Annotated in this window: 76 protein-coding genes, 1 tRNA gene and 1 pseudogene (1 of these 78 running past the window's edge); 35 read left to right on the plus strand and 43 right to left on the minus strand. The window is 43.0% G+C overall.

Features of this window, described 5'->3' with window-relative positions; translation table 11 throughout:
* A protein-coding gene (locus tag KL866_RS16510; RefSeq protein ID WP_214996068.1) for a DASS family sodium-coupled anion symporter crosses the window boundary here: on the plus strand, nt 1-1109 show its 3' portion. It extends 322 nt beyond the left edge of the window; 1109 of the gene's 1431 nt are visible here — the last part of the coding sequence; its start codon lies beyond the left edge, outside the window; it ends in the stop codon at nt 1107-1109.
* Here the strand turns inward: KL866_RS16510 and KL866_RS16515 are convergent.
* Complete coding sequence (locus tag KL866_RS16515; protein WP_214996070.1) at nt 1096-1992, minus strand: AraC family transcriptional regulator; 897 nt, start codon at nt 1990-1992, stop codon at nt 1096-1098. The two genes, KL866_RS16510 and KL866_RS16515, sit on opposite strands and share 14 nt — an antisense overlap.
* 127 nt (nt 1993-2119) lie before the next feature.
* Between KL866_RS16515 and KL866_RS16520 the strand changes: the two genes are divergently transcribed.
* A complete protein-coding gene (locus KL866_RS16520) occupies nt 2120-2581 on the plus strand; it encodes a YHS domain-containing (seleno)protein (RefSeq protein ID WP_214996072.1) in 462 nt (153 codons plus the stop codon).
* Between the two features lie 109 nt (nt 2582-2690).
* A tRNA-Pro gene (locus KL866_RS16525) sits at nt 2691-2767 on the plus strand.
* A gap of 210 nt (nt 2768-2977) precedes the next feature.
* Here KL866_RS16525 and KL866_RS16530 read toward each other — a convergent pair.
* From KL866_RS16530 to KL866_RS16550, 5 genes are all read right to left on the minus strand, one after another.
* Nucleotides 2978-4384 carry a DUF4041 domain-containing protein gene (locus tag KL866_RS16530; RefSeq protein ID WP_214996074.1) on the minus strand — a complete coding sequence of 469 codons (1407 nt, stop codon included), beginning with the start codon at nt 4382-4384 and terminating at the stop codon, nt 2978-2980.
* Between the two features lie 101 nt (nt 4385-4485).
* Nucleotides 4486-5733, minus strand: a complete 1248-nt coding sequence (locus KL866_RS16535; RefSeq protein ID WP_251140116.1) for a hypothetical protein — start codon at nt 5731-5733, stop codon at nt 4486-4488.
* A gap of 620 nt (nt 5734-6353) precedes the next feature.
* On the minus strand, nt 6354-6938 hold the full coding sequence (locus tag KL866_RS16540; protein ID WP_214996076.1) for a recombinase family protein: 585 nt from the start codon (nt 6936-6938) through the stop codon (nt 6354-6356).
* 475 nt (nt 6939-7413) lie between these two features.
* Nucleotides 7414-7803 carry a hypothetical protein gene (locus KL866_RS16545; protein WP_214996078.1) on the minus strand — a complete coding sequence of 130 codons (390 nt, stop codon included), beginning with the start codon at nt 7801-7803 and terminating at the stop codon, nt 7414-7416.
* Entirely contained in the window at nt 7803-8405 is a 603-nt protein-coding gene (locus tag KL866_RS16550) for a DUF5677 domain-containing protein (protein ID WP_214996081.1), read from the minus strand. The genes KL866_RS16545 and KL866_RS16550 overlap by 1 nt, the downstream gene beginning before the upstream one ends.
* Before the next feature lie 521 nt (nt 8406-8926).
* Here KL866_RS16550 and KL866_RS16555 point away from each other — a divergent pair.
* The gene (locus tag KL866_RS16555) at nt 8927-9574 is read left to right on the plus strand and encodes a hypothetical protein (protein ID WP_214996082.1); all 648 of its coding nucleotides are present in this window, start codon (nt 8927-8929) and stop codon (nt 9572-9574) included.
* Nucleotides 9575-9963: 389 nt separating this feature from the next.
* On the opposite strand, the gene KL866_RS16560 is transcribed toward KL866_RS16555, so the two are convergent.
* The 5 genes from KL866_RS16560 to KL866_RS16580 form a co-directional block, all read right to left on the minus strand.
* Entirely contained in the window at nt 9964-10224 is a 261-nt protein-coding gene (locus KL866_RS16560) for a hypothetical protein (protein ID WP_214996084.1), read from the minus strand.
* A 136-nt stretch (nt 10225-10360) separates the two neighbouring features.
* The gene (locus KL866_RS16565; RefSeq protein ID WP_214996087.1) at nt 10361-11257 is read right to left on the minus strand and encodes a site-specific integrase; all 897 of its coding nucleotides are present in this window, start codon (nt 11255-11257) and stop codon (nt 10361-10363) included.
* Nucleotides 11258-11444: 187 nt separating this feature from the next.
* A complete protein-coding gene (locus tag KL866_RS16570; protein WP_214996089.1) occupies nt 11445-12299 on the minus strand; it encodes an alpha/beta fold hydrolase in 855 nt (284 codons plus the stop codon).
* 139 nt (nt 12300-12438) lie between these two features.
* Nucleotides 12439-13791, minus strand: a complete 1353-nt coding sequence (locus tag KL866_RS16575) for a sensor histidine kinase (protein ID WP_214996091.1) — start codon at nt 13789-13791, stop codon at nt 12439-12441.
* Entirely contained in the window at nt 13788-15317 is a 1530-nt protein-coding gene (locus tag KL866_RS16580; protein ID WP_025255614.1) for a DUF3369 domain-containing protein, read from the minus strand. The genes KL866_RS16575 and KL866_RS16580 overlap by 4 nt, the downstream gene beginning before the upstream one ends.
* 295 nt (nt 15318-15612) lie before the next feature.
* On the opposite strand from KL866_RS16580, the gene KL866_RS16585 reads away from it, so the two are divergent.
* The gene (locus tag KL866_RS16585; protein WP_025255613.1) at nt 15613-16284 is read left to right on the plus strand and encodes a nitroreductase; all 672 of its coding nucleotides are present in this window, start codon (nt 15613-15615) and stop codon (nt 16282-16284) included.
* 120 nt (nt 16285-16404) lie between these two features.
* Nucleotides 16405-17067, plus strand: a complete 663-nt coding sequence (locus tag KL866_RS16590) for an NADPH-dependent FMN reductase (protein ID WP_214996093.1) — start codon at nt 16405-16407, stop codon at nt 17065-17067.
* A 10-nt stretch (nt 17068-17077) separates the two neighbouring features.
* Here the strand turns inward: KL866_RS16590 and KL866_RS16595 are convergent, their stop codons facing one another.
* The 4 genes from KL866_RS16595 to KL866_RS16610 all read right to left on the minus strand — a co-directional run bounded on the left by KL866_RS16595 (nt 17078) and on the right by KL866_RS16610 (nt 22356).
* The gene (locus KL866_RS16595; protein WP_214996124.1) at nt 17078-18955 is read right to left on the minus strand and encodes a bifunctional diguanylate cyclase/phosphodiesterase; all 1878 of its coding nucleotides are present in this window, start codon (nt 18953-18955) and stop codon (nt 17078-17080) included.
* A 159-nt stretch (nt 18956-19114) separates the two neighbouring features.
* Entirely contained in the window at nt 19115-20221 is a 1107-nt protein-coding gene (locus tag KL866_RS16600; RefSeq protein ID WP_025255610.1) for an NADH:flavin oxidoreductase/NADH oxidase, read from the minus strand.
* A gap of 99 nt (nt 20222-20320) precedes the next feature.
* On the minus strand, nt 20321-21475 hold the full coding sequence (locus tag KL866_RS16605) for an iron-containing alcohol dehydrogenase (protein WP_214996095.1): 1155 nt from the start codon (nt 21473-21475) through the stop codon (nt 20321-20323).
* A gap of 14 nt (nt 21476-21489) precedes the next feature.
* Nucleotides 21490-22356: a type 1 glutamine amidotransferase domain-containing protein gene (locus KL866_RS16610; RefSeq protein WP_214996097.1), complete on the minus strand. Its 867-nt coding sequence runs from the start codon at nt 22354-22356 to the stop codon at nt 21490-21492.
* 109 nt (nt 22357-22465) lie between these two features.
* Between KL866_RS16610 and KL866_RS16615 the strand changes: the two genes are divergently transcribed.
* Nucleotides 22466-23374 (plus strand): LysR family transcriptional regulator, encoded by a 909-nt coding sequence (locus KL866_RS16615; protein WP_025255607.1) that lies wholly within the window; start codon nt 22466-22468, stop codon nt 23372-23374.
* Nucleotides 23375-23464: 90 nt separating this feature from the next.
* Here KL866_RS16615 and KL866_RS16620 read toward each other — a convergent pair whose 3' ends face one another.
* Nucleotides 23465-23869, minus strand: coding sequence for a phosphate ABC transporter substrate-binding protein (locus KL866_RS16620; RefSeq protein WP_025255606.1), 405 nt, complete (start codon nt 23867-23869; stop codon nt 23465-23467).
* A 156-nt stretch (nt 23870-24025) separates the two neighbouring features.
* On the opposite strand from KL866_RS16620, the gene KL866_RS20390 reads away from it, so the two are divergent.
* From KL866_RS20390 to KL866_RS16635, 4 genes are all read left to right on the plus strand, one after another.
* Nucleotides 24026-24277, plus strand: a complete 252-nt coding sequence (locus KL866_RS20390) for a hypothetical protein (RefSeq protein ID WP_025255605.1) — start codon at nt 24026-24028, stop codon at nt 24275-24277.
* Between the two features lie 285 nt (nt 24278-24562).
* Nucleotides 24563-28588: an ExeM/NucH family extracellular endonuclease gene (locus tag KL866_RS16625; protein ID WP_214996098.1), complete on the plus strand. Its 4026-nt coding sequence runs from the start codon at nt 24563-24565 to the stop codon at nt 28586-28588.
* A gap of 11 nt (nt 28589-28599) precedes the next feature.
* A complete protein-coding gene (locus KL866_RS16630; RefSeq protein WP_025255603.1) occupies nt 28600-29208 on the plus strand; it encodes a PEP-CTERM domain protein in 609 nt (202 codons plus the stop codon).
* Between the two features lie 118 nt (nt 29209-29326).
* Nucleotides 29327-30214 (plus strand): WYL domain-containing protein, encoded by an 888-nt coding sequence (locus tag KL866_RS16635; RefSeq protein WP_025255602.1) that lies wholly within the window; start codon nt 29327-29329, stop codon nt 30212-30214.
* Between the two features lie 64 nt (nt 30215-30278).
* Here the strand turns inward: KL866_RS16635 and KL866_RS16640 are convergent, their stop codons facing one another.
* Nucleotides 30279-32402 carry a response regulator gene (locus KL866_RS16640; RefSeq protein WP_025255601.1) on the minus strand — a complete coding sequence of 708 codons (2124 nt, stop codon included), beginning with the start codon at nt 32400-32402 and terminating at the stop codon, nt 30279-30281.
* Between the two features lie 457 nt (nt 32403-32859).
* Between KL866_RS16640 and KL866_RS16645 the strand changes: the two genes are divergently transcribed.
* Entirely contained in the window at nt 32860-34716 is a 1857-nt protein-coding gene (locus tag KL866_RS16645) for an alkaline phosphatase PhoX (RefSeq protein ID WP_214996106.1), read from the plus strand.
* 64 nt (nt 34717-34780) lie between these two features.
* Nucleotides 34781-36523 carry a hypothetical protein gene (locus KL866_RS16650; protein WP_025255599.1) on the plus strand — a complete coding sequence of 581 codons (1743 nt, stop codon included), beginning with the start codon at nt 34781-34783 and terminating at the stop codon, nt 36521-36523.
* A gap of 44 nt (nt 36524-36567) precedes the next feature.
* Here KL866_RS16650 and KL866_RS16655 read toward each other — a convergent pair whose 3' ends face one another.
* The 4 genes from KL866_RS16655 to KL866_RS16670 all read right to left on the minus strand — a co-directional run bounded on the left by KL866_RS16655 (nt 36568) and on the right by KL866_RS16670 (nt 39386).
* The gene (locus KL866_RS16655; RefSeq protein ID WP_025255598.1) at nt 36568-37161 is read right to left on the minus strand and encodes a DUF1989 domain-containing protein; all 594 of its coding nucleotides are present in this window, start codon (nt 37159-37161) and stop codon (nt 36568-36570) included.
* Nucleotides 37162-37185: 24 nt separating this feature from the next.
* Nucleotides 37186-37851 (minus strand): guanitoxin biosynthesis heme-dependent pre-guanitoxin N-hydroxylase GntA, encoded by a 666-nt coding sequence (gene gntA, locus KL866_RS16660; protein WP_025255597.1) that lies wholly within the window; start codon nt 37849-37851, stop codon nt 37186-37188.
* A gap of 47 nt (nt 37852-37898) precedes the next feature.
* Nucleotides 37899-38879 carry a glycosyltransferase family 2 protein gene (locus tag KL866_RS16665; protein ID WP_025255596.1) on the minus strand — a complete coding sequence of 327 codons (981 nt, stop codon included), beginning with the start codon at nt 38877-38879 and terminating at the stop codon, nt 37899-37901.
* Nucleotides 38880-39161: 282 nt separating this feature from the next.
* A complete protein-coding gene (locus KL866_RS16670) occupies nt 39162-39386 on the minus strand; it encodes a winged helix-turn-helix domain-containing protein (protein ID WP_081765839.1) in 225 nt (74 codons plus the stop codon).
* Between the two features lie 204 nt (nt 39387-39590).
* On the opposite strand from KL866_RS16670, the gene KL866_RS16675 reads away from it, so the two are divergent.
* Together KL866_RS16675 and KL866_RS16680 are read left to right on the plus strand one after the other, a co-directional pair.
* Nucleotides 39591-39827: a hypothetical protein gene (locus KL866_RS16675; protein WP_025255594.1), complete on the plus strand. Its 237-nt coding sequence runs from the start codon at nt 39591-39593 to the stop codon at nt 39825-39827.
* Nucleotides 39828-40125: 298 nt separating this feature from the next.
* Nucleotides 40126-40653 carry a hypothetical protein gene (locus KL866_RS16680; protein ID WP_251140118.1) on the plus strand — a complete coding sequence of 176 codons (528 nt, stop codon included), beginning with the start codon at nt 40126-40128 and terminating at the stop codon, nt 40651-40653.
* Nucleotides 40654-40696: 43 nt separating this feature from the next.
* Here KL866_RS16680 and KL866_RS16685 read toward each other — a convergent pair whose 3' ends face one another.
* The gene (locus tag KL866_RS16685) at nt 40697-41674 is read right to left on the minus strand and encodes an endonuclease/exonuclease/phosphatase family protein (protein ID WP_025255592.1); all 978 of its coding nucleotides are present in this window, start codon (nt 41672-41674) and stop codon (nt 40697-40699) included.
* Nucleotides 41675-42074: 400 nt separating this feature from the next.
* Here KL866_RS16685 and KL866_RS16690 point away from each other — a divergent pair, with 400 nt between their 5' ends.
* A complete protein-coding gene (locus KL866_RS16690; protein WP_025255591.1) occupies nt 42075-42683 on the plus strand; it encodes a BON domain-containing protein in 609 nt (202 codons plus the stop codon).
* Nucleotides 42684-43286: 603 nt separating this feature from the next.
* Here KL866_RS16690 and KL866_RS16695 read toward each other — a convergent pair.
* Nucleotides 43287-44288: pseudogene (locus KL866_RS16695) on the minus strand (polysaccharide lyase family 7 protein); the annotation flags it as partial.
* A 776-nt stretch (nt 44289-45064) separates the two neighbouring features.
* Between KL866_RS16695 and KL866_RS16700 the strand changes: the two are divergent.
* Nucleotides 45065-45442, plus strand: coding sequence for a hypothetical protein (locus KL866_RS16700; protein ID WP_025255589.1), 378 nt, complete (start codon nt 45065-45067; stop codon nt 45440-45442).
* A gap of 71 nt (nt 45443-45513) precedes the next feature.
* Here the strand turns inward: KL866_RS16700 and KL866_RS16705 are convergent, their stop codons facing one another.
* The 3 genes from KL866_RS16705 to KL866_RS16715 form a co-directional block, all read right to left on the minus strand.
* Nucleotides 45514-46422, minus strand: a complete 909-nt coding sequence (locus KL866_RS16705) for a 5'-methylthioadenosine/S-adenosylhomocysteine nucleosidase (RefSeq protein ID WP_025255588.1) — start codon at nt 46420-46422, stop codon at nt 45514-45516.
* A gap of 191 nt (nt 46423-46613) precedes the next feature.
* The gene (gene pyk / locus KL866_RS16710) at nt 46614-48050 is read right to left on the minus strand and encodes a pyruvate kinase (RefSeq protein WP_025255587.1); all 1437 of its coding nucleotides are present in this window, start codon (nt 48048-48050) and stop codon (nt 46614-46616) included.
* A gap of 238 nt (nt 48051-48288) precedes the next feature.
* Entirely contained in the window at nt 48289-49140 is an 852-nt protein-coding gene (locus KL866_RS16715) for a MurR/RpiR family transcriptional regulator (RefSeq protein ID WP_025255586.1), read from the minus strand.
* 284 nt (nt 49141-49424) lie between these two features.
* On the opposite strand from KL866_RS16715, the gene zwf reads away from it, so the two are divergent.
* From zwf to KL866_RS16740, 5 genes are read left to right on the plus strand one after another with little or no spacing between them, the layout of a single operon-like run.
* Nucleotides 49425-50918, plus strand: a complete 1494-nt coding sequence (gene zwf / locus KL866_RS16720) for a glucose-6-phosphate dehydrogenase (protein WP_025255585.1) — start codon at nt 49425-49427, stop codon at nt 50916-50918.
* Nucleotide 50919: 1 nt separating this feature from the next.
* The gene (pgl, locus tag KL866_RS16725) at nt 50920-51612 is read left to right on the plus strand and encodes a 6-phosphogluconolactonase (RefSeq protein ID WP_025255584.1); all 693 of its coding nucleotides are present in this window, start codon (nt 50920-50922) and stop codon (nt 51610-51612) included.
* Nucleotides 51613-51621: 9 nt separating this feature from the next.
* The gene (edd, locus tag KL866_RS16730) at nt 51622-53448 is read left to right on the plus strand and encodes a phosphogluconate dehydratase (RefSeq protein WP_025255583.1); all 1827 of its coding nucleotides are present in this window, start codon (nt 51622-51624) and stop codon (nt 53446-53448) included.
* A complete protein-coding gene (locus KL866_RS16735; RefSeq protein WP_025255582.1) occupies nt 53448-54401 on the plus strand; it encodes a glucokinase in 954 nt (317 codons plus the stop codon). The genes edd and KL866_RS16735 overlap by 1 nt, the downstream gene beginning before the upstream one ends.
* Before the next feature lie 3 nt (nt 54402-54404).
* The gene (locus KL866_RS16740) at nt 54405-55049 is read left to right on the plus strand and encodes a bifunctional 4-hydroxy-2-oxoglutarate aldolase/2-dehydro-3-deoxy-phosphogluconate aldolase (protein ID WP_025255581.1); all 645 of its coding nucleotides are present in this window, start codon (nt 54405-54407) and stop codon (nt 55047-55049) included.
* A gap of 125 nt (nt 55050-55174) precedes the next feature.
* Here the strand turns inward: KL866_RS16740 and KL866_RS16745 are convergent, their stop codons facing one another.
* Both KL866_RS16745 and gap read right to left on the minus strand, forming a co-directional pair.
* The gene (locus tag KL866_RS16745; RefSeq protein WP_025255580.1) at nt 55175-56026 is read right to left on the minus strand and encodes a D-hexose-6-phosphate mutarotase; all 852 of its coding nucleotides are present in this window, start codon (nt 56024-56026) and stop codon (nt 55175-55177) included.
* Nucleotides 56027-56208: 182 nt separating this feature from the next.
* Nucleotides 56209-57204 (minus strand): type I glyceraldehyde-3-phosphate dehydrogenase, encoded by a 996-nt coding sequence (gene gap / locus KL866_RS16750; RefSeq protein WP_025255579.1) that lies wholly within the window; start codon nt 57202-57204, stop codon nt 56209-56211.
* A gap of 236 nt (nt 57205-57440) precedes the next feature.
* Between gap and malQ the strand changes: the two genes are divergently transcribed.
* The 5 genes from malQ (at nt 57441) to msrB (ending at nt 66601) form a co-directional block, all read left to right on the plus strand.
* Nucleotides 57441-59639: a 4-alpha-glucanotransferase gene (malQ, locus tag KL866_RS16755; RefSeq protein WP_214996108.1), complete on the plus strand. Its 2199-nt coding sequence runs from the start codon at nt 57441-57443 to the stop codon at nt 59637-59639.
* Nucleotides 59640-59796: 157 nt separating this feature from the next.
* Complete coding sequence (glgB, locus tag KL866_RS16760) at nt 59797-61971, plus strand: 1,4-alpha-glucan branching protein GlgB (RefSeq protein ID WP_214996109.1); 2175 nt, start codon at nt 59797-59799, stop codon at nt 61969-61971.
* Between the two features lie 48 nt (nt 61972-62019).
* Nucleotides 62020-64119 (plus strand): glycogen debranching protein GlgX, encoded by a 2100-nt coding sequence (glgX, locus tag KL866_RS16765; RefSeq protein WP_025255576.1) that lies wholly within the window; start codon nt 62020-62022, stop codon nt 64117-64119.
* A 400-nt stretch (nt 64120-64519) separates the two neighbouring features.
* Nucleotides 64520-66073, plus strand: a complete 1554-nt coding sequence (gene gndA / locus KL866_RS16770; RefSeq protein ID WP_025255575.1) for an NADP-dependent phosphogluconate dehydrogenase — start codon at nt 64520-64522, stop codon at nt 66071-66073.
* A gap of 99 nt (nt 66074-66172) precedes the next feature.
* Nucleotides 66173-66601: a peptide-methionine (R)-S-oxide reductase MsrB gene (gene msrB, locus KL866_RS16775; RefSeq protein ID WP_025255574.1), complete on the plus strand. Its 429-nt coding sequence runs from the start codon at nt 66173-66175 to the stop codon at nt 66599-66601.
* Nucleotides 66602-66766: 165 nt separating this feature from the next.
* Here the strand turns inward: msrB and KL866_RS16780 are convergent, their stop codons facing one another.
* A complete protein-coding gene (locus tag KL866_RS16780; RefSeq protein ID WP_025255573.1) occupies nt 66767-67651 on the minus strand; it encodes a DUF2989 domain-containing protein in 885 nt (294 codons plus the stop codon).
* 192 nt (nt 67652-67843) lie between these two features.
* Here KL866_RS16780 and KL866_RS16785 point away from each other — a divergent pair, with 192 nt between their 5' ends.
* The 7 genes from KL866_RS16785 to KL866_RS16815 all read left to right on the plus strand — a co-directional run bounded on the left by KL866_RS16785 (nt 67844) and on the right by KL866_RS16815 (nt 76422).
* The gene (locus KL866_RS16785) at nt 67844-69289 is read left to right on the plus strand and encodes a glyceraldehyde-3-phosphate dehydrogenase (RefSeq protein WP_025255572.1); all 1446 of its coding nucleotides are present in this window, start codon (nt 67844-67846) and stop codon (nt 69287-69289) included.
* A 177-nt stretch (nt 69290-69466) separates the two neighbouring features.
* A complete protein-coding gene (locus tag KL866_RS16790) occupies nt 69467-70606 on the plus strand; it encodes a M14-type cytosolic carboxypeptidase (protein WP_214996110.1) in 1140 nt (379 codons plus the stop codon).
* Between the two features lie 109 nt (nt 70607-70715).
* On the plus strand, nt 70716-72374 hold the full coding sequence (locus tag KL866_RS16795) for a sodium:alanine symporter family protein (RefSeq protein WP_025255570.1): 1659 nt from the start codon (nt 70716-70718) through the stop codon (nt 72372-72374).
* A 263-nt stretch (nt 72375-72637) separates the two neighbouring features.
* Nucleotides 72638-72964: a zinc ribbon domain-containing protein gene (locus tag KL866_RS16800; RefSeq protein ID WP_025255569.1), complete on the plus strand. Its 327-nt coding sequence runs from the start codon at nt 72638-72640 to the stop codon at nt 72962-72964.
* Nucleotides 72965-73258: a YeaC family protein gene (locus tag KL866_RS16805; RefSeq protein ID WP_025255568.1), complete on the plus strand. Its 294-nt coding sequence runs from the start codon at nt 72965-72967 to the stop codon at nt 73256-73258.
* 183 nt (nt 73259-73441) lie between these two features.
* Nucleotides 73442-76189, plus strand: a complete 2748-nt coding sequence (locus KL866_RS16810; RefSeq protein WP_251140120.1) for a DUF349 domain-containing protein — start codon at nt 73442-73444, stop codon at nt 76187-76189.
* Between the two features lie 14 nt (nt 76190-76203).
* Nucleotides 76204-76422: a hypothetical protein gene (locus KL866_RS16815; protein WP_214996111.1), complete on the plus strand. Its 219-nt coding sequence runs from the start codon at nt 76204-76206 to the stop codon at nt 76420-76422.
* A gap of 81 nt (nt 76423-76503) precedes the next feature.
* Here the strand turns inward: KL866_RS16815 and KL866_RS16820 are convergent, their stop codons facing one another.
* From KL866_RS16820 to KL866_RS16880, 13 genes are all read right to left on the minus strand, one after another.
* Nucleotides 76504-76698: a hypothetical protein gene (locus KL866_RS16820; protein ID WP_025255565.1), complete on the minus strand. Its 195-nt coding sequence runs from the start codon at nt 76696-76698 to the stop codon at nt 76504-76506.
* A gap of 53 nt (nt 76699-76751) precedes the next feature.
* Nucleotides 76752-76928, minus strand: coding sequence for a DUF1328 domain-containing protein (locus tag KL866_RS16825; RefSeq protein ID WP_025255564.1), 177 nt, complete (start codon nt 76926-76928; stop codon nt 76752-76754).
* 657 nt (nt 76929-77585) lie between these two features.
* On the minus strand, nt 77586-78164 hold the full coding sequence (locus KL866_RS16830) for a CC0125/CC1285 family lipoprotein (protein ID WP_214996112.1): 579 nt from the start codon (nt 78162-78164) through the stop codon (nt 77586-77588).
* Nucleotides 78165-78188: 24 nt separating this feature from the next.
* The gene (locus KL866_RS16835; protein ID WP_214996113.1) at nt 78189-78446 is read right to left on the minus strand and encodes a hypothetical protein; all 258 of its coding nucleotides are present in this window, start codon (nt 78444-78446) and stop codon (nt 78189-78191) included.
* 52 nt (nt 78447-78498) lie between these two features.
* Nucleotides 78499-79020, minus strand: coding sequence for a hypothetical protein (locus tag KL866_RS16840; protein WP_025255561.1), 522 nt, complete (start codon nt 79018-79020; stop codon nt 78499-78501).
* Nucleotides 79021-79024: 4 nt separating this feature from the next.
* The gene (locus tag KL866_RS16845) at nt 79025-79354 is read right to left on the minus strand and encodes a hypothetical protein (protein WP_025255560.1); all 330 of its coding nucleotides are present in this window, start codon (nt 79352-79354) and stop codon (nt 79025-79027) included.
* Between the two features lie 186 nt (nt 79355-79540).
* Nucleotides 79541-81628: a response regulator gene (locus tag KL866_RS16850; RefSeq protein WP_025255559.1), complete on the minus strand. Its 2088-nt coding sequence runs from the start codon at nt 81626-81628 to the stop codon at nt 79541-79543.
* Between the two features lie 12 nt (nt 81629-81640).
* Complete coding sequence (locus KL866_RS16855) at nt 81641-82093, minus strand: response regulator (protein WP_025255558.1); 453 nt, start codon at nt 82091-82093, stop codon at nt 81641-81643.
* The gene (locus KL866_RS16860; RefSeq protein WP_214996115.1) at nt 82083-83597 is read right to left on the minus strand and encodes an ATP-binding protein; all 1515 of its coding nucleotides are present in this window, start codon (nt 83595-83597) and stop codon (nt 82083-82085) included. Before KL866_RS16860 ends, KL866_RS16855 begins: the two co-directional genes overlap by 11 nt.
* A gap of 4 nt (nt 83598-83601) precedes the next feature.
* The gene (locus tag KL866_RS16865) at nt 83602-83826 is read right to left on the minus strand and encodes a hypothetical protein (protein WP_025255556.1); all 225 of its coding nucleotides are present in this window, start codon (nt 83824-83826) and stop codon (nt 83602-83604) included.
* Nucleotides 83827-83841: 15 nt separating this feature from the next.
* Nucleotides 83842-85173, minus strand: a complete 1332-nt coding sequence (locus KL866_RS16870) for a sigma-54 dependent transcriptional regulator (protein WP_025255555.1) — start codon at nt 85171-85173, stop codon at nt 83842-83844.
* A gap of 1104 nt (nt 85174-86277) precedes the next feature.
* Nucleotides 86278-87201, minus strand: a complete 924-nt coding sequence (locus KL866_RS16875; protein ID WP_025255554.1) for a LysR family transcriptional regulator — start codon at nt 87199-87201, stop codon at nt 86278-86280.
* A 55-nt stretch (nt 87202-87256) separates the two neighbouring features.
* Nucleotides 87257-87607: a rhodanese-like domain-containing protein gene (locus tag KL866_RS16880; RefSeq protein ID WP_025255553.1), complete on the minus strand. Its 351-nt coding sequence runs from the start codon at nt 87605-87607 to the stop codon at nt 87257-87259.
* 194 nt (nt 87608-87801) lie between these two features.
* Between KL866_RS16880 and KL866_RS16885 the strand changes: the two genes are divergently transcribed.
* On the plus strand, nt 87802-88113 hold the full coding sequence (locus KL866_RS16885; RefSeq protein WP_025255552.1) for a metalloregulator ArsR/SmtB family transcription factor: 312 nt from the start codon (nt 87802-87804) through the stop codon (nt 88111-88113).
* Nucleotides 88114-88192: 79 nt separating this feature from the next.
* Here the strand turns inward: KL866_RS16885 and KL866_RS16890 are convergent, their stop codons facing one another.
* Nucleotides 88193-88933 (minus strand): PRC-barrel domain-containing protein, encoded by a 741-nt coding sequence (locus KL866_RS16890; protein WP_025255551.1) that lies wholly within the window; start codon nt 88931-88933, stop codon nt 88193-88195.
* Nucleotides 88934-89107 lie beyond the last annotated feature (174 nt).

The raw sequence follows: 89107 nt of genomic DNA on the forward strand, positions 1-89107 counted from the left end.
GGTTAGAACGCGCCAATTTACACAAACGTTTTGCGATTTACATGTTGCGTTTAACAGGCAGCGGAAGCCCACTTAAGTTGGTGCTAGGTTTTATGCTAACTACCGCAGTACTCAGCATGTGGATTAGTAATACCGCCACGGTTTTGATGATGTTGCCAATGGCTATCGCCATTATTAATGCGGTAGATAACCCACGATTTGGCGTGGCGCTTATTTTAGGTATTGCCTATTCAGCAAGCTTAGGCGGGGTAGGGACGCCAATTGGCACACCGCCAAACATTATCTTCATGAGCGTGTATGAAGAAACCCAAGGTATTGAGTACAGCTTTATCGAATGGATGAAAACAGGTGTGCCCATAGTGGTTTTAGGTGTACCGATTATGGCGTTGTGGTTAGCGCGCGGGATAAAAGAAGTGGGCAACATAAATTTACCCGCTCCAGGCACATGGACCAAAGCCGAGAAGCGCGTACTTGCCATATTTGGCACGGTTGCAATGGCATGGATATTCAGACCTTTTTGGACTGCTTGGATAGGCGTAACTACCATCAGTGATAGTACCATAGCCGTTGCAGGTGTTGCTGCCATGTTTTTCACCAATAGCGGCAATGATAACGGCGAAGTAGACGCGAAAGGTTACAACGATAAACTGCTAGATTGGAAAACAGCAAACGACATTCCTTGGGGTATGCTGTTGCTATTTGCGGGCGGAATTTGCATTGCCAAAGCGTTTATGTCTTCAGGCTTAAGCGTACTAATGGGCTCTTGGTTAACCGGGCTTGCGACCTTACCTGTATTACTACTTGTGCTCGGTATTTGTTTATTCGTGACTTTCCTAACGGAAATTACTTCGAACACAGCAACGTCTACATTGCTTATGCCAATATTGGCCGCAGCAGGCTTAGCGGTAGGCGTTGACCCCAAATTACTGATGATACCGGCTGCCATTAGCGCAAGTTGTGCTTTTATGTTGCCAGTAGCAACCGCACCCAATGCCATTGCCTATTCAACGGAAAAGTTTGATATTAAAACCATGGCAAGAGAAGGCATAATGCTAAACGTGTTAGTTGCACTTGTGGTAACCGCGGTGTGTTACGTTACATTGGCTTAGCGGTACTGCGTTTACTTGAAGGGGAAGCGCCTATTTCTCGTTTAAAAGCTTTGGAAAATGAAGCTTCGCTTTCATAACCGTACTTGTTCGCGATGGTGATAATCGGCTGGTTACTTTGAATTAAATCAATGTAAGCACTTCGTAAGCGCCATTGCGTTAAATATTTGATTGGGGTAACGCCAGTACAGGCTTTAAATTTTGCTGAATAGTTAGATTTAGACATGTTTGCAATGCTAGCAAGCATGCCTACATTCCAGTTTTTTTCAGGCGCGTTATGAAGTGCCTGCAGGCTATTCGTTAGAGCTGGATGCAGCAAAGCACCTATGGTTGATGAGTAGTTACTCATTAAATGCTTTACGATAAGTAAAAATATAACCTCAGCTACTTTGTTCAACACAACAGATGAAGTGAAAATAGAATCAGACTTCTCTAGCGACGCGCTGATAAGCAATTGCAAACTTTGGTGCAAAATACGACTTTCTTTCGACCTCTTTTTAATTATCCAATATTCCGGCAGTTCCTTGGTGATAACTTTCATCAAAGGATGCTGGTACTCAAAATAACCGCAAAGTAGCACAGCCCCTTCATCCGCCAGCTTCTCGCTAATAGGGGTAGAGCTTATAGCTGTATTATTTTCAGAAAGGGTTTTAGAGGGGCTTAAAATATGGGCGCTATCTAAAGGCAGTAATACCATGTCGCCTTTCTCCAATAAGGTTGCGCTGCCATGGCTGGGGTGCAAATAGCACTTCCCATGTGTAATAGCATGAAAATTGATAAAGCCGGAACCAGAGGTGTCGACCTGCCAATTACCGCAATACAGCCCGTTGTGAAATACATTGGCTGTTATCTGAAGCTTATTAAAAAGGCTCTCTAAATTTTTCATGGTGTTTTGGACAAGTTTTTAAGCGTTTTGAGCATGTTTATACAAGACCGAAGCGCATACCATTTTCTTCGAAGTTTTACAAAATTAGTGTGCAAACACATAAACAGCTAAGTGGAGAAGAAATAACATGAAAACGTTTTTAAGAAGTGGTTTGTTGGCGGTTTCACTGATTGCTAGTGGGGCATTATTCGCTGGCGCTGATACAGAGACGGATGAAAACAGCATTATTCTAGCTGGACACGATGCAGTAGCTTATTTCACTGAAGGTAAACCAGTACTAGGCAAGGCGAATATAACTGCTGTTTACAACGGGGCAATCTATAGATTTTCATCTACAGGAAATAGAGATATGTTTGTAAACAACCCAAGCAAATATGCACCTGCATACGGCGGCTTCTGCGCCTATGGCACTACCTTTGGTAAGAAGTTTGAAATAAACGGCAAGGCATTTGAGATTGTAGACGGCGTGCTTTACGTGAATAAAGATGAAAGTGTCTACAAAGCATGGGCTAAAGACATTCCCACTCATATAGTTGAGGCTGATGAAGAGTGGCCTGAAATCAAAGATATAAATGCTGAAGACCTATAAAAGCCGCATTTTAGTTGAGTTTTGATTACCAAATAATCGTTTAGGCGGTTATTTGGTTTTTTACATTGCAAAGTCTTTGAAAATAAGTAGACTTGTCGGCTCTTTCGGTCGGTGTGTAGCGCAGCCTGGTAGCGCACTGTCATGGGGTGTCAGGGGTCGGAGGTTCAAATCCTCTCACACCGACCAACTTCTCTCTTCGAAGCGACACCCAAAAGCCTTATCTGGCTTACTCTACAGCACATCTCAAAATCAATCTTCAAGACTGCACACAAACTTCACTTTCATCTTAATGATAGTCAAATTTGTGAACGTTCACAATCTTGTTCACACTTGCTAAATACGTTCAGAGTATCAAGTAATCGTGAAGTTGCCCGATTGCTGACTTCGGGAGTTCCTTCAAATTTCTTCAGGTAGCTTTCGGTTGACAGTGTTGTCTTCTTTGATTTTGTCTTGAGTGATTAATAGACTTTGATGATAGTCCTGAGCTTCAGCATCAGTCAGAAAATCTACATCAGGCTTTAACTCCTCAAGCTTGCCCTTCAGTTCCGCTAAATCTACTCTGAAAAACTCCTTACGGTTGTTTACTAAGTTGAGTCGATGTTCATTGAAATGACGATGCAGTTCAGCTTCAAGTGCAGGCGCATCCTCAGAATAAATAAGAGCATGGACGTCAAATGTGAATGGCACACTGGCATCCCCAAGCTCACGCACACGGTCTAGGGGCTCCAGTCTTCTAGTCATACCGATTTTAAATACCCCATCACCAAACGAACCGATGTTACTGATGATATAGACGTAACCAGATTTGGTTTGTTGTGCCATCGATAGAGCCCGTTCTGATTTTGCTCTGACCTCGTTCAGTTGTGCCTCAAGTTCTTCAAGTTCAGACTTTAAGCGCTCCAGCTCGTCACCAGTAGCTTTATTGGCTTTAGCATTGGCCTTAGCAACAAGCTCTTCGTATTTATGCTGTTCTCTTGCCGCTGCCTCTTGTTCCTTTATTAGCTGTTGTTCTTCTCTGAGTTGGCGCTTCGCTTCTGCTCGTTCTTCCTTCTCTTGTCTGAGCTTCTCAGCATATTCATAAGTTAGCCTGAGCTCTTGCAACTTGATTTGGAAATAGGGTTCTGTGATTTGGATGTTGTTAGACTTATTGAGCTTGTCTATTGCATCTCTCGCTTTAGATAAGCGCTCTTCCATTCTGCGGATATTATTCCATCTTACGTTTGATACTGCTGCGTCACATTCGTTATTGAAAGCTCTCAGCGTTAGTTTAAGTGCTCGGTTTGTCATCGTCTGACCTTCTCTGGCACTGTTATTAACTTTCCACTCAGTATGGCAAACGGCCGCTTGTTTGGCTTTCAGCATATCTTTCTGCTGCTCTCGCACAGCAATAATCTCAGCTTTGAATCTGTCTGAAGTTCCAAAGTCGAAGTGAGGTTCATAGTACCCCAATGTAGACAACTCAATTTTTTCATCAAATACAGCCAGCTCTCTTTCAAGTTCATCAAATAGGTTTCGTTTAGTCGCATAAGACGCCCGAAGCGTCTGGATGTTTGATGTGATTGCTTCTGACTCGGCGTTAAGCTCCGTCACACGAGCTTCAATAGAGCTTATCGGTTGGTACTTCTCAAGCAGCTCTGTCGTTCTTTGCTTCGAGTCTTGAAGGTGAGATTTGACTTTGTTGAGCTCTGACTTTAGCTCGCGAGATTTTAATAGTGAAAACACTAGCAACGATATGACTGCGAAAATCAAAGCGTAGGTAATGATATGTCCATAATCACTTGGAAGAGCTTCAATCGAGCCCATAACTGTAATCCGTGTCTGCTAATCCTTCTAACAACATTATAACAAGTGCTCATTCAATACAAAATCAAGTCATTATTGGGAGTCCTTTCCCTTTGGTGTTATCAGGCTATAGATGCCTCCATCCCCGTATTTATTTCATACTGTTCGTGCATAGCTTGTCGTAACTGATGAGCTTTTGACTCAGGAACTATAAAGCTGTCATGAACAGGAATCACAGGAATAGCTTCTTGCGTTAATGAATCCATAACATCATTTGCAATCTTGCTATCGATATTTTGAAGTGTTTGCCAAGCATTGCGGTAAAGTAAGTCTGAAATAGCCTTATGTCTTGCTTCAAACATCCCTAGAAGGCTACCCGCCTTTTTAGCGTTGACTTTAAGATGGAAAGATACCGCTTTGACTGCTTGGTTTTTGCTGCTGGTACTGGTAGCAATCAAGGCTATCTTTTTAACTTTGTCTCTTGTTACTCCTTCGATGTCGTAGCAATCACTCGGAGCTTCTGCGCCTGATAAATGATACAGAAGGCGAGGGTGCATCGACTTGTAGTCAAGTTCAACACAAGGCTCTCCATTAATCGTAATGTTGCTTCTGACAACTTGAGGTAGGTTCTGCGCATCACAGTAAAACCTGCCACCAATGCACCATTGCCCTTTGAATATCCGTCTGCATGAGAGGTCAGACTGCGATAGTTGAATGGTTCTGTTGTCTTCAGATGTATATACCCAGTTGTAACTTGTGCGTACCTCATTATGTTCCATTATCGACTTTCTCATGCGAAGAGTGCTTGGTTCGTCGCTGTAGTTAACGTAATCATAAGGGTTGTTGCGAAGAATGAGCGGGTCAATAGGAACAGAGATGTCAGTTACCTCATGTGCTTCCATAAGGCGAGCTTGATTGATACAAGTCTCAGTGGGGAGAATAAGTGACGGAATGCCAGATGTGTAGTTCTCGCTTTTGAATCCTCGCTCAATCTTAATCAAGCCTAGCTGTTCTCCTTGCGCCAGCAAGGTGTTCATCGTGTCTCTGCTGTAAGGCTCCCTACGAAATCTCTTCGGGATAGCTTTTAGGCGCTTACCTAGCGAGTATACGAAACCTGTATCGGTGCCTAAGTTCATCGCACAGGCAAGATTGACAGCTATACACTTAACCGCTTGGATTGTTGGCTTGGTAATACGTTGTCGCCCTTGTGTCAGCTGTTCGGTGAGCCAGTCGGTAAACTTTGAATCTACTCCCTTATGGGTTCTCAGTGGGAAGGTGAATATTGGGTTTGCATTTGGCGTATTGGACTTTCCCTTGAGGGCTTGTGTCCACTGGAAGTTTTCTTGTGGTGTAACCATAAGTTGGTTCATAAGTGTTCTCCTTGTCTTATTCCCCCCTATAGTGCTGCTGGTGGTCTCCTCGTCTGTCGCTAAGTCGTTCTCTAATGTCCATTTACCAATAACCAACCTAGTTATCATTACTGGTTAGCTAGTGAATAAATACAATTGAGTACGTCTAAATTGATTAATCGAAGTGTCGCAGATTAAGAAGGGAAGTAAATTGAATGAAATGTAGCAACCACGTGTTAGTCGACTACTGTCAGTTTTAAATTAATAAAAACAGGGTATGAGAAACGGATAAACAAACTATTTCAGTTTCTATATGGCTTCTCTTCCCTAGGTCAGGGAGTCGTGTATCCCTTGATTTTATTGGCTTTAGTGAATATTAGGTAAATCTAAAAAATCTGGAGAGCTTTGAGGTTGTTAGCTCTAGCCAACCGCTAAGCGAGAAGTGCGGATACAAAGCATCATTACAGATCGACAACGGCTTTCTACGAGCTTTTCTGGGTACAATTAATATGATTGCGTTAGGTGAGATAACTCGATCTGAGAGAGCTTTACAGAGCCTCAAACAGTTAAGCGTGAGACTCCGTTGTGATAGTGCTGAAGATGTCTAACAGAGGAGTAGTAGACCACATGAATCCTTGGCTTTATAATTCGAATTTACTCGGTTTATTATTTTGCTTAATGAACTCATTGATTATCTTATGCACCGCTCCCTTACTACAGCTTAATTCTTCAGCAATCTTAGCCATGCTCAAGCCTTCCTCTCGTAGCTGGTGGACTCTCTCACGGTCTACAGACTTCTTACGCCCAAACTTAACGCCTTTCTCTTGCGCCTTAGCGATACCTTCCATCTGTCTTTCGTAACGCAGAGACAACTCGAACTCAGCTACAGCAGCAATCATGTGGAACATTAGTTTACCGTGTGGTGTTGTCGTGTCGATGCCTTGGTCAATGACAATGAGACCTACGCCTTTGTCATCGAGTAACTTCGAGATGTTCGCTAGGTCAGCCACAGAACGACCTAAACGGTCTAACTTGGTCACTACAATAGCTTCACCTTCACGCACGTAATCAAGCATCTTCTCTAGCTCTGGGCGGTCTGCTGTTTTACCTGAGCGCTTCTCTTGGTAAATCTTTGTGCAGCCTTTCGCCTTCAATGCGTCTAGCTGTATATCTAGCTTCTGGCCTGTGGTTGATACTCGTGCGTAACCGATAAATTGACCTGTCATGATAAATCCATCCTGTTCAATAAAGTCTAAAGGTTAAGTGACCAACAAGATAATGAACGGTAAGTGAACGGTCAATAGGTGAGTTCAAAAAAGTTTACTTTGATGGACGTATTTGAAACCGGAAATTTCCGGTCTCGTATAGAAGTGCAAAATTGCAGTACATGAATCAGAGACCTGCATCTTTAGGATGATTTGGAAATATCCATAACGAACACAAATCAATCAAAGAACAAGATTGCGCTATGCCTTCGAGAACAACCACTCTTGACATTTTCAGAGTGAGAATATTGAGCCACCAGCAGAGCCTGTGCGTTGTCTTCGTGTTTGGTCAAGATGAACGTTGCGGCTTGCTTTAAGATTGTCTTAGCATTGTTCCTATGATGCGTAGAGGCACCCTATGGGGGGGGGAGTTGAGGCTTCATCATTGTCGATTTGGCCTCACAGATTTTTGTAGTGAAAACTTTTTGGTAAATACCTACCGCAACTCTGCTTTGAGACTCTCTGTTACTTCACTCAAGAGTCTAGATAATGCAATAAGGTCAGGAAGTTTCTCGGAAGATTGCTCTAGTGAGATAGTTCGTACTGTCACTTGAGAAAAAGATATCGCTAAAAGCTGTGCGGGATTTGATAACCCGTTACTCGACTGGCCTACAAACCAAGTATTCTCGTCCAAATCGGGGTTCACACTAAACCCTACCAAGCCTGTGTAGGAGCTATGAATTGAATACGATGACGCCTTATATAAAGATGTCCAATTACCGTAACCTGCATTAACAGATAGTGTTGCAAAGTTTGGGGCAGGATGATTTGTAAAAGCCTCAGCCCAACCATAAGGAGTTTTAAAGCTCTTGCCATACAATTCCACTAACTCTTCTTGCACTTTTTCTTGAGCTTCAATATTCGCCTCAACACAGGAGTCCAGTCGAGCTCTTCGGAACATTCTTTATGCTTTCTTAAAAACTTCAGTCGGTCTATTTCTTGATGATGAATAAACCTTGTCGCACATTCGAGGCCGTGTTTTTTAACGAAGGCGCTTACCACATTGACTTCATGTAGCGTCCGCCATCTCGCCATTGCTGCATCTGGATAGCCATTATCGAGAAGTAGCATAATTTCACGAGTTATTTGCAATGCCTTGGCATGGCATTTCCTCATAACATACTGCAATGCGTCAAGAGTGTCTGTATCAAATGCTCGCTCTCCGACTTCTGCGCAGTATTCGATAAAAGCTAAAAGAGAACTGCGACTAACTTCCCATTTTTGCTTTATATCCTCAGCAATTGTATTTCGTCTTTTTTCGCTTTCCAAAGCAGCCCGAGTAAAGTCATTCATGAAATGAGGTAGACCTTCATCTACTAATTCATTTAACCATTTTGAAGTGAACTGCTCTAAACTCGTACTGTTCCTTTCTACTTCACTTAGCGCCTTCCAATCACGCTCTATAGCATCTTCTATCGTGTTATCCATGTAGTGTCCTTTAATCCCATCAGCGAAACTCTTCAGCCAGATAATGTCTTCAAGCAGTCAGCCTCGTGAATTCTCTCGACATACTGCCACAGTTCGTCCTTGTTCTTATACTTACTATACAAGTTATACGTCAAGGACAACTACTTGTGGCCTGCCAGCTTCGTAGCGATGTCTTCAGGACAACCCACTTGTTCTAACGCTGTCGCAAAGCGACCTCTGAACGAGTGTAAGCCTGTCTTGTAGCCTCTAATCTTTGGTGTACTTCCTTGACCTTTAAGTTTGTAGTTTTGGTTTGAAGAGTGACAAGCAGAGCCCTTCAGCGTTTTCGTGTTTGTTCAATATGAACGCGATTGGCTTGAAGATTGTCGCTGCGGTGTTCCTGTGGAGCGTAGAAGCAACTTTTGGTGGGATTTAAGGCTTCATCATTGTCGAATTGGCTTATCAGATTTTTGTGGTGAAAACATTAACCTTGTAGTATCAAAAAAGGTAACATCTGCATTATTGCTCAAAGGAAAAGCTTCATGGAATTTGATATAAAAGCACTGATAATTGCTTTGTTACTGGGAATAATTAGTGGCCTCGGCTTCGCTAATATTTTCGGGGTAGACTGGTGGGAGGAACTTAGTTCGATAGGCTCTTTACTTGGTGGGCTAGCAGCTATTTTTGCGGCAGGCGTTGCTCTAAAAACTCTTAGACGTTGGCGCCTTGAACACGATTATGTTCTAGCACAAAAATTTCTGGGAGAATTTGAAGATTCGTTATTTAACGCTTGGGAAATATCCAAAGAAATTAGCCCAATCTGTCACGAAAACTTAGAGCTTTACAGTTCTGCACGATATCCGACTACTATCGGCTATCGACTTCAAGTTGAAAACGGTCAAAAGGTTGAAAGAGTTAAGCGGCGTGTAGCGGCAGAGTTCTCTCGCACAAGAAGTAAATTCGTTAAGTATAAAATTATATTACCTAATAAGGAGCTAATAAGCGGCAGTGTTTGCGAGGGTAAAATTTTTCAGGTTGAGTGGGCGATAATGGAAGCCTTTGAAAATCTAACAAAAGCGAAAACTAATGTAACTTATCAAAAGTACGAGGATGACTTTCTAAATATCGAAACAAAAATAGTCAACATCGTTGATGATTTGAGGTTCGGCCTGAAAGATATTTTTGATTAGACAATCTAATGAGCTCAATGGCTCAAGTTAAGCTAGTGCAAGTAAGACAGGTTCTAAAAGAATGCTATTACTCTACTCATAAAGACCATACAGTTTTAGCTCATTGCTATATGCTCAATACGTAAACTATGTGGTTTATATGTTGAAAGGCTCTTACAGAAGGCTCGGAGATAGCTAATAATTCAAAAAGTCTTTAAATTGTCGTAGCGAGCCAAAGTGCACCTTACCCATGAACATTGTCGGTAGTTTGTATTTGCGTTGGTTTTTATTTACCCAATTATTTCCTACAGTTATTTTAAGGTACTCGATTCCGTTGGAGCGCATGAGATACTGCAAGACGTTGCTTTCTCTACAAAGCCCATGTTCCTCATACAGAACAATAAGAGGCTCTAAATCATCCATGCCAGCTCACTTATAAGGCTTCTAATAACCTTCGCCCTTAGATGAGATTCGATCTCCAAACTATTGAGGACTGACAAAACCACTCTGACGTGTTTACTTACTTCTGCGTCGTCGGGTGCGAAACGGTATTCATCAATTGCTTTTCCGACAATAGAATTAATAGTGTCACCGCTCTTGATTTTTAAGTTGCCGAGTTTATTGAGTTGTCCTTGGGTTAAGGAAACTCTCTTTTCTACTGTTTTGCTCATGATACTCTCCGATTTTAATTCAATATTAATTTATCATAATAAAATCAGCAACTTACAAGTCATCTGTGAGTAGTAATTAGTAGTGGTTATTTCCCAGAGTGGGTGACAAAGAATAGAACTTTGCCACTTTTACTAGTTAGTCCATCAGAGAAACCACGTCCTTAACCCCAAGGTGTGTGTATCGCTCCAGCATCTCAGTTGAACGGTGCCCTGAGATAACTTTCAATTGGTTGACCGAAAGGCCTCTTTGAGCATACTTGGTAATAGCGGAATGCCTCATTGAGTGAAACGATAGTCCAGTTATTTCTAGACGTTTACATGCTCGTCTAAAAGCCTTCGAGAGACTTTCTGCTGTAACGTTGTAGAGGATTTGATGATTATTACATGACATAAGCCTGTCTTTTAAAATATGAGTTGCTTTTGCGTTTAACGGAACGTAGCGTGAGTAGCCATTCTTGGCTTCAGGAACATAAAGTCTGTTTTGGTGAAACTCTATATGTTGTTTTTGTATCTTTACAATTTCTCCTCTACGCATAGCAGTCTCGTAAGAGAGTTCAGCAGCAGATGCAACCAATGGAGGTAAATCTTCAAGCAGTAGCTTTAACTCTTTCTGTGTTACTACTCTGTCTCTTGGTTGGCATTCAGAAGGATATTTGAAGTCCTTAAAGGGAAAAGGCCAATCTAACTCGAAGTGCTTAATGCCAAACTTAACGATGCGAGACAGCATCTGTAAGTCTAATCTCGCGGTACTGCTCTTTACTTCTTTGAGCCTCTGACGCTTAAATGCTTCGATTTCTGCTAGGGTAGGAGGCGACTTAAAGTTTTTCTTCAAGCATCGCACACGGTAGTGCACAGAATCGCCCATATGTTCAAGGTATTTGTCGCAGACCTCGTGAAAAGACAATTCATTTGAGCCCATTAAGGCGAAACGTTCTGCTTCTTGTTGAGTTGGAAAAGTCTTAGAGATACGCTTACCTTGCTCACGAATCTGTACGTTCCAGTTGCCTGATTTTAATTGACGGATAGTTGCCACTTCGTTCACTCCAAAATACTTAAAGGTTAATGGAAGTGAAATTCTTGAGGCCTTGCCAGTATTGACTTTCGGAGGTGCGTGTAGAGTTCGCAGCGTTATCGCGCAGGTGGGCATGGGGTGTCAGGGGTCGGAGGTTCAAATCCTCTCACACCGACCAACTTCTCTCTTCGAAGCGACACCCAAGCACTTAATCTTCAATAAATTCAAAAATTGACTCTAAAACCAATTCAGCACTTTCAATCTGCGGGTAGTGGCCTATATCAGCAAGTTCTACTGTGTCAGCTTTTGGGATAAGCTCTTTGTATCTAACCACCATATGTGCGCCAGAAATTGGATCTGCCATACCTGCGGTTAGACGAACCGGAATGTCGGCATTTTGCAGTGCACCTACCCAACGCTCTCTGTATTGCTTGCGCTGTTTCATATAGTCCAAAAGCAAGTGCATGTATTTGTGACCATTGCTTTCAGTAATAAGCGCCCAAAAATCATTAATGTCTTGTTCAGAAGGGGGCGTATTCGGGCCAAAAATGTTGTGCATGCTTTTTCGAATTGCGTTTTCGCTTAAAAAAGGAATGAGCAGCCCGCCAATAGGGGAAAGCAGCAGCTTTTGAATGGGTAATGCTTGATGGGTTTCAGGAAAAAGGCCGCCATTTAGCAAATGCAGCGACTCTATACGAAACGTAAGGTTGCCGTCTAACTGACGGGCCATTAACTCCTGCGCAACGGTATCGCCGTAATCGTGAGATAGAACATGAGCGTGTGTAATTTGAAGATGTTTCATTAAGGCTTCTATCACTTCAGCTTGTTCTTTGATTTTGTACTTTTTAGGCGCTTTAGTGCTAAAACCAAAACCCAGCATATCGAGTGTTACGCAGCGAAACCGTTGGATGAGGGCAGGCCACATTTTAATCCAATCAAAGCTTGCGGTAGGGTACCCATGAATTAATAGTAGCACGGGGCCATCACCCTGGGCTTTGTAGAAAATCTGCTGACTATTAACGTTTAGAAAGTGGCCTGAGCTTCGCCATTGTGAAAGTTGCATTTCTACATGCCTTGTTATGCTTTTATATTTAGCTTGCCCAGTCCTTGGTTTTAGGTCTGTCGTGAGGACGACATTTAAAGCATGCCGCGCTTGTTAAGTAAGTTAACGTAAAATAAATAGGCGAAGGAGTAATCCCGTACTAGTTTTCAACCGGAATAGAAACCGTCACCGTAGTTCCTTCCCCTGGGGCTGAGGTTAAGTCAATTTCTCCATTGAATTTCTGGCGAACCAAGTTGTATAGAATATTTAAGCCTAGCCCAGTGCCGCCTTTATCTCGAGCCGTGGTGTAAAATGGCTCGAACACCTTCTTGTGAAGCGCCTCTGGAATTCCTTTGCCATTGTCTTGCACACTAATCACAATACCTTTGGCACTTTCTCTGCAGTTCACACTAACTTTATTTAGTTCGTTGTTTACCGATGGACCAAAAGCGTGGCGCTGAGCATTCGATATTAAATTCGTTAGCAACTGAGCAATAATGCCAGGGCAGGTAGTTATAACTAAATCGGGTGTAACGTCTATGCTTAGCTCGACTTGTTCCTTGCGCAGCATGGGCCTTAATGGGTTACATACCCGAGGGATGTATTCATCTAGCGCAATTTTCTCAATTTCTAGAGAGGTTTGATCGGCAGAGGTTCGCTTAAAGTCTTGAACTAATCTTGCGGCGCGCATTAGGCTTGTTTCAGCTAAATTTAGCCCCTCAGAGCATATTGCTTCAAAGTCTTTAAAAGCTTGTTCAGTTAATTCGTCATTTTCGAAGTCTCGGTAAGTGTTTTTTAGCTCTTCTTTGCAATTACTGACGGAGGTTAGCGCAATACCTAAGGGCGTATTAACTTCGTGAGCGATACCTGCTACTAGGTTACCTAAGGCGGCCATTTTTTCTGATTCAACAAGCTTTTCTTGGGCAGCCTCAAGCTCAGCCGTTCGCTCGCTAACTTTTTTCTCTAACGTTTGGTTTGCTTCTAGTAACTGCACTTCATAGTCGGCCCGTTCTTTTGCACTTACTGCGCGGCCGTAAAGGTCGGCAAGCGATGCTGCAAATACCACTTCATCGGCAAGCCATTCACGCGGTTTACCTTGATGTTCACAGCAGATTATCCCTATCATTTTTCCACGGTGGCGTATGGGTACATCCAGCATAGAGCTTATGCCAAGCGGCGATAAATACACTTCGGAAAATTCAAAGGTTGCAACATCGGTCAGTGCGTCGTGGGCTGCTATGGTTCTGCCTGAGTCTAGCGCTTCAAAATAATGGGGGAAATCTCTTCTAGTTAGCACTAAACTTTCGTGATCTAGGTCGTTTCCTCTATCGATAAGCAAAGTACATTGCACTAGTGTTTGATTCTCGTCATATAACCAAATGCCCGCTCGCGTAATTTCCAAACCTTCACACACAGAGTTGATAATCAACCTAGAAGCAACGTCTAGTTCACCTTTATCAATGTCTGGGCTTTGGCTAACGCGTAGTAAAATTAACTCTAGCGCTTCTTTCATTCATCTTCGTCCGGTTCTGTAGCGCGGATCTCTAGTATTCTATCGAAGTGCTCTAACATTACATGGGTGATTAAAGGGTCGAACTGTTTACCTGCATTTTCTTGTAGGTAGGCTTTTACTTCGTCAACGCCCCAAGCAGGCTTATAACATCGTTTGGAAAGAAGAGCATCGACCACGTCAACAATAGCCATAATACGGCCTTCTACTGGGATATTGTCCCCAGCTAGCCCATCAGGGTAGCCTTTTCCATCCCATCTTTCGTGGTGTGTTTTGGCAATAATTGCGCCCATCTTGGCAACGATGCGGTCGGAGTCTGCTAGCAGCTCATAGCCTTTTTGAGCGTGAGTTTTCATAATTTCCCATTCTTCAGGGTCAAGCTTTCCAGGCTTGTGCAAGATGGTTTCGGGTATACTTATTTTTCCCACATCATGAAGCGCTGCTGAATAGCGAATGGTTTCTATAAACTCTTTGCTCATATGAAGTTTCTCTGCAAGAAACTCTGTCATTAAGATTACGCGTCTTACGTGGCCACCGGTTTCTTTGCTACGCATCTCGATAGCGTCGCTTAGCACCATGATGAGTTCTTTCTGGGTTTTTTGAATGTCTTCTTTCTGCGTAAGGTTTTGGAAAATAACCGCCACATTGGATGCAAACATTTCCAGTGTTTTTCTCTGCATCACGTCTAAAGGCTCGTTTAGTTTTACGTACAAAATATTGTGGCTGTCTTCACCCGTGGGGTAATAGCCAATAAATACTTTATCACTCTGTAAATGTGATTTTTTCGCTAATACTTGTCTAACGTCTTTTTCAATTTCCTCTGGAATACGGGTGGATATTCCAGGTTCGCACAATCCAACGAGGTCTCCGCTTGCACCCAACACTGTCATGCTGGTATCACCATATAAATCGGTATGTTGGGTAGACAGGTATAACACTGAGTTGTTTAAATTTAAAAGGGTGAGCGTTTGTTTCAGTACGGCAGTACCGAATTGAGCTAAAGACTGGCTTGCCAACACAGACGAAGAAGATTTAAGCACGTCTTCCATTCCGCGTTTACCTTTCTCTATTGTTTGTATATCACGATAAGAACGTATGGCAGTGTAAACGCATGATTTCAGCTTAAGTGATGAAAGCTCTGTCTTTGCTTTGTAATCATTAATGTCATATCGCCTGATAACATCTTCTTCAGGTGCTTGCCCTGGCTGCCCTGTTCGTAAAATTAGCCGGGAGATATGATTATTAAGGTCGTTGCGAATGGCATCAACCAGCTTAAGCCCAGCATCGTCGGTTTCCATTACTACGTCGACAAATGCCAGCGCAATATCTGGGTTAGCTTTAAAAAGCGCTAAACCTTTTTTACCGCTGTACGCTGATAAAAACTCTATACCACGCTTCTCAAAAGTAAATTTGCGTAACGTTAGTTTAGTAACCTCGTGTATGCCTTCTTCGTCATCAATAATGGCAATTTTCCAAGGGGGTAAACTAGAAGTATCTTTTTCAATTTTCGACTTTTTGAATAACGACATACACAGTGTAGTGAACGATTTAATACCCTAAACGTAAGCCACAATTTTCATTCTCGCAAATCCGTAGATAAACTTTTGTTCTAAAGTTGAATGCTGTTGATTTGTTAAGAAAAACGATTTTTATTTCTGACTCATTTCGTGTTTTGAATGGAAGTGAGTAAATGAAATTTTTTCAACATTTCTATATATATCTATAAAAACAATCAATCTGAATAAGCTTTCCCGCCTATTGAAGAGTCACTTCCCCGTGTTTACTCTAAATTAACAAATTCAATAACCGTGTTTAAGGAAGTGTATGAATTTTGCAGAATTTGCAGCATCAAGAAAAAGTGTTCGAGGGTTCACAAAGCAGCAGGTAACAAAAGAAACGGTAGACGCTATTATCAACGCAGCGAAGTGGGCGCCGTCGTCGTACAACACGCAAACGTGGAAAATTCATGCGGTTGCTGGGGATGTACTAGATAAGATTCGTGAGGGTAACACTAAAAATACGTTAGAGGGGAAGCCTCATGTTCGAGATTTTCCTTATAAGGAAGCCTACGAGGGTATTCATCGTCAACGCCAGATAGATGTAGCTATTCAACTGTTCGATGTAATGGGAATAGCTCGAGAAGATAAAGAAAAACGCATGGATTGGATGATGCGAGGTTTCAGACAGTTTGATGCACCAGTTTCGTTAGTTCTTACTTATGATAAGTCTCTAGAGCCTGCTGGAATAACGCAGTTTGGCTTAGGATCGCTAGCGTATGGCATAGTGCTGGCTGCGTGGGATTTAGGGCTTGGTTGCGTTATAAATGGTCAGGGCATAATGCAGTCTGAAGTAGTACATAAGTATGCTAATATCCCTGATGATGAAGCCATTATGATATGCATAGCCTTGGGCTACCCAGACCCAGAATTCGCCGCGAATGACGTTCGTTCAGTCCGTGCCGACAACGAAGAGTTTGTGACCTACCACGGCTTCTAGTGCGTTAAGTTTAAAGCGTACTCTTTTGATAGTGGGTTAAGGTAGCGTAGCCTTGGTTATGTTCAGTAATATCCGCTAAGCTGGTCAACACGGTGTGTTAGTTAAAAAGGGTTAATTGATATGAAGTTTTTAGTTTTCTTAGGAACTGTACGTGATAGCACACCTCCTAGGCCAGCTAGGCTAGGACTTCGAGTTGCAAAAGCGATATTAAACTGGGCGAAAAGTAATATGGCTGAACACGAATTTGAGCTTATAGATCCGTTAGATTATCCAACAGGAGAAGTGTTTAAGCCTCATTTTTCTTATGCACAAAGACAAGCGCCTGAGGCGTTATCTTCACTTGCTGAAAAAATAGAATCTGCGGATGGTTATGTAATGGTAAGCCCTGAATATAATCATTCAATGAGCCCTGCATTGGCGAATTTGCTTAATCACTTCGGCAGCTCTCTATATTCATTTAAGCCCAGTGTTATTGCTACTTATTCAGTGGGGCAGTGGGGCGGTATGCGCGCGGCGGTTGGAATGAGAACATTTTTATCTGAGCTAGGATGCCTGCCTGTTTCCGCGATGATACATGTGCCTCGTGCGCATGATGAATTTGATGATGAAGGGTATGCATCTAGTGAAAAAGAAGATAGCTGGCAATCTTATTTAGGACGCGCGCTCAATCAAATGCTGTGGTGGGCTGAAGCTGCGACTCGCCATCGACAAGAAAAAGACCCTTTCGAAACCTCGAAAGCTTTTACCAAAGCTCCCTCTCAACGGAATGTTATAGAGAACTAGGCAACAGCTATTAGTCAAAATTAGACATGAAGCGCTCTATCTCTGATGCAGGAACAGGTTTGCTCCAATAATACCCTTGTCCCAAATTGCACCCCATGCTTTTCAACTTGTCCAAAGCTGCCTTGTTTTCAATTCCTTCGGCGACAGTCTTCATTCCTAAACTTTCAGCAATGTTGATTATGGCCGAAACGAGAGAGTCGTCGCTTTCTTCAATGCCTAAGGTGTTTATAAAAATACGATCTATCTTTAGCTTACTAGCACTAAAAGTACGAAGGTAGTTTAAGTTAGAGTAACCCGTTCCAAAATCATCAATAGCAAAATGTACTCCTAACGATTTTATGGTTTCGAGCTGTTCGGCAATGGTACCTTTTTCGTCTGCTAAAATTGTTTCAGTAAGCTCTAGTTCCAGATACTCGGGAGCGAGGTTTGAATTTAGCAATGCTTGTTCAACTAACTGAGGCAGTGTGCCATCTTTAAACTGGGCGAAAGAAAGGTTAACCGCCACAGTAAGGTTGCTATGCCCTTTTTTATGTTGCTTCGCGCAAAAATCACAAGCTTGATTTAACACCCATGCTCCAAGAGGGTTAATTAAACCACTGCTTTCTGCAAGGGGAATGAACTTGTCGGGAAAGATCATAGAACCATCATTTTGAGGCCATCTTAGTAGCGCCTCTACAGCCTCAACTTTGTCAGATTCCAAATCAATTAAAGGTTGGTAATACACTTCTAATTCGTTGGCATTTACGGCGGGTCGTAAACGCTGAATTAACGTGAATTTTTCATCATTTTCTTTATCAAATCGTACATCGTAGTATTCATACCTGTTTCTGCCATTGCGCTTCGCTTCATACATGGCAATGTCAGCTTTGCGGCAGAGCTGCTTAAATTGATTGCCGTCAGAAGGTGCCTGTGCAGCACCAATAGACGCAGATACCACTATTTTGGTTTGCATAATTTCAAATTCACTCGAGCACCATGTGATTAAGTTCTTGCATAAGGTGTCGATTTCAGACTTACCTGATATGTCCGGCGCCAAGAGAATAAACTCATCACCTCCGAAACGTATTAAATATTGCTGTGCAGATAAACGGTCGGTAATGGTTTGAGATATTTGCTGTAAAAACCGGTCGCCAGCGGCATGACCCAGAGCATCGTTAATGGGCTTAAAATTATCAAGGTCGATAAATAATAGTGCTAGTTGCAGCCCTTTTTCTTCGCTCTCACGTAACCTTTCATTAAAAAGTCGCTCTCCCATTATTCTATTGGGTAAATTTGTTAAAGGGTCGTAGTGAGCAAGGTGCTGAATATGCGCTCTGTTTTTCTCAACTTTGGCAACTTCTTGCTGAAGGGAAGACATCAGTCGCCTTATGTCTTGAACTAAGATAAAAACACTAAATCCGGTGATAACGAAAATTACCATGATAAAGAGCATGTGGGGCCAGCTGAGTATTGGTGGATGTGGTATCACTACGTCATTAATTACAAGCCATGCGAGTGTGACGCATTGGAGAAGTACTAAAGAAAGGACAGTGCTAAATAGGGCAATACCTCCTAACAATGCAGCAAATATAATAACGCCCGGGTATCCGAGCATAGCAATGTCAAATACACCAGCACCAGTTGCGGATAAAGCGAATAGCATAGACGACATGGCACCTAATAGTAGATAGCTGCTGGTGGCTATGTAGCGCTTATATGCGAGTATTGCTGTGACAATAAGAGATAACTGACCCAGCAAGAAAATATCAAAGGTAATGCCTCTCGCGACTAGAGAGGCGGCAAAAAGCCCGAACCCCGTAACCATACTTATTTGGATGACACGGCGTCTTCGGATCAATATTAGGTCAGTAAGCTTTACTGGTGAAGAAAATAAGTCTTTAAGCCGCATTCTTCCAAATCTTGCAGTAGGCATCTAGCAACATTAAACCTAACTTTAAAAAAAGCAAGTGCAGAGACCTAAAGATAAGCATATTGGGTAAACAACTGTTAGTAATGGGAAGGGAAAAAAGACAGCAAAGCGCGGAGTCGATGCTGTCTTTATTATTAGTTACCTTTCATCTGAAGGGGCGTAACGCTCTAACCAATGTGCATAAGGCGCAGGCATCACCCAAGATGGTTCTTTAACGCCAAGCTGTTTTGCAGCAAAATAAGTCCAATGCGGGTTAGTAAGGTGCATTCTACCTACCATAACAACATCAAGCTGTTGGTTTTCGATAGTCTCGTTTGCTAACTCTGGTGTGTCTACACCCCAAGCCGTTGCAACAGGGATATCAGCTTCGTCTCGTACGCGTTTTGCTACAGGCGCTAAGAAAGCTGGGCCCCACGGAATATTTGCTTCAGGGGTATTGAATCCCACGCTAACACTTACAAAATCAGCGCCAATTTCTTTAAACTGTTTAATGAGTTCGATAGATTCGCTAAGTGTTTGCTCGTCTTCACCATCGTATTCAATAACGCCAAAACGCACGGTTAGCGGTAGGTTTTCTGGCCAAAATTCACGCACTGCACTTAGTGTTTCAAGCAAGAAGCGACCGCGACCTTGTGCATCACCGCCGTATTCATCTGTACGCTTATTGGCGTGTTTTGAGAAAAAGCTTTGGGCTAGATAACCGTGAGCAAAGTGAAGTTCAAGCCATTCGAAGCCTGCTTCAAGCGCACGCTCGGCGCCTTTAACAAAGTCACCCTTAACGCGTTCAATATCGGCTTTAGTCATCTCCGTAGGTGTTACCGGAAGGTGCGCGCCAAACGCTTGTGCAGATGGGCCAATAGGTTGCCAACCGTTTTCTTCACTTGGCTGAATGTGATCGTCGCCTTCCCAAGGACGGTTAGCGCTGGCTTTACGCCCTGCATGAGCAATTTGAATACCTGCAACCGCGCCTTGGCTTTTGATGCGCTCTGCGATGTTTTTAAGGCCGCTGACGTGTTCGTCTTTCCAAATGCCTAAGCAATTTGGCGTAATACGACCTTCCGGAGAAACCGCTGTAGCTTCAACGATTACAAGCCCTGCGCCACCACGGGCGAACGACTGATAGTTTGCTTCATGCCACTGGTTGGTAAAGCCGTCTTCTGCCGAATATTGGCACATAGGGGGCACGGCAATTCGATTGCGAAGCGTGACGTCTTTTAACGAAAACTGTTCAAATAGTGCAGTCATATTTCTCTCTAATGAAGATAAGAATAAAAAGTACCCAGGCTATGCTGGGCACTTGAATGAAGAAAAAGCGTATGCGCGTTGCGTTATATGCAACCCGGCTTATGCGGCAAGGGTTAAAATTTCGCGCGCTTTTGCCAGGTCGATATCGCCATGCTCACCAAGCGCGGTTAATCCATTGCGCTCTAGGTTTGCGATAAGCCCATCAATTGCAGACTTTTCTATGTCATAGTCTGATAGGCGGGTTTTCACCTGCATGGTTTCGAAAAAGTCTTGTACAGCCTTAATAGTCAAGTCGATGGCCTTTTCTTTGTCATCTTCTTGAATACCGAATACGCGCTCGCCTAGCTGCAGTATTTTTTCTTGCTTCTTGTCGCGCTGCACAAACATTAGCGATGGCAACACAATGGCTAAAGTCGCGGCGTGATCTAAACCGTGTAGGGCAGTCAGTTCGTGCCCAATCATATGAGTGCCCCAGTCTTGTGGTACACCTTTTCCGATAAGGCCGTTAAGCGCCATAGTTGCTGACCACATCACATTAGCACGTACGTCGTAGTCTTCAGGTGTCGCTAAAGCTTTAGGGCCTTCTTGAATTAAGGTTTGTAAAATACCTTCAGCAAAACGGTCTTGAAGTGGCGCATTCACAGGGTAAGTAAGGTACTGCTCAATAACGTGAACAAATGCATCAACTACACCATTGGAAACCTGACGAGGGGGTAGTGAATAAGTGAATTCTGGGTCAAGTACAGCAAAAACAGGCTGTACCGTTTCAGAAGAAAACGCGCGTTTTTGCGAGGTTTTTTTTCGGTTTACCACTGAGTTACCGTTGCTCTCAGAACCTGTGGCAGGTAACGTAAGTACTGCTCCTACAGGCAGCGGGTTTTCAAATGCTGCGCCTTTAACTAATATATCCCACGGGTCGCCTGCAAAGTTTACTGCCGCTGCCACAAATTTGGCACCGTCGATAACGCTGCCGCCGCCTACTGCAAGAATGAAGTTCACGTCATTTTCACGGGCCAGATTTACCGCTTTCATCAATGTTTCAAATTCTGGGTTTGGCTCAACGCCCTGAAATTCAATAACGTCTGCGCCTTCCAGCGCGGTAGTTACTTTATCGTAAATACCATTTTTCTTAATTGAGCCGCCACCGTATAGGAAGAGGACTTTTGCTTGTTCCGGCAAACGTGAAGACACTTCACTTAGTTGACCTTTGCCGAACAAAATTTCGGTTTGATTTTTAAATGTAAAATTAAGCATCGTGCTGCCTGTCCTTAATGTGTTTGTGAATTTAGCTGTTGTAAAAGCTTCTCAGCTAACAGTTCGTCAGAAAATGGGTTTTGGCCAGTAATAAGTTCGCGGTCTACGACTACATTAGGCGCCCACATGTCTTTGTATTCCATCTTGCCACCCGCTTGTGCCATAGCATCAGCTGGGTAGTACAATAAACTTGCATCATCTAAGGTGCTTTCAAAATACTCTTCTTCTGGCGTCGAGAAGATTGTCATTTTGTAGCCTTCATAAATCCAACTGTCAGATGCGGCTTGCTCACCTGATTTCAATGCCAGTTCGAATGCCTTTGGGTTAGATTGCCCAGAAAGTAAGGCGATTGGGCCATGGCAGATTGCAGCAGTAGGTTTTCCTTCATTATGAAAGTGAGCCAAAATCTCGCCTATCTGTGGGTTGTTTGCTAAATCGATAAGCGGTGCATGACCACCTGGGATAAATACACCCTCAAATTTATCAAGCCCCTGTGCAATAACTTCGCTTAGTGACAGCGTGTCATTAATGCCATCTATCGACGCAACAAACGTTTGAATATCTTGCATTTGTGATTCGCCGCCATCAAAGTACTGTGGAATAACAGATTTTTTATCTACTGCTGGCGCATTGCCTTTTGGTGTCGCTAATACTAACTTGTAACCCGCGTCTACCAATGCTTTAGCGGGCACACCAAATTCGTTGAGGTAATAACCGGTAGGTTCGGTTTTACCTTCAGCAAGCTGCATAACATTTTCGCTTGAGAGTAGAACTAGCACTTCGCCCTTATTGACCTTTGAAGATTGATCGTCAGCTGCATAAGCAGACTGAGATAAACCCGCAACGATGGCAAGTGATAGAATTGATGATGATGTTCTCATGTGCTTTTCCTGTCGCATTTGAAAGTGCGTGCATCTTAGAGCTGTTGGTTTAAAAGCAGAAGTCAGATAAATTATGAAGAGTCATCAAAAATCTGATGGGTGGAGTATTATGTCTTACCTAACACAACTAAAAACCTTTGTAGAAGTCTATCGAAGCGGCAACATCACACGTGCTGCAGCTAGGCTTCATATGTCTCAGCCAGCAGTAACTTCACATATTCAGGCAATGGAGAATATTGTCGGAAAAGAATTGTTCGTGAGAAAAGCTAGGGGCGTAGAGCCAACGGCGATCGCCGATGATTTAGCGCTTCAAGTAGCCAGTCATATAGATACATTAGAACAAAAAGTAGCGTCTATCCGCAGTCGCGCATCTACCGACCACGGTACCTTGCACTTAGCTGGCCCCGCCGAATATTTAAGCTTTGTTGCGGGCCCTGCGTTGGCTAACTTACTTCAAGCAGACAAAGTTAATTTGGTTATCCATACCGGTAATAAAAATAACACTTATCAGCTATTAGAAGATGATATCGCCGAACTCGCTATTACCGCCTCTGAGCCAACGGATGCTATGTACGAATATCAGATGTTAGACAAGGAGCGATTGATTTTGGTGATGAATCGGGTTCAAGGTAAATTACTTGGTGATAAAGAGATTACGCCGTCGTTACTGAATCAACACAAGGTAGTCAGTTATGACGAACAACTTCCACTTATTCGCCGTTATTTTTCAGAAGTATTTAATGCGCCTTGCGAGTCACCTGTGGCCGCAATATGCCCGGATATTCGCGCGATAAGCAGCATTATAAAAGCTGGGATTGGTTATTCGGTGTTGCCGGATTATCTTTGTAAAGATTCAATTGCAAAAGGCGAACTCGTTCCACTTGGAAAGAGCGGGCCTGAAAACGAGATTTATCTAGTATGGAAAAAAGGAGCGCTGCGACATCCTAGAGTCGACTTTGCGAAAGACGTAATAATGGCATTTGCAAACATAAACTATTTAGCAAGTTACCCTGACTAGCTTGCAAGTTGAGCACTACGCGCCGAGGGGCGCGCTGCACTGTAATCTTTAGATATATGGCTTGTTAAGCAGTGTCCATACGCTGTAAATTCAAAACGTGCCAACTACCTTTACTTGGTCATCAACTTTGCTTTCATCTATGAATCCAATTGTGTTTGGATTTGTTGAAACCAGTTTTAACATCTCGTCTTCTGTTTCGATCATTTCAGGAGGAGTACCGCGACCAGTAAATACTAGCTTCGACCAAAATGCAGAGTATTGCGATTCTGATTTTCCTAAAACTGTGTTATTGAATGCATCTCTTGCAGCATTTCCTTGTTCGAACGTGAGTGGAATTGCACGGTTGCCATCCGGAAAGGCTTTAACTTTACCTAAGTAAATCTTCTTTACCGTGTCGATATCTATACCTGAATTGTTGCTAGCATTAACGATTACGGCAGTACCCGCGTAGAGTGGTGCCGATAAAATTAAAAAGAGAGCTGCAATTATCTTCATGGATATTACCTTTATTTATTAGTCTACTTATATCATTTAGCCGCAGAGTTTTTGTTAAACAAGAGCAAATCGCCCATTGTGAAGTATAACCAAGATTTGTGATTTGTCGCACTTCAACAAAAGATGAATTTTTCAATTAGGAGCACAGGTGTAGCAATGGCAAAACCTAATGCCAAAGGGCCAGTTAAAACCGTTCAGATATTTTGCTCCAGTTGCAAGGTTCAATTATTCAAGTACCGAAAAGGGGGAAAGGGCGCGTTGGTAAAATGCTTTAAAGAACGAATTGTTAAGGACTACACTAATGAAGAGGGGATCTGTCCTTCATGCAACATTCAGTTTGCTAGAAGTGCGCTAATTCGGGGAGCCCCTGCGCTTAAAATAGTAGGTGGTAAGGTGATCATGAAATGAAAAGGTGAAAGGCAGGCGCTCTTTTGTTGTGCAATAAAAATGTAACATGCACCGCATTGCTACATCAAAATGTGTCAGAACTGTAACAACTTAGAATTGTGACAAATCAACTTTCCCTGTACCAAAGTTCAGTAGAGTTAAACAACAAATAAACTTATTTTAAAGCTGTAAGTTATTGATGTTTATGTGATGTGATGTTTTTATTATTATTTTCATTAAGTACTTGCTGCAAATACGTATGTATAAGAATTTATACCTTCCTTATACAAAAAAGCGGAAAGCAAAATGATTAATGAGGGTAACACACAAAAGTATAAGCTGAGCAAATCAGCTAAAGTTGTAAACGCGCTGTTGGCCGGTGCTTTGTCTCTAGGCGTGATATCGGTTAATGCTTCGGCAGACACGCTCTGGCAAGAAGATTTTGAAGCCAGCGAGTTACAAGGAAAAGGCGCAACAGGTTCTGATCCCGGAGGGGCTGTTCTTAGCCTTGAGGGAGTAGAGCGTTGGTCAGTTGATGTTTCTGCAGGCGCTTTGACTGCAACTACAGATTGGTTTCGTGTAGAAAATGGCGCTATGCAAGCTCGCGATGTCGATGGTGAAGTGGTTTGGTTGAGTGAATCAATTGATATCGCTAGTGCGGGTGAAGTTACTATCAATGCAGCACTTTCTCAAAGCGGAACATTTGAAACGGCAGACTACGTCGACGTATTTTACTCACTAGATGGTGGTGCTTTTGAGCTTATAACGCTCACTGAAGGGACATCAAATACCGTCCAAGATGATTTCGGTAATGCCACGATAAATGAGACAATTGGAAGTGGAAGCACGTTAGTATTAAAAGTTGCTATGGCCAATAATTCTAGCTCTGAATACCTAAATTTAGACAGCATTTCGGTTAGCGGTGAGGGTACCAACGATGGCGGCGACAATGGCGATGGTGGCGATAACCCCGATAATGGTGGTGAACCTACAAACGAACTTCTTTCCTTAAGCGGTACTTGCTTTAATTGCCCGGATTTAGAGGCGATTAATTTAGCGAGTAATTTTGTCGCTTCAGACTACTATGCCGCATTAGATACAGCTATTGCTAACGGCGATAGTGCACAAACACTGAAAGAAACAACGCATAACATCATTGAAAATGGTCATCGCACACTATCATATTCTGAAGTATGGACCGCGCTTACCTATACCGATGAAGACCCTGCAGATACCGACAATGTCATCCTTTTCTATAAAGGAATATCACAAGGTAAGTTTACCAACGGAAGCGGCAGCCAAAGTAGTAACCAAGAAAACTGGAATCGCGAACATGTTTGGGCAAAAAGCCATGGTTTCTCGAGCTCAAGCTTAACTGCATACAGTGATATCCTTCACCTACGTCCAACTGATATTTCAGTAAATAGCTCCCGCGGGAACTTAGATTTTGACTTCAGCGATAGCCCTCTAAGTGAAGCGCCAGCGAACCGCGTTGATAGCGATTCTTTCGAACCGCGCGATGCAGTGAAAGGCGACGTTGCTCGCTCTATGCTTTATATGGATGTGCGTTACGACGGTAACACCGCAGGTGATACGGAAGAAGATTTAGTCTTGTTAAATCGTCTAACCTCTACCGACGAAGCTGCATTTGGCAAGCTTTGTGTGCTACTTCAATGGCATGAGAGCGACCCAGTTGATGAATTTGAGCTTCGCCGTAACGAGCGTGTGTTTGAATTCCAAGGGAACCGTAACCCGTTTATCGATAAGCCTGAACTTGCTTCACTTATCTATAACGAAAGCTGCGATGGTACAGGCGGTGACACTGGCGGTGATACTGGCGGTGATACTGGTGGAGACACTGGTGGAGATACAGGGGGCGATACCGGTGGCGAAGATTCAGTACCGTCAACCAATAGCGTTTACATATCAGAGTATATTGAGGGTGGTAGCTTTAACAAAGCGATAGAGCTTTTCAATAGCTCGACTCAGCCTGTGAACTTGTCTGGCTATGAGTTAGTTTTACTTTCAAATGGTGATACTGCCGACGCCGACCGTAAAGTACTAGCGCTTGAGGGCGAAATTCCTGCAGGTGGCGTAGCAACATTCGCTCACGCCGACGCTGATGCCTTACTAACAACTGGCTCTACAATCAGCAGTTTCGTAATGAACTTCAACGGCGATGATTACGTTGAGTTGGTATATAACGGTCAAGTTGTTGATGCATTAGGTACTTTTGGCGTTAAGACTAATTGGGGGAAAGACGTCACGTTAGTACGTAAGAGTTCAGTGACAGGCGGAAACCCTAACCGCAACCCTGCGTTTACTCTTGACGAATGGGATAGCTTTGCAAAAGATACGTTAAGTAATTTTGGTTCTCACAACGGTTCAGTAAGTGAACCAACAGACCCTACGGACCCAACGGATCCGACGGACCCAACAGATCCTATTGCTGAAATAGTTCTTATCAGCGCAATTCAAGGTGATGGTGAAGAATCATCGCTTGTCGGCACGGATGTTATTGTAGAAGCAGTAGTAACTAAAGTTGTACCAGCCATGAGCGGTTTCTTTGTTCAGGAAGAAGCAAGTGATTCAGACGGTAATACGGCAACTTCTGAAGCTGTTTTTGTTTACGCCGGCTCATTTGGTCTACCAGAAGCAGGTGATGCGGTGCGTTTGCTAGGTACAGTAGGTGAGCGCTTTGGTGTAACCCAATTAACTCTGTCTGCAGAACTTGAGGTTACGGGTGTAGGTAGTAATGTGCTTTACACACCGGTTGCTATGCCGTTTAGCCTTGATACTGATTTAGAAGCACTAGAGGGCATGCATATTAGTTTTGAGCAAACCCTTAAAGTTTCTGACATCTATAATCTTGGACGTTATGGTCAGTTCAACGTGTCTTCAAAACGCTTAATGATACCTACCAACCAATTTGTAGCAGGTTCAGAAGAGGCGTTAGCACTAGCGGAAATTAATGCACGCAACACCTTATTGGTTGATGACGGAGAAACATCACAGAATTTAGATGATATTCCTTTCCCTGTAGGTGGTTTATCTCACAACAATCCACTGCGTTTGGGAGACAGTGTAGAGGCTCTTGAAGGTGTATTACATTATGCCTTTGGTGCTTACAACCTCATCCCTGTTGGTGATATTCAAACCGTACGCACTAACCCGCGAATTGCTGCACCACAGCTAAATGCTATCGGTGACGTGAAAGTGGCTAGCTTTAACGTACTCAATTACTTCAATGGCCCGGAATTCCCGACCTCGCGAGGCGCAGATTCAGATGCTGAATTTGAACGCCAGAAAGCGAAAACCATTGCAGCTATTGTAGCGATGAATGCCGATGTACTTGGCCTTGTTGAAATTGAAAACGATGGTTATAGCAGTGATTCTGCAATTGCGACATTAGTTGACAGCGTTAACGCTGAACTGGGCAGCGATGAGTACAGCTACGTTGCGTTGGAATCTCTATTAGGCGGTGACGAAATTGCTGTTGGTATAATCTATAAGCCTGCTGTAGTTTCGCTACAGGGTTACCCTGTGACTTCATCTGATGCACCCTTTGACTATGGCAACCGTCAACCTCTACTACAAAGCTTTAGTGTAAACAGTAATGGTGAAGACTTTACCTTAGCGATAAACCACTTTAAGTCGAAAAGTTGTGGTGACGCGACAGGCAACAACGCAGACTCAGGAGACGGTCAAGGGTGTTGGAACGAACTGCGTACCCAAGCAGCACAAGGCCTAACTTCTCTTGTTGAGCAAAATAGTGATGTCTTGTCTGACCGCGTTGTCGTAATGGGTGATTTGAATGCCTATGCGAAAGAAGAGCCTATCCTTGCGCTTGAAGAGGCTGGCTACAGCAACTTGGTTAACTTCTTCGATGGCGATAGTGCATATTCGTATAGCTTCGGCGGCGAAATGGGTTACCTAGATCACGCTTTATCGAGCCCATCTTTGACTGAATATGTGGTAGACGCAACGGTGTGGCACATTAATGCCGATGAACCTCGCGTGTTCGACTATAACGTTGAATTTAAGACTGAAACTCAGCTTTCTAGTTACTACGGCGCTGATGCGTATCGCTCGTCAGATCACGACCCAGTACTTGTTGTGTTGGATTTCCCTGAAGCGAGTGAGCCAGTTATTGGTGATTTTGATGGCGATAGTGACGTGGATAATATCGATATTGTGGCGTTCTATACCTTGCTTCTACAGCGTCAAGCGACGGTTGAAGAGCATGACTTCAATAATGATGGCAGATTAAATATTTATGATCTGTACGCGTTAATGTCTATGTGTACACGCACTGCATGTGCAACTCAGTAGTTGGAAAGAAAATGAAAAAAATTATTTTAATGGTATTGGCAATTGCAACTTTTAGTGCAAATGCCGCAATAATTGAAATCTCTACGGATAAATCAATTTATCAAGTAGGGGAAACTATCACGGCAACGGTTAGTTTTTCTAATGAAGATGCTTTTTTAGGAAATGTACCGTTTGTTCAAGCTTTTGACGTATATAATACTACTATTGGATTTGATGAAGCGCTTATCAGTTTTATGGGGGCAACTACGCTAAATCCATTCGGTAGCTTTTTTAATTTTGTCGAGCCTGTTGCGGAGTTCTTTTTACCTCCATTTCCTAGCGCTGGCTTCTTAGAAGTTGGATCCTTAGCTTTAAATGAAAAGATTGATTTACTTTATCAATTACAGACGCCTGTAATTGACCTATACAGCATTCAATTTATAGCGCAGTCTGTAGGAGATACTTCTATCAATGGATTATCAGCTTCGTATATTTTTCAAGGCTCTCAAGGAGGCACAATAGAACCTGTGGAAATAAACAGCACAAGCTTCACCATCGCTCAGGTCCCTGCACCAGGTACCTTCACGCTATCGCTTCTTGCTTTAGGTGGTATGCTTTTCGCTCGTAAGCGTGCGAAGTAATAAACCTTAAATGCTAAAAGTTTAAGCCCAGCCAAGTGCTGGGCTTTTTTATTTCTTTTGCTATTTACATGCGGCTTTAAATGAACCACACTGAACAAAAATACAATAAGTGCGCACTATGTTAAAGACTATTTCTTTTTCTCAACGCCAACGACTGGCGTATATCGATTTCTGCCTTTTATTTAAAGGGGCCATTCATCGCCAAGATTTAATAAATCGTTTTGAGGTAGGGCTATCGGCTGGCTCTCGCGACTTTACGCTATACAAAGAACTTGCTCCTGATAACTTAATTTACGATCCAAGGGAAAAACGTTACTTTCAAACAGAAAACTTCGTTCCTGTTTTTGAGCATGATGCTAAACGCACCCTGGTAAAGCTTGCCAACGACATATCAGACGGATTCGATGCTATTGGCGATGTTCACTTTCCGGTGGAAAGTGCATCTTCGCTGAACGTACCTGATATTTTTGTGGTAGCGAAAGTAGTACAAGCCATAGTAAACAAAAAGGCGATGAGCGTTATTTACACATCGCTGTCTAGTGGCAGTGGCGCACGTGAACTCATACCTCACAGTATCGTTGACAACGGTCAGCGATGGCATGTGCGTGCCTTCGACAGAAAATCACAAAGCTTTCGCGATTTTGTTCTGACAAGAATTAGTAAGGTAACGGTTAAAACTGAGCCTGAAACCCACGAATGTATTGAACACGATGAAGAGTGGGGAAGGCTTATTTCACTTGAAATTGTGCCCCACCCGAAAAATATTAAATACTCTATGGCTATAGAGCTCGACTACGCCATGGAAGAAGGCGTGTTGACCTTGGAAGTACGCGCAGCCATGGCAGGGTATTTGTTAAGGCGTTGGAACGTTGACTGTACGAAGCATGCTAGTTTACGCACCGGTGAATACCAGCTTTGGCTTAGAAATCAGCAGAGTCTTGCAGACACTGATAACCTTGCCATAGCCCCAGGCTATGTTGGCGAGCAAGAGGCTTACACCGTATAGAAATCGAGTGATTGCTCTAAAATAAAGAGCTAACAAGGCCGGGCCCGCAGTAAGAGCGGGCCTTTCATCCAATGTATTTTTTAATTGTTGCTAACAGGGTGTCTTTGTCTAGCGGTTTAGGTAAAAAATCATCCATACCAGCAGCTAAGCACTCTTCTTTGTCCTCAGCAAACGCATTTGCGGTGAGTGCGATTATTGGAGTGTTAGTTTCCAGTGTCTTTCTTAAAATTATTGAAGCTTCGATACCGCCCATAACTGGCATATTGCAATCCATAAGAATAAGATCGAAGTTATGCCGTTTGCTTACTTCAACGGCATCGCGGCCATTTTTAACATGCAAAAATTTATAGCCTTCTGTTTGCAATATAGCTTTAACAATCTCGGCGTTAATTTCGTTATCTTCGGCCAGTAATATCCGTTTCTTTTTATTAAGCTCTTGAATCTCTTTGCGGCTAACAGGCTTAGTTTCAATCAACTTAGTTAAATCGTTTTCAAGTTCTCGTCGATTAACCGGCTTGGCATGAGTTCTCCATATACTTGCAAGTACTTCATTTTTGTCTTCCAGTCTTTCTAACTCAGCTGAAATCAATATTACCTTAGGAAACTTTGATGGCTTTAAACTTCGCAACTGCTGAAGTAAATCTTCGCCATTCATTTGTGGCATAGAAAGATCAAGAACAATGACATCGAAACTAAACGGGTCGTCATCTAAATATGACTGAGCACTTTCATAACTGCACGATTCAATCGACATTGACGCCACAATATGTTCAAAGTACTCGCGACTAGTTTGTAAATCATCGATGATTGCACATCTTAAGTTAGCGCTGGGTACAATATCTATGTTTGGCAGCTGGGTCTCTTTTGATGGCGTAGTGAACGTGAAAGTACTGCCTTGGTTAACGAATGAGACAACATGTATATCACCGCCCATTAAATTTGCCAGTTGCTTAGCGATGCTCAACCCTAACCCCGTGCCACCAAATTCTCGAGTAGTTGATTGATCAGCCTGTTCAAATTTATGAAAAATGTTCTCTAGCTTAGAAGGTGCTATACCTATACCCGTGTCGATGACTTCGAAAGCGAGGTAATTGCCATTTTTATGCTTATCGTATGTAACTTTTAGAGTTACGGAACCTTCGGTCGTGAACTTAATCGCATTGCTTAACAGGTTGTGTAATATTTGAGTTAACCGCGTTGTGTCGCCTTCTATGACATGAGGAAGGTCTGCATCTTTCAAATAGTGGAAGTCGAGACCCTTACGCTGGCAATGAACCCGTTGTAACGACACCACATCGTCAAGTACTTGTAGCAAATCAACAGGGGCCCTTTCCATCTTTATTTTACCTGCTTCAATCTTTGAAATGTCTAGGATGTCGTTGATTAAAACTAGGAGTTGTCGGCCAGCGGTTTTAGCCTTTTTTAAGTACAAGTTGCTTTTCTCCGGGTTATCAATTGCCAGCTCAATCATTCCAAATAAGCCATTCATAGGAGTTCGTAACTCATGGCTCATGCTAGAGAGAAAGTCTGATTTAGATTTGCTTGCTTTCTCTGCTTTCTGAGCAGCACTTTGTGCCAATTCTTTCGCGTGCTTTAGCGAATCCATGGAACGTTTCACTTGGCGTTCCATAGGGAAGAAGATTAACAGAGCTTCTAAGCTCAAGAGAGTTAGCGCCGCCAACCACAGGTACATTTCAATTGATAAAACTCTATCAACCCGCGTTGTCGCGTCCTTTTCAAATTGACCTACGACTTTGTCTAACTGCCTTAGAAGCAGGGTTACCTCTTCAATTGACATGAGGGGAAAAGCATCGCAACTTTCATTTTCTATCAGCGCTTTTGTTTCGTTAATGAAATTTCTAACCTTAGAATCGAGTTGATCTTCATTAAAATAAGTGTTGAAGGTTTGAATAGGAAGTCGCTCTAAGGAAACGAGATACGTGTGATTTTGTTCAAACTTAGCAAGGTTCTGTTTTAAATAGCGCAACTCTTGGCTGTTTCCGCATAACCCCGGCATTGCTGAAAGCATCGTTATGCGTTGGGACAACATACGCTGCTGGCCAGCAATATTAATAACTTCTGCATCTTTCTTTTGGTCTTGAATCAGTCCAGAAAGGACTAAAAAAGACAAAGTAACTAGCGATGCAGTCAAAGCTAAAGCGATGATATATCGAAAACGTATGGACATAAGGGTACGAAATACACAATGGTAATTAAAAGATAATAGATACCAAGTGGTTACGCAATGTACTGCGCTAATTAGTTAGGGTAGGTTTAGGGTTACCCGCTAAAGAGCATTTAATAGGCTATCAATTATCGAATGTTAACATCGGCTTGAGCAGAACCATTTTCATCGCGAAGCGCAATGCAACAAATAATTCATAAACTGACCAAGTAGCCCAGCTTTTATTAATTATACATTCAATAAACATATATTTTATGCAGGCTACACCAGTTGTACTGGCTTACTCTGTTCTACCTTTCAAATCCTAGTGTCAATAAAACTTCATTTTGGTGTCAATTCACTGTCACTAGACTGTCACAAATGTCCTCCAGACTTTTCGCCCGCAAAGACCGTTTATTGAGGTGAGACTTCTACTTGCCTCCACTTAAAACTTTAAAAAAAATATAAGCAAGGAACCATAATGAAAAGCGAAACTCTTCGTGGAATTAAATATTCAGCGATAGCTCTAGCTGTAACACTTGGAATGACAGCCTGTTCACTAGAGGGTGATGACGGTGAAGATGGCGTACAGGGTCCAGTTGGTGAACAAGGTCCAGTAGGCGACCAAGGCCTCGCAGGTGAGCAAGGTCCAGAAGGAGATACCGCGGGCACACTAACACGTATTGCTACGGTTCCTCTTGGCGCGGAAGTTACCGGTATTTTCTTAACTGATGAAGGTGATTTGTTTTTCAACGTACAGCATCCTTCAGGCACTAATGCTGCGACTACAAGCGTTAACGATATGCCTATCAATACAGGCACTGTAGGTGTACTTGCAGGCGCTAACTTCAATAACTTGCCTGTTACTTTGCCAAATTCTCCAGTACCTAGCTCTGACGAAGAAAAAGAGCTGGTTATTTCTGCTATCGGCCAATATCAAGTGCTAGGTCAAACGGGAGATACCTTCGATGCTGACTTACCAGAAGGCTTAGGCCATATCTACACACTTGATGGCGAAGAGTTAGTGTTAGAAAACGATATGCCTGACTTTAACGGCTTTATTTCAACTGCCGAAGGCGAAGGGTACCTCTTTTCAAACTGGGAAGAACTACCTGGCGGTATGAGCCGCATGAAAGTAGAGAAAGATGAATTCGGTATGTGGGAAGTCACAGAAGCAATGATGCTAGATTTCTCGTCAGTATGGGGTACAGCTGCTAACTGCTTCGGTTCAATGTCACCATGGGGTACGCCGCTTACATCTGAAGAGTGGGTGGTAAATTCGGCAGTAGACACAACTACGTCACCTAGTTGGAATAACCCAGAGGCTGTTTCGACAGATGCGCGTTTAGGTCGTATGTGGCAAATGACAGCACCAGATGCGCCAAACCCTTATAACTATGGCTTCATTGCAGAAGTGACAGAGCCATTGGCTGATGAGCCGGTGATTGTAAAACATTTCACTATGGGCCGTTACGAGCACGAAAACTCAACAGTAATGCCTGATGGAAAAACCGTATATCTTTCTCAAGATGACACCGGCGGCGTACTATTTAAGTTCGTTGCTGACACCGCAGAAGACTTATCAGCAGGTACGCTTTATGGCGCTAAACTTACTCAAGACGTGGGTCAAAACGACCCTGCAACAACGGGTTTTTCCGTTGAATGGGTAGAACTAGCCAGTGGCGACAATATGACTATTCGCGCATGGATAGACGAGTACAACGGCATTGGTACCGACGATTACGTAGATGGCCAAAGCTCTTACATCACAATGGCCGACGTTCAAGCATGGGCAGATGGCGATGCTACTTACCCAACGGTAGAAGAGGGCGGTTCTAGCGTAACAGCAGGGCAGCCAATGGACGACCGCGTTGCATTTTTAGAAAGTCGTGCGGCGGCCCGTCTTAAAGGCGCGACGGCAGAATGGAGAAAACTTGAAGGTATCTCTATTAACCAAAAACGCGCACAAGAAGCCGTAGAGGGTGTTGATACTATTGAAGGTGAAGTAGTAGAAAATGCGTACCTTTATATCGGCATCGCTGATATCGACAACACAATGATTGATGATGAAGGCGATATGCAGCTTTCAGCCCGCGTTAAAGATTGTGGTGGTGTTTATCGCGCCCAGCTAGAAGATGGCTACAACATTTCTCGCATCGAACCTGTAGTGATGGGCGGTACGTACCGTTCAAGCCTGACAGGTGCAGAGCGTTGTGACGTTGAGCAGCTTTCTCAACCAGATAACGTTGTAGTTATGAACGACGGCCGTATTCTTATCGGTGAAGACGGTTTCCAAGAAAACAACACGCTGTGGATGTATGAACCAGCAGATAAGTAAGTTTTCTCTTTAATTTAAAATACGCCGGGTGTTTACGCGCCCGGCTTTTTCCGTTGTGACGATTATGAAAATACTAAAAATAATTCCAGGTGCAGGCATTCTGCTTTCACTACTTATCAGTGCAGGATGCACTGAAAACACAAGTGCTGATCTAAGCAATCAATCAAATATGGACGTAAGCTCAAGTAGCTATTCTGCTGATGCGCAATCGTCTTCATCGGCTCAAGAAAACGCCGACAGTGCAAATACTTATCCGTATAAAGAAGGGGACGATATTCCCGCGCTAGCGTATATTGAGCATAATGAAGTGTATAACCCTGAATCGGTTATTCCTCCCCAGTGCTATACTAAAACCGAGGGCGTAAATAACCCTTGTTACGCATGCCACCAAAGTTACGATTCGATAGAAAAGCGCCCTAACCAAATGGGTGATGGTACTTTGCAAGGCAACTATGAATTTTCCGATGTGGGGTTAACAAATAGTTGGAAGAATTTGTTTATTGACCGTACGTCGCTTATTGCGGGTATTGACGATGCCACAATTAAAAAATATGTAGAACAAGACAACTACACCGCATCAATTCAAAACAACGCAATGCCAGAATATATGCGTATCGAAAGTCTAAGTGAAGCTGACAAGGCTTTTGACAAAGACGGTTTTGCCAAAGATGGTAGCGGGTGGATATCTTACAATTACAAACCATTCCCAAGTACCTTCTGGCCGACCAACGGGTCGACGGGCGATGCTATGATTAGGCTTCCAAGTCACTTTCAAACGCTAAATGGCAAGTACAATAAATCAGTTTATACCTTGAACCTTAGCTTAGTTGAAATGACGCTTAAAGAGCTTAATAAATTAAGCGTAGCGCCAGTAGATGAAATTGCCCTCAATGTAGACGTTAACCAAGACGGTGAACTGTCGCCATCCGTAACTGAAATTGTTCGTACCTCGCATTATTTAGGTGATGCAAGTGCGGTTCCTCTGGCCCATATGCTTTACCCTGAAGGCACTGAGTTTTTGCATACCGTACGCTACATTGGTGTGGATGATAACGGGAATATTTATAATGCGCCGCGGATGAAAGAAGTGCGCTATATGAAAAAGCATATGTTCAGAAGCCGAGAAAGCTTAGCCTCTGCCTATTATGCTGAGGCAAAGGATAAGCATTTCGAGAAACTGCCTCAAACTCGCTACTTGGGCGAAACGGGAATAGACAACGGCTTTGGTTGGACGATAAACGGCTTTATTGAAAATGATAAGGGCGAACTGCGTGCGCAACACGACCAAGAACTCGCGTTTTGTAATGGCTGTCATAAAACAGTAGGGTCAACGTTCGACCAAACATTTTCATTTGCCCGCAAACTGCCTGGCGAGGCTGGGTGGGGCTATATTGATTTGCGTGCCATTGAAGATGTGCCAAATATCAATGAAGAAAAAGGCGAATTCCTCACTTACATGGAACGTGTAGGAGGCGGTGATGAATTCCGTCAAAACGGTGAAATGTTGGCAAAGTGGTTCGATGACAAAGGCATGGTCAACATAGAAAAAGTAAAGCGCGCGAAATCAGTGTACGACATCATCACGCCTTCACCAAAGCGCGCCTATGCGTTAAACAAAGCTTACTTAACCATAGTGAAAGAGCAAAGCTATCTGTTTGGTCGCGACGCCACGCTTACTGAGGCAACCAATGTCTTAAGTACTATTGATGCCGAGCAACCGCCGCTGAAGCCTGAACATCGCTTTAAGTGGGATATGCGTCTAGATTGGCAACAAGATAAACCGAGCGCTATCGCAGAAGCGCGATAGCAAATGAGCTCATTGATATACTAGCTAAAAACTTTGCTCGCGAACTACAACGGGTTCGCGGGCACTATCTCAAATTGAATTGGCTTGTATCGAAAGTTGTTAGATTCACCGGCAGAACAAGCCGTTAACCCCACAATCATATCCATCTTAGCTTCAAATACTGTGTAATCTCCGGCTTTTGACTTTGGCGGCAAAACAGCAATTTTACCCGTACTGTCTACCTCGACATTCATAAATGTATTGAAAGTTGTGCAAACATGGTGCTCTGGAATATCAAACTCGGCAAAAGCCGCAACCAAATTACCATGACAGCCTGGCACCGGCTCTTCATTGGGGTAGAAATGTTTGAAGGTATCTACACTGCAAGGCGTTAGTAAAAAATCATGGTCTTCTACTTTATCTTCGATAATTTCAAACATGATGTTACTTTGATTTGAGTAAAGCAGACTGCCTTTTTTAAACTTAAGGCTTTCGTTGTAATCCAAGCTTCTACCCGAGGAAATGAACTCATCCTTATTATGCTCGTTGAAGGCATAAAGGTCGGCCACTTGTTCCCCTTCAGGGTCAATGACTTTAAGGCGTTCACCTTTTTTAAGAGTAAATGCTGTACCACTTCTTGGCTGTATAGTTTGTCTCATACTGTGCCTTTTATAATCTAAGAGTTAATTTTTTACTTGTTTAAAGGGGCATTCCCAGCTTTCTGAATGCTTTTTACCACTGTATTGGTAAACTTCAGAACTTTCACCATGGTTCGCAAGCAATGGGTTTTTGCTGCCGCAGTAGGCGGCATCACGCTTTCTGATATGATCTCTAAATGCGTCGAACTTCTGTTGCTTTCGAAGCAATTCAAACTGTTCGTGTAAATTAAACACAATCGCGGGATGAGAAAAACGTCGACTCTTTCTAGAGGCATTTGGGTGCAGCCCAATCACGAAAAATCCTTTCCCGCCAAGACTTAAACTGAATTGTGCACTGTGCGGATCGCTTGATACTTTGTTATCCCAACTTTTTAAGCATGCGTCTACTTCATGAAGACGTTGAAGCTTTTCCCAGAGTACTTTATCAAACTCTGTTTCGGTAATGGTATCGGGCTGTTCGAACGTTAGCACTAACGAGGAATACATATCCTGCTTCAGCATAAATGCATCCACGAACTTGTGAATTGAAACCAGAATATCAGGTTCATTACCTTCACAGCGAATATCGTCATATTGTAAAACGTGAATTTGCTTCTTGTTGAACGCCGTTTTGGCGCCAACGCAGGGGAAGTCACTTTCCCCTACAAACGACAGAAAACGGTGCGTTAGATCAGGTTTTAATAAAGACATTCCATATCTCCCTACTTAAACATTTTCGCTTATTTTTCTTAAAGGAACTAAGCGGTGCTGCTCAAGGGTTCTTGATTTTTAGCTGGCGAATGAAACGAAGTAAATTCAAATCCCGCAGAGGACGGGGTAGCCGTTAAAGCGCTCGTATCTGTGTTGCTTGGGTCATCTTCCTGCTCGGGTAACTGAATGATCTTCAATCCATTTTCTTCATAGTTTGAATCGATAAAACCTTTCTTTGCGTAAGCGGTGAGTACTTCAGTGCAAGGGTAGAAGCCCCATTTAGCGTGAAAGCGCTGCGCATTATGCACAAAGTCTAATAAGTGATTGACGGGGCATTGATAATTGGGGCGCTGTGGCGCAAAAGTGCGAGTTGGCAATTGCTCTAATGAATAGCCCAGTGCCCTGCAGTTGGTGAAAAAGTCTTCGTCGTTTAGTCCGAAACCCGCGTAGCCTTCATCGAAGCCGCCGGTTTTCTGAAAGTCTGTCTTACGAATAAAAAACACTGTAGAACAAATACTATCGTCACTAAACTTTCCATGATTAATTCCCTGATCTCTTGAAGGTATTTCGTTGTTATCTTCTTTTGGTAACGTTTCATCGTTACTTGCTAGATAACCAATTTGCTGTTCGTTTTTTGAAATATTTGAATAAGGCTTATCGCAGCGCTCATTGGGTAAAAAGACGACCGAAGTGAACACCACTGTGTTGTCTTTTAATGCCAAAAGGCCATCTTTACAAAGCGAAGGTGAGATAACCGCATCAACATTGAGGTAAACAAGGTTTTCATGCTTAGCCGACAGCATTCCCTTATTTCGCGCTTTCGCTATTGGCAGTTCTTCTTGGGTAGTGAACTTGTGCACAATATCGAATTTTTCGCTTTGAATGAGGGACAAATCAGAAGGAGGTGCCATCCATACAATAACAAGTTCATCTGGCGTTGGTGAGCATTGCTCCAACTGCGAAATCAAATTGCAAAGCTTCTCAGTTCTACTTTTAACAATAGTTACTGCACTTACTGGTGAACGCATACTCAACCTCCTTTGCTAACCTTTCTAAAGCCTTTGGCTTAAACGGTGCACCTTGCACGTTATACTTTTGTATAAAGCAAAGAGTGTTCCTAACTGCTAAGGTATTGATAAATATTGATTTACAGGTTTTTGGACGTTGATTTGATAAAAATTTAGCTTCATAACAAGCAATAGCTGCAAAGGAAGAGAAAAATTTACAAATGAAAGGTGTAAGGGCATTTATGAGTAAAGTGAAAAGTGCAGATAATTTGCAGGTTCAACGCATAAAGTAAGAAGTTTGAGTCAGTTAAGTTTGTACCCTATACCGCATACAGCCAGAAACGGTGAGGTTTCATCATTCTGCATTAGCTTGTGGCGTAAGTTTTTTATGTGGCTATCGATAGTGCGATTGCTAACGATGCGTCCGTCGACATAGCCTATGTCCATAAGTTGTTCTCTAGAAAATACATGTCCAGGCTTTTCAATAAGTGCTTTAAGCAATCTGAATTCAACCAGTGTGAGTTCTATGGTTTAGTTTCTTCGTTCACATACATAAGTGTTCAGATCCAATACTATATCCTTAAACATTAACGTTCTTTGTTTATCTTCAAGAAGTGTATTGGTTAATTGCGATCTTCTTAAAATGGCCTGAACACGCGCTACAACTTCGCGCGCAGAGTATTACTCTGCATTAATATTATTTCAGCGTTTTGAAAAAAGAGTAATAGCAATATGAATAAGACGGCAATTTTAATTGGCCTACTAAGCTTAAGTTCTGCGGATTGCTTTGCTAAAGGCGATAGAGAACACCCAAGACAACCACCACCAGAAGCAATAGAAGCATGTGAAGGAAAAGCAGGAGGCGATATAGTGTCTTTTGAAACACCGCGAGGCGACACGGTAGAAGGGAGTTGCACTTTAAAGGATGACACCCTTGTCGCTATGCCAGAGCGTCGCCCTCAAAGGTAGATAATAGCTTTACAAAGCACGGTGAAGTTTGGACGCCTTTTAAGTCGTATTTTACCGTGCATTGAGCGCGTAATAGCTTTGCGCCTGCTTTTTATTTTGATATGATCCCAAAGTAGGTTAAACATTACATTTCAATAGTTTAAATATTCCTACAATTATTACTTAACACGTTCTCCTTTGAGTAAAATCGACTTATTGCTATAGAGCTTTACTCATTTAAAGTGTAGGTAAATCTTCAGCCTTACTTATAACGTATTAATTTCTGTATTTCGTATATTTTCTTTGGTGGACAAAGGCTGTGGGATCACAATCGTCTGTAGTAATTCGAAACTATGACAAACAATCATTAAAAGTGGTAGATGTTATATCAGGTATCTCGCCAAATGCTATGCGCAGAGTGTTTGGAGGCTGGATATTTTTCGCTGCTGTTGTAGGTGTTATTGTTAGTGTGGCGCCAGATTTAAGTACTCAGTTTATTGGGCTGACACTTTTTGTGCTTGTTGCTTTTACACTTATTATGTTTGGCCAAAGCAGAATAACCGAAGGCTGGCCAGCTATAATCTGTGACAACAGCTACATAGGTGTAGTGCGTGACCCGGTGAAACGAGAATACATTTGCGTAAATTCTGCATTAATCAAAGATGCAAAACCGACACTCATTAAACCAAATAAAAAAGCCATTGAAATTATATTAGATAGCGAACAGCTGTCAGCACAAGATCAAGAGCTACTTAATCAAGCGGTTTGGCCACGGGACAATAGTCTTATAGGCTTAGCGCTTTCAAAAAGCGTGAAGAGGCTTGTGACAGCCTCATGTGGTGTGTGAAACACCGTAGCTCTCACTAAGATTTACAAATTAGCGTTGGCCTTTAATCCTTTTCATTGATTAACGCAAGCTCGGTATAGAGGGGGTAATGATCCGAACCAATTCCCTCAAGTTTCTCGATGTTAACTAATGCGAAATGTTCTGAATGGAATACGTGGTCTAATGGCCATTTCACTAAGGGATACTTTGCGTGAAATGTATTGAAAAAACCTCGCCCTTCTCTTGGATCTAACAGCCCGCTCAACTTCTTGAATTTACGTGTTGTGGGAGACCAAGCTACATCATTAAGGTCGCCAGCAACGATGATTGGCCCTTCTATTTTAGATATTTCCTTCCCTACCACAGTAAGTTCGATATCTCTGGGTTTCGCATAGGTATTTTCAGTTGGGCTAGGGGGTTTGGGGTGAAGAAAATAAAGGGTGACATCTTGTCCATGGAGATTGATTTTCAACTTTATAGAGGGAACATCATCTTCAATTAGAAACCGCAATGAAACCTCTTCGAAGGGAATTTTACTGTAAAGGTGCATGCCATACAGGTTTTCCAGCGGGCAAAATTTACGATGAGGATATTCTGATTCTATTTCACTGATACCTTCTTGCCACTTCTCATTTGATTCCAGCGTTACAAGAAAATCGGGTTGTTTGTTGCGTACATGCTCAATGAGTTTACGAAAGTCGTTGTTAGGCATATAAACATTGCTAGATAGGACACTTAGATTGTGCCCTGAACTTTCAACTCGTTTTACCTCACGTTTATAAAAGGGTGTGTAGGGAATGATCCAGATGACCTGGTAAATTAAGCTTATCGATAATCCAGCTACAATAACTAGTGCAAGGCTGTCCATTTGCGCGTAATAGGTCAAATTGAAAATGTGTCCAGCGATCAAAAGGGAAATAATTGCTGCTATTTGTAGTCGTGGAAATTCCCACACTCTTACCAACCAGTGAGAGGAGGGGAGCAAAGGGGCCCAGCTGATGGCTATAAATAAGACTGAAACAGCAGTAAGTGCAGTGTCCATGTCTAAATGGTCCTTGATATTGATTAACGAAAAAAGCACGTCGCTCGAAACTGTGGCACTTGAATGGGTTGCCAATGGCCGAGTTCAATGAAGCAAAAATAATCGTTATAGTTACGGCGTTTTTCTAAATTAAGTTTAACCCGAGTCTCTTTGTTAGCTAAATGAGGATTAAGAGGTGTGGAATTTTATGTCATGTATCCTTAATCACTTTTCGAAGAATTAATAGAACATGTCTGTCTTGAAAAGGCTAAGTAAAAAATTCTCAAGTAAAAGCAAACTTTGCAAAGTAATGCATGTTGGCACTCTACATTTTTTAAATATATTCATGCTTATCAATTGCTTATATTGTTGGCAAGGATTTAGCAATACTACCTTCGAGTTTCGACAAAGGAGAAATGTTATGAAACGTTCAATTATTTCTATGATTGTTGCTACAACTTTGACTACAGCTGCATATGCAGGTGATATGGACACAGACAACACAGACAATAAATGGGAAAAAGGTGCCAAAGACGCATGGATTGACGGCAAAGCAGAAGCTACGCTGTTGTTCAATGGCAACCTAGATTCATTCGACATTAACACTGATGTTAACGACGGTAGTGTCGTTCTAACAGGTAAAGTAGAAAACTCTGTTGATAAAAAATTAGCTGAAGAGCTTGTAGCAAACATTGACGGCGTAACTTCTGTAGACAATAAGCTTACCGTTGTTGCTGATAACGATATGCACAAAGAGATGTCTGACGATATGGAAGACACTGTAGATGAAGGCACTAGTGAATTAACTGACGCCAAGATTGCTACAGTAATTAAGACTCGCCTTTTAATGGATACTGATATTTCAGGTTTTGATATTGATGTTGACGTAGAAAATGGTGTAGTGACGCTAACTGGCGAAGTTGACTCGGACGCTGAACGCGACCTAGCAGTGGAAATTGCTAAAAATGCATCTGACGTGAAAGATGTAGAAAGTGACCTTCGCGTAGTTACTGAAACTGCGATGAACTAAACGTCTTTTCTACCAAGAAAACCAAAAGGGGCATTCGCCCCTTTTTTGTTGTCTTATTTAAACTGCCCAAATTAATATATAGCCGATTTGTTAATGTTTCCATTCTTCATTTAAAAGAGTGAATTCATTGTTTTCAAATTTGATTTCTTTACGAGACTCAGTGCCATCATCAAAGACGAAATAAAACTCATATATAACAATGTCAGTTCCAAATTGTTTACTTTCTATAATACGTTTTACTTGTTCATGGTTTTCTTGCTTTTGAATAAGTAATTTTGCCGGTGAGGGTAAATCCTCCATACTCAAATCGCGCTGTATCTCGACAATTTTCCATAGTTCACTGTCTTGCAGCATATCAAACTCTAAATCGTTACCGTCAGCATCTTTGCCTTCCACATCAAGATAGATGTGATCGTGTTTGTACTCTTTTTCAACCTCTTGAACCGTGAAGTTGGGAGCGACCTTTTTAATAGCTGCTAAAGCAGAAGAAGGAATTCGGTCAATGGGAATTACTTCTTTCTTGTTCAGTGTAGCGCCAACCTTAACGTTTTTCGCGTTGGCAGTTGGTCTTTGTGAAACAAGGTGAGACATAAAGCTCTCTGTGGGTTTGCTACTTTCTTCAACGGTGAGCTTAGAAAAAGCAACCTGTACATAGTCACCATTTTTCTTATCTTCTTCCCAGTTACCAGTACCCATACATGCGGCATACCAAAAACCGTCATCATCTTTTGTACTGCATTGATTATAAGCCCCAGCTTTAAAATAGTTCCAATCAAGTGTGTAACCGTAGGGGTGGTCGTACTCATCTAGCTCACCATATGCGTTTACCCCATTTGCAAGGTTAATTGCGTAGTTCACGGTTTTATGACCCTCTGAGGTAAAGCTCAAATACATGACATCGCCGTGCACGTTCACTTCATAACTAAAACTCTCGTTCAGTTGAATTCCTTCGCTGCCTGGATCTTCAGGGTTTTTCCACAAATTTCCCCAAACCGGATAGGCAATATCAGTGCGATTTTTATCATTTTTGGGCAAGTTGCGCTCGTAAGTCCAGAATACGGACCCTGTTTCATGCTGTGGCCACTTTTTATAATAAATCTTGAGTGGTTCATTACCCCAACCAAACCCTTTGACCTTTTTCTTCCATTTACTGGCGTGTATTTGGCCAACTACCACTGAAAAAGCGGGCGCTTTGTCGGGATATTTAGCTCTGGTAGCAACGTGCTGCACTTTAAGTGTGGCGTTTAATTTTCCGCCTATTTGCGCAAAGCGGTCTGAAATAGGGTTGCTAGCTACAGTAAAGTTATTCTTGGGGGAGTGAGTTTTTATGCTCGTGTTAGAACCACGAAGCATGTGGCGAAGTTCGCTACGGGTATTAGATGAATTTTGAGTGGTTAACGCTTTATTGGGCGCAGCAAATACCATATTGCCTTCATCGTCTACATAGAAAAAATCTTTGTGCTCAAAGCTTTGAATATCCTTAACGGAGATTTCGTCAACTTTCCCATTGGTGTCCTTATCTGTAGGGATTGTGATTTTCCATTCACTTAAATCAAATTTTTTCGCGGGGATTGTTTCGGCGCCTGTTTGAGCAGCAATGAACATCAACGGAAGTGCAGCAAAGGCAGACTTAGATAATGTATTTACTAAAATCTTAAGGGAGGAAACAGCTGTAGGTCTTGGTTTTATTCTATACATTTAAACCTCTTTATAGACAATCGTTTACTTATTCATTTAATACTTAAGTATCCTGTATTGGTAAGTCCACTTGTCTGCATATTTTTTAAAATGTAATGCCAATTTATCATCCATGTAAACCAATTGCAAAATGTTATAAAGGCGTTAAATTCAGGCGTCTCACTAGTATCTATAAAAATTCAGTGGTGTTTAGGACTCAATTTTTGCTGCTTTTTTATACCAAAGTCTAGGGTTCTTTTAGTCTTTGTGCCGAGAAGTAAACTTTTTGGTAATACCAAGGATAAGATAGTTTTTATATTATTATTGCGTTGTTGATTTGAGGGCTATGAAGTCAATTTTCTTCTTTAATTTTTAGGTTAGAAGAGTAAAGAGCTCCAAATTAAAAGACGAAAGGAAAGACAGGGAAAATTTTCTCTTGAAGTGTGTAGAAAGTTCTATCTATACATTTCTGCTGTAGCGTTTATGTTTCGTATCTTCCTGATAAATATAGTAAATATTGCTTGGTGTGATAGTTGCTTATGTAAGTAACAAGAGCGGTTAGTTTTAGCGAGTTATTCGGTTACTTTGTTGGTTGGGCGTCACGTTATTGTGAACCTAACGATTTAAAGTAGAGAAAACTCTCTTTCTAAGATTAATTTTGCAGTCAGATCAATGAGCAGTTCAAATTGTTCAAGGAGTGAGGCATGAACTTTTTAAAGTGGTTTTATTCAGGTGTTGTTGTTACAGCCGTAATAGTAATAATTGGTGTTGTTGGACAAGGTAATCTCTTCGTTAGCCAAGCCACCGCTGACGATGTTCAGCGCCCCGTGCACGCAGACATTGTAAAGGTTGAGCACAAGTTTTCTTTAGTCGAATTTGATTTATCTAGAAAGGCACACCTACTTAGAAAGACGCGATTAGATTTTTACATCGCGCAAGCAAAACAAGCTGATTTGAGAGGCTGGAAATTCAAGCGAGATGAGTTTGTTGAACGCGTAGAGAATATTATAAGTCACCATCTCACGCAGCATGCAAGCGATACTGCGAAAGATGCTGAGCTGTACACAGCACAAGCAATTTAGGCGAGATTGATAGATTCTAAGCGCCCCTCATTAAATGCGAAGGGCGTTTTTCGTTTCATCGCGAATGGTATCTATTCGATTAGCGTTGATATGTAAGTTTTTACTACTTCTGCTACAAATGCTTGGCAATCTTTAGCTGTCGACGGGTCATATTCACCGTGATTAGTAATATTGTTAGACAGAACACGAATACCTAAAAAAGGAACCTGATAGGCGTGAGCAACTTGCGCTGCAGACGCTGTTTCCATTTCTTCTACACTTGTTCCCATATTTTTGTGAAGCCAAGCTATTCGGTCAAGTTCGTTGTTCCAGAAATTTCCACTACCTATTGTTCCGGTTACTACTTTTCCCCGTTTATATTGAGCCGATAAAGACGATGCAAGGGCAATTAGTTGCTTGTCGCCCAAATAAAATCGTAATTTCTCAGCATCTTTTGCACTACTTCCTTCACCTGCGCTTTCCTCTGACGCCATAAGGTCCATAGGTAACCATTGCAAAGGCCGAGAGCCTTGCCCAAGTTTTAATTTAGGTGTTTTAAAATTTGATGCGTTGATACTACGCAGGCCTAGGACGATGTCGCCAACATTAAGAGAAGGATCGTGCCCACCTGATGTGCCTTGATTTATGATAAGACGAGGACGGTATCGTTCTATACCTATCGCCGTAGCCGCCGCAGTGTTTTCTAAACCCTTACCGGTTTTGGCAACAACAACGGGATACCCGTTTAAGGTACCTTTGTAAAATACTGCATTACCTGAATACTCAACGGTAACCTTGGTTAAAAGCGCTGCAAAATACTCAGCTTCGATTGGCATTGGCCCTTGAATCATTATGGGCTGCAACGGTGCACTTTGTGAGCTTACTTCTACACTCTTCATCCCATGCATTTGTTGTGAAGTTGCATACGCGCTATGGCTAAAGAGTGCCAGCAGTACAAGAGCAGTTAAGCAACGAGTGCTTTGTTTATAAAGGTGTTGCATGTTATTCCTTATTTTCTGTCCTAAGGCTTAGGTAAAGTTATGTTAAAACAAAACTCAATAGCGTTGTGATTAATACATTGCGCGGGACAGACGTGGACTTCTTATTATTAATGTTATCTTAAATTTTACTAAGCCAGAATAGGGGCAAAAAAAAGCGAAGCATTTGCTTCGCTTTAGGATTAAATTTTCGCTTATTCGACTTCTACAATTTTGAGCGTGTTAGTTGCGCCAACTTTTTCCATTTCATCGCCGTAGGTTAAGATGATACTGTCACCGCTTTTCACTAAACCTTTTTCTTTAAGCGAGGCAATAACATCGTACTTTAATTTGCCTGGTTCGCTATTAGATGAGTCAAAGAATACCGGTTTTACACCGCGGCAAAGCGCCATAGTGTTAAGTGTCGAATCGTGACGAGACATCGCAATAATTGGCAGTGAAGTTGTAATGCGTGACATTAATGTTGGCGTAGTTCCGCTTTCTGTCAAACCTACAATCGCTTTAACACTTGATAAGTGGTTAGCAGCGTATACTGCAGATAGAGCAATTGACTCGCTCGTTGATGAGAACTGCTGGTCCATGCGATGCTTAGAGATTTTGACGCTAGGGTGGGTTTCCGCACCTTCACAAACACGAGCCATCGCGGCTACAGTTTCAATAGGGAAGTTACCCGCAGCGGTTTCCGCTGAAAGCATAACCGCATCGGTGCCATCTAGAACAGCGTTTGCAACGTCCATAACTTCAGCACGTGTTGGCATCGGGCTATCGATCATCGACTCCATCATTTGGGTTGCAGTAATAACAACTTTGTTCAGTTGACGCGAGCGGGCGATAAGTTTTTTCTGAACGCCAACAAGTTCTGCATCACCAATTTCTACACCCAAGTCACCGCGAGCTACCATTACAGCATCGGATGCAGAGATAATATCGTCCATGGCTTCATCAGAAGCTACGGTTTCAGCGCGCTCTACCTTTGCACAAATCTTGGCGTAGCAGCCTGCTGCTTCCGCAAGTTCTCTTGCGTAGTTTAAATCTGCGCCGCTTCTTGGGAATGAAACCGCAAGGTAATCAACACCTATTTTTGCCGCAGTTTTAATGTCTTCTTTGTCTTTTTCGGTAAGCGCATCGGCAGAAAGACCACCGCCTTGGCGGTTAATACCTTTATTGTTTGAAAGTTTACCACCAACGGTTACTTCAGTAACAACTTTGCGTCCATCGACACCCGTTACGCGAAGTTGGATACGACCATCGTCAAGAAGAAGAATATCGCCAGCAGTTACATCATCAGGAAGGGCTTTGTAATCAATGCCGACTTGATTAATATCGCCTTCATCGCGACCAAGCTCTGCGTCTAAGATGAACTTAGCACCGATATCTAGATGAACAGCACCCTCGGCAAAACGGGCAACACGAATCTTAGGACCTTGTAGATCGCCTAAGATAGCTACGTATTTGCCTAAGTTCTTTGCTGCCTCGCGAACGCGTTTCGCTCGCTCAATGTGATCTTCAGCCTGCCCATGAGAAAAGTTCATGCGCACAGTATTAGCGCCAGCAGCAATTAGTGCCTGAATTTTTTCAAGTGAGTCTGTTGAAGGACCTAGGGTGGCAAGGATTTTCGTTCTTCTGGTCATGTGATTCCGTCGCTGTTTCTAAGTTAGAAAAGACAAAGAGTAATAGGCGGTGCTCACTATATGCACGCCTGTAATCGCTTTACGTAATTTTATTACAGAATAATAGTTTAATTTGACAAAAATGTGAATGAAATAAACAAAAACGCCCAACTGGCTCGACCAGTTAAGCGCTTTTCTGGATTCATTAGCCGTTAATTGCTACGGCGGCAAATCTTACAATGATCAATGTAGCGGTGAGTTAATCGCCACGTTTTTCGTATCTTGAACCACGCAGTGTATCTTTAACGCGCTTTAGATTTTCTCTGAACTTATTACCGCGGCGCAAGGTAAAACCAGTCGCCAAAACATCAATAAGAGTAAGCTGCGCTATCCTAGAAGCCATAGGCATATACATATCAGTATCTTCAGGTACTTCTAATGACAGCACGTAGCTACATTCTTGGGCTAATGGACTTTCTGCTGACGTAATACCCACAACTGTTGCATCGTTCATTCGAGCGATTTGGGCTATCTCAACAAGACTCTTAGTGCGGCCAGTGTGACTGATAAGCACAACAACGTCGCCGGCAGAGCAATTCATACAGCTCATGCGCTGCATAAGAATATCTTCAAAATACACAACAGGTACATTGAATCGGAAAAACTTATTAAGTGCATCATGAGCAACGGATGCCGATGCACCTAAACCGAAAAAAGAAATTTTTTGTGCTTGGGTGAGTAGGTCAACTACGCGATTGACCACATTGACATTAACCGATTGACGAGCAACTTCGAGCGATGCCATGGTCGACTCGAAAATCTTGTTAGTGTATTCGTCAGGACTGTCGTTTTCATCTACGTGGCGATTAACGTACGGCGTGCCGTTAGCTAGACTTTGCGCCAAATGAAGCTTGAAGTCTGGAAAGCCTTTCGTGTCGAGTCTTCGACAGAATCTGTTAACAGTAGGCTCACTAACATCCGACATTTTAGCGAGGGTTGCTATACTCGAATGAATGGCCGTTTGAGGGTTAGCTAGAATAACTTCAGCCACCTTTTTCTCAGATTTACTGAATGCCGCTTGGTTTTGTGTGATTTTTTCTAAAATGTTCATAGAGTTATAGCAATTAATTAGCACAAATTATTGTAAGGTACATCTGTAATAGTACCCAATGTGACGTCTGTGACAAGAAAAATGTAATTTTTTGACAAAATTTGTTATTTCAAACAGGTTAAATCAGGGTAAACTGAGGGAAATAGTAAAGATTCAGATCCTATAGTTGGTTCAAGTTGTAATTTTACTACATTTGGTGTTAACTATACGGTAAAAATAGTCGTTAGTGTTGTAAATAACTGTACAATACGCCGCGCACACATACATTTAAAAGGTCGACGAATATGGTATTGGATAATTCCTACGAGCCCTGTGATTTTGTACTTTTTGGTACGCTGGGAGATCTTTCACGACGCAAGTTATTGCCTTCTTTATATCAACTTGAAAAAGCAAATCTGATGCACCCAGACACCACTATTGTCGGGGTGGCGCGTCAAGAAATGGAACTAGAAGCTTACATAGAAGAAGTTCACGCTAATCTTATAAAGTTTGGTGAAAAGGACTTATGTGAAGCTACATGGGAAAAAATGAAAGCGCGTTTGCATTACGCATGCGTAGACATGAAAGATGTCGATAGTTATTGCGTACTTGACGACCACGTTGACCCAACTCGTACAATGGTGTGTTATTTAGCAACACCGCCTGCTATTTATGGCGACATTTGCCGAGGCCTGCATAGCTGCAAAATTATCGATTCAAGCGTTCGCGTAGTGCTTGAAAAGCCAATCGGTCACGATTTGGAATCGTCAAAAGTTATCAACGAACAAGTTGCTGAATACTTCGACGAAAAGCAAATATATCGTATTGACCATTATCTTGGTAAAGAAACGGTTCTTAACTTGGTATCGCTTCGTTTTGCCAACTCTATTTTTGCTACTAACTGGGATCACAACTGTATTGACCATGTTCAAATTTCAGTTGCTGAGTCAGTAGGTATTGAAGGACGTTGGGGTTATTTCGACGACGCAGGGCAAATGCGTGACATGGTGCAAAATCACCTGTTACAAATCCTAAGTTTGGTCGCGATGGAACCGCCAACAACCCTAGATGCCGATAGCATTCGTGATGAAAAGCTTAAAGTGCTTAAAGCGCTTCGCCCCATCAACTCGTTTAATATCAACGAAAGCACGGTACGCGGTCAGTACACGTCTGGTTTTGTTAAAGGTGAAGAAGTACCTGGGTATCTTGAAGAAGAAGGTGCCAATACGCAGAGCAAAACTGAAACCTTTATCGCGATTAAAGCGGAAATTGATAACTGGCGTTGGGCCGGCGTGCCATTCTACCTGCGCACAGGTAAGCGCATGCCAACTAAGGTGAGTGAAGTTGTTATCTACTTCAAGCGCCAGCCGCACAACCTGTTCGGTGATAGCTTCAAGAATCTTCCGCCAAACAAGCTAGTTATTCGTCTACAGCCTGATGAAGGTGTAGAAATAACTGTAATGAATAAAGTTCCAGGGTTAACTAGCTCAGGCTCGATGGACCTACAAAAATCTAAGCTTAACTTAAGCTTCTCTGAAGCGTTTGCTGACGAGCGTATTCCTGACGCGTACGAAAAGCTACTTCTCGAAGTCATGCTGGGTAATCAGGCGCTATTCGTTCGCCGTGACGAAATTGAACAAGCCTGGACATGGGTTGATTCAATTCTTGAAGCGTGGAAGCAATCGAGCGAGCCACCTGAGCCGTACCAAGCAGGTACATGGGGCCCGGTAGACTCTATAGGTCTTCTAGCCCGTGAAAATCGCAGTTGGTACGAAAGCAAAACAGGGAAGAAAAAGTAATATGGCGTTAACAACTCTATCATTTGAAACACCTGAAGCGCTTACTGATGCATTCGCACAAGATTTAGTAAGCATTCTTAAAACAGGTATTAAGACTCGTGGCCGCGCATCACTTGTAGTTAGTGGTGGACGTACACCGCTAGCGCTTTTCAAGCAGTTAAGCGAAACCGACCTTGAGTGGGATAAGGTTGATATCACCCTCGCTGACGAGCGCTGGGTTGAAGAGGGCCACGAAGCCAGTAACACTAGTTTAGTTAAAAGTAATCTAATTCAAAATAAAGCCGCAGCAGCTCGTTTTATCGAATTGAAAAGCGATGTTGACGATGCAAATGAAGGCGTAAATGCAGCCGAGTCTAATCTGGCTAGCATGTCGCAACCTTTTGACGCATTAATTCTTGGTATGGGGGAAGACGGGCACACTGCCTCGCTTTTCCCTTGTTCTGAGCAAGTACTTGACGGCTTAGATATGAGCAGCGGCAGAACCTGCATTGCTGTTCAACCTACAACAGCACCTCATCAACGTATTTCATTAACGCTACCTGCGTTACTCAATAGCCGAAATATCTTTTTACACCTAACGGGGGAAAAGAAAAAGCAAGTGCTGTTAGACGCTATTGAAAATGCTACCGAAGCGCAAAAGCCCATCACTGCCGTTGTAAATAGAGCACCGGTGACTCTGATGTGGGCGCCATAGGAGACAAACATGAATCCAAAAATTGCTGAAGTTACGCAACGAATTATCGAGCGTAGTAAAGAAACGCGTAAAGCGTATTTAGAAAAGATTGAAGACGCGCGCCGTCAAGGTCCACACCGTGGTGTATTGTCGTGCGGTAACTTGGCTCACGGCTTTGCCGCATGTGGTACAGGTGAAAAGGCTGATCTTCGTTCCATGACCAAAGCCAACGTGGCTATTGTGTCTGCATACAATGACATGCTTTCTGCTCACCAGCCTTATGAAACTTACCCAGCGCTTATTCGCGAAGCGGTAAAAGAAGTGGGCAGTGTAGCGCAGTTTGCTGGTGGTGTACCTGCAATGTGTGATGGTGTGACGCAAGGCCAGTCTGGTATGGACTTAAGCCTTATGAGCCGTGACAACATCGCCCAGGGTGCAGCTATCGCACTTTCACATAACATGTTTGATAGCGCGCTAATGCTGGGTATTTGCGATAAAATCGTACCTGGACTGCTAATGGGTGCGTTAACGTTTGGTCATTTACCAACCGTTTTTGTTCCAGCCGGCCCTATGCCATCAGGCTTACCAAACAAAGAAAAAGCTCGCGTACGCCAAGAATTTGCTGAAGGCAAAGTAGGTCGTGACGCGCTGCTTGAAGCTGAGTCCCAGTCTTATCATTCTGCTGGTACTTGTACTTTCTACGGTACAGCAAACTCAAACCAGCTTGTTGTTGAGATGATGGGCTTACACCTACCGGGTTCTTCGTTTGTTAACCCAGGTACGCCACTGCGTGATGCGCTAACAAAAGCAGCTGCAGTTCAAGCAACACGCCTAACTGACCTTGGCGACAATTACACGCCAATTGGCCACATTGTAGATGCTAAGGCCATTGTGAACGGTCTTGTAGGTTTACTTGCAACGGGTGGTTCTACTAACCACACCATGCACCTTATCGCGGTTGCGCGCGCTGCTGGTTACATTGTTAACTGGGATGATTTCTCAGATATTTCAAATGCGGTTCCACTACTCACCCGTATTTATCCTAACGGTTCAGCAGACATTAACCATTTTGTTGCCGCTGGCGGTATGTCTTTGCTTATCAGGCAGCTACTTGACGCAGGTTTACTACACAACGATGTGAAAACTATCGTTGGTGATGGTCTAGACCTATACACTAAAGAGCCAGTTCTAAAAGACGGCGAGCTAGAGTGGCGCGACGGCCCAACTGAATCTCTGGATAAAGAGGTACTCGCGACCGTTGAGACTCCGTTTAAGCCTGATGGTGGTTTGAGTGTGCTTGACGGTAACCTAGGTCGCGGCGTAATAAAAACGTCTGCGCTTCGTACTCCGCATTGCACGATTAAAGCGCCAGCGGTAGTGTTTGAAGATCAGTTTGAACTAGATGACGCGTTTAAATCTGGCAAGCTAGATAAAGACTGCATCGTTGTTGTTCGCTTCCAGGGTCCATCGGCGATTGGTATGCCAGAGCTTCACCGCTTGACGCCACCACTTGGAGTAATTCAGGACCGTGGATTCAAAGTAGCACTTGTTACTGACGGACGTATGTCGGGTGCATCAGGTAAGGTACCTGCTGCTATCCACGTGACTCCAGAAGCTTATAAAGGTGGTCTACTTGCTAAGGTACAAGAAGGCGACATTATTGAGCTCAACACCGAAACCGGTGCCCTGACTCTGCACGTTGATGACGAAACCCTTGCCGCTCGTGAAGCTGCGCCAGCAAACTTGGCGAAGCATCATGTAGGTATGGGACGTGAAATGTTCGCAGGTATGCGCGCCATCCTTACTGGTGCAGAAGAAGGGGCGTGTTCACTGTTTTACACGCAGGAGCAAGCATAATGAGCCAAAAGTTTGTGGCTGATGTTGGCGGTACCAATATTCGCGTTGCGAGAGTATCCGAGTCGGGCGTCACTGACATTAAAAAATACATGTGTAACGACTTTGCTAGCATCGACTTAGCTATTGCGCAGTATTTTAGCGATATGCCAGAGCACAGCTTTACCCAAGGTTGTATTGCAATTGCCTGCCCAGTGCTAGGTGACCAAGTTGTTATGACCAACCACAGCTGGGCGTTTTCTCAAAACGCTCTTCGTTCTCAGCTTAAGCTAGACGCGCTGTTTGTTATTAACGACTTCACTGCAGTAGCACATTCATTGCCTGTGTTAAGTAAAGAGCAAGTTGTTCAAATTGGTGAAGGTACGGCAAAAGAGAACGGCAATATTGCTGTTTTTGGCCCAGGTACTGGCCTTGGCGTTGAGCATATCACTATGACTTCAACGGGCTGGCAAACATTAGACGGTGAGGGTGGTCATGTTGACTTCGCTCCCGTTGATGAAACTGATGTTGTAGTATGGCGGCATTTACAAACAACGTTAGGGCGTGCTTCTGCTGAAGAAGTGATGTCTGGACGTGGCCTACACAATATCTACACTGCGCTAGCTAACGATGCGTCTGCCCCTGTTGCCTTTACCGAGCCTGCGCAAATAACTGAAGCTGCGTTAAACGGAACCTGTGAGTTAGCTGAAGCGACACTGACTCAATTCTGCCGAATTATGGGCAGCTTTGCAGGTAACCTGGCGCTCAATATGGCGACTACTGGCGGCATCTTTATTGGTGGCGGTATTGCAAATCGTTTCCCTGAGTTTATTCAAAACAGCGATTTCAGAGCGCGTTTTGAAGCGAAAGGGCAAATGAAGCATTACGTAAAAGACGTTCCCACCTATCTCATTGCAGAGCCTGATCACGGTTTATTAGGTGCGGCTGCATATCTGAATCAAAATACAGCGAGCTAAATTATGACATCGAAATGGAAAACCTCTCCAGAGGAAATTTTTGCAGCCGGCCCAGTTGTACCTGTGTTGGTTATCAACGACGTAGAAAAAGCGGTACCTCTGGCAAAAGCGCTAATGGAAGGTGGAATTAAAGTTTTAGAAGTAACTTTACGTACACCGGCAGCAATTGACGTAATTAAGCGAATTGCCGACGAAGTGCCTGATTCTTTAATTGGTGCAGGTACGGTAACTAATGCACAGCAGCTCAAAGCGGTTGTAGAAGCGGGCGCTAAATTTGCTATAAGCCCAGGTATGACGGCTGACTTGCTAAAAGCGGGTATGGATGCTGATATTCCACTTATCCCAGGTATTTCTTCAACCTCTGATCTCATGAAGGGTAAAGATGCGGGTTACACCCACATGAAGTTCTTCCCTGCAGAAGCATCAGGTGGTGTTAATGCTATCAAATCTATTAGTGGTCCGTTCCCTGATGTAACCTTCTGTCCAACAGGCGGTATTGGTCCAAACAACTACAACGACTACCTAGCGCTTAAAAACGTTAAGTGTGTAGGCGGTTCGTGGTTAGCACCAGATGATGCAATTGAGTCAGGTGATTGGGCGCGCATTACCCAACTAGCTAAAGAAGCCGTTGCAGGTGCAAAGCAGTAAAAGTCGCTAAGTTCTATAGTTAAAAAAACCTGCCTATTGGCAGGTTTTTTTATAACACATTTTCGCTATCGAGTTTTACTGGCAAGCCTGGCTCTCAACCAAAGACTATTTACATAGTCACACGTTTACTGAGGCACAATCGTTTGTTTAAGGGTGTGACTTTCACCAGGCGCTAATGTTTTGCTTTGTGTTAATGACGTTTCTACACACAGCATGTGTTTATAGCCAAATGGATCCATATCTGAAATAGATGCTGCACTTTGCCAAGGGTTCCACACTACAAGTGAGTCATTTCCTTGTGAGACTACTTCTGTAAATGTATTGCCGCTTATTTTTATAGCGGCGTTTCTGATTGGCGCTTGATGGATTCGGTCTGTTTCACCGGTAATAGTGTAGGGCGATGGCGTTGGCTTTAGCGCCCAAGCGTCAAGCTTGTCTTTATATTGCCCTTCAATTCCCTCTATAACTGCCTGCTGAATATCATCAACATGAAAATAGGTGTGTAACGCACAGTTAAAGTCGAATGCAGCCACGCCTGTATTTTCAGTAACCAGAGCTACGTCCATAGTTTCACCGATAGCGAGAACCATAGTTACGGTACAGTCATTTTCAAATCCTTCAGCTCGGGTAAAGCTAGGAGAAAGCGTAATGGTCGTTCCGTTTTCAGTTTCATCTGAGGTTACAAGTTTCCACACTTGCGTCCTTAAAAAGCCGTGAGCGGGTAGGGCGCCTTTTTCTCGTCCATGGTCATCACTAAACCATGGCCAGCAAACCGGAATACCACCGCGGATAGGACGCTCACCGTTTAAGTATGCATGTGGGCTTACCCAAAGTCGTTCTTTGTTATCGATTTTAGGGACAAAAGATAAAACATGGCCGCCAAATAAGCTTATACGTGCCTTAGCAAAAGCATTGTCCACGTCTAAAAAGGTAAGACCATTAGATTCGCTAACGGTAACTGAATTAACAGGTGGCATAAGTCCTCCTTGGACTGAATACAAATCTTGCAAAATAGCGACGTGAAAGCATATATCGCTGGAAAACGTCTTAATTAATATATGACGATAAAAAACAAAAAAGGTGCAAACATAATGTTTACACCTTTAGATTAACTCAACTTTAGAACAAATAGTTTAACTATTTGTTCTATGTTTAATTTTTACTTAGAAATATGCGCTACTAGGTCAAGAACCTTGTTTGAGTAGCCCCATTCGTTGTCGTACCAAGATACTAGCTTAACGAATGTGTCAGTTAGCGCGATACCTGCAGTGGCATCAAATACTGATGTACGTGCGTCGCCTAGGAAATCGTTTGATACAACTGCGTCCTCAGTGTAACCCATGATACCTTTTAGCTCGCCTTCTGATGCTTCTTTCATCGCTGCACAAATTTCATCATAGCTAGCAGCCTTTGCTAGGTTAACAGTAAGGTCTACAACTGAAACGTTCGGTGTAGGAACACGGAAAGCCATACCAGTTAGTTTACCGTTAAGCTCAGGAATCACTTTACCTACTGCTTTAGCAGCACCGGTTGATGATGGAATGATGTTTTGACCTGCACCACGACCACCACGCCAATCTTTCATTGACGGACCGTCTACAGTTTTCTGCGTTGCAGTTGTTGCGTGAACCGTTGTCATTAGACCATCTACAATGCCAAACTTGTCGTTAAGTACTTTTGCAAGCGGAGCAAGACAGTTAGTAGTACAAGACGCGTTAGAAACGATAGTTTCGCCAGCGTAGCTTTCTTGGTTTACGCCCATTACGAACATTGGCGTATCGTCTTTAGACGGCGCAGACATAACAACTTTCTTCGCGCCAGCTTCAATATGCTTAGCCGCAGTCTCTTTAGTTAGGAAAAGACCTGTAGATTCAACGACTACGTCAACGTCTACTTCATCCCACTTAAGTGCAGCTGGATCTCTTTCAGATGTAATACGGATAGTTTTGCCGTCTACAACTAGGTTATTGTTATCCACTGTAACTTCACCGTCGAATAAACCGTGAGTCGAGTCGTATTTCAAAAGATAAGCAATGTAGTCTGTGTCTAGCAAGTCATTAATAGCTACAACTTCAATGTCGTTGCGTTCTGCTGCTGCTCGCATTACTAAGCGGCCAATACGACCAAAACCATTGATACCGATGCGGATTGTCATAACGTACCCCGATTGTTCAAATAAAATGAAAATAAATTACGTAAAGTATGGATCAAAATGCCATAATTAGCAAAATAAAAAGCTAAAGTGTTGCAAAATTACGAATAAATGCTATTGCAATCGTATTCACATATCGCGAAGCCCTTGTTTCTAGAATAATGTTAAAAATTTGTTTGTAGACGCGCTTTGCACCTTTGCCCTATGCGTCTTTCACCGAATAACAGGAATGACACACCATGACACAACAACTTCTGCAACAACTGGTTGAAATGCGGGGAATTGAAACCCAATACGTCGATGCATGGGGTAAACCAGCAACCATCGCAGAATCAAGTAAAGCAAAACTGCTTAATACACTTGGCTATGACACCAGTAGTGATAAAAAAATTCAGTCACAAATTACAAAAGATATTACGTCGGTATGGTTGTCACCGCTAAATCCTGTTCAAGTGGTTCGAAACACAGAAGAAACAAACCTTGCGGTTCGTTTGCCCATTGAACTGGTTAACGACGACCACACGCTTACTGTCACATGCGAAAATGGTGACGTGCTTACTCATCAGTTCACGCCAGTAGAGCAAGAAATGACGACTATGGCGCATATCGACGATGTCGAGTTCCATGAATACGTAATAACGCTACCTTTGGATTTACCACTTGGGTACCACGATGTAGCCTTGAGTGCAGATGGCGATGAATTTGCACGTTCTCGTTTAATTGTGGCTCCAGAAGCGTGTTACACACCGAAAGAGATTAGAGAAGGTAAAAAGATTTGGGGCCTAAGTGTTCAGCTATACTGTGTTCGTAGCGAAAAGAACTGGGGTATTGGGGACTTTTCTGACTTAGCACTACTTATCGAAAAAGCAGCAGGTGTTGGCGCAGACTTTATTGGGCTTAACCCAATTCACGCGCTTTACCCGGCGAACCCTAACGCATGTTCGCCTTATGGACCAAGTTCACGTCGCTGGCTTAACTATCTATATATTGATGTAACCGCCATTGAGGGCTACGACGATGCATCGGTGCAATCGGTAGTTGGCAGTGATGAGTTTAAAGCTACGCTGGAGCATGCCCGTAACGTTGAACACGTTGACTACGAAGCAGTAGCACACGTTAAATTAGCGGCGCTTAAAGCGGTGTTTGAGGTGTACGACGCTAAATACCTTCGTAAAAACACCAAACAAAATAAAGCGTTTAACGCTTTTATAGAAGCGGGTGGTGAAAGCTTAGATATGTTGGCAGTGTATGATGCACTGCAGTCACATCTAAAAGCTGATGGTAAGGAAAGCTGGGGTTGGCCGGTATTTCCACAAGAATTCAAAGGCTATCACAACCCAGCAGTGGCTAAGTTCAAAAGCGCTAACAAGCAAGAAGTCAAGTTCTACCTATTCCTTCAATGGATTGCTGCCCAGCAACTTGAAGTGGCAAGTAATAAAGCAACCGATGCCGGCATGACTATTGGTCTTTATCGCGACCTTGCGGTTGGTGTGAGTGAAGGCAGTGCCGAGATTTGGGGCAACAAAGACCTGTACTGTACCGATGCAAGTGTAGGTGCACCACCCGATATTTTAGGACCTCTAGGCCAGAACTGGGGTTTACCACCGATGGACCCTCGTAAGCTTTACGAGCAGGGGTATCAGCCAATTATTGATTTGTTTGCTTCGAACATGGCCTCTTCTGGCTCGTTACGTATCGATCACGTAATGGCATTGCTACGGTTATGGTGGGTCGTGAAAGGCGATAACGCAAAAGACGGTGGCTATGTTTATTATCCCGTTGACGATTTACTCGGCATTTTAGCGTTAGAAAGCCATCGCAACCAAAGTCTGGTTATAGGCGAAGACTTGGGCACCGTGCCAGAAGAAATACGTAGTAAGCTTGCTGATAATGGCGTCTACTCATATCGCGTATTTTTCTTTGAACAAGCGGAAGACGGCGGTTTCTTCTCGCCTAGCCATTATCCTGTTCAGTCGATGTCAACTTTGACTACACACGACATGCCAACGCTAATTGGCTACTGGCACTGTTTGGACCTAGAGTTAGGTAAAGAGATAGGGCTATATCCAACAGAAGATATTCTGCAAACCCTTTATGCAGATCGTCACGAAAATAAGCAGGCTATTCTTGATACTTTGCATGGTCATGGGTCTATTGGCGACCATGTGGGTCATGATGTTAATCACACTGGCATGAATCGCGATTTGAATAATGGTATGCAGGTTCATATGGCGGGTGGTTCAAGTGCGCTGCTTAGCCTTCAGTTAGAAGACTGGCTAGAAATGGATAAACCAGTAAATATCCCTGGGACATTTAATGAATATCCAAACTGGCGTAGAAAACTCACTGAGAATATCGAGTCTATGTTTGATAGACATGATATAAATGAGTTAGCGTCTAAACTTACTCATGCTAGAAAACAAGCAAGCCAAGGCTAATTGCCCTTGTTTGAAAATTGATAACAGGCAGTTGCTTAGGCAACTTTAACGAGTAAGATAAAGTACCAAGACGGTACTGGATAGAGCTTAAATGCGAAAACGCATTTAAGCTCACAATTCAACCCGCTGTTATGCGGGTTTTTACTAGGAGTAGCGAATGCAATTAGCGCAGCAGTTTGAACAGGTATTATGTTCTCAGCCGTTTTCCCATTTAGGTGTAATAACAAATAATAAAAGGTCGATACTTCGAGTATGGCGTCCAGACGTCAATGAACTAACGATTAAATGGGTCAACGCAGCGCTAACAGATATAAACGTTACCTCTAAAAACGGCCTGTTCGAAACACCATTGCCAGACAATTATCAGGGCGAAATTTATCGCGTTCTCGCCAAAGGCGAAAAAGCTTATATAGACCCTTATCAGTTTACCGAACAGGCTTATCACGCTGTACATTATATTGATAGCACGCCCACAAACTTGTATGAACAAGCTGGCGCACAACTTATTACACTGACTTCACCACAAGGTGAAGCTGTAAAAGGGGTAAGGTTCTGCGTATTCGCCCCTAATGCAAGTACGATATCGCTTATCGGCGATTTTAACCAGTGGGATGGGCGAAAGCACCCTATGGAGAAAACCTCCATGGGGTACTGGGTACTGTTTGTGCCAGAACTTTGTGAGGGTGAACGGTACAAATATCAAATAAAAGATGCCCACGGTCACGATTTACCGCACAAGGCGGATCCTCTTGGCTTTAGCGCCGAGCAATACCCATCGCACGCGTCGAAAATTTATGATCACAACACCTATAAATGGAATGATGACGCTTGGATAGAAAAGCGAAAAGGCAATAAATACAACCGCCCAATGAGCATTTATGAAGTGCATCTAGGCTCTTGGAAGCGCCCGAGTACTGAGACAGGCGCGCGCTATCTAACTTATAAAGCGTTAGCCGATGACCTGATAAGCTATGTTAGCGAAATGGGGTACACCCACGTAGAGCTATTGCCAGTTTCAGAGTTTCCGTTTGATGGTTCATGGGGTTACCAGCCAGTGGGCATGTTTGCGCCAACTAGCAGATTTGGAAACCCAGACGACTTCAAATACTTTGTTGATAAGGCTCACCAAGCAGGTATAGGCGTAATTATCGACTGGGTACCCGCTCATTTCCCTGAAGACGGCCACGGCTTAGCAAGGTTCGATGGTTCATGTGTCTATGAATATGAAGATCCGAGAAAAGGTTGGCACCCAGATTGGAATTCTTGTATTTACGATTTCGGTAAAGATACTGTTCGTCAATTCTTAGTGGCAAATGCACTGTTTTGGTTAGATAAATTCCACATAGATGGATTACGCGTTGATGCAGTTGCCTCAATGCTTTATCTAGATTACTCGCGAAACGATGGTGAGTGGATCCCTAATGTAGACGGCGGTAACGAAAATTATGAAGCCATTAGTTTACTTAAGTGGATGAACGAAGAAGTGTATAAGTACTATCCTGATACCATGACCATTGCCGAAGAATCGACATCATTCCCTAAAGTTTCCCGCCCAGTATTTGAAGGCGGTTTAGGATTCGGTTTTAAGTGGAACATGGGATGGATGCACGACTCTTTGCATTACATCGCTAAAGACCCCGCGTATCGTAACTATCATCACGGCGACATTACATTTAGCATGGTTTATGCGTTTGACGAAAACTTCGTGTTACCTATTTCCCATGATGAGGTGGTGCACGGAAAAGGTAGTATGCTGCGCAAAATGCCCGGCGATGAATGGCAGCAGGCTGCTAACCTGCGCTGCTACGCAGGTTTTATGTATGGCCACCCCGGTAAAAAGCTCAACTTCATGGGAAATGAACTTGCTCAGGCCCGGGAGTGGAATCATGACAGCAGTTTAGACTGGCACTTACTTGATCATGATAAACATAAAGGCGTTCAGGCACTTTATAAAGCGCTCAACCATCTTTATACGTCAACGCCGGCTCTGTATGAGCAAGATCACGAGCCTAACGGCTTTGCTTGGGTAGATCACAGCAACGCCGATCAAAGTGTGGTGTCATTTGTCAGAGTGTCCAAAGACGCTAAGCAAAAAGTATACGTAGTGTCTAATTTTACTCCCGTACCACGCAAGCACTTTAGAATAGGCGTAGATGATGCATGCACGCTATCGCTAGCGCTGAACACTGATGATGGTGCGTTTTGGGGGAGTAATTACGAGGTAGTGTCTGAAGTGACGGCGCAACCCACACCGTGGAATGATCGCGCTCACTCTGTAGAGGTTACCTTACCGCCGCTAGCTACCGTATTTTATGTTGCCAATGTAGGTTAATCCTCCTGGGGCGCTAAAGCCCTAGCGTATAAATAGATTGAGAACACAGTGAACGAAAATTCAGATATAGCGCAAATTGTAGAAAGTGGGGCAGGGAATGCGCATTCACTTGGCGCAACGCTTACTCAAGATGGATGTAATTTTGCCGTATACGCCCCCGATGCGAAGGCGGTGGTGCTGTGTTTTTTCAATTGTGATACTGAAGAGGCTATTAGCGAATATCCATTGCCTGAAAAAAGCGGCGACGTTTGGCATGGACATTTTAGCGGTGTAAAAGCCGGCCAATATTACGGGTATCGCGTCGAGCGCGGTGAAGGTGGCCTGCATGCTGTCCCTACTGACAAATTACTGATTGATCCGTACGCCAAGAAAATAAGCCGCGCAATAAAGTGGGATGCGAGACGTTACAAGCACGATTCTCAGTTCATGGTCCCTAAGTGCATAGTCATTGATCATAATGACTATGCACCCAACCATGTAAGTTCCCCAAATACGCTGAAACATAAACGTGTGGTGTATGAAGCTCACGTTAAAGGTCTAACAAAGCTTCACCCCGACGTACCGAAAGAACACAGAGGGAAATTTATCGGCGCAGCCCATCCTAGTGTAATAAATCACATTAAAGCACTCGGGGTAACAACGGTGCAGTTTATGCCGTTGTGTTCATTTATGCCCGAACCATTTATTACCGATAAAGGGCTAACCAACTATTGGGGTTACAACCCAGTTAACTTCTTTGCTCCCGAGCCACGCTATGGTGTGTCAGATGCTCTTGCTGAACTTAAATCTATGGTCGACGCATATCACAATGCTGGACTTGAGGTAATTGTTGATGTGGTATTTAACCACACAGCAGAAGCCGGTGTTGGCGGTCCTATTCTATCCTACAAGGGTTTTTGCCCCTACCAAGCGTATTTGTTGGAACAAACGAAAAATGGAGAGCTGGTTTATTCCAACCACTCGGGCTGCGGGAACACAATCAATACTGCGCAACCATTTATGATGGGTCTCATTTTAGATGCCATGCGACATTGGGTATCCGTAATTGGCGTTGACGGCTTTCGTTTCGATTTAGCAGTATGCTTGGGTAGAGAGCCCCAAGAGTACAATAAAAAGTCTGGGCTGCTGCGAGCCATCAGCAGTGACCCGGTTTTGAAAGACAAAGTGTTGTTAGCAGAACCTTGGGATATTGGGCCTGGTGGTTATCAAGTCGGCAACTTCCCGTCACCATGGTTAGAGGTGAATGACAAATACCGCGATACGGTGCGGGCATTTTGGCGAGGTGACGACGGAGTAACAGCAGAGTTTGCTACGCGTTTAATGGGCTCAAGAGATATTTTCCACAAAGGACGGCGACATATTAGTACGTCAGTAAACAATGTGACCTATCACGATGGTTTCACACTGCATGATATGGTGACTTACGCTGAGCGCCATAATCTTGATAATCTGGAAGAGAATCGAGACGGCCACGGGCATAACCTTTCAGCAAACTATGGTGTAGAGGGTGAAACAAGCAACGAACAAATTCTCGCTATCCGCGAACGTCAAAAACGCAATCTCTTTGCAACTCTGGTTTTCTCGCAAGGAACACCGCACATTCTTGGCGGCGATGAATTAAGTCGTACTCAAAATGGTAACAACAACGCATATTGTCAAGATAACCCAATTAGCTGGCTGAACTGGGAGCTAAATAAGCGTAAACAAGACTTTTTAAGCTTCTGTCAATACGTAGTGCGCTTACGCCAATCTTCATCGCTGTTAAGTGAATTAAAGCTTCACGATGATACTTTTACGCTGTCGAGGAATGTAAAAGAAATTAATTGGTACAAGCCGGATGGATCTGACAAAGCGTCAGAAGACTGGAATGCACATCACAACAAAGCCTTTGGTGTTGAAATAAAGGGCTGTGCCATGAGCGAGCAAGAGCCAGACCAAAAGCCTGAACACTGGTTCTTGTGTGTTAACGCAAGCGATAGCGACGTGCGCTTTCATTTACCTACTGTGATGCCGAAAGGCGGCTGGACCATGCATTTAGACACTCGCTATAACTCTCTTGAAGAGCAGCCTTCAATTTGCATTCAAAAAGTGTTTTTACAGGCCAGTAAATCTTTGACGCTGTTTAGTTTTTCCCAATTTTCGGGGTAGGGCTAACAGATCGCAATTAAACGTTGAATAAAGAAACAACACCTATTGCGTCTACCCCAGCCGCGAATTTTAGTTTCGCGTAATATAACGTCGCGGATAAAACGCGATTATTTAGAGTTTTTAGCTAAAACAGACGATTTGAATTACAGCCACTGGTAACCACTTTGAGCAAATTTCATCCTGAGTCTTTACCTTTGTATGAAATTTAATCGTTACGGATTTGGGCGTGCCTTACAACTGCTCGAATTTGCCAAAACCTCGGTTAAATTAGCTGGCAAAACCCGTTAATGTTTACCTCTGGTGACAATTACACCAGGGCACACTAAATTATTAGCTTTGACTGTTCTTTATTCTTTTAGGTGGTATCATGCGCAGCCATCTGAAATGTGAGGGTGTTCCTATGCAAAAGAAAGGTGGTAATTCGCACGAAGACAAGTCGTGTGATATTGGTTTTATCGGTTTAGGGGTGATGGGTAGTAACCTAACCATGAACCTAGTGGACCATGGCTATCGTGTCGCGTGTTTCGATTTAGATCAAAACAAAGTTGAGTCAATTCTGGCTAAAGACGCAAGCGAAAGAGCTGAAAATACTGAGCCTCGTGTAGAAGGTTGCAGTTCTTACACCGAGCTTTTAAGCAAGTTAAAAGCCCCGCATCTTATTATTATCTCTGTGCCTGCAGGCGACCCCGTTGACCACGTATGTAATCACCTTATCGACGCGGGAATTCACGCTGACGATATAGTGGTTGATACTGGCAACAGTTTGTGGACCGACTCAGTTGCACGTGAAGACCAATACAAAGGTAAATTTATTTTCTTCTCTACCGCTGTCTCAGGTGGTGAAGTGGGCGCGCGTTTCGGGCCGTCACTGATGCCTTCAGGTAATCCTTATGCGTGGACACGCATTGAGCCAGTGCTTAAAGCAATCGCTGCAAAGGTTGACCCTGAAACAGGTAAACCATTAGAAAGCCACACTCCCGGCCAGCCTGTATTAGAAGGCGAACCATGCGCGACTTATATCGGCCCTGTTGGTGCAGGGCACTATGTGAAAATGGTGCACAACGGTATTGAATACGCCGACATGCAGCTTATTTGTGAAACCTACCATGTAATGCGCGAAGCGCTTCAAATGGCACCTGCTGATATTGCAGAGGTCTTTCGTGGTTGGAATGAAGGCAAGCTGAATAGCTATCTGATGGAGATCAGCGCTGAAGTTCTTGAACAAATGGACCCTGAAACTCAACAACCCTTGGTAGACGTTATCTTAGACAGAGCCGGTCAAAAAGGGACAGGTCTTTGGACCGCGGTAAGTGCGCTACAAGTAGGTAGCCCAGCACAAACCATTACTTCTGCGGTATTTGCGCGCAGTATTTCAAGTTTGAAAGACGAGCGCGTAGCAGCAAGTAAAGTTCTTGTAGGGCCTGATGCGCCAACATTTAGCGATGAAGAAAAAGCGTCTATCATTAACAAACTCGAGCAAGCGCTGTACTGCTCTAAAATCTGTGCCTATGCGCAAGGCTTCCAGCTAATGGCGATGGCGGGCAAAGAGCACGGCTGGACATTAGAGTTTGGTGAGATAGCAAAAATATGGCGAGCAGGCTGTATCATTCGTGCCGTATTCCTTCAGTCTATTTCTCAGGCCTACGAAAACAATGAAGATTTAGCTAACTTGCTAATGGACCCTTTCTTTGCAGAGCAAATTACTCAGTACCAAGCTGACTGGCGTGAATCTATCGCTCAGGCAACATTGGCTGGTGTACCATGCCCAGCAATGATGTCGGCATTGAGCTATTATGACTCCTATCGCACAGCAGTGCTACCTGCGAATTTGCTGCAAGGTCAGCGCGATTACTTTGGCGCGCATACTTACCAGCGTGTAGATAAGCCCGCGGGCAAGAAGTATCACATCGAGTGGAGTGATCCAGCCCGTCCACAAAGCGCTATCAAGAGATAGCATGAACTAAATAGTGGTACAAACGTTCGCATAAGAGCGTAAACTATAAAAAGGTGTATTTGTTTTCAAATACACCTTTTTTGTTTTAAGAGGTAAGTTATGTCGACAGAGAAAAAAGCGAAGGCATCAATGACTGAAAAAGACTGGAAAACTGAGCTTAGCGACGAGGAGTATTATGTTTGCCGCGAAGCAGGTACTGAGCGACCTTTCACTGGGGTCTTGCTAGACGAACAGCGAGATGGCTTGTATGTATGCAAGTGCTGCGAAGCGCCACTGTTTCCCTCTGATACTAAATTTGACGCCGGATGTGGCTGGCCTTCGTTTTATAAACAACTAGACGACGGCAACGTAGACTACAGAGAAGATTTGACTCACGGTATGCGCAGGGTCGAGATTTTCTGTAAACAGTGTGGCTCGCATTTGGGGCATGTGTTTCCAGATGGTCCAGCGCCAACGGGGCAGCGTTACTGTGTAAACTCTTTATCTATGACGTTCAAAGGTGAAGACGACACAAAGATAAAAGGCTGAGGGGTTTAGCCATCAAACCTCAGTGACCTTTTCACTAAGGTAAACATCTGATTAAAATTTAACCTTGCGTGAAAAGCCCAGTAGCTTAATTCAAAAAAACCGCCCATAAATGGCGGTTTTTTTAATTATTTACCAATGAAATTGTGTAATTGAATTTCAAAAAAATCAAAGTTTATCGAGTTTTAACGACGCTGCATTAAACGTAGTGCTGTTCAAACTACTGACTATTTCATCGACGATGCTATCTAAAATCTCAACCGGCAGCGCGTATTTCTGCCCAAGATGCTCTCGCTGAGTTTCGTTAATTCGTTCGTCATAGTTCTCAGCAACCCCATACCATACATAGGCAAGGCGATGATTATCACTGCTCATTCCCATTGACGCGAGCGAGTAAAAGATACTTACATCAATGTCGTCACTATTCGTGTACAAACTCAGCGCCCGATATAGGGTATCGATGGTACGTTCGGGGTCGCTTTTAATTTGAACAGAAGCCAGTGCGACTAACAACTTAGGGTCACTGACACGGTTGCTCGCCGCATAGCGCTCGAAGCGATGAAAAGCGTCTTTATCGTTGTAACGTGTCCAGTGATAGTAAGAAAGATAGGGGTCAAGGGAGTTTTTTGTCTCACGGCTTAGGCGTTTAATTTCACGTTGAGCAGTTATGACGCCTTTTAATCTGGTCGCTTCTTTACCTTTGCGTTTAACGTGTTCGATATGCTGCACTTCTTCAACGCACGTCAGGTACTCTTCAAAGTTTAAAAGAAGTGGATATTTATAGGCCTCGTCTTTTGAATCTTGATTGTAATAACGAAGGCGAATAATCTCAGCTCGCTCGGCGCGACAACGGGCATCCAAACTCAAATCTAAACAAATCTCGCTGTTAGATTCACAAATTTCACTGATGGTAGGTTCAAAAAGGTCGTCGCAGCCAGTTAGGGTAGTCGCTGCAACTAACAATAGCGTAGCTATAGGCCCTTTTGTTGGAAACTTACTAAACAATCTCTCTGTTTTAGGGGTTTTCATAGGGGTTTTGAAACTTATCAACAATTTGGTCTTCCTTGCTTGTTTATTTAAGATACTGCTCGTCACCGTCAGACGAAAACTCACCTAGTGTACCCTAAAAATAATAAAAAGCTGACGCGTAATTAGGATTAGTTGAGGGCCGTTGTGCCAATAAATAACTGGCCGCGCTTACAACAACGACAACACCAAAAAATTAATATCGATGAAGGCAGAAGCATGAATCAACAGTTTGAGCAGGAATTACAGAGCAGTTGGCAAGAGCGTCAGGAATACGCAGAAATGATGTTGCCTCTAATTGGTAAGTTGTACCGTAATAAGGCAGTTGAAATTTCAGTTTACGGGCGCTCGCTACTGAACGCCAGTGCTATTGACGTTATTAAAGCGCACCGCAAAGTGCGTCTGCACGAAGGTATTAAACTACGCCTACGCGAAAGCTATCCAATTTTAGAAGCCTTGAGCAACATGAAGATTGCTCCTGCGCAAATCGACATTGGAAAACTGGCGTTTGATTTTCATTACGGTTCTGCGGTCGACAACAGCGACCTTACGGCCTACCTTAACAAAAAACTAAACGACGTTGCCGACAAAGAGGACGACCAGAAACCTCAGGACGTTGTACTATATGGTTTTGGCCGTATAGGTCGTTTACTTGCTCGCTTGCTGATAGAGCGTCAAGGTAAAAACAACAAACTTCGCTTACGTGCCATCGTGGTTCGAGGCGGACGCGATGGCGACCTAGAAAAACGTGCAAGCTTGCTACGTCGCGACTCAGTGCATGGGCCATTTAACGGCAGCATCACAGTTGACCATGAACGCAACGCGCTTAAGGCAAATGGTTCGTACATTCAAGTGATTTATGCCAGCAGTCCTGATGAAGTTGATTATACGCAATATGGTATCGATAACGCCATCATCGTTGATAACACAGGTATTTGGCGTGACAGTGATGGTCTTGGTCTTCATCTTAAAGCTAAAGGCGCGGCTAAAGCCATTCTTACTGCTCCGGGTAAAGGTGACATTAAAAACATCGTACACGGTGTGAATGATGAAGAAGTAACACCAGAAGACAACATTGTTTCAGCCGCCAGCTGTACGACAAACGCAATCACCCCAGTACTTAAAGCGCTTGATGAAGAATATGGCATTGAAAACGGTCACGTTGAAACCGTTCACTCATACACTAACGACCAAAACCTTATCGATAACTACCACAAGGGCGACCGTCGTGGACGAAGCGCACCACTGAACATGGTTATTACCGAAACTGGCGCAGCGAAAGCGGTAGCTAAAGCGTACCCGAAATTGGCAGGTAAACTCACTGGTAATGCTATTCGCGTACCTACACCTAACGTTTCGCTAGCAATTTTGAACCTAAACCTTAAGACGTCGGTGGATCGCATCGCAGTTAATGAGTTCTTGCGCGATACCGCATTGTTCTCAAAACTTCAGCACCAAATTGACTACACGGCAAGTAAAGAGATTGTGTCTACAGACCTAGTGGGGTCTCGTGCTGCTTCTGTGATTGACTCTCAGGCAACCATTGCCGCAGACAACCGCTTAACGTTATATGTGTGGTATGACAATGAGTTTGGTTACAGCTGTCAGGTATTGCGTGTAGTTCGCGATATGGCAGGATTAAGCTTTCCTACGTTACCGCTCTAAGTAACCAGTTTTAAAAGCTGCGCTTTTAACTGTATAAAAAACCGACCTAAGTGGTCGGTTTTTTAATGGTGTAAACATTTTGTATACTCTCGATAGTACAAAACCCGCTGTGTGCGTGGAATTTGTGTTTACGTCTATGCTAAATTAGCGCCCAAATAATGAGGAAAACGACAGTCTATGCATATTTCCAGTCAATTCGACAGCGGTAACATTGAAGTAGTTAGCGCACAATCACCAGACGATATTCGTCTAACCATTCCCAACGACAACCAGTCTGAATTTGCACAGTGGTTCCACTTCCGTTTAGTCGGCGAAACTTTTGTTACGCATACAATGACCATTGGTAACCTGGCTAAGTCAGCGTATCCTGAAGGTTGGAAGGGATATAACGTTCTTGCGTCTTACGACCGTCAAACTTGGTTTAGAATTCCTAGCGAATTTGACGGCGACAACCTTACGTTCTCGCTAACGCTAGAACAACCCAGCGTTTATTTTGCGTATTTCATTCCTTACAGCTACGAACGCCACCTTGATCTTGTTCACGATGCGCAAATGTCATTACTGTGCGAGCATAAATTCTTAGGCCTTACCCTAGATGGCCGTGATATGTCTATGCTGGTTATTGGCGAAGAAACCCCAGAAAAGAAAAAGGTATGGATAACGGCGCGTCAACACCCAGGCGAAACCATGGCCGAGTGGTGCGCTGAAGGTATAATTTACCGTCTGCTTGATGAACAAGATGGTTTGGCGCGACAGTTGCTTGATAACACTGTGTTCTATATTGTGCCAAACATGAACCCAGACGGCAGTGCACGCGGTCATCTGCGTACCAATGCTGTAGGCACTAATCTTAACCGCGAATGGGCAACTCCTTCGAAAGAAAAAAGCCCTGAGGTACTTTACGTACTTAACGCAATGAGCGAAATTGGTGTAGATATGTATCTTGATTTGCACGGTGATGAGGCATTACCGTATAACTTTGTAGCAGGAAGTGAAGGAAATCCTTGCTACAACGATACTATTAAGATGCTTGAAAACACATTTAAAGATGCGCTATTGAACGCCACACCAGAATTTCAAGACGAGTTTGGCTATGATAAAGACGAACCGGGCAAAGCTAATCTAACTGTAGCGTCAAATGCGGTTGGCGAGAAATTCAAATGTATGGCATACACGGTAGAAATGCCATTTAAAGACAATGCAGATGTGCCAGACGACATCTACGGTTGGTCGGTACAGCGCAGTCGTCAATTAGGTGAAGATTTGCTGATTGGTGTTAACGCTGTTGTTAAGAAGCTAAAAGCATCAGAGCAATAAAATAAGAATTAGGAAGCGAAAGCTTCCGCATAAAAGGCCTCGACAAAAAGAGGCCTTTTAATTATTAAAACAAAACAACAATTAATCATAATAAAAAAGGGGAATAACGTTGGAAGGGTTATATGGTTTTCTAACTATGCTCGACGGATTTTTAGGGGGCGCGTTTTGGTTTCCTTACGTACTGTTGGGAGTAGGTCTTTTCTTCACAGTTTATCTTAAATTTCCGCAAATTCGTTTTTTTAAACATGCTTGGCAGGTGGTTACTGGTAAGTTTGATAAAGAAAGCGACCCGGGCGACACCACGCATTTTCGCGCTTTAACTACAGCATTATCTGGCACTGTAGGTACAGGTAACATCTCGGGCGTTGCATTCGCTATCTTTTTGGGTGGCCCTGCAGCACTATTTTGGATGTGGGTCACTGCCTTTTTGGGTATGACAACTAAATTTGTTGAAGTGACTTTGTCGCATAAATACCGCGTAAAAACTGAAGATGGCACTATGGCCGGTGGCCCTATGTACTACATGGACCGTCGTTTAAATATGAAGTGGTTAGCAGTTGCATTTGCTATTGCTACGGTAGTCAGTTCTTTTGGTACGGGTAACCTTCCACAAAGTAATGGTATTGCGCAAAGTATCGAGGCGACTTTTGGCTTTGAACCTTGGGCGGTAGGCAGTGTTTTGGGTATTCTTCTTGCCTTAGTTATTCTTGGCGGTATCCAGCGAATTGCAGCTTTTACAGCGCGGGTTGTTCCGGTGATGGCTGTTATTTATCTTATTGGTGCGCTTGCAGTTATCTTCGCTAATCTAGAAAATATAGGTCCATCATTTGCTGCGGTTGTTGGCGACGCATTTACCGGTTCAGCTGCTGCAGGTGGTTTCTTGGGGGCTTCCTTAGCTTACGCATTCAACCGTGGTGTTAACCGTGGTCTTTTCTCAAATGAAGCGGGTCAGGGCTCTGCGCCTATCGCTCACGCTGCTGCAAAAACGAAAGAGCCAGCGTCAGAAGGTATGGTGTCACTACTTGAGCCATTCATCGACACCATTCTTATCTGTACTGTGACTGGTTTGGTTATCCTTTCATCTGGCGTGTGGAAAGAAAAGCACGAAAACATATTTGACCGTTCAGACATGTATTTTGTTGCCGGGAAATATGATGATTCAAACCAAGATGACGTAAATAAACTTTACGGTTATTTAAACGACATCGAAGGCAGTGTTGTAGAGGCATACACAGGCTCAATAACTGTTGTTAATGGCACGGCTGTAAGCGATGGATTTACTCTACTTAATGCGCGTTCTGTTGCGGAAGACGTGAAGTACGCGGTAGGCAGTGAAGATTTGTTTACTGGCACATTAAAGATTATTGATGGAAAACCTGTAAAAGAGAACCTTGAAGTCAGTGGTAAATCGCTAGTTCACTCTGCAGCGCTAACGACTATAGCGTTCACTCGTGGTTTCTTTGGCGATGCGGGGCAGTATATCGTGTCTATCGGTCTTATGTTATTCGCTTTCTCAACGGCTATTGCCTGGTCTTATTATGGCGATCGAGCGATGACCTACCTTTTAGGCCCGCGCTCCGTAATGCCGTACCGCGTTATATACGTAGCTGGCTTTGTTTGGGCAGCGTTCTCAGACACGACACTTGTGTGGGCGCTTTCAGCCGTGGCTATCGTAGTGATGACGCTTCCTAACTTGTTTGGCATCATGTTGCTATGTAAGGAAATGAAAGAGACAGTTAATGACTACTGGTCTCGTCATAAAAAATAAGAGGTTAGTCAACTTTGGTATTGCTTCTTCCTAGATATTTATATTAAGAAGAGTATTAAAAGACTAATACGTAAAAATGCGCAGCCGTGGACTTTGTATAAAAGTTATCACCCTGCGCATTTTTGTTTTGTAACGAAGAGGTTAATCCTCAGAATCGACTTCATTGTTGGGGGGAACTTAAGTATGATACCCGTCCGCGTAAAAATGCTCACTTAGACTTGTTCGAGCATTTCCATTTCGCACCCAAGAAATAGGAGCAACATATGGCATTAGTTGACTGTCCTTCATGTAATAAAAAAACGTCTGACAAAGCGAAGACGTGCCCTCACTGCGATTTTAAAATCGGTGACGCAACCTCAGAAGATATAGAGCGTAAACAAAGCTTACAAAGGTTTAAAAAGTTAGCGAGTATCCAGAATCAATCTCTTCTTGCTATGCTGATATTTGTTGCGAGTTTTGGTTTCATGTATTGGGGGGGAACCCGCCCAGGAGACTTACAACATAATTTAGCTATTTTGGGCGCAGTGGTTGGCTTTGTCTGGTACTTAGTAAACCGCGCGCGAATTGTTTACATAAAGCGTTTATCTTAAATGAATATAGAAGCACTTTTAGCCAGCATGACGCCGGAGATTTACGAGCGTCTTCGCCAGGCGGTTGAAACAGGTAAATGGCCTGACGGAACCCCTCTAAATGATGAGCAAAAAGCAAGCAGTATGCAGGCTGTTATGCTCTATCAAGCAAAAAAAGAAAAGTCCTCTGAACATATGACAGTAGGCGAAAGCGGCGAAATTGTACATAAAAGCAAAGCCGACTTTAAACGCTCGTTACGTGATGAGCAAGATGATAAAAATACAATAGCGCGGTTTAAACAGGATGATATTTAGTCGTATATTTACGCCTTCACACCAAAGCCCAAAGCCTGAAAAACGGATACAGGCAGTCGAGAATCTTTCTCCCGATAAGGCACAAGAAAAAACAATTCTTCACGAACTGCATTTAACGACGAAGATGCAAGTGTCAGTTTAGCTGCGCTTGAAAAGCTTAATAGCTTTGTGCTGTGGCTAAAAATGTCGCAAATCGCAAAGCAATCTCGCGTTAAAAAAGCGGCCGGGAAAAAGGTTAACGCCGCGTTGTTAGGTGAGGGAGACGTTACACTTTCTCGCAAAGAGACATTTTCTTTTTTAACTGAAACGGCAAACGCTGACCTAGTTGTACAGCTAGTACCGCAAATGTTGAAAAAAGATCCCGCACTTTTGAAAGATGACTGCTTAGCCAATACGCTTATTGAAAAAGTAGCGAAGCCATCTTTTACCCAGTTTGTCTTTTTAGAGGGCGCAAGCCATCAACTTAAGACTCAATTAATCAACGCACATTCAGACGTATCGGATTTGCAGAAGCTTGCTAAAAAAGTGTCAGATGATGTGCTTGCGTCTCAGATCGATGCGCGTATTCATGCTATCAAGGAAGCTGCTCAGCGCCCAGTGGAGCTTAAAAAGCAACTCACTTTGGGGCTTTCAAAATATCAGGCCTTGCTCGACAAGTCAGATGTAGAAACCATTGATGAAAAGCGCAATGAGCTAGAGAGCGAATTGTCAGGACTGTTTGCTCAAATTGACTTACTTAATCCAGAAGAGCGCGCTGATTATGAAGAAAAGCGCGCCCGTATCGGTGAGCAGCTTGAGCGATACTTAAGCCGTATCCGCCCTGCGTGGGAAGAAAAACAACAAGCTTCCCAACGTGCTAATACCAAGGCCTTGTGCGAACAACAGCTTATTCACGCAAAAGAACAGGTAACTTGGCTTTACAATAATCGATTATGCGAAGCTACACTTGCCGATGTGGCTACAGTCAATGAAAGCGTGCGCGGTGTTGAAGCAACCCTTGAACAGCTAGCGCGTTTAGATGGTGAAATTGTAACTGATAAGCGGATCACAGAGATTAAGCGTGCAGTCGATGCATTAAATGAACAGCTTGATCGCTTTTCTATGCAGCAACAATACGGTCAAAAGCTATTGATTAAGCTTCAGCTGCTTGAAGATATCGCCGCGAAGATTGATGCGGTAAGTAATAGCGATTTAGATGAAGCTACTCGTGATGAAAATGTAAAAGAAGTTAGCGCAACCCCTAACGAACAAAGCCGAGCAAACATTGATGCGCAAGGTCAAAGCGGTAGTGACGCGGCTCTTAAAGCGGAATTTGACGATGCGCGTCAAGCATATAAGCTACTTGAACGTGAAATTAACGCTATTCCTAAGGCGTTGATTAAGCGTTTTAACGCTGCCACTAAACGAGTGAACGCAAAAGAGCGCGCGCAGAAATCTAAAGAAAATGACCAAGTTAAATACGTTCGAAAGCACATTAGCGTTATTGATAACCTAATTGCTCAGGGTAAGTTTCGCGTTGCTATATCGAAGTTTGCAAAGCTTCAAGAAAGTTATAATTCATTACCAGACTCAGCGAAAAAGTATGTGGAAAAGCGCTTTGAAAAAACATCCGGTGAGGTATCGCGCTTAGAAGGCTGGCAGGATTATCTAGCTGCGCCGCGTAAACCTGCGCTTGTGGAGGAAGCAAAAAACCTGGCAAACACTGATGCAGACAACATCAAACAAAGAAGTGAGGCCATCAAATACTTACGTAAGCAGTGGTTATCGTTAACACCTACATCGTCGAATAGCGATGGAGGCAGTGATGACGTTTTGTTGCAGGAGCAATTTGATAATGCACTTGAAAAGGCTTTCGAGCCATGTAGAGCGCATTACGCTAAATTGGATGAGCAACGTGCTGCTGCGCGTGAGCAGCGAGTGTCGCTTATCGCTTCGGTAAAAGCGATAGATTTAAATATGCCTGAACCTGAACTGATGAAAATGTTCGATAGAGCGTCTAAGCAGTGGCACAGTGCGGGTCAGGTTGAGCGCGAAATCTACGAGCAGTTAAAACAAGAGTGGAAAGCGGTTTCATCACCTATTCAAGCTAAAGTAAACCAGTGGCAAAGTGATAACCAAGCACAAAAGCGAGATTTAGTGGCACAAGCGCAGCAACTCGCCGTCGAAGACGATGTTTCAAGCGCTGCCGACAAAGCACAACAATTACAGAGTGAGTGGAAACAAATAGGCCATGCTGGAAAACGCGAAGAGAGTAGGTTATGGGCAGAGTTCAAAGCTGCAAACGACACCGTCTTCGAGCGTCTGAAGGCCGAGCGGAAAGTTCAAAGCAATGCGTTCAATTCATTAGTTGATTCTTTGTTTGTGCAGCTGGATGACGTCGACATCAACAGCGACGAGACCACGTTTAGTCAGTCAATAAATGACGTCCGCGCTCAGTTAACCGACCTGCCTAAAGCGCAGCGTACTAAAGTTGAAAGAAAGATAGAGGTCTTTGAAAGTAAGCGAGCGGATCAAGCCAAAAATGTACAATTACAGGCCCGTTTGGCACGCGCTCGAGCACTTATTTCGTTACTTCAGCTCAGTATTGGTGAGGGCAGTGGTGACGAGCAGGTTTTAGCGGAAACCTTAGGAAAGCGTTGGGCGAGTGTGCTAGGTCAATCTAACGGCAGCGCAGCGAGTCAACACAATAGGCAATGGTTAACGGTAGCGTTAGAAGTAGCGACCGGTATGCCGAGCCCAGAAGCAGATGCTTCTATACGCTCTAGTGTACAGTTACAAATGATGACATCTAAGCTGGAGAAGGGCGAGGCGGCAGCTGCTCCGGACATTCTCGCAGACTGGTTATCCTACGACTCAATAAGCGAAGCAGACAACCCCCTCCTTCAACGGGTCATTGCAGTTATTGATGCAAACCCCGATATTGTAACCTAAATCGGAAAACTTAAATGGAAAACAGTGTTGAGTTTCAATTTGAAACAGAAATGTCTGCGTATCGTTTCCTAAATACCGTTAAGCATATTGATGCTGAAGGGTTAAGAGTGAAGTTTGGCCGTTCAGACCATCACGTTAGCGTGAAGTATCGTTATGTGGTAGGGGAATTTGACTCTACATTATCTACGTTAGACGATCTTGCTCGCGAGTTAGGTGGGGAAGAAGTGTCTTAGGTGTTGTTCTAGTAAAACACATTCGCTAACAAAAACGAAAGGGCCAGACAATGTCTGGCCCTTTTGTTAATAAAGATGCAATTAGCAGTCTTTATCTTCGGCGTTTGCGCCTTCTTTCACATCTTCACAAGCGTCTTCAACGGCGTTACCTGCATCGGTAACCATCTCGTCCAACTCTTCGCCTGCGTCTTCCGCTTCACCGTCACCACATGCTGCTAGCGATAGTGCGAATGCTGATGCTACTAGTACCTTTGACAAGTTTTTAAATGAAAACATATCCTTACTCCTTTTTCCTATTAATATAACTTTTAAGTTTTAACTTTTAACTTCTAGGCTCTTGGTGCTTTGCCACGTAGCGCATTTGCGATAAGTGAGATTACAAGCAAGGCGATAAACACAAAGAAAAGAAACTGTGCTATACCTGTTGCTGCTCCTGCGATGCCTCCAAAACCAAAAACTGCTGCAATAATGGCGATGATAAAAAATGTGATTGCCCAACCTAACATAACTAAATCCTCGTATTGCTTCCGTTACTTTCACAGTTACAGATGCTATCTTTATGCCGTTATTTTAAGTTGTTGATTAATAAGGTTTATACCTCTTTTATTATTCTTTGTTGGGTGTTTTTGTGGGTGGCTAACGTCACGATTACACGAACTAATGCATTTTTTACATGATTCACCGTTTAACATTGGTGGCGGTAATAAATCAACCTCGCTAGTGGACAAACTAATAGAATAAATAGTTACAAAACGAACGATCCTCTCCTAATAGAACATTAGTTTTTAGGAGCTCTTATCTATCAATTCGCGTAATCAGTATTTTTACATCACTACTTGATTGATAGTAGATGAACTTTTTTATTAACAACGAGTTGCCATCATTTGTACAAAGCATACTCGTCTGCATAAACAGAGTTAATCTAAAGCCCGCGGGTTGCAACGAATTGGACGTTTGCTGGAAGTAGAGTGATGATAGCAAGTGACCTGTGACCACTGCACAAAAAGAAATGAGGTCTATTGCATTAGTTGTTGGCTTTGGAGTGTACAAATGGCTTACTAACGAACAAAAGATGCTTTTCTAAAACGCTAACAACGTCCCGAAAAGCATTCTTGTTATACAGCTACTTATTTGGGGCTAAAAAATTGGGAACGAGGGTACACTTAGCTGCCATTTTTTGTCTCTAAGGGTTCTGACAGTACCTCAATTACAGTAAAGGCGTTTTTGCCCAAACTCGCTTTATCATTCGCCATTTTTACATCAATAGTAAAATAAATATCATTGATTTGGGTTTTTACGACATCGTTTGAGCTTGGGACCGCCATTGGCTGAGCAACTTCATCACACCCGGACATTGTGCATTGTCTGTCATTTTGAAACGGAACAGTTTTTTCTTTGCTCGCCATTATTTCCCGCGCTATGACAGGTTTTTTATCTATATTTGTTTTTACTATAGCTAAGTACGTGAAACCTTGTTTCTGCGCAATTTCTGCAGCCCGATAAAGTGCAAACTGCTGCACCTTATCTGCGGGTGTTTTGTCAGTTGCCTTAAAGAGAACCTTAAATTCATTACCAGAAACTTTTTCACTTGAATACCCATATGCTGCTTTAGAACCAGCTGACTTATAGGGAGTTGGAGCAGCTACAGGCGTTGATGAACACCCAACTATAGCAAGGCTTAATACCGCGCTGATAGAGGCAACTAATAAACGACTATTCTTTGTTTTATTTTTGATGTTCATCTCACATATTCCTCAGTACTGTGATTATTGAAACAACGACAATAACGCGGTTCTACCTAACGTCATTAAAGCTTGATTGCGTTTAGCTTTAGGCTTTGCATCTGCAGCACCTTTATAGGCTCCGAGTGAGGCAATACCAAGTAGTGTTTCTGGTTTTCCCATCATCAACTTACATTGCCTTTTTGCTTGAGTAACTGCAACATCAGCGTGGTGTTTTTGTGAAAAATACGCATGCTCTTTTTGCGCGATATCTCGAATGTCTGCTTTTAGGAAGATGTTCATTTCGTTTGCCTCACTATTTTAGAAGGTGCTTATTGCTTAGTGATAAAGCGTTCTATCCGAAAACCCTGCGCCATGTTTGAATTAATCTACTAAAGCTTAGGTAATTGAAAGCGTTTTGAGCAAGCTTAAAGAAACCAAATGCTACGATACTATTTAAAACCAGCAGAACGATTGGTACTACAACGTAGTGTACACCTACATTGTGAAGTATTGCTCCAATGGCGATATTTAAAATAAGCCAACAAACCGTGCCAACAGCGAATGCTGCTAAACAAGCGAAAATAGTGACAAAGAAACTTTTTTTAATAAGCATCAATTCGCTATTGGTAAGCTCTAAAAAAGCAAAACTCTGTGCCTTTCGCTGATCGAAAGCGTCTTTAAATGCAGTGAAGATGTCCGAAAATGACGGGTCTGGATAATTTTGCTGTGTAGACTGCTGATCAGATGATGATGACTGTTTGCGGTCTCCGTTAGGGGGGGCATGGGGATTCGCCCGCGCCGAGGGCGGCGTCAGGCGAAATGGATTTTCATCGCACAACTTATAGCGTGCGGCCCGAAAATCTGGTGCTTCCATGATGTTACTTCTTACGTAGAAGTGACGTTACTAGCATACCGGCTGCAAAGGCGATACCCGCAGTGGTAACCGGATTTTCAATGGCATATTTACGCACTTTTGATGCTTGCCATTTTTGCTCAGCCAAACGTCTTCTCTCTGACATGTTTTCTGCAGACGATGTAGCTGTACGGCGAATATTTTCTTCTGCAACGCCCGCGTTATCTGCGAGTTTATCTACTGATGCATGAAGCGTTTCTTTCAGTTGATCCGTTACCGGGTGACTCGGCTCAGTCGTACCGTTAGTGCTGTTAGTTTTAACGGTTTGTGGTTTCGCTGAAGCTTGTGTAGCCATAATACTCTCCTTAATATTTTGGGTTCACTTAGATGTGTGCAACTGGTGTACCAAATAATAATTTCGTTGAATATCAGTGCTTTATTTGTTTTGAGCAGTATTGGGAATAGAAGGTTTGTAAGAGAAATACGTTATCTTTGCAAACCCTTGTAATATTTTCTTAGTAAATAGAATGCGATACTTTACTCATCCGACAACAGACGCTAGGTCATCTTTGGAAACAGGTTTAAGTAGTGCGCTGTCTATTCCAATTGATTCCATAGCTTCTTCATCGGCTTCATGCCCACTTACGATGGTAAGTAAAGCATTCGGCAATTTTTCTTTAAGTTCGCTAGCAAGATCATACCCATTGTAATCAGGTAACGTTAAATCCATCAGTACATGGTCAAACTCGCCGTCACATGCAGTATCAAGCGCGTCAGCACCGCAGTATTCAGTAGTAACGTCATGCCCTAAATGCGATAAAAACAATTGTAATAGCTCCGCAGCATCTTCATCATCTTCAATGACTAGAATACGCTTATTATTGAGCTGCTCTTCGTCGCTTTGTTCTGAAGTATTTGTAGATGTCGCATCTGCTATGGAACTGGCTTCAATAGCTTTACTTATAGTCGCTTCTTTCTCCGGTGCATAAGGTTTTTGCATGGGCATGTCAGCGACTTGTGCTTCTACATTAGTAAAAGTTATATGGTCGCCAGGGAGCAGGTATTGGGAAAGAAGGTTTGCCAATGCAAAGCGGTCTATCGGTTTTCCAATAACATCATTAAAGCCCTCTCGTATTAATGACTCCCTAAGCCCTTTACGACTTGCTGCAGTAACGGCGATTACGGGAATATTCTTACCGTGACGACGGATAGCATGTAAAGCTTCGATACCGTTCATAACAGGCATGTGAATATCCATAAGAACCAGGTCAAAAGGTTGATTGTGTTCATCGGCCTGTAACACGGCTTCTAGCGCTTTAACCCCGTTTTCAGCGTAGCTAATGTCAGCATTTGATTGACTTACAATGTGTCCGGTAAGTCTACGAATTTCTCTTAAATCATCAACGATGAGTACTTTACCTGTGACATTTAAATCTATACTGCTAGATTCAACAGGTTGAATCTGCCCAAGCTCTAATTCAACTTTGGGTTGTGTGGATATATCGCCCGGGTCAATATCAAAGGTGAACGTACTGCCTTCTCCAAGCCGCGACGCCACATCGATGTCGCCACCAAGTTTGGTGACCAATTCTTTACAAATAGCTAATCCCAGACCTGCGCCACCGTGATTAGCGCGCATCACGTCTTCAATTTGCTCAAACGGTTGGAAAATATTTATTAACTTATCTGGCTGCATGCCAATACCAGTATCATCTACCGAAAATCTAAGCAGCGATGTTTCTTTGTTAGCCGCTGAATCTTCGTCTAGTGTAATGGTTAGCGTAATACTGCCTTTATCAGTGAACTTTACCGCATTGGATATGAGATTGAGCAGCACTTGGCGAAGGCGAGTGGGATCTGTTTGAATAAATTCAGGAATCTTCGTTTTAGAAATAACATGTAAGCTCAGGCCTTTATCCTTTGCGTTCAAGCGCATTAAAGAATGAATATCGGTAAGGAAGGCAGATAAATTCACGTCTTTAATATTTAACTCAAGCTTCTCAGCCATTATGCGTGACATGTCGAGAAGATCGTTGAGCAGGCTCAATAAATGTTTTCCGTTAGAGTGAATAATTGATAGCTCTTGCTGAAACGAACTATTTCTAGCATCGTCGATTAATAGCTCTGTGTAGCCCAAAATAGAGGTGAGGGGAGTGCGAAGTTCGTGGCCTAAGTGTGCAAGAAATTTGTCTTTAGCTTTGTTTTTCTGCTCAACTTTATTACGCTCTATTCGCTCGTTTTCTATGTCACGTCGAACCATGGCATAACGGATAGTGCGCATAAACCGCGGTGATTCTATCTCAGACTTTTGCAGATAATCGGCCGCTCCAGCACGCATTACCATTTCGTCTACGGTAACGTCTGACTGACCTGTTAAAATAACAACGGGCAGACTAAATTGATTCGATTTTAAAACGCCCAGTACATCGATGGCATTTTCAGCGCCTAGAAGATAGTCAAGCAAACACAAATCAAACGTTTCTGTCTTGAGCGCCTCAACCGCGTCTTGACTGTTTGTCACCCACGTTAATTCAAACGTGGGTGACTCGCATTGTGCTAGATAATCAGAAGTTAAAAAGTAGTCATCTTCATCATCTTCTACCAATAAAATTTTAATAACCTCTGACATCTAGAACCTCTATTATTCGTGTGGCAACTCTACAAACTCTATCCAATAACGTCCTAATGCACGCATTAGTTCAACCAGGCCTTCAAAATTAACTGGTTTGGTAATATAAGAGGCGCAACCAAGATCATAACCGCGAAGCATATCCTCTTCTTCCTTTGATGTTGTTAGAATAACAACAGGTATGCTGCGCAGTTTAGGATCATTTTTAAGTTCTTGAAGAGCTTCGCGGCCATCTTTTCGTGGCATGTTCAAGTCAAGTAATATGAGACTAGGACGAGGCGCAGAGGCAGGATCAGTATATTTACCCTCGTGGCGAAGAAACTCCAACAACTCAACCCCGTCTTCAACGCAAAACAAATTGTTGAGTACGCGGCTCTCCTGTAATGCGTCAACGGTTAATAAACGGTCATCTTCATCATCGTCAGCCATTAAAATATTAATCGGTTGAGTTTGTTTACGCGTCATTGTGTATTTCTCCATTATTGTTGTTAGAACCGAAGGGCTCGCTATTTACCGGTATTATTATCGAGAATGTGGCCCCGTGTCCTGGTGTGCTCACAGCATTGATTTGTCCGTTATGCCTTTCCACTATTCTACGACATACCGCAAGCCCTATGCCTGTGCCTTTGTATTCGCTTCTGCCATGAAGGCGCTGAAAAGGAGCGAAGATTTTCTCTGCGAATGTCTGATCAAATCCAATACCGTTATCACTAACCGTTAGTTTTATCCAGTCGTACTCTTCTGACATTAGTATGTCCTGAGTATCCTCTTCGCTTACTTCCTGTAAGTTAATATTAACCACAGGCGTCACTCCCTCACTTTGAAATTTGAGAGCATTAGAAATTAAGTTTAAAAATAGTTGTTCGAGCTGTGTTTTATCACCACGAATGATTGGCAGTGCACTTACGCTTATTTGTGCTGATTTTTCATCAATGGCGATTTCTAAATCGTCCAACACGCTTTCTATAACCTTTTCTAGATTTACATCATCAAAATCTTTGCCACGGGTTGCGACACGTGAAAACGCAAGTAGGTCGGATATAAGCATAGACATTCGCTCTGCTGCGTTTAACATGCGCGCAAGATAATCTTTTCCTCTATCGTCAATAACGTCGTTGTACCCAGATTCTAGCCGGTTGCCGAATGCTCGTATTTTACGAAGCGGCTCTTGCAGATCGTGAGAAGCTACAAATGCAAAATCTTCTAATTCTCGGTTGCTTCTTGCCAACTCGTCAGAATAAACACTTAACTCTTGGGTCCGTTCTTCAATACGCGACTCCAAATCTTCATTTACAGACTCTAAATCAGCTTGATACTTCTCGTGTTCTCGAGAATTGATTTTAAGAAGCAGAAATACAGTAATAATAAGCAGTAAAGTAGTTGCTGAAGAGATAATTAGCGTATTCACCGAGTCTCTTCTTAAACTCATTAAGTTTGCTAGATGCGTTCCTTGCATGTCACGCTCAGATGCATCAACTTCGCGATACAGTTTCTCGAATCGCTTATACAACTCTATGCCTTTGTCGCTCTCGACAAGTTCGATAGCTTCTCGCTTTCGTCCTTCTTTAACGAGTTCAACAATTCCTATTACTTCGTTTACCTTCGCTTTGGTTAAATTGAGTAACTCTTCAATTCTTACAGATTGTTCGTTAATGTCAGATGAAAATGAGCTTACTTCTACTTCGTCCATCAACTCGCTAATAACGCCGAGCGTTTCGGTGTAGTCAGTCAGGTATTCCAGATCGTTAGTAAGAATGAAGCCACGCTGACCAGACTCAACACGTAACACTGCCACGTGAAGTCGATTCACTGCATTGATGACGCGGTTAGTAGTAAATAGCCGTGCTTCTAGCGCAGAAAGGTCATTGAGCGTGCTCACAACATAAAAGGAGTTTGCTGTCATAACAACGATGATCAATACGACCAAAATAATCCAACTGTAAATTGAAGACAGAATTTTAGAAATCATTTACTCATTCCGAAACATTCTCACCCAATTCTGACGTCATTTCAGAGAGGGTGTGGCTGCAGTCTTTTGCACTGCTTATTATTTTATCTAATGCTGCTAGCGCTTTTTCAGGTGCAACATCCCCATTCAGTGCCATTTTCACAAGCTCTGCTTGCATCGAAATTCTGTTTAAAGGTTTACGGGCATCGTGTACAAAAACACTAAGTCGAGAAAACTCTTCGCTCTTCATATCGAATACCTCTCTTTATTCGTCTTTGCTAAGATCACCATAAGCATGGAGGCGGTTGTATAGCGTTTTAGTGCTTATACCCAACATTTCTGCCGCAGTGGTCTTATTGCCATTAACTTTCTCTAGCGTGGCATAGATAAGTTCTTTTTCTACGTCTTCGATAGTGCGTCCTGCCTGTAATGCCGGAGTAGTGCTCTGCTTCTGCGCGAAAGGAGATTCAATGGTTTTAGGCAATTCAATATCGCTCTTTTCAGGATCACTCATTATTGCAGCGCGATGTACAAAGTGTCTTAGCTCTCGCACATTTCCAGGCCAATCGTAAGCTTGTAGTGTATCTAGCTGGCTTTCTTCCCATTTGAAATTTGAGCCATTGTCTTTGTTAAATTCGGTAATGAAAGTTTTTGCCAATAAAGGAATGTCTTCTTTTCTGTCACGCAGTGGCGGAATAGTAATTGGGAAGACGGCGAGTCTAAAATAAATATCTTCGCGTAGAACTTTGCTTTGGGCAATTTCTTCCATTGTTCTATTGGTGGCAGAAACGACGCGGCAGCTAACGGGTATAGTCTTCGTACCCCCCACGCGAATAACGACTTTATTTTCAAGAACTCGTAATAAATTTGGCTGCATATCAATGGGCATTTCTGTAATTTCATCTAAGAAGAGAGTGCCACCCTCTGCCTGCTCAAATACCCCTTCTTTACGACCTACAGCACCAGTAAATGCGCCTTTTTCATGACCGAACAGTTCACTTCCTATCAATTCTTTTGAAAATGCACCGCAGTTTGTGGCGATGTAAGGGCCTTCACTTTCAGAAGCGCGGTGAATTGCTGCTGCGACCACCTCTTTACCAACACCGCTTTCGCCTAATAACATGACATTAGCACTGGTTTTACTTACCCTTGAAATGAGTTTGTATAGCTCTTTCATTACAGTTGACTCGCCAATAAGCAAGTCGAAATGCTTTTCAATCTTCTCTTCAACTGGCTCTTTTACTTTTGCCTTTTTACTTAGCACCGCTTCAATTTCTTCTCGTTGTATAGGTTTAACGAGATAGTCAACGGTAGGGCCACAAAGGCCTTTTATTACACTTTTAACCGAAGGGTGACCAGTGATTAAGGTTACGCGAGGTCTCTTTGGAAGCGCATCAAGTTCATTAAATAAGTGAGCGCCGCTGCCGTCTGGTAGCATAAAGTCTAGCAGCACGTGGTCGAATGTTTCTTTTTCAAGCCAATCACGAGCTTCTGCCAACGTAGCAGCAGTTAAGACGTCATGGCCCAAAAATTCAATAATAGTACAGGCAACTTCAGTAAATTCGGCGTCGTCATCGACTAAAAGTACGGTTAGCACGTGGATGTCCCTCTCTTTCAATATCCATTAAAGAATATGGAATAAAATCAATGTTATAGTTTTATCATAAATAGCAGTAAACCATAACGCAAAAAGCGAACTTGTACTCGAGTGGTTTTTTGCATCATGTTGTTTGATTCTGGGTAACACTGAAAATAGAATTCGAGTAATTTTGTTTAGTTGGCAGTTCAACAGTGCGCCAACCCTACATCAACGCTTCAAAGCCACTATTTAAAACTAACGTTTGTTAAATAGCTCATCAAAGCGAAAAGTGTTACCAATTTACATAGTGTTGCAAAAACTATTCCCATTGGCCTTTAAAGAATGTTTCGCAAAACCAGTGGCACATTTTTCGCTCAACCTATATTAAGTGAGCTTCTTTACTAAAGCTGTTAACAGTTTATTTTGACGACTATTTGTACGTTTTTAGAGAGGCAATAACGCCTTCAGCTTAGTTGAACATAACAACAAAAAGGTCAAAGAAATCGGCAGAGTGGACAAAAACCTATTAGAAATCAATGGCACCTTGCGATGTTTTGAGAAAGATGCAGTGGCGCGCATGTCAGAAATTTTTTAATTTTGCCAATTTGGGGGAGTTATGGGAAAGGGAGGTTATGTCTCTATGTTGGCGTTTTCATCTTTTATCAATTGTACACTTATCGGTGCTATCTCTAGCGTATCTTCTTTAACTGGTGTGACGATTTTACTTATCGCATTGCAAATTTTACTCGGTAGCAGACTCCTTTAATATCCGAAGAAAGTAATCGATATAAATTGCGATGTTGATTAATTACAAAATATCGTCGTGAAAGTAAGACGTGATACTGATGGGGTTGAACGGTTACCCGTTCTTCGCTGTCTTTTTATGATACAGCCAATGTTTCGCTCTTTAACTACATCGAATAGTGTGGAAAGTGGTCTAATAATGCTCCCCACTAAAGCTCATTCTTTTCATGAGATTAATCCCTGCACTCTCGGTATTCATTATGGCCATGGGATAGCCACTGACGACGGCGTAGTGGCTTTGATATACGTATTAATCTCGTTATTTAGGTTTCTGCTATGCTACGAGTATTTACCTTCTACGGTAAGTTAAACTAGTGGTCATTTGGTACAGGAATCTAGCATAAAATCTGATGTAGGAAGGTTCATAGTTTGATACCTCAGTTCCCCCATAAACGCTCGCGCAGCTGGGCCTAGCGTGTCTCCATCTTCAAAAGATAGGTAAAGTAGCGCCTTTCTTAAAGCGGCGTTGTTACTTAAAGGAAGAGGAACCAGCGTGCCGTTTTCCAATTCGTCTTTGATAATTGCAATAGGTAGCCAAGCAAACCCAAGCCCCTGAGCGATTATATCTAATGACGTTCTTACATGACTTACCGTCCACCGCTGTTCTGCATCTAACCAGCCTGCATCAGCTTTGCGCTCCGCCGATGAGTCGCGAACCACGATTTGACGATGGGCTTTGAGATCTTCCAAAGTCAGCGTTCTATTTAGTTGGTGCAGTGAATGGTCTGCATGCGCGACGGCAGCAAATTCGATCTCACATAAATCTTCACTGAATCCATTAGGGAATATGAATGGAGAAATGCCTAAATCTACTTTCCCACTGCTTAGTAGGGCATTGGCACCGCTGAGCACTGTTTCCTCTATTTCGATACGTAGCAAGGGGAATTCTGCAGAAACTTTGGCAAGAACGTTGTAAAGTAATTCAGAGGGAAAAATGATATCTACAGCAATACGCAACGTTGTTTCTGTCCCCACTTTTAAGCTACTTGCTACTGCTTCGAGCTTGTGAGCCTCGTTTAGCAGAAAAGACGCGCGGCGGTACATAAGTTCGCCTTGAGGGGATAGTTGCACTTTGCGCCCAATATTTTCAAAAAGTGTTACCCCAATGGCGTTCTCAAGTTTTTGAACCGCGTGGTGGACACTTGATTGACTTTTATGTACTTGCGCTGCGGCTTGGTTAAAGCCACCAGCATCAACAACGGCTTTAAACATTCGCCATTGTTCTAGTGTAGATTTAAGCATGCACCGCCCTCTAAGCCTTGTTGAGGCTACTTATAGCATACACATATTATACAAGTCATTTCTCATTGGCTTGATTAATGATTGGCACCGAACACGTCACTACCGAAACTCTGTCGTAACCCATATTCATTAGTTGTTCTGCGGCTAGTTTTGCACGAATGCCAGAAGCACAGTGTATATAAAGTGGCGTCGATGCGTCTTTAAAGCGCTCAAGTGCTTTCATCTCTAAAATACCCCGTGGGATATGAAGTGCAGTAGGTACGGGCTGTTTTTCTACTTCACTAGCTTCTCTTACGTCTATTAAGGTTCCGTTATTGTGTTGCAACTCACTGAACGCTTGTTCAGCGGTCACACTACGGATGTCAAAATCAATATTGTTAATTCTAGATTTAATATCAATGAGCATGGAATTTCCTATTCGATTAGTTTGAGTAACGCTAGTTCGAGTTCGTTTTTAATTATATTGGACTGGTAATGTAACAAAACAATATGGAATACCGGAATTCATCGCATAAAATGGCAAGTCGGCAAAATGTCTTATACTTTAGTATAGTTAACGGCTAAATTAGTGCCGAGATACTTTACAGATAGGGAGTGCTTATGTCCGAGGATATGGTATTAGGTTCAGATGTTATAATGGAACACACTGCGGAAGCTGAAATCTTCCTGAAGCAATTCGCGAACAAAACACGCCTCATGGTGCTTTGTTTGCTTTTGAAAGAGGAAAAATCGGTAACCGAACTTTTAGAAGTGGTTAACGTTTCACAGCCCGTAATTTCTCAACATCTTGCGTTATTGCGAGAGTCGAGAATGGTAGCTACTAGAAGGGAAGGTCAAACAATTTACTACCGTCTTGCAGATGAACGAGTCAAGCGTCTTATTGCTTTGATGTACGAGTTCTTTTGCCAATAGCGTTTTTCTTTTTTAAACGACAATGTCCGTGTTTAAAACGGACATTGGATCGTTAAAAAAATTTCCTATAGCTTAACTGCTACTTATTGAATTGCTCGCGCAGCATCGAAATATAACCGTCCTCTGCAATTCTATCGTTATCTACTTCCGGTCTGTTGATCAATTCATCATGACTAAGTTTCACCGACACGTTATGCGCGGCCCAATCTATATTGTCTATATCGCTTGGCATGAGGACAAGGTGTTTGCCGCCTGGCAGCCAATTATTTGTATCAACGACTAACATTACAATTTTCCAACTGTGCGTATCTATAATGAAATTGCTAATATGACCTACATTATCAGTTGTAGTGGCAACCTCGTACCCGCCGACTTCTCCAACGGCTCTCAAATGATTACTGGTCTTCTTAGGGTGTAACGTGTCAGATTCTTCAGCCTGCTGTAATTCAACAAGTTCATTTGGATGAGCAAACTCGCCCCAAGCCCCTGGTCCAATCCAATAGTATCCGTAACCAAAATATTTAAAGAGATTTTCTTCGTATTCTCGAGAAACGGGTTTGTGTTCGTCAATAGATGGGCTATTTTTTAGCTTTTCAACGGTCATATTCACGTGAACGTTATCCTTGTCACCGTCTAGTTCTGTAACTGCGATGGGGGAAATGACCACCTTTCTGCTAAGCGGAAGCCAAGTATTAGTATCAGCAACCAAATAACGTACGGTAAAAGTTTCATCGTCGAAAAGGATGTCGCGGATGCCGCCCACCTTGTCATCCACTGCATGAATAGAAAAGTGAGTAAGCTGTTTTGAACTAATGATCATAGTTGCGCCTCCTTTGCTAGGGCTCATTGTATAGAATGACAATTATTGTTAGTCAACGTCACTCTTTATTACTCTAAGTGTAGACAGTCCTTAACCTTTCTGTATTTTCTTCTTAATTAATGTTGATTGAGATCATTTAAGTCAATAAACAAAAAAGCTCGCTTAAGCGAGCTT

The sequence above is a fragment of the Alteromonas sp. ALT199 genome (genome assembly GCF_018619335.1).
GTDB lineage: Bacteria > Pseudomonadota > Gammaproteobacteria > Enterobacterales > Alteromonadaceae > Alteromonas.

Coding starts and splice junctions, on each gene's coding strand:
- KL866_RS16745 (WP_025255580.1), bottom strand. CDS start 56,026: ATGCCACCTGTTAATTCAGTTACCGTTAGCGAATCTAATGGTCTTACC.
- KL866_RS16835 (WP_214996113.1), bottom strand. CDS start 78,446: ATGAACATCTTCCTAAAAGCAGACATTCGAGATATCGCGCAAAAAGAG.
- KL866_RS16885 (WP_025255552.1), top strand. CDS start 87,802: ATGTCCGAGGATATGGTATTAGGTTCAGATGTTATAATGGAACACACT.
- KL866_RS16595 (WP_214996124.1), bottom strand. CDS start 18,955: ATGCGGCTTAAAGACTTATTTTCTTCACCAGTAAAGCTTACTGACCTA.
- KL866_RS16845 (WP_025255560.1), bottom strand. CDS start 79,354: ATGGCTACACAAGCTTCAGCGAAACCACAAACCGTTAAAACTAACAGC.
- KL866_RS16515 (WP_214996070.1), bottom strand. CDS start 1,992: ATGAAAAATTTAGAGAGCCTTTTTAATAAGCTTCAGATAACAGCCAAT.
- KL866_RS16890 (WP_025255551.1), bottom strand. CDS start 88,933: ATGATCATTAGTTCAAAACAGCTTACTCACTTTTCTATTCATGCAGTG.
- KL866_RS16650 (WP_025255599.1), top strand. CDS start 34,781: ATGAAAATACTAAAAATAATTCCAGGTGCAGGCATTCTGCTTTCACTA.
- KL866_RS16590 (WP_214996093.1), top strand. CDS start 16,405: ATGAAGTTTTTAGTTTTCTTAGGAACTGTACGTGATAGCACACCTCCT.
- KL866_RS16690 (WP_025255591.1), top strand. CDS start 42,075: ATGAAACGTTCAATTATTTCTATGATTGTTGCTACAACTTTGACTACA.
- KL866_RS16555 (WP_214996082.1), top strand. CDS start 8,927: ATGGAATTTGATATAAAAGCACTGATAATTGCTTTGTTACTGGGAATA.
- KL866_RS16580 (WP_025255614.1), bottom strand. CDS start 15,317: ATGTCGTTATTCAAAAAGTCGAAAATTGAAAAAGATACTTCTAGTTTA.
- KL866_RS16635 (WP_025255602.1), top strand. CDS start 29,327: ATGTTAAAGACTATTTCTTTTTCTCAACGCCAACGACTGGCGTATATC.
- KL866_RS16620 (WP_025255606.1), bottom strand. CDS start 23,869: ATGAAGATAATTGCAGCTCTCTTTTTAATTTTATCGGCACCACTCTAC.
- KL866_RS16800 (WP_025255569.1), top strand. CDS start 72,638: ATGGCATTAGTTGACTGTCCTTCATGTAATAAAAAAACGTCTGACAAA.
- KL866_RS16640 (WP_025255601.1), bottom strand. CDS start 32,402: ATGTCCATACGTTTTCGATATATCATCGCTTTAGCTTTGACTGCATCG.
- KL866_RS16700 (WP_025255589.1), top strand. CDS start 45,065: ATGAACTTTTTAAAGTGGTTTTATTCAGGTGTTGTTGTTACAGCCGTA.
- KL866_RS16815 (WP_214996111.1), top strand. CDS start 76,204: ATGGAAAACAGTGTTGAGTTTCAATTTGAAACAGAAATGTCTGCGTAT.
- KL866_RS16520 (WP_214996072.1), top strand. CDS start 2,120: ATGAAAACGTTTTTAAGAAGTGGTTTGTTGGCGGTTTCACTGATTGCT.
- KL866_RS16585 (WP_025255613.1), top strand. CDS start 15,613: ATGAATTTTGCAGAATTTGCAGCATCAAGAAAAAGTGTTCGAGGGTTC.
- KL866_RS16705 (WP_025255588.1), bottom strand. CDS start 46,422: ATGCAACACCTTTATAAACAAAGCACTCGTTGCTTAACTGCTCTTGTA.
- zwf (WP_025255585.1), top strand. CDS start 49,425: ATGGTATTGGATAATTCCTACGAGCCCTGTGATTTTGTACTTTTTGGT.
- KL866_RS16665 (WP_025255596.1), bottom strand. CDS start 38,879: ATGCGTTCACCAGTAAGTGCAGTAACTATTGTTAAAAGTAGAACTGAG.
- KL866_RS16645 (WP_214996106.1), top strand. CDS start 32,860: ATGAAAAGCGAAACTCTTCGTGGAATTAAATATTCAGCGATAGCTCTA.
- KL866_RS20390 (WP_025255605.1), top strand. CDS start 24,026: ATGGCAAAACCTAATGCCAAAGGGCCAGTTAAAACCGTTCAGATATTT.
- KL866_RS16810 (WP_251140120.1), top strand. CDS start 73,442: ATGTCGCAAATCGCAAAGCAATCTCGCGTTAAAAAAGCGGCCGGGAAA.
- msrB (WP_025255574.1), top strand. CDS start 66,173: ATGTCGACAGAGAAAAAAGCGAAGGCATCAATGACTGAAAAAGACTGG.
- gndA (WP_025255575.1), top strand. CDS start 64,520: ATGCAAAAGAAAGGTGGTAATTCGCACGAAGACAAGTCGTGTGATATT.
- KL866_RS16805 (WP_025255568.1), top strand. CDS start 72,965: ATGAATATAGAAGCACTTTTAGCCAGCATGACGCCGGAGATTTACGAG.
- gntA (WP_025255597.1), bottom strand. CDS start 37,851: ATGTCTTTATTAAAACCTGATCTAACGCACCGTTTTCTGTCGTTTGTA.
- KL866_RS16850 (WP_025255559.1), bottom strand. CDS start 81,628: ATGTCAGAGGTTATTAAAATTTTATTGGTAGAAGATGATGAAGATGAC.
- KL866_RS16855 (WP_025255558.1), bottom strand. CDS start 82,093: ATGACGCGTAAACAAACTCAACCGATTAATATTTTAATGGCTGACGAT.
- KL866_RS16535 (WP_251140116.1), bottom strand. CDS start 5,733: ATGAACCAACTTATGGTTACACCACAAGAAAACTTCCAGTGGACACAA.
- KL866_RS16685 (WP_025255592.1), bottom strand. CDS start 41,674: ATGGACACTGCACTTACTGCTGTTTCAGTCTTATTTATAGCCATCAGC.
- KL866_RS16605 (WP_214996095.1), bottom strand. CDS start 21,475: ATGCTTAATTTTACATTTAAAAATCAAACCGAAATTTTGTTCGGCAAA.
- KL866_RS16615 (WP_025255607.1), top strand. CDS start 22,466: ATGTCTTACCTAACACAACTAAAAACCTTTGTAGAAGTCTATCGAAGC.
- pyk (WP_025255587.1), bottom strand. CDS start 48,050: ATGACCAGAAGAACGAAAATCCTTGCCACCCTAGGTCCTTCAACAGAC.
- KL866_RS16655 (WP_025255598.1), bottom strand. CDS start 37,161: ATGAGACAAACTATACAGCCAAGAAGTGGTACAGCATTTACTCTTAAA.
- KL866_RS16630 (WP_025255603.1), top strand. CDS start 28,600: ATGAAAAAAATTATTTTAATGGTATTGGCAATTGCAACTTTTAGTGCA.
- KL866_RS16820 (WP_025255565.1), bottom strand. CDS start 76,698: ATGTTTTCATTTAAAAACTTGTCAAAGGTACTAGTAGCATCAGCATTC.
- KL866_RS16715 (WP_025255586.1), bottom strand. CDS start 49,140: ATGAACATTTTAGAAAAAATCACACAAAACCAAGCGGCATTCAGTAAA.
- KL866_RS16840 (WP_025255561.1), bottom strand. CDS start 79,020: ATGGAAGCACCAGATTTTCGGGCCGCACGCTATAAGTTGTGCGATGAA.
- KL866_RS16575 (WP_214996091.1), bottom strand. CDS start 13,791: ATGAAAGAAGCGCTAGAGTTAATTTTACTACGCGTTAGCCAAAGCCCA.
- KL866_RS16785 (WP_025255572.1), top strand. CDS start 67,844: ATGAATCAACAGTTTGAGCAGGAATTACAGAGCAGTTGGCAAGAGCGT.
- KL866_RS16880 (WP_025255553.1), bottom strand. CDS start 87,607: ATGCTCATTGATATTAAATCTAGAATTAACAATATTGATTTTGACATC.
- KL866_RS16540 (WP_214996076.1), bottom strand. CDS start 6,938: ATGACAGGTCAATTTATCGGTTACGCACGAGTATCAACCACAGGCCAG.
- pgl (WP_025255584.1), top strand. CDS start 50,920: ATGGCGTTAACAACTCTATCATTTGAAACACCTGAAGCGCTTACTGAT.
- KL866_RS16865 (WP_025255556.1), bottom strand. CDS start 83,826: ATGAAGAGCGAAGAGTTTTCTCGACTTAGTGTTTTTGTACACGATGCC.
- KL866_RS16625 (WP_214996098.1), top strand. CDS start 24,563: ATGATTAATGAGGGTAACACACAAAAGTATAAGCTGAGCAAATCAGCT.
- KL866_RS16875 (WP_025255554.1), bottom strand. CDS start 87,201: ATGCTTAAATCTACACTAGAACAATGGCGAATGTTTAAAGCCGTTGTT.
- KL866_RS16675 (WP_025255594.1), top strand. CDS start 39,591: ATGAATAAGACGGCAATTTTAATTGGCCTACTAAGCTTAAGTTCTGCG.
- KL866_RS16570 (WP_214996089.1), bottom strand. CDS start 12,299: ATGCAACTTTCACAATGGCGAAGCTCAGGCCACTTTCTAAACGTTAAT.
- KL866_RS16860 (WP_214996115.1), bottom strand. CDS start 83,597: ATGATTTCTAAAATTCTGTCTTCAATTTACAGTTGGATTATTTTGGTC.
- KL866_RS16600 (WP_025255610.1), bottom strand. CDS start 20,221: ATGACTGCACTATTTGAACAGTTTTCGTTAAAAGACGTCACGCTTCGC.
- KL866_RS16790 (WP_214996110.1), top strand. CDS start 69,467: ATGCATATTTCCAGTCAATTCGACAGCGGTAACATTGAAGTAGTTAGC.
- KL866_RS16735 (WP_025255582.1), top strand. CDS start 53,448: ATGAGCCAAAAGTTTGTGGCTGATGTTGGCGGTACCAATATTCGCGTT.
- KL866_RS16530 (WP_214996074.1), bottom strand. CDS start 4,384: ATGGGCTCGATTGAAGCTCTTCCAAGTGATTATGGACATATCATTACC.
- gap (WP_025255579.1), bottom strand. CDS start 57,204: ATGACAATCCGCATCGGTATCAATGGTTTTGGTCGTATTGGCCGCTTA.
- KL866_RS16550 (WP_214996081.1), bottom strand. CDS start 8,405: ATGGATAACACGATAGAAGATGCTATAGAGCGTGATTGGAAGGCGCTA.
- KL866_RS16830 (WP_214996112.1), bottom strand. CDS start 78,164: ATGAACATCAAAAATAAAACAAAGAATAGTCGTTTATTAGTTGCCTCT.
- KL866_RS16825 (WP_025255564.1), bottom strand. CDS start 76,928: ATGTTAGGTTGGGCAATCACATTTTTTATCATCGCCATTATTGCAGCA.
- glgB (WP_214996109.1), top strand. CDS start 59,797: ATGCAATTAGCGCAGCAGTTTGAACAGGTATTATGTTCTCAGCCGTTT.
- KL866_RS16740 (WP_025255581.1), top strand. CDS start 54,405: ATGACATCGAAATGGAAAACCTCTCCAGAGGAAATTTTTGCAGCCGGC.
- edd (WP_025255583.1), top strand. CDS start 51,622: ATGAATCCAAAAATTGCTGAAGTTACGCAACGAATTATCGAGCGTAGT.
- KL866_RS16610 (WP_214996097.1), bottom strand. CDS start 22,356: ATGAGAACATCATCATCAATTCTATCACTTGCCATCGTTGCGGGTTTA.
- malQ (WP_214996108.1), top strand. CDS start 57,441: ATGACACAACAACTTCTGCAACAACTGGTTGAAATGCGGGGAATTGAA.
- KL866_RS16560 (WP_214996084.1), bottom strand. CDS start 10,224: ATGAGCAAAACAGTAGAAAAGAGAGTTTCCTTAACCCAAGGACAACTC.